Annotated in this window: 100 protein-coding genes (2 of these 100 only partly in view); 39 read left to right on the forward strand and 61 right to left on the reverse strand. The window is 63.0% G+C overall.

Annotation, left to right across the window (positions count from 1 at the left end):
* Positions 1-1,918: the 5' portion of an OsmC domain/YcaO domain-containing protein gene (locus OSW16_RS14730; protein ID WP_267816260.1), read on the reverse strand. It extends 269 nt beyond the left edge of the window; only the first 1,918 of its 2,187 coding nucleotides appear in the window; the start codon lies at positions 1,916-1,918; its stop codon lies off the left edge, out of view.
* A 259-nt stretch (positions 1,919-2,177) separates the two neighbouring features.
* On the opposite strand from OSW16_RS14730, the gene OSW16_RS14735 reads away from it, so the two are divergent.
* The 4 genes from OSW16_RS14735 to OSW16_RS14750 are packed head-to-tail and all read left to right on the forward strand — an operon-like array spanning position 2,178 to position 7,274.
* Positions 2,178-2,633: a (2Fe-2S)-binding protein gene (locus OSW16_RS14735; protein ID WP_267816262.1), complete on the forward strand. Its 456-nt coding sequence runs from the start codon at positions 2,178-2,180 to the stop codon at positions 2,631-2,633.
* Positions 2,633-4,882 carry a xanthine dehydrogenase family protein molybdopterin-binding subunit gene (locus OSW16_RS14740; RefSeq protein WP_267816264.1) on the forward strand — a complete coding sequence of 750 codons (2,250 nt, stop codon included), beginning with the start codon at positions 2,633-2,635 and terminating at the stop codon, positions 4,880-4,882. Before OSW16_RS14735 ends, OSW16_RS14740 begins: the two co-directional genes overlap by 1 nt.
* A gap of 18 nt (positions 4,883-4,900) precedes the next feature.
* Positions 4,901-6,247: a c-type cytochrome gene (locus OSW16_RS14745; protein WP_267816266.1), complete on the forward strand. Its 1,347-nt coding sequence runs from the start codon at positions 4,901-4,903 to the stop codon at positions 6,245-6,247.
* A gap of 13 nt (positions 6,248-6,260) precedes the next feature.
* Positions 6,261-7,274: an XdhC family protein gene (locus tag OSW16_RS14750; RefSeq protein ID WP_267816268.1), complete on the forward strand. Its 1,014-nt coding sequence runs from the start codon at positions 6,261-6,263 to the stop codon at positions 7,272-7,274.
* A gap of 48 nt (positions 7,275-7,322) precedes the next feature.
* Here the strand turns inward: OSW16_RS14750 and OSW16_RS14755 are convergent, their stop codons facing one another.
* From OSW16_RS14755 to OSW16_RS14780, 6 genes are all read right to left on the reverse strand, one after another.
* Entirely contained in the window at positions 7,323-8,138 is an 816-nt protein-coding gene (locus OSW16_RS14755) for a substrate-binding periplasmic protein (protein ID WP_267816270.1), read from the reverse strand.
* Positions 8,139-8,273: 135 nt separating this feature from the next.
* The gene (locus tag OSW16_RS14760; protein WP_012314688.1) at positions 8,274-8,594 is read right to left on the reverse strand and encodes a hypothetical protein; all 321 of its coding nucleotides are present in this window, start codon (positions 8,592-8,594) and stop codon (positions 8,274-8,276) included.
* 333 nt (positions 8,595-8,927) lie between these two features.
* Positions 8,928-9,728 carry a sugar phosphate isomerase/epimerase family protein gene (locus OSW16_RS14765; protein WP_267816274.1) on the reverse strand — a complete coding sequence of 267 codons (801 nt, stop codon included), beginning with the start codon at positions 9,726-9,728 and terminating at the stop codon, positions 8,928-8,930.
* A complete protein-coding gene (locus OSW16_RS14770; protein WP_267816276.1) occupies positions 9,725-10,465 on the reverse strand; it encodes an SDR family NAD(P)-dependent oxidoreductase in 741 nt (246 codons plus the stop codon). Before OSW16_RS14770 ends, OSW16_RS14765 begins: the two co-directional genes overlap by 4 nt.
* Complete coding sequence (locus OSW16_RS14775) at positions 10,462-11,811, reverse strand: MFS transporter (protein WP_267816278.1); 1,350 nt, start codon at positions 11,809-11,811, stop codon at positions 10,462-10,464. The genes OSW16_RS14770 and OSW16_RS14775 overlap by 4 nt, the downstream gene beginning before the upstream one ends.
* Positions 11,812-11,853: 42 nt before the next feature.
* Positions 11,854-12,681 carry an amidohydrolase family protein gene (locus tag OSW16_RS14780; protein ID WP_267816280.1) on the reverse strand — a complete coding sequence of 276 codons (828 nt, stop codon included), beginning with the start codon at positions 12,679-12,681 and terminating at the stop codon, positions 11,854-11,856.
* A 147-nt stretch (positions 12,682-12,828) separates the two neighbouring features.
* On the opposite strand from OSW16_RS14780, the gene OSW16_RS14785 reads away from it, so the two are divergent.
* Both OSW16_RS14785 and OSW16_RS14790 read left to right on the forward strand, forming a co-directional pair.
* Positions 12,829-13,782 carry a LysR family transcriptional regulator gene (locus tag OSW16_RS14785; RefSeq protein WP_267816282.1) on the forward strand — a complete coding sequence of 318 codons (954 nt, stop codon included), beginning with the start codon at positions 12,829-12,831 and terminating at the stop codon, positions 13,780-13,782.
* A gap of 127 nt (positions 13,783-13,909) precedes the next feature.
* Positions 13,910-14,611 (forward strand): DUF3053 domain-containing protein, encoded by a 702-nt coding sequence (locus tag OSW16_RS14790; protein WP_267816284.1) that lies wholly within the window; start codon positions 13,910-13,912, stop codon positions 14,609-14,611.
* Between the two features lie 34 nt (positions 14,612-14,645).
* Here OSW16_RS14790 and OSW16_RS14795 read toward each other — a convergent pair whose 3' ends face one another.
* Positions 14,646-15,905 (reverse strand): HAMP domain-containing sensor histidine kinase, encoded by a 1,260-nt coding sequence (locus tag OSW16_RS14795; RefSeq protein ID WP_267816286.1) that lies wholly within the window; start codon positions 15,903-15,905, stop codon positions 14,646-14,648.
* The gene (locus tag OSW16_RS14800) at positions 15,902-16,594 is read right to left on the reverse strand and encodes a response regulator transcription factor (RefSeq protein WP_267816288.1); all 693 of its coding nucleotides are present in this window, start codon (positions 16,592-16,594) and stop codon (positions 15,902-15,904) included. The genes OSW16_RS14795 and OSW16_RS14800 overlap by 4 nt, the downstream gene beginning before the upstream one ends.
* Before the next feature lie 212 nt (positions 16,595-16,806).
* Between OSW16_RS14800 and bamA the strand changes: the two genes are divergently transcribed.
* Positions 16,807-19,170 (forward strand): outer membrane protein assembly factor BamA, encoded by a 2,364-nt coding sequence (gene bamA, locus OSW16_RS14805; RefSeq protein ID WP_267816290.1) that lies wholly within the window; start codon positions 16,807-16,809, stop codon positions 19,168-19,170.
* A 126-nt stretch (positions 19,171-19,296) separates the two neighbouring features.
* Positions 19,297-19,704, forward strand: coding sequence for a hypothetical protein (locus tag OSW16_RS14810; RefSeq protein WP_267816292.1), 408 nt, complete (start codon positions 19,297-19,299; stop codon positions 19,702-19,704).
* Here OSW16_RS14810 and OSW16_RS14815 read toward each other — a convergent pair.
* Complete coding sequence (locus OSW16_RS14815; RefSeq protein WP_267816294.1) at positions 19,618-20,097, reverse strand: isochorismatase family protein; 480 nt, start codon at positions 20,095-20,097, stop codon at positions 19,618-19,620. The genes OSW16_RS14810 and OSW16_RS14815 overlap by 87 nt on opposite strands.
* A 233-nt stretch (positions 20,098-20,330) precedes the next feature.
* On the opposite strand from OSW16_RS14815, the gene OSW16_RS14820 reads away from it, so the two are divergent.
* From OSW16_RS14820 to OSW16_RS14840, 5 genes are all read left to right on the forward strand, one after another.
* Positions 20,331-20,729 (forward strand): hypothetical protein, encoded by a 399-nt coding sequence (locus OSW16_RS14820; protein WP_267816296.1) that lies wholly within the window; start codon positions 20,331-20,333, stop codon positions 20,727-20,729.
* A 378-nt stretch (positions 20,730-21,107) separates the two neighbouring features.
* Positions 21,108-21,896 carry a formate/nitrite transporter family protein gene (locus OSW16_RS14825; RefSeq protein ID WP_267816298.1) on the forward strand — a complete coding sequence of 263 codons (789 nt, stop codon included), beginning with the start codon at positions 21,108-21,110 and terminating at the stop codon, positions 21,894-21,896.
* Between the two features lie 147 nt (positions 21,897-22,043).
* Positions 22,044-22,571 (forward strand): (2Fe-2S)-binding protein, encoded by a 528-nt coding sequence (locus OSW16_RS14830; protein WP_267816300.1) that lies wholly within the window; start codon positions 22,044-22,046, stop codon positions 22,569-22,571.
* Positions 22,568-23,569, forward strand: a complete 1,002-nt coding sequence (locus OSW16_RS14835) for an FAD binding domain-containing protein (RefSeq protein ID WP_267816302.1) — start codon at positions 22,568-22,570, stop codon at positions 23,567-23,569. The genes OSW16_RS14830 and OSW16_RS14835 overlap by 4 nt, the downstream gene beginning before the upstream one ends.
* Positions 23,566-25,767 carry a xanthine dehydrogenase family protein molybdopterin-binding subunit gene (locus OSW16_RS14840; protein WP_267816305.1) on the forward strand — a complete coding sequence of 734 codons (2,202 nt, stop codon included), beginning with the start codon at positions 23,566-23,568 and terminating at the stop codon, positions 25,765-25,767. The genes OSW16_RS14835 and OSW16_RS14840 overlap by 4 nt, the downstream gene beginning before the upstream one ends.
* 96 nt (positions 25,768-25,863) lie before the next feature.
* Here the strand turns inward: OSW16_RS14840 and OSW16_RS14845 are convergent, their stop codons facing one another.
* Both OSW16_RS14845 and OSW16_RS14850 read right to left on the reverse strand, forming a co-directional pair.
* Positions 25,864-27,411 (reverse strand): sensor histidine kinase, encoded by a 1,548-nt coding sequence (locus OSW16_RS14845; protein ID WP_267816308.1) that lies wholly within the window; start codon positions 27,409-27,411, stop codon positions 25,864-25,866.
* 127 nt (positions 27,412-27,538) lie between these two features.
* A complete protein-coding gene (locus OSW16_RS14850; protein ID WP_241803604.1) occupies positions 27,539-28,063 on the reverse strand; it encodes a hypothetical protein in 525 nt (174 codons plus the stop codon).
* A 195-nt stretch (positions 28,064-28,258) separates the two neighbouring features.
* On the opposite strand from OSW16_RS14850, the gene OSW16_RS14855 reads away from it, so the two are divergent.
* Both OSW16_RS14855 and OSW16_RS14860 read left to right on the forward strand, forming a co-directional pair.
* Positions 28,259-29,116, forward strand: a complete 858-nt coding sequence (locus OSW16_RS14855) for an SDR family oxidoreductase (protein ID WP_241803605.1) — start codon at positions 28,259-28,261, stop codon at positions 29,114-29,116.
* 39 nt (positions 29,117-29,155) lie between these two features.
* Entirely contained in the window at positions 29,156-29,620 is a 465-nt protein-coding gene (locus tag OSW16_RS14860) for a hemerythrin domain-containing protein (protein WP_241803606.1), read from the forward strand.
* An 83-nt stretch (positions 29,621-29,703) separates the two neighbouring features.
* Here the strand turns inward: OSW16_RS14860 and OSW16_RS14865 are convergent, their stop codons facing one another.
* From OSW16_RS14865 to OSW16_RS14890, 6 genes are all read right to left on the reverse strand, one after another.
* A complete protein-coding gene (locus OSW16_RS14865; RefSeq protein ID WP_267816313.1) occupies positions 29,704-30,468 on the reverse strand; it encodes a hypothetical protein in 765 nt (254 codons plus the stop codon).
* Between the two features lie 105 nt (positions 30,469-30,573).
* On the reverse strand, positions 30,574-30,957 hold the full coding sequence (gene crcB, locus OSW16_RS14870; protein ID WP_267816315.1) for a fluoride efflux transporter CrcB: 384 nt from the start codon (positions 30,955-30,957) through the stop codon (positions 30,574-30,576).
* Positions 30,951-31,130: a DUF2986 domain-containing protein gene (locus OSW16_RS14875; protein ID WP_267816317.1), complete on the reverse strand. Its 180-nt coding sequence runs from the start codon at positions 31,128-31,130 to the stop codon at positions 30,951-30,953. The genes crcB and OSW16_RS14875 overlap by 7 nt, the downstream gene beginning before the upstream one ends.
* A gap of 78 nt (positions 31,131-31,208) precedes the next feature.
* Positions 31,209-31,409: a DUF1289 domain-containing protein gene (locus OSW16_RS14880; RefSeq protein WP_241803610.1), complete on the reverse strand. Its 201-nt coding sequence runs from the start codon at positions 31,407-31,409 to the stop codon at positions 31,209-31,211.
* A 76-nt stretch (positions 31,410-31,485) separates the two neighbouring features.
* Entirely contained in the window at positions 31,486-33,744 is a 2,259-nt protein-coding gene (locus OSW16_RS14885) for a methyl-accepting chemotaxis protein (RefSeq protein WP_418941991.1), read from the reverse strand.
* A 106-nt stretch (positions 33,745-33,850) separates the two neighbouring features.
* Positions 33,851-34,783 carry a LysR family transcriptional regulator gene (locus tag OSW16_RS14890; protein WP_267816321.1) on the reverse strand — a complete coding sequence of 311 codons (933 nt, stop codon included), beginning with the start codon at positions 34,781-34,783 and terminating at the stop codon, positions 33,851-33,853.
* A gap of 132 nt (positions 34,784-34,915) precedes the next feature.
* Between OSW16_RS14890 and OSW16_RS14895 the strand changes: the two genes are divergently transcribed.
* Positions 34,916-35,185, forward strand: coding sequence for a DUF2790 domain-containing protein (locus OSW16_RS14895; RefSeq protein ID WP_267823980.1), 270 nt, complete (start codon positions 34,916-34,918; stop codon positions 35,183-35,185).
* 1 nt (position 35,186) lies between these two features.
* Here the strand turns inward: OSW16_RS14895 and OSW16_RS14900 are convergent, their stop codons facing one another.
* Positions 35,187-35,882: a tRNA (adenine(22)-N(1))-methyltransferase gene (locus OSW16_RS14900; protein WP_267816323.1), complete on the reverse strand. Its 696-nt coding sequence runs from the start codon at positions 35,880-35,882 to the stop codon at positions 35,187-35,189.
* A 150-nt stretch (positions 35,883-36,032) separates the two neighbouring features.
* On the opposite strand from OSW16_RS14900, the gene OSW16_RS14905 reads away from it, so the two are divergent.
* Positions 36,033-36,392 carry a RidA family protein gene (locus tag OSW16_RS14905; protein ID WP_241803614.1) on the forward strand — a complete coding sequence of 120 codons (360 nt, stop codon included), beginning with the start codon at positions 36,033-36,035 and terminating at the stop codon, positions 36,390-36,392.
* A gap of 152 nt (positions 36,393-36,544) precedes the next feature.
* Positions 36,545-38,545: a peptidase U32 family protein gene (locus OSW16_RS14910; RefSeq protein WP_267816326.1), complete on the forward strand. Its 2,001-nt coding sequence runs from the start codon at positions 36,545-36,547 to the stop codon at positions 38,543-38,545.
* A 179-nt stretch (positions 38,546-38,724) separates the two neighbouring features.
* On the opposite strand, the gene OSW16_RS14915 is transcribed toward OSW16_RS14910, so the two are convergent.
* From OSW16_RS14915 to OSW16_RS14925, 3 genes are all read right to left on the reverse strand, one after another.
* Positions 38,725-40,107: an aspartate aminotransferase family protein gene (locus tag OSW16_RS14915; RefSeq protein WP_267816328.1), complete on the reverse strand. Its 1,383-nt coding sequence runs from the start codon at positions 40,105-40,107 to the stop codon at positions 38,725-38,727.
* A gap of 22 nt (positions 40,108-40,129) precedes the next feature.
* Positions 40,130-41,620 (reverse strand): aldehyde dehydrogenase, encoded by a 1,491-nt coding sequence (locus OSW16_RS14920; RefSeq protein WP_267816330.1) that lies wholly within the window; start codon positions 41,618-41,620, stop codon positions 40,130-40,132.
* 69 nt (positions 41,621-41,689) lie between these two features.
* On the reverse strand, positions 41,690-42,538 hold the full coding sequence (locus OSW16_RS14925; RefSeq protein ID WP_241803618.1) for a helix-turn-helix transcriptional regulator: 849 nt from the start codon (positions 42,536-42,538) through the stop codon (positions 41,690-41,692).
* A gap of 123 nt (positions 42,539-42,661) precedes the next feature.
* Here OSW16_RS14925 and OSW16_RS14930 point away from each other — a divergent pair, with 123 nt between their 5' ends.
* A complete protein-coding gene (locus tag OSW16_RS14930; protein WP_241803619.1) occupies positions 42,662-43,573 on the forward strand; it encodes a LysR substrate-binding domain-containing protein in 912 nt (303 codons plus the stop codon).
* Between the two features lie 48 nt (positions 43,574-43,621).
* Here the strand turns inward: OSW16_RS14930 and madM are convergent, their stop codons facing one another.
* From madM to mdcA, 9 genes are read right to left on the reverse strand one after another with little or no spacing between them, the layout of a single operon-like run.
* The gene (gene madM, locus OSW16_RS14935; protein ID WP_267816333.1) at positions 43,622-44,386 is read right to left on the reverse strand and encodes a malonate transporter subunit MadM; all 765 of its coding nucleotides are present in this window, start codon (positions 44,384-44,386) and stop codon (positions 43,622-43,624) included.
* 5 nt (positions 44,387-44,391) lie between these two features.
* Entirely contained in the window at positions 44,392-44,793 is a 402-nt protein-coding gene (gene madL, locus OSW16_RS14940; protein ID WP_267816334.1) for a malonate transporter subunit MadL, read from the reverse strand.
* Positions 44,794-44,853: 60 nt separating this feature from the next.
* A complete protein-coding gene (gene mdcH, locus OSW16_RS14945) occupies positions 44,854-45,774 on the reverse strand; it encodes a malonate decarboxylase subunit epsilon (protein ID WP_267816335.1) in 921 nt (306 codons plus the stop codon).
* Positions 45,771-46,385: a malonate decarboxylase holo-ACP synthase gene (locus tag OSW16_RS14950; RefSeq protein ID WP_267816337.1), complete on the reverse strand. Its 615-nt coding sequence runs from the start codon at positions 46,383-46,385 to the stop codon at positions 45,771-45,773. The genes mdcH and OSW16_RS14950 overlap by 4 nt, the downstream gene beginning before the upstream one ends.
* 1 nt (position 46,386) lies before the next feature.
* Positions 46,387-47,178, reverse strand: a complete 792-nt coding sequence (gene mdcE, locus OSW16_RS14955) for a biotin-independent malonate decarboxylase subunit gamma (RefSeq protein ID WP_267816339.1) — start codon at positions 47,176-47,178, stop codon at positions 46,387-46,389.
* Positions 47,175-48,023, reverse strand: a complete 849-nt coding sequence (locus OSW16_RS14960; RefSeq protein ID WP_267816341.1) for a biotin-independent malonate decarboxylase subunit beta — start codon at positions 48,021-48,023, stop codon at positions 47,175-47,177. The genes mdcE and OSW16_RS14960 overlap by 4 nt, the downstream gene beginning before the upstream one ends.
* Entirely contained in the window at positions 48,016-48,315 is a 300-nt protein-coding gene (locus tag OSW16_RS14965; RefSeq protein WP_012314731.1) for a malonate decarboxylase subunit delta, read from the reverse strand. Before OSW16_RS14965 ends, OSW16_RS14960 begins: the two co-directional genes overlap by 8 nt.
* A gap of 1 nt (position 48,316) precedes the next feature.
* Complete coding sequence (locus OSW16_RS14970) at positions 48,317-49,255, reverse strand: triphosphoribosyl-dephospho-CoA synthase (protein WP_267816347.1); 939 nt, start codon at positions 49,253-49,255, stop codon at positions 48,317-48,319.
* Positions 49,255-50,916: a malonate decarboxylase subunit alpha gene (gene mdcA, locus OSW16_RS14975; protein ID WP_267816349.1), complete on the reverse strand. Its 1,662-nt coding sequence runs from the start codon at positions 50,914-50,916 to the stop codon at positions 49,255-49,257. The genes OSW16_RS14970 and mdcA overlap by 1 nt, the downstream gene beginning before the upstream one ends.
* Before the next feature lie 282 nt (positions 50,917-51,198).
* Here mdcA and OSW16_RS14980 point away from each other — a divergent pair, with 282 nt between their 5' ends.
* Together OSW16_RS14980 and OSW16_RS14985 are read left to right on the forward strand one after the other, a co-directional pair.
* Complete coding sequence (locus OSW16_RS14980) at positions 51,199-52,269, forward strand: enoyl-CoA hydratase/isomerase family protein (protein ID WP_267816351.1); 1,071 nt, start codon at positions 51,199-51,201, stop codon at positions 52,267-52,269.
* Positions 52,270-52,285: 16 nt separating this feature from the next.
* The gene (locus OSW16_RS14985) at positions 52,286-53,437 is read left to right on the forward strand and encodes an acyl-CoA dehydrogenase family protein (protein WP_267816353.1); all 1,152 of its coding nucleotides are present in this window, start codon (positions 52,286-52,288) and stop codon (positions 53,435-53,437) included.
* Positions 53,438-53,531: 94 nt separating this feature from the next.
* Here the strand turns inward: OSW16_RS14985 and OSW16_RS14990 are convergent, their stop codons facing one another.
* On the reverse strand, positions 53,532-54,488 hold the full coding sequence (locus OSW16_RS14990; protein ID WP_267816355.1) for a helix-turn-helix transcriptional regulator: 957 nt from the start codon (positions 54,486-54,488) through the stop codon (positions 53,532-53,534).
* Positions 54,489-54,798: 310 nt separating this feature from the next.
* Between OSW16_RS14990 and OSW16_RS14995 the strand changes: the two genes are divergently transcribed.
* Positions 54,799-55,683, forward strand: a complete 885-nt coding sequence (locus OSW16_RS14995) for an alpha/beta hydrolase (protein ID WP_267816356.1) — start codon at positions 54,799-54,801, stop codon at positions 55,681-55,683.
* Positions 55,684-55,689: 6 nt separating this feature from the next.
* Here the strand turns inward: OSW16_RS14995 and OSW16_RS15000 are convergent, their stop codons facing one another.
* Positions 55,690-56,421: a hypothetical protein gene (locus OSW16_RS15000; RefSeq protein WP_267823982.1), complete on the reverse strand. Its 732-nt coding sequence runs from the start codon at positions 56,419-56,421 to the stop codon at positions 55,690-55,692.
* 171 nt (positions 56,422-56,592) lie between these two features.
* Positions 56,593-57,384: a histidinol-phosphatase gene (gene hisN, locus OSW16_RS15005; RefSeq protein ID WP_267816357.1), complete on the reverse strand. Its 792-nt coding sequence runs from the start codon at positions 57,382-57,384 to the stop codon at positions 56,593-56,595.
* Between the two features lie 158 nt (positions 57,385-57,542).
* On the opposite strand from hisN, the gene OSW16_RS15010 reads away from it, so the two are divergent.
* Both OSW16_RS15010 and OSW16_RS15015 read left to right on the forward strand, forming a co-directional pair.
* Positions 57,543-58,433, forward strand: a complete 891-nt coding sequence (locus OSW16_RS15010) for a universal stress protein (protein ID WP_267816359.1) — start codon at positions 57,543-57,545, stop codon at positions 58,431-58,433.
* Between the two features lie 201 nt (positions 58,434-58,634).
* Positions 58,635-60,770: a TonB-dependent siderophore receptor gene (locus OSW16_RS15015; protein WP_267816361.1), complete on the forward strand. Its 2,136-nt coding sequence runs from the start codon at positions 58,635-58,637 to the stop codon at positions 60,768-60,770.
* 32 nt (positions 60,771-60,802) lie between these two features.
* On the opposite strand, the gene OSW16_RS15020 is transcribed toward OSW16_RS15015, so the two are convergent.
* Together OSW16_RS15020 and ptrR are read right to left on the reverse strand one after the other, a co-directional pair.
* Positions 60,803-61,324 (reverse strand): acyloxyacyl hydrolase, encoded by a 522-nt coding sequence (locus OSW16_RS15020; RefSeq protein ID WP_418941999.1) that lies wholly within the window; start codon positions 61,322-61,324, stop codon positions 60,803-60,805.
* 171 nt (positions 61,325-61,495) lie between these two features.
* Complete coding sequence (gene ptrR / locus OSW16_RS15025; protein ID WP_267823986.1) at positions 61,496-62,362, reverse strand: putrescine utilization regulator PtrR; 867 nt, start codon at positions 62,360-62,362, stop codon at positions 61,496-61,498.
* A 105-nt stretch (positions 62,363-62,467) separates the two neighbouring features.
* Here ptrR and OSW16_RS15030 point away from each other — a divergent pair, with 105 nt between their 5' ends.
* Positions 62,468-63,853 carry an aldehyde dehydrogenase family protein gene (locus tag OSW16_RS15030; RefSeq protein ID WP_267816363.1) on the forward strand — a complete coding sequence of 462 codons (1,386 nt, stop codon included), beginning with the start codon at positions 62,468-62,470 and terminating at the stop codon, positions 63,851-63,853.
* Positions 63,854-64,037: 184 nt separating this feature from the next.
* Here the strand turns inward: OSW16_RS15030 and OSW16_RS15035 are convergent, their stop codons facing one another.
* Positions 64,038-65,951 (reverse strand): AAA family ATPase, encoded by a 1,914-nt coding sequence (locus tag OSW16_RS15035; RefSeq protein ID WP_267816365.1) that lies wholly within the window; start codon positions 65,949-65,951, stop codon positions 64,038-64,040.
* Between the two features lie 59 nt (positions 65,952-66,010).
* Positions 66,011-66,919 carry a helix-turn-helix domain-containing protein gene (locus tag OSW16_RS15040; RefSeq protein WP_267816367.1) on the reverse strand — a complete coding sequence of 303 codons (909 nt, stop codon included), beginning with the start codon at positions 66,917-66,919 and terminating at the stop codon, positions 66,011-66,013.
* Positions 66,920-67,069: 150 nt separating this feature from the next.
* Here OSW16_RS15040 and OSW16_RS15045 point away from each other — a divergent pair, with 150 nt between their 5' ends.
* From OSW16_RS15045 to OSW16_RS15055, 3 genes are all read left to right on the forward strand, one after another.
* Positions 67,070-68,428, forward strand: coding sequence for a glutamine synthetase family protein (locus OSW16_RS15045; RefSeq protein ID WP_267816368.1), 1,359 nt, complete (start codon positions 67,070-67,072; stop codon positions 68,426-68,428).
* Between the two features lie 64 nt (positions 68,429-68,492).
* Positions 68,493-69,581, forward strand: a complete 1,089-nt coding sequence (locus OSW16_RS15050) for a polyamine ABC transporter substrate-binding protein (protein WP_267816370.1) — start codon at positions 68,493-68,495, stop codon at positions 69,579-69,581.
* Positions 69,582-69,595: 14 nt separating this feature from the next.
* Positions 69,596-70,891 carry an NAD(P)/FAD-dependent oxidoreductase gene (locus OSW16_RS15055; protein WP_267816371.1) on the forward strand — a complete coding sequence of 432 codons (1,296 nt, stop codon included), beginning with the start codon at positions 69,596-69,598 and terminating at the stop codon, positions 70,889-70,891.
* A 1-nt stretch (position 70,892) separates the two neighbouring features.
* On the opposite strand, the gene OSW16_RS15060 is transcribed toward OSW16_RS15055, so the two are convergent.
* Positions 70,893-72,269 carry an L-serine ammonia-lyase gene (locus OSW16_RS15060; protein WP_267816374.1) on the reverse strand — a complete coding sequence of 459 codons (1,377 nt, stop codon included), beginning with the start codon at positions 72,267-72,269 and terminating at the stop codon, positions 70,893-70,895.
* Between the two features lie 146 nt (positions 72,270-72,415).
* Here OSW16_RS15060 and OSW16_RS15065 point away from each other — a divergent pair, with 146 nt between their 5' ends.
* Positions 72,416-73,381 (forward strand): LysR substrate-binding domain-containing protein, encoded by a 966-nt coding sequence (locus OSW16_RS15065; protein ID WP_267816376.1) that lies wholly within the window; start codon positions 72,416-72,418, stop codon positions 73,379-73,381.
* Here the strand turns inward: OSW16_RS15065 and OSW16_RS15070 are convergent, their stop codons facing one another.
* The 12 genes from OSW16_RS15070 to OSW16_RS15125 form a co-directional block, all read right to left on the reverse strand.
* A complete protein-coding gene (locus OSW16_RS15070; RefSeq protein WP_267816378.1) occupies positions 73,382-75,043 on the reverse strand; it encodes a phosphoethanolamine transferase in 1,662 nt (553 codons plus the stop codon). It lies immediately after the preceding gene.
* A gap of 42 nt (positions 75,044-75,085) precedes the next feature.
* Positions 75,086-76,504, reverse strand: coding sequence for an undecaprenyl-phosphate glucose phosphotransferase (locus tag OSW16_RS15075; RefSeq protein WP_267823988.1), 1,419 nt, complete (start codon positions 76,502-76,504; stop codon positions 75,086-75,088).
* Positions 76,505-76,675: 171 nt separating this feature from the next.
* Complete coding sequence (locus OSW16_RS15080) at positions 76,676-77,425, reverse strand: WecB/TagA/CpsF family glycosyltransferase (protein WP_267816380.1); 750 nt, start codon at positions 77,423-77,425, stop codon at positions 76,676-76,678.
* Entirely contained in the window at positions 77,426-78,613 is a 1,188-nt protein-coding gene (locus OSW16_RS15085; protein ID WP_267816382.1) for a glycosyltransferase family 2 protein, read from the reverse strand.
* Positions 78,610-79,812, reverse strand: a complete 1,203-nt coding sequence (locus OSW16_RS15090) for a glycosyltransferase family 4 protein (protein WP_267816384.1) — start codon at positions 79,810-79,812, stop codon at positions 78,610-78,612. The genes OSW16_RS15085 and OSW16_RS15090 overlap by 4 nt, the downstream gene beginning before the upstream one ends.
* A 79-nt stretch (positions 79,813-79,891) precedes the next feature.
* Positions 79,892-80,848 (reverse strand): VirK/YbjX family protein, encoded by a 957-nt coding sequence (locus tag OSW16_RS15095; protein WP_267816386.1) that lies wholly within the window; start codon positions 80,846-80,848, stop codon positions 79,892-79,894.
* 10 nt (positions 80,849-80,858) lie between these two features.
* Positions 80,859-81,833: a glycosyltransferase gene (locus tag OSW16_RS15100; RefSeq protein WP_241803657.1), complete on the reverse strand. Its 975-nt coding sequence runs from the start codon at positions 81,831-81,833 to the stop codon at positions 80,859-80,861.
* Positions 81,834-81,894: 61 nt separating this feature from the next.
* On the reverse strand, positions 81,895-82,419 hold the full coding sequence (locus OSW16_RS15105) for a serine O-acetyltransferase (RefSeq protein ID WP_241803660.1): 525 nt from the start codon (positions 82,417-82,419) through the stop codon (positions 81,895-81,897).
* Positions 82,420-82,427: 8 nt separating this feature from the next.
* Complete coding sequence (locus OSW16_RS15110) at positions 82,428-83,384, reverse strand: glycosyltransferase family 2 protein (RefSeq protein ID WP_241803661.1); 957 nt, start codon at positions 83,382-83,384, stop codon at positions 82,428-82,430.
* Positions 83,377-83,994 (reverse strand): acyltransferase, encoded by a 618-nt coding sequence (locus OSW16_RS15115; RefSeq protein ID WP_267816390.1) that lies wholly within the window; start codon positions 83,992-83,994, stop codon positions 83,377-83,379. The genes OSW16_RS15110 and OSW16_RS15115 overlap by 8 nt, the downstream gene beginning before the upstream one ends.
* Positions 83,995-84,106: 112 nt before the next feature.
* Complete coding sequence (locus OSW16_RS15120) at positions 84,107-85,573, reverse strand: FAD-dependent oxidoreductase (protein ID WP_267816392.1); 1,467 nt, start codon at positions 85,571-85,573, stop codon at positions 84,107-84,109.
* A 259-nt stretch (positions 85,574-85,832) separates the two neighbouring features.
* Entirely contained in the window at positions 85,833-87,209 is a 1,377-nt protein-coding gene (locus OSW16_RS15125; RefSeq protein ID WP_267816394.1) for an oligosaccharide flippase family protein, read from the reverse strand.
* 94 nt (positions 87,210-87,303) lie between these two features.
* Between OSW16_RS15125 and OSW16_RS15130 the strand changes: the two genes are divergently transcribed.
* The 3 genes from OSW16_RS15130 to galE all read left to right on the forward strand — a co-directional run bounded on the left by OSW16_RS15130 (position 87,304) and on the right by galE (position 92,473).
* Complete coding sequence (locus OSW16_RS15130; protein ID WP_267816396.1) at positions 87,304-88,830, forward strand: O-antigen ligase family protein; 1,527 nt, start codon at positions 87,304-87,306, stop codon at positions 88,828-88,830.
* A 4-nt stretch (positions 88,831-88,834) separates the two neighbouring features.
* Positions 88,835-91,435: a glycosyl hydrolase family 5 gene (locus OSW16_RS15135; RefSeq protein ID WP_267816398.1), complete on the forward strand. Its 2,601-nt coding sequence runs from the start codon at positions 88,835-88,837 to the stop codon at positions 91,433-91,435.
* A 75-nt stretch (positions 91,436-91,510) separates the two neighbouring features.
* Positions 91,511-92,473, forward strand: a complete 963-nt coding sequence (gene galE / locus OSW16_RS15140; protein WP_267816400.1) for a UDP-glucose 4-epimerase GalE — start codon at positions 91,511-91,513, stop codon at positions 92,471-92,473.
* A 72-nt stretch (positions 92,474-92,545) separates the two neighbouring features.
* Here the strand turns inward: galE and OSW16_RS15145 are convergent, their stop codons facing one another.
* From OSW16_RS15145 to OSW16_RS15175, 7 genes are all read right to left on the reverse strand, one after another.
* Positions 92,546-93,352 (reverse strand): CpsD/CapB family tyrosine-protein kinase, encoded by an 807-nt coding sequence (locus tag OSW16_RS15145; RefSeq protein ID WP_241803674.1) that lies wholly within the window; start codon positions 93,350-93,352, stop codon positions 92,546-92,548.
* A 12-nt stretch (positions 93,353-93,364) separates the two neighbouring features.
* Positions 93,365-94,933 (reverse strand): GumC family protein, encoded by a 1,569-nt coding sequence (locus tag OSW16_RS15150; protein WP_267816402.1) that lies wholly within the window; start codon positions 94,931-94,933, stop codon positions 93,365-93,367.
* Positions 94,934-94,953: 20 nt separating this feature from the next.
* Positions 94,954-96,069, reverse strand: coding sequence for a hypothetical protein (locus OSW16_RS15155; protein WP_267816404.1), 1,116 nt, complete (start codon positions 96,067-96,069; stop codon positions 94,954-94,956).
* A gap of 25 nt (positions 96,070-96,094) precedes the next feature.
* Positions 96,095-96,652 (reverse strand): polysaccharide biosynthesis/export family protein, encoded by a 558-nt coding sequence (locus tag OSW16_RS15160; protein ID WP_241803679.1) that lies wholly within the window; start codon positions 96,650-96,652, stop codon positions 96,095-96,097.
* A gap of 304 nt (positions 96,653-96,956) precedes the next feature.
* On the reverse strand, positions 96,957-97,133 hold the full coding sequence (gene eppA, locus OSW16_RS15165; RefSeq protein WP_012314771.1) for an EPS-associated small membrane protein EppA: 177 nt from the start codon (positions 97,131-97,133) through the stop codon (positions 96,957-96,959).
* 339 nt (positions 97,134-97,472) lie between these two features.
* Positions 97,473-98,591: a glycosyltransferase family 61 protein gene (locus tag OSW16_RS15170; protein ID WP_267816408.1), complete on the reverse strand. Its 1,119-nt coding sequence runs from the start codon at positions 98,589-98,591 to the stop codon at positions 97,473-97,475.
* 74 nt (positions 98,592-98,665) lie between these two features.
* Complete coding sequence (locus OSW16_RS15175; protein WP_267816410.1) at positions 98,666-99,814, reverse strand: hypothetical protein; 1,149 nt, start codon at positions 99,812-99,814, stop codon at positions 98,666-98,668.
* Between the two features lie 313 nt (positions 99,815-100,127).
* Between OSW16_RS15175 and OSW16_RS15180 the strand changes: the two genes are divergently transcribed.
* Positions 100,128-103,916 carry a leucine-rich repeat domain-containing protein gene (locus OSW16_RS15180; RefSeq protein ID WP_267816412.1) on the forward strand — a complete coding sequence of 1,263 codons (3,789 nt, stop codon included), beginning with the start codon at positions 100,128-100,130 and terminating at the stop codon, positions 103,914-103,916.
* A gap of 6 nt (positions 103,917-103,922) precedes the next feature.
* Here the strand turns inward: OSW16_RS15180 and OSW16_RS15185 are convergent, their stop codons facing one another.
* On the reverse strand, positions 103,923-105,524 hold the full coding sequence (locus tag OSW16_RS15185; protein ID WP_267816415.1) for a putative bifunctional diguanylate cyclase/phosphodiesterase: 1,602 nt from the start codon (positions 105,522-105,524) through the stop codon (positions 103,923-103,925).
* A 138-nt stretch (positions 105,525-105,662) separates the two neighbouring features.
* Between OSW16_RS15185 and OSW16_RS15190 the strand changes: the two genes are divergently transcribed.
* From OSW16_RS15190 to OSW16_RS15200, 3 genes are all read left to right on the forward strand, one after another.
* On the forward strand, positions 105,663-107,282 hold the full coding sequence (locus tag OSW16_RS15190) for an NADP-dependent glyceraldehyde-3-phosphate dehydrogenase (protein ID WP_241803690.1): 1,620 nt from the start codon (positions 105,663-105,665) through the stop codon (positions 107,280-107,282).
* 121 nt (positions 107,283-107,403) lie between these two features.
* Positions 107,404-107,871: a VOC family protein gene (locus tag OSW16_RS15195; RefSeq protein ID WP_267816417.1), complete on the forward strand. Its 468-nt coding sequence runs from the start codon at positions 107,404-107,406 to the stop codon at positions 107,869-107,871.
* Between the two features lie 63 nt (positions 107,872-107,934).
* Complete coding sequence (locus OSW16_RS15200; RefSeq protein WP_267816419.1) at positions 107,935-109,122, forward strand: hypothetical protein; 1,188 nt, start codon at positions 107,935-107,937, stop codon at positions 109,120-109,122.
* A gap of 96 nt (positions 109,123-109,218) precedes the next feature.
* Here OSW16_RS15200 and ilvA read toward each other — a convergent pair whose 3' ends face one another.
* The gene (ilvA, locus tag OSW16_RS15205; protein ID WP_267816421.1) at positions 109,219-110,781 is read right to left on the reverse strand and encodes a threonine ammonia-lyase, biosynthetic; all 1,563 of its coding nucleotides are present in this window, start codon (positions 110,779-110,781) and stop codon (positions 109,219-109,221) included.
* Positions 110,782-110,962: 181 nt separating this feature from the next.
* Positions 110,963-111,394, reverse strand: a complete 432-nt coding sequence (locus tag OSW16_RS15210; RefSeq protein ID WP_241803697.1) for a PACE efflux transporter — start codon at positions 111,392-111,394, stop codon at positions 110,963-110,965.
* 311 nt (positions 111,395-111,705) lie between these two features.
* Between OSW16_RS15210 and wecB the strand changes: the two genes are divergently transcribed.
* The 3 genes in view from wecB to OSW16_RS15225 are tightly spaced (each overlapping or abutting the next) and all read left to right on the forward strand, a layout consistent with a single transcriptional unit that may run on beyond the window.
* Positions 111,706-112,860, forward strand: a complete 1,155-nt coding sequence (wecB, locus tag OSW16_RS15215; protein ID WP_267816424.1) for a non-hydrolyzing UDP-N-acetylglucosamine 2-epimerase — start codon at positions 111,706-111,708, stop codon at positions 112,858-112,860.
* Positions 112,857-115,031, forward strand: coding sequence for a cyclic di-3',5'-guanylate-activated glycosyltransferase NrfB (nrfB, locus tag OSW16_RS15220; protein WP_267816426.1), 2,175 nt, complete (start codon positions 112,857-112,859; stop codon positions 115,029-115,031). The genes wecB and nrfB overlap by 4 nt, the downstream gene beginning before the upstream one ends.
* Positions 115,028-115,343: the 5' portion of a phage receptor gene (locus OSW16_RS15225; RefSeq protein ID WP_267816428.1), read on the forward strand. 2,687 nt of this gene lie beyond the right edge of the window; only the first 316 of its 3,003 coding nucleotides appear in the window; the start codon lies at positions 115,028-115,030; its stop codon lies beyond the right edge, outside the window. Before nrfB ends, OSW16_RS15225 begins: the two co-directional genes overlap by 4 nt.

Consider the following 115,343-nt stretch of genomic DNA (forward strand, 5'->3'; position numbering starts at 1 on the left):
TGTCGTTGAACTGCAGGAACGCCTCGACCAGCTCCTTGGCGTCCTCGAAACGCTTCAACGCCAGGCAAATCAGCAGCTTCAACTCAAGGATGGTCAACTGCCCCCACACCGTGTTGTCATCGAACTCGACCCCGATCAGCGTGGTGATGGTGGTGTAGTCGTCCACCTCACAGTTGTCCAGGCGCTTGAGTAGCGCGCGCAGCGCCCGGTTGTCCAGGCTATGCAGGTTGAGAATGTCGGCACGGAAACCCAGGGCACGATTGGTGTTGTCCCAGATCAGGTCCTCGACCGGGTAGATCTCCGAGTAACCCGGTACCAGGATGCGGCAGGCGTTGACGCCGAGGTTGTCGTACACCGCCATGTACACCTCTTTGCCCATGCCCTCGAGAATGGCGAACAGGGTCGCGGATTCCTGGGCGTTGGAATCTTCACCCTGGCCGGAGAAGTCCCACTCGACGAACTCGAAATCGGCCTTGGCGCTGAAGAAGCGCCACGACACCACGCCACTGGAGTCGATGAAGTGCTCGACGAAGTTGTTTGGCTCGGTCAGCGCGTGGCTTTCGAAGGTCGGCTGCGGCAAGTCGTTGAGCCCCTCGAAACTGCGGCCCTGCAGCAGTTCGGTAAGGCTGCGCTCCAACGCCACTTCCAGGCTTGGATGGGCGCCGAACGAGGCGAACACGCCGCCGGTACGCGGGTTCATCAAGGTCACGCACATGACCGGGAATTCACCGCCCAGCGACGCGTCCTTGACCAACACTGGGAAGCCCTGCTCCTCAAGCCCCTGGATGCCCGCGACGATCCCTGGGTACTTGGCCAGCACCGCCTGCGGCACATCCGGCAGGCACAGCTCGCCCTCGAGGATTTCACGCTTCACCGCCCGCTCGAAGATCTCCGACAGGCACTGCACCTGGGCTTCGGCCAGGGTGTTGCCGGCGCTCATGCCGTTGCTGAGGAACAGGTTCTCGATCAGGTTGGACGGGAAGTACACCACCTGGCCGTCGGACTGGCGCACGAACGGCAGCGAACAGATGCCACGCTCGGTATTGCCCGAGTTGGTGTCATACAGGTGCGAACCACGCAGCTCGCCGTCCGGGTTGTAGATCTGCAGGCAGTATGGGTCGAGGATCTCACCTGGCAGCGCGTCCTTGGGGCCGGGTTTGAACCACTGCTCGTTGGGGTAATGCACGAACGGCGCGTTGGCGATGTCCTCGCCCCAGAACTGGTCGTTATAGAAGAAGTTGCAGTTCAAACGCTCGATGAATTCACCCAGCGCCGAGGCCAGGGCGGCCTCTTTGGTCGAGCCCTTGCCGTTGGTGAAGCACATCGGCGACTGCGCATCGCGCACGTGCAGCGACCACACGTTGGGCACGATGTTGCGCCAGGAGGCGATCTCGATCTTCATGCCCAGCCCGGCGAGCAGGCCCGACATGTTGGCGATGGTCTGCTCCAGCGGCAGGTCCTTGCCGGCGATGTAGGTGGTGGTGTCGGCGACCGGCATGAGCAGGCCCTGGGCGTCGGCATCGAGGTTGTCGACCTGCTCGATGATGAACTCAGGGCCGGTCTGCACCACTTTCTTGACCGTGCAGCGGTCGATGGAACGCAGAATGCCCTGGCGGTCCTTCTCGGAGATGTCTTCCGGCAACTCGACCTGGATCTTGAAGATCTGGTTGTAGCGGTTCTCAGGGTCGACGATGTTGTTCTGCGACAGGCGGATGTTTTCGGTAGGGATGCCCCGGGTCTGGCAGTACAGCTTGACGAAATAGGCGGCGCACAGGGCCGATGAGGCAAGGAAATAGTCGAACGGCCCCGGGGCCGAGCCATCGCCTTTGTAGCGAATCGGCTGGTCGGCGATCACCGTGAAGTCGTCGAATTTGGCTTCAAGACGAAGGTTGTCGAGAAAGTTGACCTTGATTTCCATGCGGGAACACCGTGATTTGAACGTGCAAAACGAAATTGGCCGGCATTATCCGGTTTTTTCGGCTGGAAGTCCTGTTTGTCTGCGCACCTGACCGCGACCGCACACGATTGCGCATTTCAACGGATTGCTTGCCTGATTCTCTGAACCTTCGGTAAACGGCAGGCCGCCGCACACACCGCTGTGCTAGCGTTTGCGGATTGGGGAGCAACGTATTCCCTGCACGACAACACAATGACAACCGATGATCAGCAGGTGAGCCATGGAACTTCGAATCAACCAGAAGACCTACCAGGTCGAGGCTGACGCCGACACGCCGTTGCTGTGGGTGATCCGCGACGACCTCGGCCTGACCGGCACCAAGTATGGCTGCGGCCTGGCACAGTGCGGCGCCTGTTCGGTGCTGGTGGACGGCAATGTGGTACGGGCCTGTGTCACGCCGGTGGCCGGCGTGGTCGGGCGTGAAGTGACCACCATCGAAGCCATCGAGGCCGATGCGGTGGGCAAGCGCGTAGTGGCGGCATGGGTCGAGCACCAGGTGGCCCAATGCGGTTACTGCCAGTCCGGGCAAGTGATGGCGGCCACCGCGCTGCTCAAGCACACCCCGAGACCGAGCGATGCGCAAATCGACGCGGCGATGGTCAACCTGTGCCGCTGCGGCACGTACAACGCCATCCATGCCGCCGTGCACGAACTTGCCCAAGGGGAGAAGGCCTGATGAATACGCCTGTCGGTACCCCTGCAGCGCTGCTCGACCTACCGCCAGGGGCAACGGTCAACTTGTCGCGTCGGCGTTTTCTCGCCAGTACCGCCGTAGGCGCGCTGGTCCTGGGCTTCGGGCTGCCGCTGGGCACCAGCCGGGTCCAGGCGGCGACGGCCGCCGCCCAGGAGCGCGGCACCCAGGTACCTGCATTCCTGGAAATCCGCCAGGACGGCACGGTACGCCTGCTCTGCCCGTTCATCGAAGGCGGCCAAGGCACCTATACCGCCATGGCGCAGATCGTCGGCGAAGAACTGGACGCGGACCCTGCCACATTCGTGGTCGACAGTGCCCCGCCGGGCGAAGCCTACGTCGTGATGGAAAACGGCATGCGGATCACCGGCGGCAGCATGTCGGTGCGCATGAGCTACCCGACCATGCGCCGCCTCGGCGCCCTCGCCCGGGCCATGCTGCTGCAGGCCGCAGCAGAACAATGGGGCGTACCGGTGAGCGAGCTGTCCACCGAGCCTGGCAAAGTGCTGCACGCTGCCTCGGGCCGTGCGCTGGGCTATGGCGAACTGGCTGAACGGGCCATGGACCTGCCGGTACCGGACCCGGCCGGCATCACGCTGCGCGACCCCAGCCAGTTCCGCTGGATCGGCAAGCCGGTGGCGCGCGTCGATGCCTACGACAAATCCACCGGCAAAGCGCTTTACACCATCGACATCAAGCTCGAGGGGATGCTCCACGCCGCTGTGCAGCATGCCCCGCGCCTGGGCATGACCGTGGGCCGCCTGCGCAACGAAGAGCAGGTCAAGGCCATGAAAGGCGTGCATTCGGTGCATCAGTTGCCAGGCGCCGTTGCCGTGGTGGCCGAACGCTGGTGGCACGCCAAGCGTGCGGTCGAAGCGGTCCAGGTGGACTGGCAGGAACCCGGCGCCGACAGCACGGTACGCGCCATGCCCGCCGACTTTTCCAGCGATGCCTGGCGCGAGCACCTGGCCGCCCAGACTGGCCCGGCCCGCGACGACGAAAGCGAGGGCGATCTGGCCGCGGCACTCGGCAACGCCAAGACCAAGGTCGAGGCCACCTACCACAATCAGTACCTCAACCACGCCCAGTTGGAGCCGCCGTCCGCACTGGCGCGCTACAACCCCGACGGTTCACTGGAGGTCTGGCTGCCCAACCAGGCGCCGGACATGTTCCGTGACGACATCGCCAAACGCACCGGCCTGGACCCTGCAAAGATCACCTTGCACTCCCCGCTTCTGGGTGGGTTCTTCGGTCGCCACTTCCTGTATGACTCGGCCAACCCGTACCCGCAGGCCATCTTGCTGGCCAAGGCCGTCGGCCGCCCGGTCAAGCTGATCTGGAGCCGCGAGGAAGAATTCCTGCGCGATGTGCTGCGACCGGTGGCGGTGGTCAAGTTCCGCGCAGGGCTGGATGCCGATGGCCTGCCAGTGGCCATCGAAGCGGTGAGTGCCACAGAGGGCCCGACCGAGGCCCTGGCAGGCAAGCAAGGCGAGAAGATCGACCCAACGGCGCTCGAAGGGCTGTCGGGTAAATCCTACGCCATCGCCAACAAGCGCATTGCACAGATCTACGTCAAGGGCCCGGCGATGCTGGGTTACTGGCGCTCGGTGGGCAACTCGCTGAACGACTTCTTCTATGAGTCCTTCCTGGACGAACTGGCCGACAAGGGCGGCAAGGACCCCTTCGAGTTGCGCCTGCACCTGCTGCGCGACAACCCTCGCCTGACCAACCTGCTGCAAGCGGTGGGTGAATTGTCCGGTGGCTGGAAGCGCGGGCCGTTCACCGCTGAAGACGGCAGCAAGCGGGCACGAGGTGTGGCCATGGCCTCGCCATTCGGCTCGGAAGCTGCCGTGATCGCTGAAGTGTCGATCGAAGATGGCCAGGTCAAGGTCCACGATATCTGGCAGGCGATCGACCCTGGCAGCATCGTCAACCCGGCGATCATCGAAGCCCAGGTCAACGGCGCCGTGGCACTCGGCCTGTCGCAGACGCTGGTCGAGGAAGCGGTGTTCATCGATGGCAAGCCGCGTGCGCGCAACTACGACCTGTATCCGATCCTGCCTGCCTCGCGCATGGCCCGGGTACATGTGCGCATTGTCGAAAGCGGCGCGAAGATGGGGGGCATTGGCGAGCCGCCGTTGCCTGCGGTGGCGCCAGCAGTGGCCAACGCGGTGGCGCAGCTTACCGGCCAGCGCATCCGCAGCCTGCCCATGAGCCGCCATACCTTCAGCTGACCGGACAAGGAACGCCCCATGACCCACAGTCGATTCGCAAGAACCGCAGGCTGGCTGGCGCTGCCGTGCCTGGTCGCCGCCGGCCTGCTGGCCTGGTATGTCACCCGTGAGCCCGCTTCGCCCTTCGTCACCGAACAGAGCACCAGCTTCGACCCGGCGCTGGTCAGCCGTGGTGAGTACGTGGCCAGGCTCAGCGACTGCGTCGCCTGCCACAGCCTGCCCGACGGCAAGCCGTTTGCCGGTGGGCTGGAAATGGCCACACCACTGGGGGCGATACACGCCACCAACGTGACGCCCGACCCCGCGACGGGCATCGGCAATTACAGCCTCGCCGACTTCGACCGCGCCGTGCGTCACGGCGTCGCGCCGGGCGGCCGGCGGCTGTACCCGGCCATGCCCTACCCTTCGTATGCCAAGCTCAGTGATGATGATGTGCGGGCCCTGTATGCCTTCTTCATGAAAGGTGTGCAGCCTGCACAGCAGGCGAACATCCCCAGCGATATCCCGTGGCCGTTGAACATGCGCTGGCCGATCGCGCTGTGGAACGGCCTGTTCGCAGCAGACCAACCTTACGCGGTCAAACCGACGCAGGACGCGGTGTGGAACCGAGGTGCCTACATCGTTCAGGGGCCCGGCCACTGTGGCAGTTGCCATACCCCGCGGGGCCTGGCCTTCAACGAAAAAGCCCTGGATGAAGAGGGCAAGCCGTTCCTGGCCGGTGCGCTGCTCGATGGCTGGTACGCACCCAGCCTGCGTAACGACCACAATACTGGCCTGGGCCGCTGGAGCGAGGCGCAGATCGTGCAGTTCCTCAAACACGGGCGCAATCAGCATGCGGTGGTCTATGGCTCGATGACCGAGGCGTTCAACAATTCCACCCAGTTCATGAGCGATGACGACCTGGCAGCGATCGCCCGCTACCTCAAATCGTTGCCGGGCGACCCACAACGTGACGGCGCGCCGTGGCAATACCAGGCGGTGTCTGCCGGCGAACGCCTGAACAGCCCGGGCGCCCACACCTACGTGACCCGCTGCGCCACCTGCCACGGCTTGGACGGCAAGGGCCAGGCAGAATGGATGCCGCCGCTGGCGGGGGCCACCTCGTCGCTGGCGAAGGAAGATGCGTCGGCGATCAACATCACCCTCAATGGCTCGCAACGCATCGTCGCCGCAGGGCTGCCGGATGCCTACCGCATGCCGGCGTTCCGCGAGCAATTGTCGGACCAGGAGATCGCCGATGTACTGAGCTTCGTCCGCGGTACCTGGGGCAACCACGGCGGTGCGGTCGATGCGCAGGCCGTCAGCAAGCTGCGCGGGGATACCGACCCGGCGAGCAGCAGCCCGATCATCTTGCACATGCGCTGAGGAATAACCGTCAATGGAAAGCATCGACCTGCTGGTCCTGCGCACCACCTGTGACTGGCTCAAGGCAGGCGAACGGGTGCTGCTGGCAACCGTCGCCCGTACCTGGGGCTCATCGCCCAGGCCGGTGGGTTCGATGATGGCCCTGCGTGGCGATGGCAGGGTCATTGGCAGCGTTTCCGGTGGCTGCATCGAGGATGACCTGGTGCACCGCTACACCACCGCCTACAACGGCGAGGGCATGCCGCAAGGGCTGCCGCGCGTGGTGCGTTACGGCGTCAGTGCCGACGAGGCCCATCGCTTTGGCCTGCCCTGCGGCGGGACCCTGGAGCTGATACTCGAATTCAACCCTTCGTTGCCCTGCCTTGAGCAGCTTCTGGCGCAACTGGACGCTGGCAACCTGGTCCGTCGCCAGCTGGACCTTGGCACCGGTGACACAAGCCTGACCACCACGTATGCGCCAGAGCAGTTCAGCTTCGATGGCCAGCGAATGGTCAATACCCTGGGCCCCGGCTACCGCATGCTGCTGATCGGTGCCGGGGCACTGGCCGAATACCTGGCGACCATGGCGCTGTTCAATGGCTTCAAGGTGGCCGTCTGTGACCCTCGCCGTGAATACATGGATGGCTGGAATGTCGCGGGCGTGGAGAAGCTGGTCGGCATGCCGGACGACATGGTCAGGGCCTTTGCCCCGGACCTGCGCAGTTGCATCATTGGCCTTAGCCATGACCCCAAGCTGGACGACCTGGCCCTGCTCGAAGCCTTGCACAGCCCAGCCTTCTACATCGGTGTGATCGGCTCGCGGCGTAACAGCCAGCTGCGCCGCGAACGCCTGGTCGAGCATTTCGGCCAGACCCAGGCCTCACTCAAACGCCTGCATGGCCCAATCGGCATCTACATCGGTAGCAAGACCCCTGCAGAGATCGCGGTCAGCGTCATGGCCGAGGTGCTGGCCATCAAGAACGGCGTGGCCTTGCCCAGCGCGGCCAATGTGACCACGGCCAAGCGGGCTCGGGAAGCCAGTGCATGATATCAACGTGCGCCCATCACTGAACACCGCCGCCGCGCGCACGCCGCCTCAGTGCGGCCCGCCCGCTTGCTGCTGTTTCCAACGCTCGAGGTTCTTCGCCAGTAGCTGCCCAGGCAGCGGGCCAGCGACGATTTCCTTCATTTTCTGCGCCAGGCGCTCACGCAGCCTGGGCTGGTTGCACGGCGAGGCGTGGGACAGCGCCAGGTACAAACCCTCACTGGAAACCGGCGGGTCAAGCACCTTCAGCTGCGTCTCCATACCCAGCGTCCGCGCCATCGCCATACCGGGGTACTGCTCATAGATCAGGTAGTCGTTACGCTTGTGCAGCAGCTTCTCGAACGCCTGCCTGGCGCTGGGAACCGCTTCGAGGGTGAGGTTGGCCCTGGCATAGTCATCGAACGCCTGGCCATGACTGTTGCTGACCAGGGTGCCGCCCTTGCGCCCCTTCAAGTCTGACCAGCCACGGTAAGCAAAGGCCGCGTCCTGGCGCACCCAGACAACGCTTGGGGTATGCAGGAATGGCGGGCTGATGAAGTCTACCTCCTGCTGACGCGCCTGGGTCAGGAAGTAACCGGCCATCAAATCGATACGGCCTTTGCGCACCTCTTCCTGGGCCCGCGACCAGGGCCCACCGTAGACCACCTGCATTTCCAGCCCGAGCGCCCGGCCCAGGTGATCAAGCAGGTCGGCGTTGGCCCCGATCAGTCGTTGGGGGTTGGTCGGGTCGCGCCACAGGTAAGGGGGGTATTCCGGATTGCCGGTGGCGGTCAGTTGCCGACACGCATCCTCCGCTGCCCAGGCCTGAGGCAGCAGAAAAAAGAAAAGCCAAAGCAGCAAAGACCGACCGGACCACCGCTCGACCATCTACAACCCTCGGTGCTTGGGGCCTTAGGCGGCCAGCCGTGGTCGCGAAAGGCTGCCACATCCTGCGCACGTCTGCTGTACTGCTGCCCGCATGCTCTAAAGATTCTGGACGAGAATCAGCTGGCTGCCAGAAATTTATCCGGGCATGCGCGCCAAAGACCGCTTGGCCGCCGCCTGGAACACGCCGCGCAGTGCCCTGACTTGCTCTTCGGTGAGCGTCTGCGCGCAGGTCAGCCCCTGCAGGAAGCCTATGCCCCAGTTTTTCGTCTGGTCCAGTTGCTGACGGTTTTCGGCTTCGGCGATATCGCCCAGATGGAGCGCGGCGTGGTGTTCGTAGCGGTCACCCAGTGCCAACTTGCGCAGTTCACCCAGAGCGACCTTGAATTCAGCGGCGGCTACATCGTCCAGGCCCAGGTGCTCATACTGAAGCAGGCTCAGACGGTCGGTGGCGGTCATCTTCGAATCTCCGTTTCTCTATAAAAGGAGCAGTTGCAGGAAAGTCACCGACCAACCCAGAACGCTTCCAGGCGCCAGGTGATGGTGGTGTGGTGTTATGGGTTGTATACCATAGGTGAGGGCCATCGCCCTAGCGGTGTGCGCCGTCCGGTTGGTTGTCGCCGTCGGGGGCGACTGCCGGCCCCTTTCCAACCCCAGCCCGACATACCTTCGGCGAGGTCCGGGCCACCGGGTGGGTGGCAACAGCCTATGGCTTGCACCCGCAGCGCTAGCTACACACCACCGGCCTCCCCTGCAATCGGTGGAGAACCGAATGCAAGCCTTCAACAGGCCTCACTGCAGGCCAGCACTGCTCAACCAACCGTGCGTCGCTGCAAGCACCTGCTGCAAGCGGTTTTCACCGCCAAGCATCATCGAAGGCGTTTCCACGCTCACGTGTACCTCCACCGGCAACGCGCCCAACAGTGCTGCCAGTGGCAACTGCCCCTGCCCCGGCAACAACCGCCCTTCACGCGCCTCCTGGATAATCAGTGCCTCAGCCGGCGCCGTGAGCGGCGCATCGCACAGTTGCACCGCCCGCAGGTAGCGCCGGTCGACGTCGGCAAGTGCCGCTACATTCCCGCCCGAACGGAACAGATGCAGCGCATCCACCAGTACCGCGCTGTTGTCCTGCCCAGCCATGTGCAACACAGCCAACGCCTGCTGCAGGGTGGCCACCGGCCTCCAGCGCATGAACTCCAGATCCACACGCAAGCCATACGCCTTGGCCATTTCACACAGCGCCGCGAAGTTGTGCGCAAGCCGCACACGGTCTTCGTCATCCCCGGATACCGTAAGGCTGGTGGCGCCCAGTTCAGCACCTGCGGCCAGCAAGGCTGAACAATCGCCAACCTGCAGTTGCGGCGTCAGCGAGACGAACTCGATGTCGGCAACACTCACACCCTCACCAGCCATCACGGCCTTCACCTCTCGCAACGCCTGCCCCCCCGCCGCCAGCGGGTAAGCCTGCGCCCCCGGCATCACCGGGTGCAGCCGCAAGCCCACGGCGTTGAAACCGGCACTGCCAGCCTCACGCACCAACGCCTGCGGCGCAAGGTCCAGCGCGGTAAGGTGGGCAACCGCAAGGGGCCTCAATAGGTCGCCCTCCCACCACTGAGGTCGAACACGAAGCCTGTGGTGAAACTGCATTCCGGCCCGGCGATCCAGGCCACCATGTTGGCAATTTCCTCAGCCTTGAGAAAACGCCCCATCGGTATCTTGGCCTTGCTCGCCGCGATATGCTCCTCCGTCATCTCAGCCATCAGCGGCGTTTCGACCATCGCCGGGGCGATGCAGTTGAGCGACACACCCTCCTGCGCCAGTTCCTTGGCTGCGGCCTTGGTGAAGGCGATGACCCCGGCCTTGGCAGCCGAATAGCCGCTGATGTACTGCACGCCATCCTTGCCCGCCATCGATGCCACGTTGACGATCCGCCCATAACCGCGCTCGCGCATATGCGGGATGGCCGTTCGGCAGCAGTAGAAGACGCCATTCAGGTCGATGGCGATGACCTTGTCCCAGGCCTGCGGCGGGTACTCCCAGGACGGTACCACCGGCCCGTTGATGCCAGCGTTGTTGATCAGGATTTCGACCTGCCCCACGCGCGCCAGCACCTCAGCGAATGCCGCCTCGACCGTGGCCAGTGAGGCGACATCCACGGCCTGGCGCAGCACTGGCTCGAAACCGTTGCCGACACTGTCCCAGCCATCCACTTCGAGGTCCCAGATCACCACCTGGGCACCGGCGCAGTGCAGCCGTTGGGCGATGGCCAGGCCGATGCCACGCATGCCACCGGTCACGATCGCAGTTTGCCCTTGCAGGGGTTGGCTCATTGTTCAGCTCCTTTTTCAACACAGGGAATATCCGGCAGGCGACGCAGGTCACGCACCATGAACAGGTAACACAGCGCGCCAAGGGCGGTGATCGAGGAGACGAAGACCAAGGCCCAGACGAAGGACCCGGTGGCCGTCACGATCAGGCCGATGGTCAGCGGGGTAACGATGCCGGCGGCGTTGGCGAACAGGTTGAACAGCCCACCACTGAGGCCCAGCAAGCCCTTGGGCGCGATGTCGGAAACGATCATCCAGGCCAGGGCGGACATGCCCTGGGCGAAATAGGCGATACACAGGATGGCGATGACCAGAACGTCCGACTCGACATAGTTGGCCAGGACAATCACCGAGGCGGTCAGCAGGCCGGCGATGACTGGCAGCTTGCGTGCCACATTCAGCGAGTAGCCCCGGCGCAGCAAGGCATCGGAGAGCCAGCCGCCGACCAGCGTGCCCAGCGAAGCGGCGATGAACGGCAGCACCGCTACCCAACCGACTTTAAGCCAAGGCATGTGCCGCTCAGTGACCAGATAGGTCGGGAACCAGGTCAGGAAGAACACATTGGTCGAGTTACAGGCGAACTGCCCCAGGCAGATACCGAGCATGTTGCGGTGCTTGAGCAGCGCCGGGATCTGCGACCACGCAAAGACAGTGGCTTTCTGGCCACCATCGACCACCCCACCGCCGGCAGCGATATGATCGAGCTCGGCCTGGTTGGCCGTGGTGGACTGGTGCGGCTCGTGGTATTTACGCCACCAGACCAACCCGTAGAGCACGCCCAGTAACCCGACCGCCATCAGCAGAAAGCGCCAGCCGTAGGCGTGCAAGACCCAAAACAGCAAGGGTGTCAGGAACGCAAGGCCGGTGTACTCGGCAAAGGTATAGATACCGGTCGCCCTGGCCCGCTCGCTTTGCGGGAACCAGGTCGCCACCACGCGGCTGTTGGTAGGGAAGCACGGTGCTTCTGTCACACCGACCAGAAAGCGCATGCCCAGCAAGGACAGAAACCCTTGGGCCAGGCCCTGCAGGCCGGTGAACAGCGACCACAGCGTCAGTGCCAGCCAGTAGGTGAGCTTGGTGCCCAGCCGGTCGATCAGTATGCCGCCAGGGATCTGTGCCGCCGCGTAGGTCCAGGAGAACGCTGAGAAGATCACCCCCATCATCGCCGCGTTGAGGCCCAGTTCGGCACTGATGCTCGGCGCGGCGATGCCCATCACGCTGCGGTCCAGGTAGTTGATCATGGTGCCGCCTGAGATCAGCGCCAGGATCATGAAGCGGGTTCGGGTACGTTGCTGCTGGCGCGCGGGGGTGTCGAACACCTCGGCGCCGATAGGCTGGTCAGCATTCATGGCAATTGCTCTCTTGTTCTTGGAATGGCAAAGGTGCAGGCGTCAGGCAAACCCGAACAGGCGCCTTGGGGTCTCCCACATGATGGTGCGCCGCAGGTGGGGGTCTGGCATCAAGCGCTCGGCCAACTTCAGCAAGGGGCCGTAATCCACCCGGCTATGCTGGCGGATGAAGGGCCAGTCCGAACCCCACACACAGGCATGCGGGCCAAAGGCGTTGATCAACTCGTGTACGTACACGCTGCTTTGCTCATGCAGGGCAGCAGCGCTGGCGAATTTCTGCATGCCCGAGAGCTTCACGCAGGGCCGCCCCTGTCGCGCCAGCCGGAGCAATGCCTGAAAGCCGGCCTGTCGGGTACCGCCGGCCGCATCCGGCCGCCCGCAATGGTCGATCAATACCCGCACCGCACTGCCCTGGATCAGGCCGAGCAGTTCGACGAGCTGGTCGTCGCACACCTGGATCTGGGCGAACAGGCCAAGTTCGGCAAGCTTGCCGAACAACGGCCCGGCGTCGTTCAAGCTCTGCACGCCATACATTGCCGGGTTGAACGCCACACCGACCACGCCCTGCTCACGCAGTGCGGCCAGTTGCTCGAGGCTGATGTGGCGCTCGACCACCGCTATGCCCTTGAAGCGGCCCTGAGCGCTCGCCAAGGCATGCAGCAGGCAGCGGTTGTCAGTGTGGTAGCCACTGTTGGGCCCAACCAACAAGGCATGGCGCACGCCATAGGCCTCCATCACCTGGTTGAACTGCTCCAGCGGCGCGATCTCCTGGCCGGACGGTGCGTACGGCGCATCGGGGTGATAGGCGAAGCGTGCAGGGTCAAACAAATGGTTATGGCAATCGATCTTCGGTTCATCAAAGATGTTCAAAGGCGGCTCCTTCAAGCGCCACTGCGCTTGCCTGCAGATCTTGTTATTGTTCGCCACCACGGGCGATTAGCCTGGGCCCACGATACTGCGGGCGTCGCCGAGGCGCTCATACACAGATGGCGAAGACCATAACCTAAGGTAATGCTCATGCTTCCCGGCAAAGAAGGCAGCGACGCCAGTGCACTGGTATTCAAACTGCGGCACATGGAGGTGTTTCGGGCGGTCATGCTGACCGGCTCGATCAGCGCTGCCGCGAAGATGCTGTATGTCTCGCAGCCGGCGGTGAGCAAGCTCATCGGCTACATCGAAGGGCGCCTGGCCTACCGCCTGTTCGAGCGCATCAACAACCGCCTGGTGCCCACCGCCGAGGCGCAGATCCTGTTCCGTGAGGTCGAGCGGGTGTATCAGGCAGCACTGCAAGTCAATGAATGCGCGCTGGCGCTGGCCACCGGCGCCCATCGCAAGCTGCGGATCTCCTGCAGCGCCTCGTTGTCGACGGTGGTAATCCCCACCGCCCTGGCCCAGCTCAAGCGTGAGGCGCCTGCACTACAGATCGAATGGCAGACCTCGCTGATGGGCGAGATGCCCAACCAGATCCTGTCGAAGAAGGTCGACCTCTCTATCGCCGCCCTGCCGGTGGTGCACGACCACCTGCATTCACAGGCATTCATGCGTGGGCGCATGGTCGCTGTAATGCCCGTCGATCATCCCCTGGCACAGCAGCCAAGCCTGAGCTTGCAGCAGCTGGAAGGCCATGCGCTGCTGCTGTTCCGCCCGGACATGCCGTTCGGCAAGTTGCTGGCCGAGGAAATAGCCCGCCGTGGCCTGCACCTGGACTCGCTGTTGTCGTTCACCAATGCCAACGAGGCCGTGGCGCTGGTCAAGCAAGGCATGGGTATCAGCGTGATCGATGAATTCGTGGCACAGGACAGCGGGTTGGCCGTGGTGCCCTTGGCCGACGAGATTCACTTCGATATCAGCTTCGTCCATTCGCGTTTTGACCCGCCGTCACAGGCGGCCCTGCACCTGATGCGCGTGCTGCATGTCCAGGCACGCAAGCTGGGGCGGCAGATCCCTGGGTTCGAGTTGCCCGACAGGTAAAGCGGGTGGCCCTGGAGAGGCCGTGAATGCCGGATTGGATCCGCAGGCTGAGAAACGCTACCCTTGCACCGCCGCGCAGCGCTTGCCGGTGCGCAGGCCTACCCATGCACTCAGGAGATTCACCGACATGAACGTCCCATTCAAGCCCCGCTGGCTGCTCGCCCTTGCCCTGCCCCTGGTACTTGCCGCCTGCGGCGACAGCGAACCCAAGCAACGGGCCGCCTTCAGCGAATTCCTGCAGACCCGTATCGTCGACAAGCCAGGCGTGCATGTGCCCAAGCTGAGCGCAGACGAGTCCAAGGCATTTGGCCCCTACAGCGATCACTACGCCGTCATCACCCAGTTCAACGGCGCGATGGATGCCGCAGTGCAGCCTTTGGGCAACCTGCTGCAAAAAGGCGCGGTTCGCTCGCTCAATGACGTCACTGCCCGCCGTGACGACATCAAGGCCGTGCAGACCGGCCTGAACGACATGGGCAACCAGCTGCAAGAGCAAAAGGCCAAGGCGGACACCGCCCATGCCCAGCTCAAGCAGCCGGAAGACCTCAAGGTGGTGTACGACAAGGCCTATGAGCGCACCGTCAGCGTCCCGGCCGACACCTTCCTGGACGTGCTGCCGCAAATCAACGGCACCCTGGACAGCAGCCTGAAGGTGGCCGACTACGTGGATGCGCACAAGGAAAAGATAGAAATCAACGGGGCCATCGTGAAAGTGTCCGACCCAACCGTTCAGGCTGAGTTGAATGCCTTGCTGGCGGACCTGAACAACCAGGCCAAGACCGTGCAGCAGGCGCAGGCAAGGCTGCAGACGGTCATGCTCGGGCGCTAGTCGGCTGCGAATCAGGCGGCGGCTGGGGGTTCGCTCACACCCGCTTCGGCAGCTGGATATTCACCCGCAACCCCCCTCCCTCGCCCGCTTGGGCGCTGATCGAGCCCTGATGCAGCGCGATTGCCCGACGGGCGATCGCCAAACCCAGGCCGAAGCCATCGCTGCCGCTGTCCAAACCCCGGTCGAACGGCTCGAAGATGCTCTGCAGGCGCGCCGGGGCCACGCCCGGGCCCTGGTCGATGATGGCCACTTCCAGCTGGTCGCCGCCGTCGGCCAGCAGCGCCAGCACCCGCACTTCAGTCCCAGGCGCTGTGTAGCGTACGGCATTGCGCACCACGTTCTCGAAGGCGCGATACAGCAGTTCCTCATGCCCGCAGGTCAACCATGCTGCATCCGCGCTCAGCGACACCTGGCACTGCTTCATGCTGGCCTCGAAACGGGCATCCTCGACGATCTGCGCCAGCAACTCGACCACATCCAACGCTTGGCTATTGCCATCGCCCGGCTGTGACTGGACACGTGCCAGGGTCAGCAGTTGCTCGATCAGGTCATCCATGCGCCGGGATTCGCGCTCGATGCGTTCCAGCATCTCAGCACGCTCCGGCTGCTGGCGTACCAAGCCGATGGCCGCGTGCATGCGGGTCAGTGGCGAGCGCAGTTCATGAGAAATATCATGCAGCAGTTGCTGCTGAGCCTCGACCAGCGCCTTGAGCTGGCTGGCCATGCGGTCGCAGCCTTCGGCAAGGTCGACGATCTCGTCGCGGCGCTTGCCCAGGCGCGGCTTGACGCGCACCTCGAACCGGCCCTGGGCGACCTGCTCCATGGCCTCGCGCAGCCATGCCAAAGGCTTGGTCAGGTAAAGGCTGCAGAGCAAGGCGAACAGTGCGCTCATCAAGGTCCCGGTGAGCAGCGGGCCCATGCTCCGCGGGCGTGGTAGTTCGTCCAGGCGGGTCGCCACCGATGCACGCAACACCAACGCCCGACCGCCCTGGTCGAGCAGCGCCCGCTCGAAGCGGGCCTCGGGTACAGGCCTGCCTGCCAGCAAGTGGCCGGTGCCGTCATACAGCCCCACCTGAACACCTTCAGGCTGGGGCGAAACCCGCAACAGCTGGCGGCCAGCCTGCTCTCCGTATCTGTGCAACATGTTCAGCTCGGTAACCAGCAGCGAACGCAGCGCCGGGGTGTCGCCACGCAGGTCGTCGAGCATGAAGGCCCCCGCGCCCACCAGGAACGTCAGGCAGTTGGCCATCCAGAAGGCCAGGAACAGCTTCCAGAACAGGCGCCGGCGCATCATTCGATGATCAGCATGTAGCCCATGCCCCGTACGCTCTGAATCCAGCTGCTGCCGTCGGCGCGTGGCCCGAGTTTCTGTCGGATGCTGCTGATGTGCACATCGATGCGGCGATCGTAACGGGTCAGCGGCCGGCCCAGGGCGTTGAGCGACAGCTCTTGCTTGCTCACCAGTCGGCCCGCCTGGCGAGCCAACGCTTCGAGCAGGCTGAATTCAGTCCCGGTCAGGTCCAGAGGAGCCGCCGCCCACTGGGCCTTGCGGCGCCCTGGCCATAAAGTCAGCGCCCCTGTGCCGAGGACTTCGCCAGCCTGGCTTTCAGCCCACGCGTGCGGTTGCACCCGGCGCAGGATCGCACGCAGGCGCGCCACCAGTTCGCCCGGCGAGCTGGGCTTGGGCACATAGTCATCGGCGCCCAGCTCCAGGCCGGCAATGCGGTCGATGTTGTCACCACGGGCGGTGAGCAACAGCACCGGGACCTGGCTGCGAGCCCGAATACGCCGCAATACTTCGATCCCTGAGATGCCCGGCAGCATCACGTCCAGCACCACGATGCGAAAAGCCCCGCTCAACGCGTGAGCCTCGCCCTCTTCGCCATTTGCCACGGCGGTTGCCTCAAAGCCTTCGCGGGCCAGGTAAAGGGCAAGCATTTCGGTGAGTTCACGGTCGTCATCGACCAAAAGCACAGGAATCATGGGGGGTACGCGTAGGCAGGGCTGCAAAGCGCGCATGATCGCCCTGCCGCGCCAGGCTGTCACCGCAAGCAGGGCGAACTTTACACATCTTTACCTTGGGTTAACCGCGCCAAACACAGCCCGCCCTTATCCTCATCGCCCGCTTGCCTGGCAGCCGCCGCGCGCCTTCGCCGAGCCTGCTCAGCCTCCCTCACGCCCGCCTGGAACCCCCGATGAACTACCCGCGTCTGTTGCTCCCCATCCTGCTGCTACAAGCCTGCGTGGCCCAGGCCGCGCCGTTCAGGATCGCCGACATCAGGGTCAACGGCCTGCAGCGGGTATCCGCCGGCAGCGTTTTCGGTGCCTTGCCCCTGAACGTGGGCGATCAGACCGATGACCGGCGCCTGGTGGAGTCGACCCGGTCGCTGTTCAAGACCGGCTTCTTCCAGGACATTCAGCTGAACCGCGACGGCGATGTCCTGATCATCAACGTGGTCGAGCGCCCGTCGGTGTCGAGCATCGAGATCGAAGGCAACAAGGCGATCAGCACCGAAGACCTGATGAAGGGCCTGAAACAGTCGGGCCTGGCCGAAGGCGAGATCTTCCAGCGTGCCACCCTCGAAGGCGTGCGTAACGAGCTGCAGCGCCAGTACGTGGCCCAGGGCCGCTACTCAGCCGAGGTCGACGCCGAGGTGGTGCCGCAGCCGCGCAACCGGGTTGCCCTGAGGATCAAGATCAACGAAGGCACCGTCGCTGCCATCCAGCACATCAACGTCGTTGGCAACACCGTGTTCGACGATGAAGCGCTGTCGCAGCTGTTCGAGCTCAAGACCACCAACTGGCTGTCGTTCTTCAAGAACGACGACAAGTACGCCCGCGAAAAGCTTTCCGGTGACCTGGAGCGCCTGCGTTCCTACTACCTGGACCGCGGCTACATCAACATGGACATCGCTTCCACCCAGGTGTCGATCACCCCGGACAAGAAACACGTCTATATCACCGTCAACGTCAACGAAGGCGAGAAGTACACCGTTCGTGACGTGAAGCTGTCGGGTGACCTGAAGGTGCCGGAAGACCAGGTCAAGTCGCTGCTGCTGGTGCAGCCGGGCCAGGTGTTCTCGCGCAAGGTGATGACCACCACGTCCGAGCTGATCACCCGCCGCCTGGGTAACGAAGGCTACACGTTCGCCAACGTCAACGGCGTGCCACAGCCCAATGACGAAGACCACACCGTCGACATCATGTTCGTGGTCGACCCGGGCAAGCGTGCCTACGTCAACCGCATCAACTACCGCGGCAACACCAAGACCGAAGACGAAGTGCTGCGCCGCGAAATGCGCCAGATGGAAGGCGGCTGGGCTTCGACCTACCTGATCGACCAGTCCAAGACCCGTCTGGAGCGCCTGGGCTTCTTCAAGGAAGTCAACGTCGAGACCCCGCCAGTGCCGGGTACCGACGATCAGGTCGACGTCAACTACAGCGTCGAAGAGCAGGCGTCCGGCTCGATCACTGCCAGCGTGGGCTTCGCCCAGAGCGCCGGCCTGATCCTGGGCGGTTCGATCAGCCAGACCAACTTCCTCGGTACGGGTAACAAGGTTTCCATCGGTTTGACCCGCTCGGAATACCAGACCAAGTACAACTTCGGCTTCACCAACCCGTACTTCACCGACGATGGCGTAAGCCTGGGCTACAACCTGTTCTACAGCAGCACCGACTACAGCGATTACTACGATGACGGTGTTTCCTACTACGCCATCAACAGCTATGGCGCGGGCGTCAGCCTGGGCTACCCGATCAGCGAAACATCGCGCCTGACCTACGGCCTGACCCTGCAACACGACGACATCTCACCCGGCACCTACAGCGCCGACGAGATCTATGACTTCATCCAGCGCGAGGGCGAAAGCTTCAACAACCTGAAGGCTTCGATCGGCTGGTCCGAGTCGACCTTGAACAAAGGCGTGCTGGCAACCCGAGGCCACTCTCAGAGCCTGACGCTGATGGCCACCACGCCCGGCAGCGATCTGTCGTTCTACAAGCTCGACTACAGCGGCCAGACCTACCTGCCGCTGAGTGACCGCACCACGCTGCGCCTGCATACCAGCCTGGGCTATGGCAATGGGTACGGCTCCACCGAAGGCCTGCCGTTCTATGAGAACTACACAGCCGGTGGCCAGGGCTCGGTGCGCGGCTTCAAGGATGGCTCGCTGGGCCCACGCAATACGCCGGCCACCGGTACTTACGCAAGTGCCGGCCAGGCCTATTACTCCGACCGCGACACCGATGCACTGGGCGGCAACATCCTCATAACCGGCGGCGCCGAGTACATCTTCCCGATGCCCTTCATCAAGGACCAGCGGCAGCTGCGCAGCTCGGTTTTCGTGGACGCTGGGAACGTGTTTTCCGACACCTGCTACCTGTCCACCACCCAGGGTTGCGGCAGCGTGAGCCTGGACCAACTGGCGGTGTCACTGGGCGTCGGGGTGACCTGGTACAGCCCCATGGGGCCGCTGACGTTCAGTCTTGCCACGCCGGTGAAGAAGCCGGAGAACGCCGAGACGCAGATATTCCAGTTCTCGTTGGGGCAGACGTTCTGACTTTGCCAGGAGCGGGGTGGTGCCCTGGGCGCGAGTCTTACACGCTTTTACCCCGGCTTAACCCAAGTTGACAGTCCGTTTGCCTAAGCTGACTCCCCCTAGAACTCGCCTGGCAGGTATCCCTCCATGCTGCAACAACAATTACCCCACGCGTTGCTAGAGCAGGTGCAGCGACGCCTGGCCACGGTGCTCGGCCCAAGCTGCATCGTGACGCTGGCCAGCAGCCAAAACGACCACGGCGTGAACCACTACCATCTGGCGATCCAGCACGAAGGTCATGGTGTGTCCGTGGAAGACAGCGGCATCATCAACCCAGATTTCGCCGACCAGCTGCTTGCCAAGGTCGGCCAGGTAAGCGCCATGCTCGATTCAGAAACATTCAAGCGCATGGCCAGCGCTGATCCATCGCGCCCACTCGTGTGGATCAGCGACCAGCCTGGAGCGTGTTCAGACGCCCCCTTCGGCCAGCACCTGAGCCCGGGTGATGACGTTACCGAAGTGATGCTTCCACAACTCGATGCCCATTTTCCCTGAGCGATCCAGGGAAGACCCCACGGTCAGGTCGGTGATCAACGTCGGCATGAGCCCCGCGTCGAACAGCGCGAAGCCGGCGGCAAGCACACACGTCTCGGTCTGCAACCCGCAGACCAATACCCGTTCCACGCCTAGCGCCCTGATGTACTCGATGGTCTCGGCAGTCTGCCTGTAACCATGCTTGATAAAGACCTTGTCGGCCTCGACCAGGCTCTCGTCTTCTGCTGCCGGGTGCCAGCCCAGTTGCCGCTCGAACGGCGTGACCTGTTCATCGTGCAACTGCACCGAGGCAATGGTCGGGATCATCGCAGACAGCGCACGCACACCATCGACCAGCCACTCGGGCGGGCTGAAGGTGGACTGTACGTCGATGATGAGTAAAACCTGCCGCATGGCTGTCTCCGGGGCGCTGGCAAAGGTACGGAGTATACCGTTGCTGGCGGCCGATGACGCCCTTGGACGAGCACACGGCGTTGCAACCCAGATGACTAAGTTACGGTTTTCCAGAACTTTTTTTTGATTACGGGTCTATGTGAACAGGCAGATGAACGTCGCTGGCTGCCCCTGGGTTTGCCCGCGACGCCATGGCCCAACGTCCCGATGTCCATCAGAGGTTGTCTTCGCTCATGAAATTCCAAGTTCCACGGATAGTGCTGCTCGGCCTCTTCGCGTTCGCGGCAATGGGCTCGGCCTGCGCAACACCGGCGAAAGCACCCGCGCCGCGCGTTGCCACCGAAGCCACCCCTGTTCAGGCGTACAACGAGGCCGCCAACAACCCTTGGCCGAGCCTGGCGAGCATGACAGCCGCCCAACCCGCTGCGCTGCTGGCCCATGATGACCGTTACCGGCGCGACGGCCACTGGCACGACCGCAGAGACGACTGGCGTCGTGACCAATGGCGCCGCGACCAGTGGCGCCGTGAGCAGGCGCGCCGTGAAGCCGAACGCCGCCGCGAGTGGCACCGCCGCCATGAGCGGGCCATGCACCACCGCTATGAAGCCGATCATCACTACTATCGCCGCTGATTTTCACTGCAATCGAAGCCTCGGGGGTTTTCGCGCAGCGTGGCCCCCAGCACTACCTCCTGAGTTTTCTCAACAGCCCAAGCCCCACGTTTTCAACGGTGGCCGGTTCGATGCCGGCACGCGCTGCGAACCCTGACAGGTATCAGGTCAGCGCCCACATCTCCCCCATCATCGAGTGCCTCTATCAAGCCATCCAGTCTATCGATTTGACTGCGTCAAATTGCCTCAGATAACGTGCCCCGCTCCACGAAGTCGATCGAGTTTGTCTGTGTTGCCCTTCTGCTGAATACCTCGCTGACTGCCCTGCGCCCTCTGTTAACCCCCGACCGCGAACATGCCTCATGGCGTGACCGCCGTCCTTGCGTTCGAGTTACTGAAATGTCCGTCAATACCCCCTCCCGCATCACCGAGCTGGTCATCGAAGCCGGCACCCGCAAAGCCCACATGCGCGCCCGTGCCACGCTCATCCTGGGCTTTCTGGCCGGGGCCTTCATTTCAATGGGGTTTCTGCTGGACATCCATGTCAGCGCCATGATCCCTGCGCCCTGGGCCTCGTTGGGCAACTTGCTGGGCGCCGCGGTATTCCCGATCGGGCTGATCCTGGTCATCCTGGCCGGCGGCGAGTTGCTCACCGGCAACATGATGAGCCTGCCCCTGGCGATGTTCGCCCGGCGCATCCGCCTGGTGGACGTTGCGCGCAACTGGGGCCTGGTGACCGTGGCAAACCTGCTGGGCGCGCTGTTCGTGGCCTACTGCTTTGGCCACTTGCTTGGGCTCACTGAAGGTGCCTACCTGAGCAAGACGCTGGCCGCGGCAACCAGCAAGGCCAGCGCCGATTTCCTCCATGCCTTCGTTTCCGGCATCGGCTGCAACTGGCTGGTGTGCCTGGCAGTCTGGCTGGCCTACGCCAGCCGTGAGATGAGCGGCAAGGTGCTTGGTATCTGGTTCCCGATCATGGCCTTCGTCGCCATCGGCTTCCAGCACGTGGTGGCCAACATGTTCCTGATCCCGGCAGCGATCTTCGCCGGTTACCTGAGCTGGGGGCAGCTGGTGCACAACCTGGCGGCAGTCTTCCTTGGCAACGCAGTGGGTGGCGCGATCTTCGTGGGGTTGGCGTACTACCTGTCCTTCGGCGCCTCGGCAGAAGAACAAGCCGTCGCCCGTTGAGCCCGTTTGCCATGGATGGCATAGCCTGCCAGCACGGCGCATGACCGCAAGCCCCGAATAAAACCTGAACGTTTGGCAAAACCTTCCAGTCGCAGGGAATAGACGCACTTGATTGCGCGAATGCATTCCTGACCGTGAGGTTTTCCCATGAGCACCAACTCCCAACAGGGTGTCGATGGGCATCCCATCAGCCTGACACTCAATGGCACACGCACGTCGCTGCACGTCCAACCCTGGACCACCCTGCTCGATCTGCTGCGCGAGCAACTCGACCTGATCGGCAGCAAGAAAGGCTGTGACCATGGCCAGTGCGGCGCCTGCACGGTGCTGCGCGACGGCAAGCGGGTCAATGCCTGCCTGACCCTTGCCGTGATGTGCGACGGCGCCGACCTGGTCACGGTCGAGGGGCTGGCCCAAGGCGAGCAACTGCACCCCATGCAGCGCGCCTTCATTACCCATGACGCCTTCCAGTGCGGCTATTGCACTCCCGGTCAGATCTGTTCTGCCGTCGGGCTGGCCCACGAAGGCCGCGCCGTCACCCGTGAAGACATCCGCGAGCACATGAGCGGCAATCTCTGCCGCTGCGGCGCCTACAGCAATATCATCGCGGCGGTCGAAGAGGCATTGCCGCTGATGCAGGCTGCCGTCGAGCCGCAGGGAGGGCCGAAGCCATGACGCCTTTCAGCTACCACAGGCCATCTTCGGTCAGCGAAGCGGTGAACCTGGCGGACGGCGCCAGCCGTTTCATTGCCGGCGGCACCAACCTGGTCGATCTGATGAAGGAGAACGTGGTCCGCCCGGCGCGCCTGATCGACATCACTGCCCTGGACTTGAAAGGTATCGAGCCCACTGCGAACGGCGGCGTGCTGATCGGCGCGTTGGTCAGCAACGCCGACCTGGCCTGGAATGCCTTGATCGAGCAGCACTACCCGTTGCTGTCCCAGGCGATCCTTGCCGGCGCATCGCCGCAGCTGCGCAACATGGCGACCACCGGGGGCAACTTGCTGCAGCGCACCCGCTGCTATTACTTCTATGACACCGGCACCCCTTGCAACAAACGTGAGCCGGGCAGCGGGTGCCCTGCCCGCTCGGGCCTCAATCGCAGCCACGCCATCCTGGGCGCCAGCGATGCCTGCGTCGCCACCCACCCTTCGGACATGTGTGTGGCACTGGCAGCACTCGATGCGGTGGTCCACGTGCAAGGCCGGGCGGGAACGCGGCAGATACCCTTTGCCGACTTTCACCGTTTGCCGGGCGACACACCACAACACGACAACCACCTCTCAGCCGATGAGCTGATCACCGCGATCGAGTTGCCGCCCCCTGAATTTGCGCAGCACGCCCGCTACCTGAAGATTCGTGACCGTGCCTCCTACGCATTTGCCCTGGTGTCCGTCGCCGCCGCACTGAAGCTTGATGGCGAAGTGATCCAGGACGCCCGGGTGGCCCTGGGAGGCGTGGCGCACAAGCCTTGGCGAGACCGGGCCGTGGAAATGACCCTGCAAGGGCAAAGGGTTTCCGAGGCGCTCTTCGAGCGCGCGGCCCAAGCGTGGCTACAAGCGGCTCAACCGCTGAGCCACAACGCATTCAAAGTGGAACTCGCCAAACGCGCGATCGTCCGTGCGCTCAGTGAAGCCGCGGGGGGCACCAGCATTCAGAGGACAACGCCATGAGCCTGACGACCCACGTGGTGGGCAAACCCCTGGACCGAGTGGATGGCGTGGCCAAGGTGACTGGCACAGCGCGGTATGCCGGTGAGTACCCCGAGGCGGGGCTGCTGCACGCCAGTGTGGTATCGAGCACCATCGCCCGCGGCAGGGTGCGCGCCATCGACACGACCCAGGCAATGCAGTTGCCCGGCGTGGTCGCGGTGCTGCACCACGCCAATCGCCCACGCATTTCCAGCTATGACGACGATTACAGTGATGCCGACTCGGCCGAAGGCTCCCCGTTCCGGCCGCTGTTCAACGACCGTGTGCTGTACAGCGGGCAACCGCTGGCACTGGTGGTCGCCGAGAGCCTTGAACTGGCACGCCATGCCGGCGCCCTGGTGCGCATCGACTACAGCGAAGAGCCGCACCAGACCGACCTGGGCGCGGTGCTCGACCAGACGCACCCGGCACCCGCTGAAACGCCAGAGCCCCGCGGTGATTTCGCTGGGTATTACGCTCAAGCCGCAGTACGGGTCGATGCCACCTACGACACGCCCATCGAGCATCACAACCCGATGGAGCCCCACGCGTCGACCGTTCTCTACAAAGCGGGAGACACCCTGGAAATTCATGACAAGACCCAGGGCACGCAGAACTGTCAGGACTACTTGCATAAGGTGTTCGGCCTGCCCAAACAGAACATCAGGGTGCTCGCCGCTTTTGTCGGCGGTGCCTTCGGCTCCGGGCTGCGGCCGCAATACCAGTTGCCGCTGGCCGTGATGGCAGCCCTGCACCTGAAACGTTCGGTGCGCCTTACCCTCACACGCCAACAGATGTTCACCTTCGGCTACCGCCCCCGTACCCAGCAACGGCTGCGCCTGGGCGCGGCGGCCGATGGCAAGCTGCTGGCGGTTGCCCACGACGCGCTCGGCCAGACCTCGCGCTTCGAAGACTTCACCGAACACCTGGTGGAATGGAGCGGCATGCTCTACCACTGCGACAACGTTGCGCTCAGTTATCGCCTTGCGCCGCTGGATGTCTACACCCCGCTGGACATGCGTGCGCCGGGTGCCGCGTCCGGCGTGCTGGCGTTGGAGTGCGCGATGGATGAGTTGGCATGTGCCGCGAACCTTGACCCCCTCGAACTGCGTCGCCGCAACTTCGCCAGCCACAATGGCAACGACGGCAAACCCTATTCCAGCAAAGAGCTGTTGGCCTGTTATGACCAGGGCGCCGCGCGCTTCGGCTGGGGCAAACGTACTTCAAAGCCACGCAGCATGCGCCAGGGCCAGCAATTGATCGGCTGGGGCGTGGCGGGTGGGGTCTGGGAAGCGTTGCAGATGAAGGCCAGCGCCCGGGCCTGCTTCGACAGCCGCGGGCATTTGACCGTCAGTAGCGCTACCACCGACATAGGCACCGGCACCTATACCGTGATGACCCAGATTGCTGCGGACGCTGCCGGGGTCTTGCCACAGGACGTGACCTTCCTGCTGGGCGACTCCTCACTGCCGCCCGCGCCGTTGCAGGGTGGTTCGTTCACGGTGTCCTCAGTGGGTTCGGCGGTGCAGCAGGCCTGCCAGACCCTGCGCACCAAGGTCCTGGAACTCGCACGGCACAATTTTCCCGAAATAGCTGCAATACCGGTAGAAAATATGACCTTCGCGCAAGGCTACCTGCAAGCGGGGGAACACCGTATCGCCATCGCCAGCATCGCCGCAACGTCCACGGACGGCGAGCTGCAGGTGCAGATCGACGCCGAGCCTGGTGCCGGACGCACGCCGTTCTCGACCGCTACCCATTCGGCCGTCTTCGTCGAGGTACAGGTGGACGAGGCCCTGGGTACGATCAAGGTCACCCGGGTGGTCAGCGCAGTGGCCGCCGGGCGTGTGGTCAACCCGAAAACCGCCCGTAGCCAGATCCTCGGGGGCGTGGTCTGGGGCTTGGGCATGGCGTTGCAGGAAGCGACCCAAACCGATCATCAGCTCGGGCGCATCCTCAACCACAACCTGGCCGAGTACCACATCCCGGTGCACGCCGATATCGCTGATATCGAGGTGATGTTCGTTGACGAGGATGACGACATCGTCAATGAGCTTGGCTCCAAGGGGGTGGGCGAGATCGGTATCGTGGGGGTCGCGGCGGCGGTTGCCAATGCCGTTTACCATGCCACCGGCAAGCGCGTCAGAGCGTTTCCGATAACGCTGGACAAAGTGCTGTAGCAGCAGGCGGGGCTCAGGGGATCGGGCGCCGCCCAGGCGGCGCTCGATTCACGGGTATCAGTGCATTCCAGACATGACGCCGGGCGCGCTTGGCCGTCAAAGTTTGAAGCGAACGTGGATGGTGCTTTTGCCTTTGTAGGCATCGATCGAGATCGCCGAGCTTCCATAGCCTGAGTAACTTCTGACAAGCCGCATTCCAAGGCCCGTCCCGCTCGGTTTGGGATAGGTAGCAGGAAAACCATCACCCTCGTCGGTCACGGTGATCAAGGCGTGATCACCGGCATCGCGGACACTGACTTCGATGGTGCCTTTGCCGTATTTCAGGGCGTTGGTGATCAGTTCTGAAATGACCAGCCCCAGCGGTGCCATCCTCGCCGGCAGCAGGGTGAACGGGTCAGCGTCAAGGACGATCTTGCGATCGGCCAGCGCCCTTCCCAGGTCACCGAGCAAGGCGCTGAGGTAGTCGCAGGCAAGTACCTCCTGATCGGCCGTTTGATAGAGCCGTTCGTGCACGCTGGCAATGGTCAAGACCCGCCCCGCCGCCGTCTCCAGCTGCAGCTTTACCGCGGCATCCGGCGTCAGGTTCGCTTGCAACAGCAGCAGCGTATTGACCAGGTGCAGGCTGTTCTTGACGCGGTGATGGATTTCTTCGAGATGCAGGTCGGTCTTGTTGAGCCTGGAATTCTGAGAATCGATCAGCGACAGCAACTGGGCCTCGTAATAGTGCCGTTCGGTAATGTCTCTGGATACGGCAATGATCTTTTCCAGCTGGCCATCGGCGCCCAGGACCGGGGCGACCGTGACGTCCCACCATTTGAGCACTTGCTGGCCAGTAGGGCAGACCCCTTCGAAGCGGGTCGACTCGCCTCTGGCGACCTTTTGCAAAGCCTCCTGCACGGCCGGGCGCGACTCGTCAGGCCAAAGCTGCAACCATGGCTGGCCTTTGACCTGCGCCAGGTCGTCGATGTGCATCAACGCCAGCCCAGCCTCGTTCATGAACTCGATGTCACCGCTGCTGGACAGCACGTTCACACAGTCCGGGCTGGCGTTGAGCATGCTTTCCGAATAGGGGTCGACCAACTGAGCGTCAGCCCCTGCGGTCAGCCGCTCTACCGCCATGGAGATGACGTTGGAGATACCTTCAAGGAAGACCAGATCGCTTTCAATGAAGTCTTCACCATCGCTACTGTCTGCCTCGAGTACCCCGTAAGGCAGCAATGCGCCCCTGATAGGCACGTTGATGGCACGCTCGATACCGTACTTTTTCAGCAATTCCGGCGTTCTGAAGCGATGTTCCTGGCCCAGATGATTGGAAATCACAGGCCGGTAGGTCTGCATGGCAAACCCGGCAGGGCTGGCCTCGTCGGCGCCCACGGTAGCGTGGCCGATATCGGCCTCATCCCACCCCACCCCATGCGTCAGCAGGAACCGGTCGGTATCGGGAATGGGCATGAGGATCTTGGCGAATCGGGTTTGCATGCCTTTTGCGACCAATGCGCAAGCCTGGTCCAGCAACTCATCCAGGTTGGTGGATTTAAGCGACATGACCGCGTACTCGACCACCAGCTCATGCTGCCTTTGCAGCCGGGCTTGGGATCTCCTGAGGGCGGCACGAATGGTCTCATCAGGGGGCAGCTGCTGCATCAATAGTCATCCAGGGCGCTGAGAAATGCCGTTCTAAGGTTAGCCCCTGCAGAAGCGGCTGTAGGCTACATCGGATCTGGTGTACCACCGCTTATCGCTTTGGTGCAACTCCCAGCAGTGAATCTGATCATGCCAGCTGGATATAAATCGAGTAACTGCCCAGCAACAGCCAGAAACCGAGAAAGAGCCAAGGCGTACGCAGCGAAAAGAGCAGTGACTTACGGTGCCCTGCCCGGGAGGTTTCCGCCTCGCAGAACAGCGGCGATTCATCGTAGGCCAAGCCCATCATGGGCTCACTGAGCAGCAGATTGCTTTGCTTGACCTGCCAGTGATCGATGATGCGATACGCCGCGCGAATGCCTGGCCAGGCATTGAGCGTACTCATCACGCCCAGCAAAGCCAGAAAGGCAGGCACCAGGAGGGTGAACATCTCCCCCCAGCTCTGGTTCAGGTTGCCCATGGACGACACGAAAGCGATGACCAGAAAGGACTGAGCGGCCAGATAGGCATCGGTGCGGTTGGCCAGGATGGTGGTTTCGTACTGGATTTCCCTGCGGTAGAAGTCCAGCCGCTCCTTCGGCGAACCAAACATCCTCGCATTGTGTGCATCAATCTCGTGTTCAGGGGTGGTAGGGGTGATGATTCGCGGCACGTGGCGACTCCTGGCAGTAGCTGAGCCATACCACGGATGGCGGTAGGCGCTTAAGCGGTAGAACCGGGTAGGCAATGAAAATTCAGTCACGAAGCCCCCCCAACCGCCCGTCGGTCCAATGCACGATCGAGCTCAACAAACCCTTGTGGCATCTTTCGAACAGGTATGCGCTTTCCAACTGCAGGAGCTTGCACCATGCGTGACTACCCCACCCCTCCGTTTCCCTCACAACCGCAAAGCGTTCCGGGTTCACAGCGCAAGATGGAGCCCACCCCGGACTGCGGAGAGCACACATACACCGGCAGCGGTCGGCTCACCGGCAAGATAGCGCTGATCACCGGTGCCGACAGCGGGATCGGCCGTGCAGTCGCCATCGCCTACGCCCGCGAAGGCGCGGACATTGCCCTCGCTTATCTCGATGAGCACGACGATGCGCAGGAAACCGCCCAGTGGGTCCAGGCTGCTGGCCGGCGCTGCCTCCTGCTGCCTGGGGACCTGGCCCATAAACAGCACTGCTACGACATCGTTGACAAGACCGTGGAGCAGTTCGGCCGTATCGATATCCTGGTCAATAACGCCGCGTTTCAGATGGCGCACGAAAGCCTCGATGAAATCGACGATGACGAATGGGTCATGACGTTCGACGTGAACATCACGGCCATTTTCCGCATTTGCCAGCGGGCGCTCCCGTCGATGCCCAAAGGCAGCTCGATCATCAACACCAGTTCGGTCAATTCCGATGACCCGTCACCCCAGTTGCTGGCCTATGCCACTACCAAAGGTGCCATCGCCAACTTCACCGCCGGGCTGGCCCAGTTGCTGGGGGACAAAGGGGTGCGGGTCAACAGTGTGGCACCAGGCCCGATCTGGACCCCACTGATCCCTGCCACCATGCCCGATGAGGCGGTGAAGAACTTTGGGTCAGCCTATCCGATGGGCCGGCCGGGCCAACCGGTCGAGGTGGCCCCGGTTTACGTCCTGCTCGGCTCCGATGAGGCCAGCTACATCTCCGGCGCGCGCTATGCCGTGACTGGCGGCAAACCCATTCTTTGATCCCAAGGCCTTGATTCCCAAACCGCGATGAGGTGCCACATGAACGCTATCGATCTGCTGATCCAGGACCACAAGCTGGTTAAGAAGCTGCTGGACGAACTGTCTTCGACCACCGAACGCGCCGTGAAAAAGCGTGCCGAACTCCTGCACCGGATCGAACAGGAGTTGCAGATCCATACCGCACTGGAAGAAGAGATCCTTTACCCAGCCATCAAACAGGCCGGGGGCAAGGAAGAAGCGAAAATGTATTACGAGGCGAAAGAGGAACACCGCACCGTCGACGCGCTGGTGTTACCCGACCTGCTGCACACCGAAACCGGCACGCTCGAATTCGCTGGCCGGGTCAAAGTGATGAAAGAGTTGCTCGAGCACCATATCGAAGAAGAGGAAGACGAGTTGTTTCCCACTGCGAAAAAGCTGTTGAGCAAAGACCTGCTGGAAGAAATGGGCCAAGCCATGCAAGCGCATAAAAAGATGCTCAAGGGTGAGCAGCGCGCCGCGTGAAGCAAAGCAGAAGGCCTGAAATGCGCTGGCAGATGCTGCGGGGCCTGTGGGCAGGGCTTTGAAACCCTACGGCTGCCCTCCCCTCAGCGTTTGCCGAGCATTTTCGCCAGCACGAACGTTGCCACCACGGCCAGCACGACTGCACCCGTAATGGACGGTACCGTACCCAACGGCTCGATCGAGCTTTTCACCGCCAGGTAGAAGCCCAGCACCCCTACAGCGCCGATGGCATTGCCACGCACGATCGCCCCCAGCTCCTGGTGGCCACCCTGAACATGGGCGAACACCGCCAGCGGCCAGGCGATCACCGGGATGGGTGCCAGCAGGCCGCTGGCCACCGGCCCCAGCCATTGGGCACTGGCAGTGATCGCCAGCAACAGCAGGGTTGCCGTGAGCATGCGCATGGGAATCACCCAGCGCGGCAGTGGCACAACCTTGGCGGCGCCGGTCTGCGTGTTGTTCGAGCTGAGGATGATGATCAGTGTAAGCAGGACCAACGTCACGCCGACGGACAATGCTACCCCACCCAAGCGGCTCATCATAAAGGCGGTACAGGCGTAAACCGCCAGGGCCGTGATGCAACCGGTGAAGGCGGACACACGCCGTGTCACCAGGAAGTAGAACAGATAGGTTGCTTGTACCGCAGCCACCCCTGCCAATGCGCCAGGCACCGCCTGCAAGGCAAAACCCGGGCCCTGTTCAAGGCTGAGGAACAACATGACCAATGCCGAGGTGACTGGCAACCCGGAGAGCAGCCCGCCGATCTGCGTGCCCCAGCGCCTGGCGGCCAGCGAGATGGCCAGCATGAGGGTCGGGGTGATCAGGAACTTGAGGTAGAAGGCAGTCATTGAGGGCAGCGTCGGTTTCAAAAGACAAGGGTGGGCTCATCGTGCCTGCAAGGCAGCAGACAAGCGCCCAATGCTAATGGAACCGCAGCAGCTTTACTCCGATTTTTAGCGCCCGCTGAAGAAGTAGAACGTCGCAAGGCCTGCTGCAGTCATCAACAAAGAACCCGTGACATGCACAGCGATGGAGCCCAGGGCCCATGAAATACGCCCCTCCTGGATAAGCGACACGACCTCTGCGGAAAAAGTGGAGAACGTGGTCAAGCCGCCACAAAACCCGGTGATCAGCAGCAGGCGCCATTCGGGGCTGAGCGACGGCGATGCAGAGAAGAAGGCGATGGACAAGCCAATGATGTAGCCACCAATGAGGTTGGCCAGCAGCGTACCGGGCGGCACGGCGGGGAAAAGTGCATTGAGCTTGACGCCCAGCCCCCAGCGTAACCAGGCACCGACCATGGCACCGACGCCAATGGCCAATAGCGACTTCAACATACGGCATCACGCTCCGGGCAAAGAGTTGGCGGGCACTGGGTACCGGCTTCACCTGCCAGCTTCAACCGATCGGCCTTGCAAATGTATTTAGGCTTGCTGCGCGGTGCCAGTTTGGCGGCGGCTTTTTTCTGGTGTGCTTGCAGCAACTGTTTGATTTTCTTGCGACGGTTCATGGTGCCACTCGGTACAAAGGGTTGATCAGGCAGGCAACATCTTAAGGGATGTATTCAGGCCCTGGGCGGTCCGGTATATCACTCGTTGCCCTGGCGCTTGGCGTTTTTCTTGACGATGGCCTTCATCCGCGTCGCAGCGCGCTGCACGGTGGCCATCTTCTCCGGGCGTTTCATGCCGCGCCACTTGCGGATTTCATCACGGGTTCGGCCACAGCTCACGCACAGCTCGCTGTTGAGCTGGCAAAGCGAGACGCAAGGGTTATCGATGTCTTTGGCCATGGGCTGCTCCGGTCGTGGCCGCGGATGATAACGTAAGGCGGCCAGATGCGGTGAAACCGGAGCATCCCAGTGGCCCTCAAGCCGCCGCGGCCGGCCTGGTGTCGCTGCTGACCTCGAACTGCCCGACCAGCTTCTGCAGCTTGCTGGCATTGGCCTTCACCGTCTCGGCGCTGCTTTGCAGGACCACCGCCGTCTGGCGCATTTCGCTGGAAGACTGGTTGACCTGCTCAATGGTCCTGCCATAAGCCAGGCTGCGCTGGTTGAGCTGCTGGATGATCAGGAACATGCTCTCTACCGCCTGGTGCAGCTGGACGTTCTCCGATGAAGCGTCCTCGGCCAGGCGCAGGCTGTCATCGACGTTCTGTACGCCCTGCTCCATGAAGCTGACGGCTTGCCCGGTTTCGCTCTGCAGCCCGGTGACCATGTGCCGGATGTCGTCGGCCGCACGCGCCGTACGCGCCGCTAGGCTGCGCACTTCATCGGCCACCACCGCGAAACCTCGGCCATGCTCGCCCGCGCGGGCGGCCTCGATGGCGGCATTGAGGGCCAGCAGGTTGGTCTGGTTGGTGATGTCGCTGATCAGCCCGCTGATGTTGCTGATCTGCGCCATCCGGCTGTCGAGCAGTTGCACACTGGAAGACGAGCGCGCTACCACATCCCGAATCGACTGGGTGCCAGCCTGCACCGCCAGGTACTGCTCGCGGGCACGGCTGACCACCTCGTCCATGGCCTGCTTCATCTGCTCTGCGCTGACCGAGGCCTGCTGCAGCTCGCCCAGTTGCTCCTCCATGATGATCATCATCTGGTGCACCGCCTCGGCCACCTCGGTGGAGGTGACGCTCGCTTCGTGGCTGCGGCCCAGCATCATCTGGTTGGTGGCGCCCACCGTGCGGCTGGCCTTGACCACCTGGCCTACCACCGAGTCCAAGCGGTCGATGAAACTGTTGATCCAGCGCGCCATGTCGCCACTTTCGTCATTGGCCATGGTCGTGGTGTCCAGGCGTTGGCGCAGGTTGCCCTCACCCTCGGCGATGGTACGCAGCACATCGGTCATGCCATTGAACCTGGCAGCCAGCCGCCTTGGCCCCACTGCACTGAACAGCAGCGTGGCAGCCAGCATGGCCAGCGCCAGCAACGCATCGGCGATGCCTTGCCCGAAGCCCGCGTAGTGTTGCACCAAAAAGTTGCAACCAAACACGCCCGCCATGATGGCGATGTAGGGCTTCATCAACCCGTAGCTGAGCGAGCGGCGCCGATAGACCTCCTCCAGATCGGCTTCGCACATCATGCCCCAGCGGTCCGGCGAGCCCGGCAACTGGAATGTGACGCCTTTGCCCACCACGGGCACATGGCGATAGTCCGAATAGCCAGGATAAGTCACGAACAGGTTGGCGCCCTGGCGGATGGTTTCCCGCACACCGGGATGAAGCTCGCCGGTGGCAGGGTCGGTAAACCGCAGTTCGAGCTCGGTGTGGTGCTGGACCTGCACGGTGCTCCACGCCGTATGCACCCCACTCTTGAGGTTCTCCCCGTGGGTGAAGGTGCCATCCTCGAAACGTGAGCGCGACAGGGCGGTGCCCGGTGCGATAGCAGGGTCGAAATGCGATTGCGCCATGAACAGGTAATTGTCACCGGACTCGGCATAGATATGCCCGGCTTCGCGCTGGATCAGGTCGCCCACCACATCGTTGGGCACCCGGCCGCAGAGGCAACCGTAAACCTTCCCTTGGGCTTTGAGCGGTTGATAGAACATCAACGTGACTTCATCGTGAAACCGCGATGAAGAAGGGCCGATCTGCAAGGTCAGCGGATCGACATACGGGCCGTGCAGGAACGGCGCTTTCAGCCCTTGGGCCAAAGCGCCACACTGTGCGATGGGTTGGCCATTGCTTCGTTGCGCCCAACTCGACAGCACAACCCTGCCATCGGTATCGACGACGAAGAGTTCCGAGAAGTCGTTCGCCTGGGCCAGCTTGTCCAGCAAAGCAGTGCGGTCGGCGTGAGCCACTGACGAGGCAAGGTTCTCAGCGAGTTCGGCCAGGTGCTCCCACTGTTCTCGCGCCCAGCTTTGCAGCAATTGCATGCGCGTCTGGGCCATGGCTTCGAAAGTCTGCTCGATGACCGGATACATCGCTCGGTTGAGCCCGCACGACCAGCCCATGCTGAGCTTGCCGGTTTTTCCGAACCACGGCAGCCAACGCTGCTCACCCGATGACAACTGCATGGAACCACTTGAAAGCGACATTATCTTCACCATACGCGACACCACAATGGCAAAGTGACAGCAAGTACTGCGCCAACTCGTATGCAAGCTAATGATTAGGTAGGTAGCCATGCCCTCTGTACGCCAATTTTGCACCAATGCCGGGCAAAAATTGGCACATGCGCCAATAGGGGTCGGTGTTTACTGCCACCTTTTCCGCGAGAGCCCCGGATCTGATTCAACGCCAGTACTGGGTGTCATCGACAATCTGTTCATGCCCTGCGAACAGTGCCGGTAGCTGCTCCTTGAGATAGTCGATCCAGGTCCGCACCTTGGCATCCAGGTAGTGCCGCGAGGGATACATGGCATACAGCGCACACTCGCGCAGACGGTAAGGCGCCAGCAGCCGCCGCAAGCGCCCCTGCTCGATCGCCTGGCTGGCGGTGTAGAACGGCAATAGCCCGATGCCCATGCCCAGTTCACTGGCCACCAGCATCGCGTCGGCGACGTTGGTCATGAAGCCGTCGCGCGGCGAGATAACGCAATGGTCCAACCCCTCCGGGAATACCCAGTCGCCTTCATACATCGGGTACGCCATGCGCAGGCACCGGTGTTCATGCAGGTCTTCGGGCCGCTCGGGAACGCCATGGGCATCCAGGTAACTGGGCGCGGCGCAGGGGATACTGAACACGGTGCCCAGCGGCACAGCGATCAGCTGCGAGTCGGGCAGCGCCTCGTTCAGGGTGATCACCACATCGTGGCCTTCGACCAGCGGGTCGGGGTTGCGCTGGGACAGGGTCAGCTCCACCACCACCTCCGGGCATAGGGCGTTGTAACCGGCCACCAGCGGCATCAGCAACAGGCCAAGGCCGTGCGGGCAATGCAGGCGCAGCCTGCCACGGGGGGTCAGGTGCGCGCCACGCGCTTCGCCCACCGCCTCCTCGGTCAACAGCATGATCTGCCGCGAGCGTTCCAGAAACCGCTCGCCGGCCTCACTCATGCGCAGGCGCCGGGTGGTGCGGTGCAGCAGGCGGGTCTGCAGCTGGTTTTCCAGCTCGGCGACGATCCGCGACACCTGGGCGGCAGAAATGTCCAGGGCGTTGGCCGCGGCGGCGAAGCTGCCGCACTCCACTACCCGGGTGAAGGTACGCATGGCGTGCAGCATGTCCATGGGGGCTGGTCTCCTTGGTTCGTGCTTATTCGTACACTAAAGGCAGGAATCTATCACGACTTAGCCCATTTATTGTGCGCAGCAAAGCAATACATCATGGGTGAAACATTGATGAAGGAGCTTTCCATGAACATCAAACGCTCGATCGCGTTGCTTGCGTGCGCTGCCGCCTTTGCCTCGTTCGGTGCCTTGGCCGCCCCGGCCGCCGCCCAACCGGTCGCCAGCGACAGCGCCAACTACGAATACGGCATGCCGCTGGATGTCGCCAAAGTCGTCTCGATCTCCCCGGCGAGCAACATTGCCGATTGCCAGGTGGGCACCGCGCACATGGTCTACGTCGACCATCAGGGCCAGACCCACGAGGTCAACTACCGGGAAATGGGTAACTGCTCGCAGCAATGACTCAGGCCAGCACCTGGGTGATCCAGCCAACCTGCCTGGCAAAGTCCTGCAGCTTGTGTTGCGCGATCGCATCCCGGGCGCGTTCGAAGTTGGCCAGGGTCTGCTGCTTCTGACGCAGCATGCGTTGCCACTTGGTGACGAACGCTGGGCTTTTCTCACGCATCAGCACCGGCCCGAAATACAACTCTTCGGCACTGTAGACCACCGCTGCGCCCGGCTCGGCAACGATGATCTCGTAATCGAAGCGGTTTTCACGCAACACCTCTTCGCAGACGATCCGATACCCGTTGGCCATCAGCCAGGCCCGTAGCTCGCGCTCACCGCCGTTGGGCTGCAGGATCAAACGCTCGCTGCCGCTCAGGCGTGCCTTGCCCCGCTCCAGGATTTCGCACAGGGTGTCGCCACCCATGCCGCAGATACTGACCGCCGAGATGCGGTCCTGCGCCTGGATCGCCTCGAGGCCATCGGCCAGGCGAACGGTGATGCGTTCGTCAAGGCCGTTGCGGCGCACATTGCGCTGGGCCGACGCATAAGGCGTATGCGCCACCTCCCCGGCCACGGCCGCTTCGATCGTGCCACGCAGCGCCAGGGCCACCGGCAGGTAGCCGTGGTCCGAGCCGATATCGGCCAGGCGCGCGCCCTGCGGCACATGCGCCGCCACGCGCTCCAGGCGCATGGACAATGTCTGTTCGTTCAACTCAAGCCCCTTGCTCAACAATCGGCGCGATTCTGACCGCCGTGGCGCGGTATTACAATGCGCATGGGCCAAGCGGCGCCCTGTGGCTCGACCCCTGCGCCGTGCTCGCGTAGGCTTGCGGCTTTCCTTCCGTCGCAAGGCAAACACTTCATGACCGACATCATCTTCACCCCCGACTCCGATGCCGAATCCATTTCTTCCGACGTCGCCGAGTTCAACGGCGTGCTGGTCACCACCCAGATTCCTGCTGATCTGGACGGCGATATCGTGCAGCAGAGCGAAAGCACCCTGCAGGCCCTCAAAGAGGCCCTGGAAAAGGCCGGCAGCGGCATGGACCGGGTCATGCACCTGACTATCTACCTCACCGACATGGCCGACCGCGCCGCCTTCAACGAGGTGTACCAGCGTTTCTTCAGCAAGCCGTGGCCGGTGCGTGCTGCCGTGGGCGTGGCGGCGCTGGCGTACCCGCAAATGCGTGTGGAAGTGACCGCCATGGCCGCCAAGGGCTGACACAGCCGGTACCACCGCCAGGGGCTGCAAAGCGGCCCCAACCCAAGCAGCACGCAGTACCGGCCAAGCACCTCTGGGCAGGCAGAGCATGCCACTGGCCCATTTCCCCGCTACAATGCCGCCCTACCGTGACAGCCCGAACCTATAACGACATGTCCCTTCCAAAGAATCACCTGGAACTGCTCAGCCCTGCCCGTGACGTGGCCATCGCCCGTGAAGCGATCCTGCACGGCGCTGACGCCATCTACATCGGTGGCCCGAGTTTTGGCGCGCGCCACAACGCCTGCAACGAAGTCGGCGAAATCGCCGAGCTGGTGACGTTCGCCCGGCGTTACCACGCCCGCGTGTTCACCACCATCAACACCATCCTGCACGACAACGAGCTGGAACCGGCGCGCAAGCTTATCCATCAGCTGTACGATGCCGGCGTCGATGCACTGATCGTGCAGGACCTGGGGGTGATGGAACTGGACATCCCGCCGATCGAGCTGCATGCCAGCACCCAGACCGACATCCGCACCCTGGAGCGGGCCAAGTTCCTCGACCAGGCCGGCTTCTCCCAGCTGGTACTGGCCCGTGAACTGAACCTGCAGCAGATCCGCGCCATCGCCGCCGAGACCGATGCAGCCATCGAGTTCTTCATTCACGGCGCGCTGTGCGTGGCCTTCTCCGGCCAGTGCAACATTTCCCACGCCCAGACCGGCCGCAGCGCCAACCGTGGCGACTGCTCGCAGGCCTGCCGCCTGCCCTACACCCTCAAGGACGACCAGGGCCGCGTGGTGGCGTTCGAGAAGCACCTGCTGTCGATGAAGGACAACAACCAGACCGCCAACCTGCGCGACCTGGTCGATGCCGGGGTGCGCTCGTTCAAGATCGAGGGCCGCTACAAGGACATGGGCTATGTGAAGAACATCACCGCCCACTACCGCAAAGAGCTCGACGCCATTCTCGAAGACCGCCCGGACCTGGCCCGTGCCTCCAGCGGCCGCACCGAGCACTTCTTCGTCCCCGATCCTGACAAGACCTTCCATCGCGGCAGCACCGACTACTTCGTCACCGACCGCAAGGTGGATATCGGCGCCTTCGACTCACCCACTTTCACCGGCCTGCCGGTAGGTGTGGTGGAAAAAGTCGGCAAGCGCGACCTGCAGGTGGTCACCGAAGTACCGCTGACCAACGGCGATGGCCTCAACGTGCTGGTCAAGCGTGAAGTGGTGGGGTTCCGAGCCAACATCGCTGAGCCGCGTGGCGAGTTCGAAGAAGACGGCCACAAGCGCTACCGTTACCGGGTCGAACCCAACGAGATGCCTGAAGGCCTGCATAAGTTGCGGCCCAATCACCCGCTGTCGCGCAACCTGGACCACAACTGGCAGCAGGCCCTGCAGCGCACCTCGGCCGAGCGCCGTGTCGGTGTGGAGTGGCACGCCGTGCTCACCGAGCAGCGCCTGATGCTGGGGGTTTGCAGTGAGGAAGGCGTCAGTGTGCAGGTCGCCCTGGATGGCCCGTTCGGCGTAGCCAACAAGCCCCAGCAGGCCCTGGACCAGTTGCACGACCTGCTCGGCCAGCTGGGTACCACGATGTACCACGCCAACGCCATCGTGCTGGACGCACCGCAGGCTTACTTCATCCCCAACTCGCAGCTCAAGGCCCTGCGCCGCGAAGCCATCGAGGCGCTTACCGAAGCGCGCATCAAGGCCCACCCGCGTGGCGGGCGCAAGGCCGAGACCACGCCGCCGCCGGTTTACCCGGAGTCGCACCTGTCGTTCCTGGCCAACGTGTACAACCAAAAGGCCCGCGACTTCTACCACCGCCACGGCGTGCAATTGATCGATGCGGCGTACGAAGCGCACGAGGAGCATGGTGAAGTGCCGGTGATGATCACCAAGCACTGCCTGCGTTTCTCGTTCAACCTGTGCCCCAAACAAGCCAAGGGTGTGACCGGCGTGCGCACCAAGGTGGCGCCGATGCAGCTGATCCAGGGTGATGAAGTGCTGACCCTGAAGTTCGACTGCAAGCCATGCGAAATGCATGTGGTTGGCAAGATGAAGAGCCACATCATCGACCTGCCGACACCCGGCAGTGCCGTGGCACAGGTCGTCGGGCACATCAGTCCGGAAGACCTGCTCAAGACCATCCCCCGGGCACCGCACTGAGGGTGGGCCTGTAAAGGCCCATCGCCGGCAAGCCGGCTCCCACCACGACCGCGCAGTTCTTCAGGCCTGCGCTTTACCTGTGCAAGCAACGGTCTTGCCCAATGTCCAAAAGCCGGCGCAATCCAGGTGGGAGCCGGGCTTGCCGGCGATGGCTCGCAACGCGAGCCCTCCTGGGAACCTTACAAAATCCCCAAGCCCCGCGCCGTCCGGTCCACGGCCATGCGCGTCTTGTCCACCAGCTCATCGAGCTCGCCATGCGTGGCCACCAGCGCCGGCGCCATGATCATCCGCCCCAGGGTCGAACGAATGATCACGCCCGCCTCGAATCCGTAGGTGCGGCACTGCCAGGCCAGGTCATTCTCATTGGCGTAACGCTTGCGGCTGCCCTTGTCCTCGGCGAACTGCAACGCCGCCACCAACCCCGCGCCCTGCACCTGGCCAATCAAGGGATGGTTGGCAAATACCTCACGCAGGATGCGCTGCAGGTATGGGCCAGTATCGTCCTTGACCTGGCGCACGATGCCTTCGTCGCGCAGCGCCTTGAGGTTGGCGATGGCCACTGCGGCTGCCACCGGGTGGCCGGAATACGTCAGGCCGTGGGCAAATACCCCGCCCCGCTCCACCAGCGCCTCGGCGATGCGCTTGCTCAGCACCAGGCCACCCATGGGCACATAACCCGACGTCAGGCCTTTGGCGATGGACAGCGTGTCAGGCTCGAAACCGAAGTACTCATGGGCGAACCATTCACCGGTACGGCCAAAGCCACCAATCACCTCGTCCGCGCACAGCAACACATCGTACTGGCGGCAGATGCGCTGGATTTCCGGCCAGTAGCTTTCCGGCGGGAAGATCATCCCGCCCGCGCCCTGGAACGGCTCGGCGATGAAACCGGCAACGTTCTCTGCACCCAGTTCAAGGATCTTTTCCTCCAGTTGCAAAGCACAACGACGACCGAACTCGGCCGGGCTCAGCTCGCCGCCTTCGGCGTACCAGTACGGCTCATCGATGTGCGCCACATCCGGAATAAGCCCACCCATTTCATGCATGAACTTCATGCCACCCAACGCTGTGGCGGCCAGGGTCGAGCCGTGGTAGCCGTTCCAGCGGCCGATCATGACCTTCTTGTTCGGTTGCCCAACCACCTGCCAGTAACGGCGCACGGTGCGGATCAGCACCTCGTTGGCCTCGGAGCCGGAGTTGGTGTAGATCGCGTGGCTGTAGTGCCCGGGCAGCAGGCTGAACAACAGTTCGGACAGCTCGATCACCGCCGGGTGGGTGGTGTGGAAGAACATGTTGTAGTACGCCAGCTGGTCCATCTGCGCGGCGGCGGCGGCAGTCAGGTCCTTGCGGCCATAGCCCAGCTGGGTGCACCACAGGCCAGACATGCCGTCCAGGTAGCGCCTGCCGTCGTTGTCCCACAGGTACAGGCGTTCGCCGCGGGTGATCACCCGCGGGCCTTCGGCGTTGAGCGCCTTCTGGTCAAGGAAGGCGTGGATGTGGTGGGCCGCGTCACTGGCCTGGTAGTCGCGGGTGTCGCGTTGCGGCTGGAAGGGGGCGTTCATTGTTGTTCTCCGTGAGTGAGGGTCAGCGCAGCTGGAACCAGGTGGTCTTGAGCTGGGTGTACTTGTCGAAGGCGTGCAGCGACAGGTCGCGGCCAAAGCCCGACTGGCGGCCGCCACCAAAGGGCACCGCCACATCGAGGGCATCGACCGTGTTGACCGAGACAGTGCCCGCCTTCAACTGCCGGGCCACGCGGTGGGCGCGGTTGAGGTCGTCGCTCCACAGCGAAGCGGCCAGGCCATAAACGCTGTCGTTGGCCAGGCGTACGGCCTGCGCTTCGTCGTCAAAGGCCGTGATCGCCAGCACGGGGCCGAATACTTCTTCGCGGGCCAGGGCCGAATCCGGACGCACGTCGGCGAACACCGTCGGCGCGATGAAGTTGTTCGAGCCGTTGAAGCTCAGCCGCTGGCCGCCGCACAACAGGCGGGCGCCGTCGCCCTGGGCCTGCTCGATGGCCGCCATGACGCGTGCGCTCTGCGCGTCGTCGACGATGGCGCCGGCACGGCTGGCCGGGTCGAGGGGATCGCCGGGCTGCCACTGGCGGGCCTTGGCCAGCAGGCGCTCGACGAATTCGTCGTGCACCGAGCGCTGCACATAAAGGCGCGAATTGGCAGAGCACACCTCGCCCTGGTTGAAGAAGATGCCGAAGGCCGCTTTCTCCGCTGCCAGGTCCAGGTCCTGGCAGTCGTCGAACACCAGGTTCGGGCTCTTGCCACCACACTCCAGCCACACCTGCTTGAGGTTTGATTGCGCCGAGTACTGCATGAAGTACTTGCCCACCTGGGTCGACCCGGTGAACACCAGGCAATCCACATCCGGGTGCAGGCCAAGGGCACGGCCAGCGCTTTCACCCAGGCCCGGCACCACGTTCAGCACCCCTTCGGGCACCCCTGCCTCCAGCGCCAGCTCGGCCAGGCGCAGGGCAGAGAACGGCGATTGCTCGGCGGGCTTGAGCACCACACTGTTGCCGGCGGCCAGTGCCGGGGCGACCTTCCAGGCAGCCATGTCCAGCGGGAAATTCCATGGCACCACGGCGCCGACCACACCCAGCGCTTCACGCGTGACCGTGGCCAGGGCATTGCCAGCAGTTGGCGCGACCTGGTCGTAGACCTTGTCCAGCGCCTCGCCGTACCAGGCGAATACGTTGGCCGCGCCTGGCACGTCGATGGTGTAGGCGTCCATCACGGGCTTGCCCATGTTCAGCGAGTCGAGCAGCGCCAGTTCCTCGCGGTGGGCCATCATCAGTTCAGCCAGGCGCAGCAACACGCGCTTGCGCGCCGCAGGTGCCATGCGCACCCAGGGGCCTTGCTCGAAGGCGCGCCGCGCGGCACGCACTGCCTGGTCGATTTCGGCATCGCCGCACGCGGCGACCTGGGCCAGCAACTGCCGGTTGGCCGGGTTGATGGCATCGAAGGTCTCCCCGGACTGCGGGGCCAGCGGGCGGCCGTCGATCAGCGCCGTGGTGATGAAGCTTTGCCGTGCAGCGCGCTGCTGCCAATCGCTTTTCGTATGCACGCAGGTCTCCCTTTCGGCCGCGCGTGCGGCCGGTTGCAGGTGGTGTGGATGTGGGTGGACGTGGCGCCGTCAGCGCCTTCGCAGGTAGCTTTCCAGCGGGTCCTTGCTCAGGCCTTCCTGGGCCTGGGCCAGCGAATCGATGAACAGCGAAAACAGCTCGGACTGCTTGGCGATGTCCAGCTTGGTGTAGAGATTCTTACGGTGGGTCTTGACCGTGTCTTCACTGATGCCCAGGCGCTCGGCCAGCGAGCGTGTCGAGTGGCCGCGCAGCAGGTACTGCGCGATACGGCACTCGCGCTCCGTGAGCAGTGAAGAGCCGAAGTTGTTCAGCGCGGCGTTGATCTGCCGGCCCAGGGCACTTTCGAAGCGCCCGCCCACGGCGTCGACATCCAGGTGGCTCCACTGGCGACGCACCACGGCCACCACCCAGGGCGCCACACACTTGAGGTCACTGACCTGCTGACGGTCCAGGCGGCGGGTACTGGCCAGGGCCACGGCGATGGTCAGGTGTTCATCCAGAGGGACGATGAAGTTCAGTTCGTCCTCAAGGTGTGCGTGCTGGTAGAACGACAGGTAGTACTCGCTGCGCTTGAAATGGTCCGGGGCAACGTCGCTGAGGCGAAAGCAGCCGGCCGCCACACCGTCCATGCAGGCACGGTAGAACGGGCACAGCAGGTAGTAGCCTTCCAGGTAGCGCTGCACGTTGCCTTCCGGCAGCCATGGGCCCTCCTCGTCCTTGACGAACAGCGCCGAGGGCAGGCCCTTGCGTGGGTAAAGAAACACCGTGATGGCCTGGCACGGCGCCAGCAACTTGAGCGCGGCGAACAACGCCTCGACGAAGCCCGGCGTGCCTTGGGCGTCGATGACACGGCCCATCTGCGCATACCAGTCGGGCGATTTCAGCCGGTCTTTGCTCATTGTCGTTGTCCCATGCCGGGGTGGTCATGGTTGGGATTCTTGCATGGGATGCCGGGGCCGGCCATCACCCTTCCGGGTGAGGTTGTGGCATGCTTTGCAGCTCTTTCATTTCAGGGCCTGAACATGCTGATCGACGAAGAACTGACCCTGAAAAAGCTTGAGACCTTCCTCGCTTTCATGCGCAGCGGCAACCTCGGCCGCGCCGCCGCCGAGCTGTCCACCAGCGCGGTCAGCGTGCACCGGGCCATTCATTCGCTGGAAAGCGCCCTGCGCTGCCCGCTGTTCAAGCACGAAGGTCGTCAGCTGATTCCGCTCGAAAGCGCCTATGTTCTGGAGAAGAAGGCCCGCCAGTTGATCCAGGACGCTGAGCAGATGGTGCGCCAGACCCGCGAGGCGGCCGGCTTCTACGCCGAACGCTTCCGCCTCGGGGCGCTGTACTCGCTGACCGTCAAGACCGTGCCCAAACTGGTGATGGGCCTGAAGCTGCGGCGCAGTGCACTGAACATCGACCTGACCCTGGGCTCGAACGTCGACCTGCTGCAGCGGCTGAAGAATCATGAACTCGAAGCGGTGCTGGTGTCGCTGGATGAAAGCGTGGCCGACCCTGCCTGCGAGCAGTTGCCGCTGTTCTCCGACGATATCTACCTCGCCGTGCCCACCGATTCGCCGTTTGCCGAGCAACAGGAAGTGGACCTGGCGGACCTGGCCGAGTCCACCTTCATCACCCTGACCCAAGGTTTTGCCACCCACCGTGATGGCGCACGGGTGTTCCAGCAGGCAGGGTTCGAGCCGAAGGTGGCGATGCAGGTGAACGACATCTTCACCCTCCTGAGCATGGTCAGTTCGGGGGTGGGCTTTGCGCTGTTGCCCGGGCGCATTGCCGCGGTGTACGAAAACCGTGTGAAGCTGATTGCGCTGCAGCCGCGTTACCGGCTGCAGCAGCATATCGGTGTGGTGTTCCTCAAGGCCCGCGAGCGCGAGCCCAACCTGCTGGCACTGCTGGCGGAGTGCCGAATGTACAGCCGGGAAAACTGAGCGCCGCGCACCGCGGCGGTTCGGCAGAACCACCGCAGCAAGGCTCGGCTAGGCCATCAGGCCACGCATGCAGAAGTACAGCAGTGAGGGGCCCAGCAGGCAGCCCAGGGCAGTGTAGAACGCTGCGGTCAGGCAGCCATAGGGGACCAGCTTGGGGTCGGTCGCCGCCAGGCCGCCCGCCACGCCGCTGGAGGTGCCCATCAAGCCACCGAAGATCACCGCGGTGCGCGGGTTGTTCAAACCGATCATCGGGGCCACGAAGGGCGTCACCACCATGACCAGGATGGCTTTGACCAGCCCCGCGGCAATCGACAGCGCCATCACCTCGGAGCTTGCACCAATCGCAGCGCCCGTCACCGGCCCGACGATATAGGTCACTGCCCCGGCGCCGATGGTGGTCAGGCTGACCGCATCGGTGTAACCAAAGGCCATGGCCACCCCTACCCCTGCGACGAACGAGGTGCCGATACCGAAGAACAACGCGATCACCCCGGACAGCCCGGCGCGCTTGAGTTCTTCGATGTTGACGCCAAAAGCCGTGGCGACGATGGCGAAGTCGCGCAACATGGCCCCACCCAGCAGGCCGATGCCAGACAGCAGCGGAATGTCCACCAAGCCTTTCTGCCCGCCGGTCATCACCCCACCGACGTAAGACAATGCCAGGCCGAGGAAAATCGCGATGGCAGAGCCATGCAGACGCCCGCGGGTCAGCTTGTCGGAGAGCCAGTAGGACAGCCACATGGTTACGCCGATCACTGCGAAACCACTGACCAGGCCATACCCGTTGATCACTTTCATCATCGATTCGTACATGGCGGTTACCGTTGCGCAGCAGTCAGGGGTTTGTCGGTGCCCGCCTCAGGCTTCTTTTGCCCGATGCGGTCCAGCAGCGGCACCATGGCGAAGCTTGCGATCACCGCCACGACGCCGGCCGTTATCGCCATCGGCCCGCCGGACAGCGCACCCAGTACGTTCTGCTGGGCGGCCATGGCGACCACGATGGGAATGTAGATGGCGCTCCAGAATTCCACGCCCTGTTCGGACTTGGCCTTGATCAGGCCACGCTTGTTGAGGTAACTGCCGATGAAGATCAGCAGCAGCATGGCGATGCCGACACCGCCGACGTTGGCTGGGACACCCAGGAGCTTGCCCAGGAGTTCGCCGATGAACAGGCCTACAAGGGTACACAGGGCCAGAAAGGCCACACCGTAAATGATCATTGTTGTTGTCCTCGCGTTGGGTCGAAGTTGCTTGTTGTTGTCCTTCGAAAAACACGGCATTTATGGGCGCTGGCTGACCTCCTGACGCAGCAGGGCGTCCACTGTATCGAATCGGGTTTGCTCCAGGGCAAGTACACGCCCCTGCTCGAACACCGGGCGGGCCAGGCCGGTCAGCACGCTGCCGGGCGGTAGCTCCAGGTGCAGGCGCACGCCGCGCTCATAGGCGTTGCGCAACGTAGCACGCCAATCGACGAGCCGGGCCATGTTGCCGGCCAGGTCGTCACGCAGGCGTTGCGGATCGAACAGCGGCCGCGCGCTGCTGCCACTGAGGTAGGTGATGTGTGGGCGGTTTATCTGCACACCGGCAAATGCCTGTGCCAGCTCGGCCGCCGGGCCGTCGAGCAAGCGGCAATGAGACGGCACGCTGACCGCCAGGCGCCGGGCCACGCCCTGGCCGCGGCTGCGCGCCTTGGCGGCGACCTCGGCCATGGCCTTGTCGCTGCCGGCGATGACGATCTGGTTGTCGCTGTTGAGGTTGGCCAGGTACACCTCGCCGCCCACCTGCGCCAGCAAGCGCTCGACACTGGCCAGGTCCAGGCCACTGAGGGCCGTCATGCCGTAGCCTTGAGGGTAGGCCCGTTGCATCAGCTCACCGCGCAGGGCCACAAGGCGTACGGCATCGGCAAACGCCAGGGCGCCCGCCGTGACGGCGGCAGGGTAGGCGCCGATCGACAGCCCTGCCACATACTCAGGCGCCGGGCTGCGCTGCAACAACGTGCGCGCCCAGGCCACCCCGGCCAACAGCAGGCACAACTGCACGGCGCGGGTGGTTTGCAATGCCTGCGGGCTGTCCAGGGCCAGCACCTGTTCCCCGAGGGTGTCACTGGCCTCCTCCAACAACGCTGCCGAGCCTTCGGGAAGGCGGTGAAGCATCCCCGCCTGCTGGGCGCCCTGCCCAGGGAACGCGAACAGGCTGCTCACGCTGCGCACTCCAGCAGGTTCCACGGGTCGGCCACCAGCCGTGCGCCAAGCGCCGACTTGAGCAGCACACGCGGTGCCGCCCCGGCCCATTCACGCAGGGCGATGCCACCTGCGGGGGTTTGCAGTTGCACATCGATACCGCAAGGCCCGCAGTCGAGGCTATCGAGCAACTCACGCGCCGCGGCCCGGCTCATGGGCCGCGGTGTGCGTAGCAGCAGGTCAAGGTCGCTGGCCGCGTGCAGCACCTCGACCCCGGTAGCCAGTTGGTAACCCACCCCGCCTGTCGGCCCCCAGGCCAGCCCGCTGGCGTCGAGCAGCGGGGCCACGCTGGCCAGCGCCTGTAGCGCAGGCCAGGGGCTCGCGCCCTGCCCGCGCAAGGCTTCCGGGCGCAGATGCCGGCGAATGTCCGCCAGGCGCATCTGCACACCCAGGCGCTGGGCGCGCCCCTCCCCGCGCAACCCCACCGCCACCCACCCTACCGCGCAGAACGCTCGGCGCACCACCACCGGTTGCCCGGCTGCCAGTACCTGCGTCGCCCAGGCAGGGGCATCGTCAGGGAGCGCGGCCGGGGCCATCCCCCAGAGCAGGTCATGTGGCTGCGGCACGCTCATCTCAGGCCTCCTGCCACTGGCTGCGCAAGCGTGCACGCACTTCGCGCGAAGCGCTGCGGTGCTCGCCGGCCAAACGTGACGTCAGGTCGGTGCTGTTGCCGATATCGCGCAGCGCTTCGGCCAGGCAGGCACGCACCTGGGCCAGATCGCTTGCGCTCGGGGTATCCGCGTTATCGACGCGCAGGCGCCGCCATAAAAGGCCCAGCGAGGCATAGCTGGCCAGGTCGTAGGCCATCGGCGGAATCTCGGCGGCCAAGGCCTCCAGTTCGTCGACGCTGCGCAAGGTGATCCGCGCCGCCGCCGCTTTGCCCATGGCATGCACCATCACCCCGCTGTCATCCAGTGCAATCAGCCGCTGGGCCTGGTAGCCATGGGCCAGAAACGCGCCAGACATGGCCTTGCCCACCAGCAGGCCGATGACCGGGTGGCCCGCCAGGCGTGCCTGAGCATAGGCCTGCACCGCAGCGGCCAGCGCCTGGTGGATGCCCAGGGCTTCCTCGCGGCGGCCGTAGGCCTGGCTGGGCACATCGATGACCGCGACGATGGCGCGCTTCTCGCCATCGCGGTCCAGTTCGATCGCCTCGCTCACCGCCTTGGCCAGGGCCCAGCCTTCGAGCAGGCCGACCTCACCGTTGCGCGCCCGGGGGAACGGGTTGTGCGCATCCGGCACCACGGCGATGAAGCGCGCCGGGCGGTTGTCCAGTTCGCCGTCGATGACCCGCAGCGAAGCGGGATAACCCGACAGTGCTTCGCCGCCGGCCAAGCCTGGCAGCCAGTTCAGGGCACGGTTCATGGGGCATCTCCTTGATAAAGGGCGCGTACGGCAGCGGCATCCAGTTGCGGGCAGGCGTTGCCCAGGCTTGCGAGCCGTTCGAGGTACCAGGCATGACGACCTGCGCGGTCGGCACTGGGGGCGTCGAGCAACTGCAGCAGTTGCTGGCGAACGCTGTCGACGTCATCGGCCACATAAGCATCCACCAGGCCACTGGCGTAGCGCTGCTCGCCACCGGTCAGGCTCCAGATGAAGGGACGGTCCTTGGCGTCGTACTCGGCGATGCCGGCTTCCTGCTCGATCACCTGCGGGCCGTTGAGGCCCAGGCGCGCCTCTCGGGTCACCAGCAGGTGGCTACACAGCCCCGCAGCGATGGACATGCCGCCAAAACAGCCCACCGAGCCTGCGACCAGGCCCACCACCGGCTGATAGCGGCGCAGCTCGACGATGGCTGCCTGGATCTCGGCAATCGCCGCCAGGCCAAGGTTGGCCTCCTGCAGGCGCACCCCGCCGGTTTCCAGCAGCAGCACGGCGCAAGTCGGGATACCGTTGCGGTTGTCTTCGATGGCCAGCTCCAAGGCACCGGCAATCTTGGCCCCGCCCACTTCGCCCATGCTGCCCCCCTGGAAGGCGCCTTCAATGGCGGCGATGACCGAGTTGCGGCCACCCAGCAAGCCCTTGGCGATGACCACGCCATCGTCGGCCTGGGGCACGATGCCCTGGCGCGGCAACCACGGCGACATCAGCCGCTCGAACGGGCCGAGCAGCTCGCGAAAACTGCCCGGGTCGAGCAAGGTGCGGGCACGCTGGCGCGCCCCCAGTTCAACGAAGCTGCGGCTTTGCAGCAAGCGTTCGGTGTCAGTCATGGGCGATCTCCTCGAAACCTTGCTCAAGGCGCAGGCGTACCACCCCAGGCGTGGCGCCAAAGTCATGGATGTCGATGTTTACCGCCGGCCATGTGCGCCCTTGGAACAGGCGCTGGAACAGTTGCTCCCAGCGGGCGCCGCTGCCGTTGACCGAGGTCACCACCTGAATGTTCAGGCTGCCGGCGGTGCCGGGTTCCATCAGGACTTCCAGGTCGCCCGAGCTGACGCAACCCACCAGGGTGCGGCCACGGCCAGGCTCGGCGGCAGGGAATTGAAAGGTCAGGGTTTCCATGTCACAGGCTCCCGGCTTTGTCGAGAAACAGGCAGGCAGCCAGCAGGTCGGCGGCACCGCCCGGTGAGGCGTTCAGTTGCAGCAGTTGGGTGTCCAGCAGGCGCAAGAGGCGGCGGCCGTCGAGGGTGGCACTGCCACCGGCTGCGAGCACATGGCGGGCGCCCTGCTGCAGCGTTTGCAGGCCCTGCGGGCCGGCGCGCCAGAGCACGCAGGTATCACTCAGCGCGGCCATGATCGCCAGCAAGGCATCGAGGCGTGCGTGGTTTTCGCTGGCACCGTTGGCGCGGCTGCGGCGCAGTTGCGGCAGGCCGTGGCCGATGATGGCAGGAAAGCCCTGCTGCGCCTGTTCGCGGGCACCGCCGGCGCCGTAACGGCGGCGTACCTGGGTGCCGTGGCTGTCGTGGGTGGCGGCGGCTGGGTCCTCGATCAGAGCGATGCGCCCGGCACGGGCTGCGACGGTACTCGCGTCGGCCGTGGCATCCAGGGCCTGGGCGGCCACCAGCAGGCCCAGGGCCCAGATCGCGCCACGGTGTGTGTTGACGCCGCAGGTGGTGGCCAGCATCGCGGCCTCCCCTTCACGGCCGATACGGCCCAGCTCGATGCGCAGCGCCGGGCCAACCTCGCCATGGGCCTGGGCGGCGCCGGCCATTTGCCGCAAGCAAGGCCAAAGGGCAAGCGCCGAGGCATGCATCATGGCCAGCGTCATGTCGCTGTGCACGCCGCTGCTGCGCCGGTCCACCAGGCCAGGCTTGGGTGACAGGTCGGCCTCGTCGATCAGCGCTTCGACCGCCAGGTCGGCCAGGTGGTCGGCAAGGGGAATTGCGCTATCAGCGGCCGGCGTGATCGCTGGCAAGCCGGCTGCCAAAGGGATCGGGCAGTGTTCAAGCGGGCGCGCGGCCCGGTGAAACGGAGCATACGGTTGCAGATCGAATAGTTGCATCACCAGCTCCTGAACCGTGCAGGTGGGTTGTACAGGCCACCGGACCACTCCACCAGGTCGGCGATGCTGCGTGCCGCGAGCAGTTCGCGGCTGGCATCGGTGCGGCGGATGCCGAGGTCTTCGGGCAAGGCGACCAGGCCTTGCTGGCGCAGACGTAAGGTGTCCTTGGGGTCGTGGCGCAAGCCAATGGCGGTGACCCCGGCCACGGCGGCAATCATCTGCTGGCGCTCTTGCAGGCTGCGCGCCTTGTACAGGTAGGCGATACCCTCTTCGGTCAGCAGGTGGGTGACGTCATCGCCGTAGATCATCACCGGTGCCAGCGGCATGCCGGCCTTCTTCGCCACGTCCACGGCGTCGAGGGTTTCGACGAAGGTCGGTTTGCCGCCTTCCTGGTAGGTTTCGACCATCTGCACCACCAGTTTGCGGCCGCGTTCGAGCAAGGTGTCGGGCACCGTCATGTCGAGCCAGGCCGCAGTGGCGTGGCGCCGGCCGCGGGGGTCGTGGCCCATGTTCGGCGCGCCGCCGAAGCCGGCCAGGCGGCCCCGGGTGACGGTCGAGGAATGGCCATCACCATCGACCTGCAAGGTGGCGCCGATGAACAGGTCGACCGCGTACTGCCCCGCCAGCTGGCACATCATGCGGTTGGAGCGCAGCGAGCCATCGCGGCCGGTGAAAAACACGTCCGGGCGTTGCGCGATGTAGTCCTCCATCCCCAGTTCAGTGCCAAAGCAATGCACGCTTTCGACCCAGCCGGTCTCGATGGCTGGGATCAGCGTGGGGTGCGGGTTGAGCGTCCAGTTGCGGCAGATCTTGCCTTTGAGGCCCAGCGACTCGCCGTAGGTCGGCAAGATCAGCTCGATGGCGGCCGTGTTGAAACCAATGCCGTGGTTGAGCGACTGCACCTTGTGCTTTTCGTAGATGCCACGGATGGCCATCATCGCCATCAGCACGTGCACCGGTTTTATGTGCCGCGGGTCGCGGGTGAACAGTGGCTCGATGTAGAACGGCTGGTCGGCGACCACCACGAAGTCTACCCAGGAGGCCGGAATGTCCACGCGTGGCAGGTCGTCGACGCGCTCGACCAGCTGGTTGACCTGGGCGATCACCAGGCCATCGCTGAAGGCTGCCGGCTCAACCAGGGCCGGGGTGTCCTCGGTACTGGGGCCGGTGTACAGGTTGCCGTCTCGGTCGGCCATGAACCCGGCGACCAGCGTGACATTGGGGATCAGGTCGACCAGCAGGCGCGAGTACAACTCGATGTAGGTATGAATGGCGCCGACTTCGAGCAGGCCGTCTTCGAGCAGTTGGCCGATGCGCAGGCTCTGGGGCCCTGCGAACGAAAAGTCGAGCTTGCGTGCGATGCCCCGTTCGAACAGGTCCAGGTGCTCGGCACGGCTGACGCTGGGCATGATCATGTGCAGGTCGTGCAGTTGCTCGGGGTTGGCCTTGGCCAGCGAACGGGAGAGGAAGTCGGCTTGCTTCTGGTTGTTGCCTTCGAGGACCACCCGGTCCCCTGGGGCGATCAACAGCTCCAGTGCCTCGACGATTCGCTCGGTCGGCAGCACCACACCGTCGGCCAGGTGACGGACCCGCTCCAGGCGGCGCTGCTTCTCGGCGCGCCGCCTGGACCACTGCGGCGGTGGATTCTTCGTTATGGTCATGGGTGACTCCACGGTTCGCTGTCGTAGAGGCACAGTAGGACTGGGCGGTTGAGCGATCAATCAAGCTGGTGGCGTTATCGTTACGCTCAGGGTAATGATTGCACTTGGCTTGCCTGCGGTGCACTAGCCTGAAAGACTCAACGCCGGAGCCCTGGCAAAAACGCACGCCTCACCTGCAGATATATCCATTGTGCAGGGCAATTTTGCATGACAGGATCCATCGATCCTCCAGCGCACTCCAGACTTCACTTGGAAAATCAATAACAAAGCAGGGAGAACGCGATGACCGCGCACGCTCATACCTCGGCAACGGCCCATGTTCTGGCCGAGGTCCGCAACCAGATTGGCCACCTCACCCTCAACCGCCCCAGTGGCCTCAATGCCCTGACCCTCGACATGGTGCGCAGCCTGCGCCAGCACTTGGACCGCTGGGCCGATGACCCGCACGTGCAAGCCGTGGTGCTGCGCGGCGAAGGCCCCAAAGGCTTTTGCGCCGGCGGCGACATCCGCTCGCTGCATGACAGCTACAAGGCCGGCGACACGCTGCACGAAGACTTCTTCGTCGAGGAATACGCCCTGGACCTGGTGATACACCGCTACCGCAAACCGGTACTGGTGCTGATGGACGGCTTCACCCTCGGTGGCGGCATGGGCCTGGCACAGGGCTGCGACCTGCGTATCGTCACCGAGCGCAGCCGGCTGGGCATGCCCGAGGTCGGCATCGGCTATTTCCCGGACGTTGGCGGCAGCTACTTCCTCTCACGCATCCCGGGCGAGCTGGGCACCTATCTGGGCGTCAGTGGCGCGCAGATCCAGGCGGCCGACGCGCTGTATTGCGGGCTGGCCGACTGGTACCTGCCAAGCGAAAAACTCGCTGAACTCGATGATGGCCTCGACCGCCTGGACCTCGGCGCCCATCCGCTCAAGGCCCTGCAGGGGCTGCTGGCCAGGCTGGGCAAGCAGGTGCTGGACGACGCACCACTGGAAAGCCTGCGCCCGGTCATCGACCACTACTTCGCTCAGCCTGATGTGGCAGCGATCATCGAGCAATTGCGGGCAGTCAGCATCGGCGACAGCCACCAATGGGCACTGGCCACTGCCGACCAGCTGGAAAGCCGCTCGCCACTGGCCATGGCGGTTACCCTGGAGATGCTGCGCCGCGGCCGTCACCTGCCGCTGGAAGCCTGCTTCGCCATGGAGCTGCACCTGGACCGCCAATGGTTCCGCCACGGCGACATCATCGAAGGCGTGCGCGCCCTGATCATCGACAAGGACAAACAACCACGCTGGAACCCGCCGACCCTGGCGGGGCTGCAACGCCAGCGCGTCGACCAATTCTTCGAAGGCCTGTGAGCCGGGGAGTACTCAGATGCAAGACGTAGAACTGAGCGAAGAGCAGATCATGATCCGCGACATGGCCCGGGACTTCGCCCGCGGCGAAATCGCCCCGCATGCCCAGGCCTGGGAAAAGGCCGGCTGGATCGATGACGGCGTGGTGCGCAAGATGGGTGAACTGGGGCTCCTGGGCATGGTGGTGCCGGAAGACTTCGGGGGCAGCTACACCGACTACGTCGCCTATGCTCTGGCCGTGGAGGAAATTTCCGCAGGCTGCGGCGCCACCGGGGCGATGATGAGCATCCACAATTCGGTGGGCTGCGGCCCGCTGCTGGCCTACGGCACCCCCGAGCAGCAGCAAGCCTGGCTGCCGCGCCTGGCCAGCGGTGAAGTGATCGGCTGCTTCTGCCTGACCGAGCCGCAGGCCGGCTCTGAAGCGCACAACCTGCGCACCCGCGCCGAATTGATCGACGGCCAATGGGTGATCAATGGCGCCAAGCAGTTCGTCAGCAACGCCCGCCGCGCGGGCCTGGCCATCGTCTTCGCCGTGACTGATCCAGCGCTTGGCAAGAAAGGCCTTTCGGCATTCCTGGTGCCCACCGACAACCCGGGGTTCAAGGTCGACCGCAGCGAGCACAAGATGGGTATCCGCGCCTCCGACACCTGCGCCGTCACCTTCGACCATTGCCGCATCCCCGCCGCCAACCTGTTGGGTGAGCGTGGCAAGGGCCTGGCCATTGCCTTGTCCAACCTTGAAGGCGGGCGTATCGGCATCGCGGCCCAGGCCTTGGGTATCGCCCGCGCCGCGTTCGAGGCGGCGCTGGCCTATTCCCGCGACCGGGTGCAGTTCGGCAAGCCGATCAACGAGCACCAGAGCATCGCCAACCTGCTGGCCGACATGCAGGTGCAGGTCAATGCCGCACGCTTGCTGATCCTGCATGCCGCACGCCTGCGCAGCGCGGGCAAACCCTGCCTGTCGGAGGCGTCGCAGGCCAAGCTGTTCGCATCGGAGATGGCAGAGCGGGTGTGTTCGATGGCGATCCAGGTGCATGGCGGCTATGGCTACCTGGAAGACTACCCGGTCGAGCGCTATTACCGTGACGCGCGCATCACGCAGATCTATGAAGGGTCGAGCGAAATCCAGCGGATGTTGATTGCCAGGGAGTTGAAGCACTATCCGTTGTGATGGTTCTCACCGGCCCCCAAGGTCAAGCCCTGCCCGCCAGGTTGGCAGGGCTTTATTCGAAGTGACTGGCTTGCCAGCGATTGCCCCCGTCAACTCAGCGCCGTTGCTTGAAGGTCTGCGAAGGCAGCTGCCCAAAACGCTCACGGTAGGTGTCGGCAAACCGCCCCAGGTGCAGGAAGCCGTAATCCATCGCCAGTTCCGTCACACTGCGCACCGCGCAACTGCTATCGCTCAGGCACGCATGCACCCGCTCCAGCTTGCGTTGCCGTACGTACTGTTTGGGCGTGGTGCCCAGGTGGCGATCGAACAACGCATAAAGTGAGCGCACGCTCATGCAGGCCTGTTCGGCCAGGATCTCGGCTGCCAGCTCCAGTTTGAGGTTGCGCTCGATGTAGTCGAGGATCCGCTCCAGGCTGGCCCCCGGCGTGCCCAGGCTTTCCCGGCGGATGTTGGTGCTCATCAGCGTCAACAGCTTGCTGGCGACGATCTGGCTGTAGTGGCCCTGCACCCGCGGCAGCGCATCACTCACCTCGGCCTCATGGCAGACCATGGCCAGCAGGTTGACGAAACCGTCCAGCTCTTCGAGCCGGTAGTGGTTGCGCAAAAAACGCACCCCGCCCTCAGGCCGCTGCCAGCGCTGCTCCTCGCAGATCGAGTCGAGCATGTGCGTTGGTACCTTGAGGATGAACTTCTCGCAGTCTTCGGAATAGGTAAGGTCCACCGGGTCGTCGGGGTTGATCAGCAGCAGTTCGCCTGGCACCAGGTGATGTTCGCGCTGTGGCCCGCGCCACAGGCAGTTGCCATGGAGCAGCACCTGCAGGTGATAAATGGTTTCCAGGGCCGGTGACGTGACCCGCACGCTGCCCCCGTAGCTGATACGGCACAGGTCGAGTTCGGCGAACTTGCGGTGGCTGAGGCTGGCCTGCGGGTGGGTGCTGCGCGACAGGCCGATGCAGTGCTGGCCGACGTGGCGGTTGACGTAATCGGACACCGCATAGGGGTCGGCGTGATGGAACACGCTACTGCGCTCGCTCAGCAGGCGGCTTTCCATAGGCAAGGCACTCGGTATCGTTATTGTTCTGGGCGCCGCGTCCTACTGGCCCGGGGCCTGTGGTTGCGGTCAACGGTCATTCTACCGGGCCGGGGTCGGATTTCAGGGGGCAGCTGACCGCCGGTGGCTTGGTGACACACTAAGCAAATGAGCGGAGCTGGGCAATGCGATGTTCGGATTGGGTGGGCGGCTATCGGATAGGCGAAAGCAGCGTTTGGGCGGTTATCGCACGAAATAGTTTGCAACCAACCTGCACGTCCACCCGGTAACTTTTCCGACATCCGAACCTGGGTATCTGTTACAAAACCGCATGCCCACTACCTTATTCACCCACCTGCGCCGTCGCTGGCTCACCTGGCTGTGCGCCACCTTCCTGGTTGTCGGCCTGCCAGCCGGCTGCGCCGTTCTGCAGCACAAGGAACGTGAACTGGTGTTTCGCATCGAGCCAGGCCAGGCCAGCTGGTTCCGTGGCCTGCCCAATGGCGTACAGGAACTGGACCTGCGCCCGCGCAGCTTCGCCGCCAACCAGAGCCTGCACGCCTGGTGGTGGCCGGCCCGCCGCGCCGATGCGCCGGCCATCCTCTACCTGCACGGCGTACGCTGGAACCTCACCGGCCAGCTGTTTCGCATCGAACAGCTGCATGCCATGGGGTATTCGGTGCTGGCCGTGGATTACCGAGGTTTCGGCCAAAGCCGCGGCGGCCTGCCGTCCGAGGCGACCGTCTATGAAGACGCACGCATTGCCTGGGAGCGTTTTGCCCAGCTGCAGCCGGATGCGGGCAAACGCCTGATCTTTGGCCATTCGCTGGGCGGCGCGGTAGCGGTGGAGCTGGCTGCCGACCTGACGCGCCAGGCGCAGAAAGAAGGCGGTGCAGTGCCCGCACGGGGGCTGATCCTGGAGTCGACCTTCACGTCATTGGGCGATGTCGCCGCTGCCGTGGCCGATACCACCCTGCCGGTGCGTTGGCTGCTGTCGCAGAAATTCGATTCGCTGGACAAGATCAAGGACGTTGGCCTGCCGCTGCTGCTGGTGCACGGCCTGGACGACCGTTTCGTGCCGCCGCGTTTCAGCCAGCAGTTGTTCGAGGCAGCGCAGCAGCCCAAGACCTTGTTGCTGGTACCGGGGGCCAGCCACAACAACAGCATGAGCCGCGCCGGCCAGCGCTATCGGAATGCGATTCAGGCGTTGCTGTGACGGCGTTCACTGCACCGGCAGGAAGTTCATCAGCAACAGGCTTTGCGCGTAGTTGAGCCCGATCCGCCGGTAGCGCTCATCCAACAGTTGCGCCAGCAAATCCAGGCGCGCCACGATCTTGCCAAACTCCACCGCGAAACTCAGGTTGCTGCCCTCCTCCGAGATCTCGTTGGAAAACAACAGCAATACCCCATTGGCATCCTGGCGCTGGCTGAGCATCCAGGTAGCCTTTTCGATGTTGCGGGCGGCGTTGTTGACGAACAAAGGGTCGATGGTGTCCGTCATGTAGAACTCGGTTCGCCCGCCGTGCGCGGTAATCAGCATGCTGCCGATGGCGTAGATGAACGCCCCGACACGATCGCCGCGAAACTCCGGGCTAAGGGCGTAGCTCAAGGCAGCGAGGTCACGACGGTTGCCTAACTGCGCCAAGGGTTGCCGCTGTTCGATGGCGATGCGGATCTGCCGTTCTGCAGTGGTGGCATCGAGGTAACCGGACATTTTCCACTGGCTGGGGTTGCGCAGGTACAGCTTGTTCATCAGCAGGAACAGGCTTTGCAGGTTGTCGCGCATGGCCAGCGTCGCCATGCGGTCGACACTGGTCTGGAACAGCTCGCTGGGTTTGCCATTGCCGAACTGGCTGACGATGTCCTGGCCTTGCTGCTGGGTGCAGGCGCCCAGGCAGGCCAGCGCGCCTGCCAGCAGCAGGCGTGGGAAGAATACGGGTTTGCTTGCAACCATCGGCACCGGGTCGAAATCGGCGGCCGCGCCGGGGATCGGCGCAGCCTGGCCAAGCATAGAGCCCGTAAAGCGGAAAAAGTGCGATGGTGCGGTGACCGAACGTCAGTGCGCCTGCTCGCCCGTTTGCTCACGCCTGCCTGGCGGCTGGCCATGAACCCTTGCCAGCAAGGCTCACATGGCGTGGCGCAGCATCTGCACCACGTGGGCGTGCAGTACCGGGTCACCACAGGCCACCACACAGCCGCCGTGCTGCGCCGAACTGCCATCCCAAGCGGTGATCACCCCGCCCGCCCCTTCGATGATCGGCATCAGCGCCTGCACGTCATACGGTTGCAGGCTCGCTTCGACGATCACATCGACAAACCCCGAGGCCAGCATGCAGTAGGCATAGCAATCGCCGCCGTAGCGCATCAGCCGCGCCTGGTCAGCCACGGCCTGGAACGCAGCCTTGCGTGCTGGCGTGTCGAACATGTCTGGCGTTGTGCACATCAAGGTTGCCGCGGCAAGGTCTGTGCAGGTGCGGGTCTTCAATGGCGTGCCGCTACGCCACGCGCCATCAGCGGTGCCGACGAAACGCTCACCGGTGAACGGTTGGTTCATCACCCCCAGCACCGGGCGGCTGCCATCGTTCAGGGCGATCAGCGTGCCCCACAGTGGCAGGCCGGTGATGAAGGCGCGGGTGCCATCGATGGGGTCGAGCACCCAGGTCAAGGGGCTGCTGCCGATTGCCACACCCTGCTCTTCGCCAAGAATGCCGTGTTCCGGGTAACGCGCCTGGATCAGCGCACGCATGGCATCTTCGGCCGCCTTGTCGGCCACCGTCACCGGGTCGTACAGGCGCCCACCCTTGTCCTCGACGTCCAGGCTGGCACGGAAATACGGCTGGATCGCGGCGGCAGCGGCATCGGCCAACTGCTCGGCGAAGGCGCGGAATTCGCCGGTCTGTTCAGCACTCAGGGACATGGCACGGGCCTCGTGAAAATGATGGGGTGGCATCATACCCGACAAACACTGTGCCGGTAGACGCCTGGGCATTCGCGGGCAAGCCCGCTCCCGCCTAGACTGAACAGACCAGATCGACAGGCATGAACCGGGGGGCTGCCCACACGTGGAGGTGTGCGATGAGCCAGTTCAAGCGTTTGTTAGTGATGCTCGGCCCGCAGATGCGTTATACGCCCGCGCTGCAGCGCGCGGCGGCATTGGCTGAATCCAGTGATGCCCTGCTGGATATCAATGTCTTCGTCGACGATGTCGACACCTTTGGCCTGATGAGCGACGGCCGTGAACGCGAGCGACTGCTTGCCGACAACCGCCAATGGCTGGCCGACGCCACCGAGCAATTGCGCGATGCCGGCTTGGATGTGTCCACCGAGCTGCTGCTCACCCGCGACCCTTTGGGCAGCGTGATCGAGCGCATCGAGCAGTTGGGCTGTGACCTGCTGATCAAGGATGTACAGCACGAACCGGTGCTCAAGCGCCTGCTGGTCACACCGCTGGACTGGCAACTGCTCAAGGACAGCCCGGTGGCCGTGCACCTGGTCAGCGACATTCGCCTGCCGCTGCCCCGGCAAATCGCCGTCGCCGTCGACCTCAACAGCCACGGTGCCGGCGAACACCTGGACGAGCAGGTGATCCACTGTGCCCACGCCCTGGCGCTGCAGTGCAACGCCGAGATGCACCTGCTGCATGTGTGCGATGCGGCCAGAACCCACCTCGCCGACTTCGGCGCCGGCACGGTGACCATGCCTGGCTTCGAGGGCAACGTGCGCACCGCGCAACGGGCAGCGTTCAACCGCCTTGGCGACCATCACCAGATCCCGCTGGAACGCCGGCACTTTCTGGAAGGCGCGGCGATTCGGGCGATTGCCCAGTTCGTCAGCCACAGCCGGGTCGATGTGATCGTGATGGGCAACCACCGGCATGACGCCCTGCAGGCGTTCCTGGGCGGGACCACGGCGCATGTGCTGGAGCATCCGCTGTGCAATGTGCTGGCGGTCAAAGGCGTGCGTTGACGCATCGGCTGAAATTTTTGCGGTGGTCAGGTCGAGCGCGGGCTGCGCTGCGCTCGACCTGACAGCGGAAATCGAATGCACGAGCGGCACGCAACTGGCACTCCCGCTCCACTTAAAAACAATGCATTTGATAATGATTCGTAGTATCTTTGCGCCGTTTCATTCCTCTTCCTCGCGCCCTACTTCAGGATCGTACCGTCGATGCGTCGAACGTTCGTTTCGCTTTGTGTACTACATGCTGTCTCCCCGTTGGCGTTCGCCGAGCCCGAATCACTCGGTGACCCCGCCCAGATCGAACTTCAGGCCCTGAACATCAGCGGTATCGCCGACAGTGAACGCGCCGATGGGCCGGTAGACGGCTACAAAGCCAATCGTTCGGCCAGCGCCACGCGTACAGACACCGTGCTGCACGAAATACCGCAGTCGATCAGCGTCGTGCCCAAGGGGGTACTCGAAGACACCGGCGCCACGCGGCTGCAGGACGGCCTGGACTACGCCGGCGGCGTGGGTCGCGCTAACAACTTTGGCGGCCAGGGCCTGACCACGTTCACGGTACGCGGTTTCACCACGGGCGAGTTCTACCGCAATGGCTTCCCGATCAACCGTGGCTACCCGAATGCCCCCGATGCCAACAGTGTCGAGCGGCTGGAAGTGATCCGCGGCCCGGCCACCAGCCTGTATGGCCGCGGCGATCCAGGTGGGACCTTCAACGTGGTCAGCAAGCAGCCACTGGCCGACCCCAAAGTGACTTTGGGCAGCCAGCTCGACGATCAGGGCATGCACCGGGCAACGCTCGATGCCACTGGGCCGCTCAACGAAGATGGCTCGCTCGCCTACCGCCTGAACGTGCTGGGCGAAGGGGGTGACAGCTTCCGCGATGATGTCGAAAGTGAACGCTACGACATTGCGCCCGTGCTCAGCTGGCAAGTCAATGACGCCACGAAGATCGTCTTCGAGGGCGACTTCATGCGCAACAATCACCCGCTCGACCGCGGCCTCACCCGCCTGCCCGGCCAGCGCGGCAGCGCCTCGCGTGACACCAATATCTGGGAAAAAGGCAGCGACAACCTGCTGCACAACGACAACAACATGGCGCAGTTGCGCTTCGAGCACGCGCTCAGCGATGACTGGACCTTGGGCGGCGGCATGCAGTGGCTGGATGGCTCACTCAAGGGCAACGCCGTGGAGGCCAATGCGTTGCAGGCCGATGGCCGCACCCTGGGGCGCAACTTCAACTACCGCAAGCTCGAATGGACCGACCGTGACTACCAGCTCAACCTGACCGGCCACTTCGACACGGGTGGTTTTGCCCACACCCTGCTGACCGGTATCGAATACGAAGATTACGACTACAGTTCGATCATTCAACGCTCGGCCGCCGGTGCCGGCGCCTATCCGATCGACATCTTCGACCCGGTGCTGGGCCAGCCCCGCCCTGCCCTGACCCGCACGACTACCCACGACAAGGAAAACCTCAAGACTTGGGCGGCTTTCATTCAGGACCAGGTCGCCCTGACCGAGCGCTTGAAAGCCCTTGCCGGGGTGCGTTTCGAGCGCTACGAGCATGACTACGACAACAAGCTGAACAACGCTGGCGACTTCAGCAAGGGTGAAAACGGCGTCACCCCCCGTTTCGGCCTGCTGTATGACCTCACCGACACGCTTGCCGTTTACGCCAACACCGCGCGCTCGTTCAAGCCCAACAGTGGCGCCAGCCTGCAAGGCAGTGGTTTCGACCCTGAGAAAGGCAAGTCGTATGAGCTGGGTATGAAGTGGGAAGCGCCGGATCGCCCGCTAAGCATCGACGCGGCCGTCTACCACATCGTCAAGGAAAACGTGCTGACCCGCGATCCCAACGACCCGTCCGGCACCTACAGCATCGCCGCCGGTGAGGTGCGCAGCCGCGGGCTGGACATCAACATTGCCGGCAACCTCACTCCTGAGTGGCGTGTGATCGGTGGCTATGCCTACGTCGACGCCGAGGTGACCCAGGACAACACCGTACCCAGCGGTACGCGCCTGGCGAACATCCCGCGCAACAGCTTCAGCCTGCTGAACACCTACGAGTTTCAGGACGGCCTGGCCAAGGGCCTGGGGCTGGGGGTCGGGGTGAAGTACATCGATGAGCGTGCCGGGCAGACCGCCGCCACGACCTACACCATGGCGAGCTACAGCGTGGTGGACCTGCACAGCTTCTACAAGGTCAACGAGCATGTGCGGCTGAACCTGGATGTGAACAACGTGTTCAACAAAGGCTACGACGAGGGGGCGTTCAACACTTACGTGTACCCAGGTGCACCGCGTACGGTGCAAGCCGGGGTATCGTACACCTTCTGAAATGGCCGGGGCCGCTGGCGCGGCCCGCAGTCTCAGAACGCCGTGCTGTAGAACAGCGAGTAGGATTCGATGCCGTCGTTAGGCTGTTTGATACCGGCGTTGGAGTAGTGAATGGCACGGATGCCGACTTTCTGCTCGCCCGGCAGCTTCAGGCCGAAGCCGATGCGGTCCTCGAAGTTGACCGAGGAACCCAGACGTTGATCACCGACATCAGTCTTGGAGAATGCAGCCAGGCCGATACCTGCCTCCAGATACGGGGTGTAGGTGAAGCCACTGAATTCGTAGGTGAACACCGGGCTGAACGACAGCGAGTGGGCACCACTGGCCTCACCACCTTCCCAGTAGGTGTAGGCCGCGTCCCAGTAACCGGACACGAAGCCGGTGCTGCTTTGCAGCCATTTCTTGTCCCAGTCGAAGGCCAGGCCGATACGGTAGGTCATGTCGCCCTGGCTGGTGGCGCCCACGGCGCCGGACACCTGCGCGGCCTGGGCCAGATTGGCCCCGGAAAAAGCCAATGCGGCGGCCGCCAGCATAGTGGCGAAACGGGTTTTCATCGATGACATCTCCTGATGGTCAACACGGGCAAGCGGGGGCTTTTCGCCCCTCGTTTTTACGGTGACCGATGCATCCAACCGGTCACACGAGGTAATACTTTTCTGATTATCGTCCAAGTAATCAGGAAGTTGGAAGTAAATTGCCACTAATGGCTAATATGCAGCGCCGTCTTAGCCAGCGTGCCGCTCCTCGAGCAGCTTGACGAACATGCTCAAGCTGCGCGAGACGGTACCCCGGCGCCACACCAGCCAGGTCTTGAGGTAGCGGAAATCCTCCGACATTGGCCAGGCGCAGACCGTGCTGCAACCCGGCATGTTGTCGAGCATGCTGCGCGGCAACATGGCCAGGCCGGCACCGGCGCTGACGCAGGCGAGCATGCCGTGGTAGGACTCCATCTCGTGGATCTTGCCCGGTACCGCCTGGTCCTGGACGAACCAGTTCTCGAAATGATGGCGGTACGAGCAGTTGGCACGGAAGGCATAGATACTCGCACCGTTGACATCCTGCGCTCGGGTTACCGGCGCGTGGTTGAGGGGCGAGATGATCACCATCTCTTCCTCGAATACCGGCATGCCTTCAAGCGTGGGGTGCAGCAACGGGCCATCGACGAATGCGGCCACCAGGCGCCCGGACAGCACGCCTTCAAGCATGGTCCCCGACGGCCCGGTGGAGAGGTCCAGATCGACTTTCGGGTAGCGCTGGTTATAGGCGGCCAGCAATGCCGGTATGCGCACCGCTGCGGTGCTCTCCAGCGAGCCCAGGGCGAAGGTGCCTTGCGGGTCTTCGCCCGCCACCGTCAACCGAGCCTCATGCACCAGGTCGAGGATGCGCCGGGTGTACTCGAGGAAGTTCCAGCCAGCCGGCGACAGGCGCAGCCGGCTTTTTTCCCGGATGAACAGCTCGACACCCAGGTCTTCCTCCAGCTGCTTGATACGCGTGGTCAGGTTGGACGGCACCCGATGAATGTGCTGGGCGGCGGCGCTGATGCTGCCCTGCTCGGCCACGGCCTTGAAGATCTCCAGTTGCACCAAGTCCACAGTCATTCTCCAAACGTGAATGTTTCGCTCATTATTATTCAGTTTTCATTAAAGCCCTAGCCCACTAGTCTGGCTTCACCCATGAACAACAATGAGTGTCCAACCATGAGCGAGATCAGCAGCCTGACCCACGCCATCTCCATCGACCCGCACAGCGGCGAGCAGATCGGCACCTACCCTTTCGACACCGACGCCGCACTGGAAGCGGCGCTGCAACGTGCCAAGGCTGGTTACCGCCAGTGGCGCCAGGTGTCGCTGGGTCAGCGCAGCGAGTACCTGCTCGCCCTGGCCGACACCCTCGAGGCCAAAGCCGAAACCTTCGCACAGATGATCAGCCGCGAAATCGGCAAGCCGATCAGCCAGTCCCGGGGTGAAGTGAGCAAGTGCGTCGGCCTGTGCCGGTGGTATGCCGAGCACGGCCCGGCGATGCTTGCGGCCGAGCCGACCCAGGTGGAAAAAGCGCGTATCGAATACCGCCCGCTGGGCCCGATCCTGGCGGTGATGCCGTGGAACTTCCCGATCTGGCAGGTGCTGCGTGGCGCCGTACCGGCGATCCTGGCCGGCAACACCTACGTGCTCAAGCATGCGCCGAACGTCATGGGCAGTGCCTACCTGCTGGGCGAGCTGTTCAAAGATGCAGGCTTGCCCGAAGGCGTGTTCGAGGTGCTCAACGTGACCCCGGCCGGTGTCACCCGCGCCATCAACGACCCGCGCATCGCTGCCGTGACGTTGACCGGCAGCGTGCGTGCCGGCATGGCCATCGGCGCCCAGGCCGGTGCTGCGCTGAAGAAGTGCGTGCTCGAGCTCGGTGGCTCGGACCCGTTCATTGTGCTGGCCGACGCTGACCTGGACGCTGCGGTGAAAGCCGCCGTGGTCGGCCGTTACCAGAACACCGGCCAGGTGTGCGCCGCAGCCAAGCGCCTGATCGTGGAAGAGCGCATCGTCGAGGCATTCACCCGCAAGTTCGTCGAGGCAACGCGCCAGTTGAAGGTCGGTAACCCGCTGGAAGATGACACCTACATCGGCCCGATGGCACGCTACGACCTGCGCGACGAGCTCGATGAACAGGTCCAGGCGACCCTCGCCGAAGGCGCCACCCTGCTGTTGGGCGGCAACAAGGTCGAAGGGGTGGGCAACTTCTATGCTCCGACCGTGTTCGCCAACGTCACCCCGGCCATGACCGCGTTCAAGCAGGAGCTGTTCGGCCCGGTGGCCGCGATCATCACTGCCCGCGATGCCGAACATGCAGTGGAGCTGGCCAACGACAGCGAATTCGGCCTGGCATCGACCATCTACACCGCAGACTATGCCCTGGCCGAGCGCATGACGGCAGCGCTGGACACCGGTGGGGTATTCATCAATGGTTACTGCGCTTCTGACCCCCGCGTGGCTTTCGGTGGGGTGAAGAAGAGTGGTTTCGGCCGTGAACTGTCGCATTTCGGCGTGCGCGAGTTCACCAACGCCCAAACCGTGTGGCTGGACCGCAACTGATGTGCTGAACCGGGGCTGCTTTGCAGCCCAATCGCCGGCAAGCCGGCTCCCACTGGAGACCGCGTAGTTCTTCAGGCCTGCGCTTTACCTGTGGAAGCAACGGTCTTACCCATTTCTAAAACTCGGCGCAATCCAGGTGGGAGCCGGCTTGCCGGCGATTGGGCTGCGCAGCGGCCCCGGCCACTCAATCGCGGACCTGGTCCTTGACCCAGTCCAGCATCCCCCCCGGCACGATCAGCTCATGCCGCGCCCGCGAACACGCGGTGTACAGCCCCGCCAGCATGCGGGCCCGCTCGTTGCGATTACCGGCCGTTACCGGCGCAACCATCAGCTCCGGCGAGACCATCACCCGGGCGAACTCCATGTTCTTCACATCGCGCACGCGGCCAAGGAACAGCTTGGGCGCCTTGTCCCAGCGGTAGCGGCTCTTGGCCTTGGCGAAGTGCTCCGGGGTGTAACCCTTGCGCAGCATGTTGGCCACGGCAACGAACGCCTTGTCCTCACCCTTGTCTTGCTCGAGGGCCTGCCAGCTCGGGTAACGAAACAGCATCGGGTGACGCGGCCGCGTGCCGTAGCGGTACAACTCGATGCAATCCTCGACGAACAGCTCGAAATCCTTGCGTGCGCTTTGCAGCAGCACGAACGGCACGCCCTGGTGGGTAAGGCGCTGGAACCAACCGAACAACCCCCACTCGTCATCGACGATCAACGCCGTGGGCTGCGCCGGTACCGTCACCGTGTCGAAGAAACTGACCCGCGTGTAATGCTCGGCACTGCCGCTGAAGGCTGCCTGGATGGCCGCCGGGTGGGCCTGGATCAACGGGTTGAGCACGCTGTCCATGGCAGGCCCTGCGCGCAATGAATGGTCGATGTAACGCTGGCGGATGAAGCCGCCATGGTGCGGGCTCAGGCCATTGAGGTTCTGCAGTTCATCGCCCAGGGCAATGACCGACTGCGGGCTGCGATCCAGCACGGCGACCATGGGTGCAGACAACTCGTGGGCTTCATCGACGATCACATGGGTATAGCGGCTGTCGATCTGTTCGGCCGTCAGCGACAACAGTTTGACCCGATGATAATCACGAACCGGCAACTGGATCTCGCGCGACGATGGGCGAATCAGTTCCTGCCAGTACAGCCTGGCCTTTTCCAGCAGCACTTCCTGATCCAACGGCGAGGTTCCCGGGCCCGCCCAGGGCAGGTGATGCAGCTGCATCTGGCTATCGCCGCTACGGCAAAAGCTGCGCACGGCCTTGATGCAAAGGGCGACCACGTCCCGGGCGGCCAAGGGGCCGATATCAGGGATGGCCAGCCATTTCACCACCTGCGCCTCCTGCGGGCGCCAGGACAACTTGGTCCGGTAAGGGTCCCGCAGGCGCCAACCGTTGCTGGTGAGGTCGCGGTTGAGAATCTCGTCGGCCAGTTGGCCAAAGGTCATCGCCGTGTACGCCTCAGCGTCCTTGACCCGTGCCCGCAATGCCCTGAGCTGGCCTTCGGTGAGCGCCAGCAGCAACGTGCGTTGCGGGTCGAGCAGGCGCGCGAACTGGTGAATCAGGAAGGTTTTGCCAGTCCCGGCAAAGCCCTGCACCGCCACCGACTCGTCCACCCCGGACAAAAACTCGCGCAGCAGGCGGTTCTGCTGATCGCTGAGCATGAGGTCGCTGGCCAGCGACGGCAGGTACACCGGGTGCAACGGCGTGACCCGTTGCCGGTAGCTGTCAGCGAACTGGAAGTTCCACTGGCCTTCGTCGTCCTGAAAATCGTCTGCAGCGTAGTCGACCTCGGGTGATACCAGCGCGACGCCGTTCTCACCCAGCATGCCAAGGCCCATGGCAAACGCTTCGCGGTCGAAATGCTGCGCTACCTGCCCCTGAAAACGGCCCGGTGCTGCCGCTTCGACCTCATTGGCGATGCGCACGATTTCAGCGAAGCGGCGTTCCTGTGCGTCCGCTGAAAGGCTGGCAGGCTGGCGCGGCAGGTTCTGCACGAACAGCACGGCGGCCGCCTGCAGCACGCTGGCGTCAGGGAAAAAGTCGGTGACAGGGGGCGCGCTGGCGAGGCGCTCGGCCTGATCGCTGGGCAAAGGCAGGTAGAACATCGGGACCTCGGGTGGAAACTGGCGGGCACGATAGCAACTTTGGCGAAGCAATGCTGGGTTTAACCGCGAACCGGCCGCCCCCGCTTGAGCGTCTCGCTGGGCAACTCCCGGAACAACTGCCGGTAGCTTTCGGAAAAGCGCCCCAAATGCCAGAACGACCAGCGCATGGCCACCTCGGCCACCGTCACCCCGCCCCCGCGCAACAGGTCACGCCGAGCCCCGTTGAGCCGGCGAAGCCGCAGCCAATGGGCCGGCGGCATACCGGTAAAGGCCTTGAATGCCTGCTGCAACTGGCGCAGGGAAACGCCGGCAACGTCCGCCAACTCCACCAGGTTGAGGGTTTCTTCCGGGCAGTCGGCAGCCCACTCGCTGACCCGCTGCATGATCGCCCGCTCCTCTCCCCGCCGCCCCAGCGCCCCGCCCTGCAGCCGCTGGCAGGCGTTATCCAGGATGAACAGGCAGTCTTCGAGCAACTGCTCGGCCAACGCTTGCCCCGCCAGCGGGCAATCCGCTTCCCCTAGCCGGGTCAGGGTAGCGCTGAGCCAACTGCCGAACAGCGCATTCTGGCCGCTGCCCAGCGGCACCATGAACAAGCCGTCAAGGCGCTGCGGGTCGAGGCCGTGGCTGGCCAGGAAGGCCTGGTCGAACACCACCGCGACTTCCTGGTAGTTCTCCGGTGTGATCCAGATATTCCGGCTCTGTTCGTTGAGCAGGTACAGGCTGTTTTCGCTGCGGTCGAAGCAGAACGCCAACGCGCCGCTGGGGGCACGGAAAAACTGCTCGACCCGCGTGTTCAGGCGCTCTTCGTACACCTGCACGCCATCCAGGCCCAGGCAACGCAGCTGGCCGCTGAAGTTGCCGGGCGACATCTGCCGGTACTGCTGCTGCCAACCGGGGGTGGCGCGCACCTGCTCAGTGACATCGGTGGTGTGGAAAGCCTGGACCTGCAAGGCATTGGGCGTTGTCACGCTGCGTCCTAATTGCACTCTTTTGGTGCATTCATTGCCGAAGAAAGTGGATAGATTGCCCATGGGGGCTGCGCCCAAGATAGCCCTCAGCACGGCATGTGGGAAGGCTCCTGCACACCAGTGCCACAAAAACCCAACCAAGAGGTCTGTATGAACGCCCCCTTCGATCAGCTTTCCACCTGGCTGAAAGAACACCGGATCACCGAAGTCGAATGCGTGATCAGCGACCTGACCGGCATCGCCCGCGGCAAGATCGCGCCGACCGCCAAGTTCCTCCATGAGCGTGGCATGCGCCTGCCCGAAAGCGTGCTGCTGCAGACCGTCACCGGCGACTACGTAGACGATGACATCTACTACAGCCTGCTCGATGCCGCTGACATCGACATGGTCTGCCGCCCTGACCCGACTGCGGTGTACCAGATTCCCTGGGCCATCGAACCGACCGCCATCGTGATCCACGACACCTTCGACAAACAGGGCAACCCGATCGAACTGTCGCCGCGCAACGTGCTGAAGAAAGTACTCGAGCTCTATGCCGACAAGGGCTGGCGGCCGATCGTCGCTCCGGAAATGGAGTTCTACCTGACCAAGCGTTGCGAAGACCCGGACTTGCCACTGCAAGTGCCACTGGGCCGCTCCGGCCGCGCCGAAAGCGGGCGCCAGTCGTTCTCCATCGACGCCGCCAATGAATTCGACCCACTGTTCGAAGACGTCTATGACTGGTGCGAGCTGCAAGGCCTGGACCTGGACACGTTGATCCACGAAGACGGCCCGGCGCAGATGGAGATCAATTTCCGCCATGGCGATGCGCTGGACCTGGCCGACCAGATCACCGTGTTCAAACGCACCATGCGCGAGGCAGCGCTCAAGCACAACGTCACGGCCACCTTCATGGCCAAGCCGATCACCGACGAACCGGGCAGTGCCATGCACCTGCACCAGAGCGTGGTCGATATCGCCAGCGGCAAACCCGTGTTCGCCAATGACGATGGCAGCATGAGCGAGCTGTTCCTGCACCATATCGGCGGCCTGCAGAAGTACATCCCCAAGCTGCTGCCGATGTTTGCGCCGAACGTCAACTCGTTCCGCCGCTTCCTGCCGGACACCTCGGCGCCGGTCAACGTCGAATGGGGCGAGGAAAACCGCACCGCTGGCCTGCGCGTGCCGACCTCCAGCCCGGACGCCATGCGCGTGGAAAACCGCCTGCCGGGCGCCGACGCCAACCCCTACCTGGCGATCGCCGCGAGCCTGCTGTGCGGCTACCTGGGCATGGTCGAAAAGGTCGAGCCCAGTGCGCCAGTACAGGGCCGCGCCTACGAGCGGCGCAACCTGCGCCTGCCGATCACCATCGAGGACGCGCTGCAGCACATGGAGGACTGCCAGACCGTACAGCGCTACCTGGGCAAGCAGTTCGTCCAGGGCTACGTGGCGGTCAAACGTGCCGAGCATGAAAACTTCAAACGTGTGATCAGTTCGTGGGAGCGTGAATTCCTGCTGCTCAGCGTCTGATCTTCGGGGCTGCTGTGCAGCCCCTACCACCCAACGCAAAGAACAAGACCAACGAGGTGTCGACATGCGTCATCTGCAAGCCCTGATTCCCGCAGCATTCACCCTGCTGTTCGGTGCAGCCGCCCAGGCTGAGCCCACGGTCAGCGTTTACAACTGGACCGACTACATTGGTGATACCACCCTGGCCGACTTCCAGGCCAAGACCGGGATCAAGGTGGTCTATGACGTATTCGACTCCAACGAAACCCTGGAGGGCAAACTGCTTGCCGGGCGCACCGGCTACGATGTGGTCGTGCCGTCCAACCACTTCCTCGCCCGCCAAGCGCAGGCCGGCGCCTTCTTGCCACTGGACCGTAGCAAGCTGCCGAACTGGAAGCACCTGGACCCCAAACTGCTCAAGCAACTCGAACAGAACGACCCCGGCAACCAGTACGCGGTGCCCTACCTGTGGGGCACCAACGGCATCGGCTACAACGTCGAAAAGGTCAAAGCTGCACTGGGCATCGAGCGTATCGATTCCTGGGCGGTGCTGTTCGAGCCCGAGAACCTCAAGAAACTCAAACAGTGCGGCGTGGCCTTCATGGACTCGCCCGACGAACTGTTCCCAGCCATGCTCAATTACCTGGGCATGGACCCGCGCAGCGAAAAGCCGGCTGACTACGCCAAGGCCGAAGCGCACCTGCTCGCACTGCGCCCTTACATCACCTACTTCCACTCGTCCAAATATGTCTCGGACCTGGCCAACGGCGACATCTGTATCGCGTTCGGCTATTCCGGCGATGTGTTCCAGGCCGCCCACCGCGCAGTCGAGGCGAAAAACGGCGTGAAGATCGCCTACAGCATCCCCAAGGAAGGCAGCAACCTGTGGTTCGACCTGCTGGCCATTCCCAAGGACGCCAGCAACCCCGAGCAGGCGCTGGCCTTCATCAACTACCTGCTCGAACCGCAGGTGATCGCCAAGGTCAGCACCACGGTCGGCTATGCCAATGCCAACCCCGACGCCAAGGCCTACATGGATGAATCGCTGGTCAACAACCCCGAGATCTACCCGCCCCAGGAGGTGCTGGACAAACTGTACATTTCCAGCACGCCGAGCCCGAAGATCATGCGTGTCATGACCCGTTCCTGGAGCAAGATCAAGTCCAACCGCTGAGCCGAGAGCGCGCCATGCCATTCGATACCCAACACACTGCGTCTTACTACGCCGCCACCGCGCGCGATACCGCGCCCTACCCTAGCCTGGACGGCGAACTGACCGCGGATGTGTGCGTGGTCGGCGGTGGGCTGACCGGGGTCAATACCGCGCTGGAGCTGGCCGAGCGTGGCCTGTCGGTGATCCTGCTCGAAGGACGGCGCGTCGGCTGGGGCGCCAGCGGGCGCAACGGTGGCCAGTTGATCCGCGGCATCGGCCATGACGTCAGCGGTTTTGCCCGCTACGTCGGCCAGGATGGCGTGCGCTACCTGAAACAGGCTGGCATCGACTCGGTGGCCCTGGTGGCCAGGCGCATCGAGCAGTACGGCATTGCCTGCGACCTGCGCTGGGGCTTCTGCGAGCTGGCCAATACACCTGCCCAGTTCGCGGCGTTCAAGGACGAGCAACGCGACCTGGCGGAACTTGGCTATAGCCATGAAACGCGCCTGGTCGAGCGTGAGCGGCTGCACGAAATCGTTGCCAGCGACCAGTACGCCGGCGGGCTGGTGGACATGGGGTCGGGCCATCTGCACCCGCTCGACCTGGTCCAGGGTGAAGCGCGCGCGGCGCACAGCCTGGGGGTACGCATTTTCGAGCAGAGCCCGGTGCTGCGCATCGAGCACGGCGCCACGGTCACCCTGCACACCGCTCGGGGCAAGGTCAGGGCACACAGCCTGGTGCTCGGTTGCAATGCCCACCTCGACGAGCTGGAGCCACGCCTGAGCGGTAAAGTGCTGCCTGCCGGCAGCTACGTGGTGGCCACCGAGCCACTGCCCGAGGCCGTGGCCAAGGCGCTGATACCGCAGAACATGGCGATGTGCGACCAGAAGGTCGGCCTGGATTACTACCGCCTCACCGCAGACCGTCGGCTGCTGTTCGGCGGGGCCTGCCATTATTCAGGGCGCGACCCGAAGGACATCGCCGCTTACATGCGGCCCAAGGTGCTCAAGGTCTTCCCGCAACTGGCCGAGGTACGCATCGATTACCAGTGGGGCGGGATGATCGGCATCACCGCCAACCGCTTCCCACAGGTCGGGCGGCTGAGCCAGTACCCGAATGTCTACTACGCCCAGGGCTACTCCGGGCATGGCCTGAACGTGACGCACTGGACGGCCAGGCTGCTGGCTGAAGGGATCGCGGTGGGGCACAGCCAGGGGCTGGATGTCTTCAGCGCCGTGCCCCACCTCACCTTCCCAGGCGGCAAGGCGTTGCGCTCGCCGCTGCTGGCATTGGGGATGCTGTGGTATCGGGTGCGCGAGGTGCTGGGCTGACTCAGCACTCGACGAACGCCACCGCCAGGCCACCGCGCGAGGTTTCCTTGTAGTTGGCATGCATGTCGGCGCCGGTGTCACGCATTGTGCGAATCACCCGGTCCAGCGAGATGAAGTGCTCGCCATCACCGCGCAAGGCCATCTGCACAGCATTGATCGCCTTGACCGCGGCGATCGCATTGCGCTCGATGCACGGCACCTGGACCAGCCCGCCGACCGGGTCACAGGTCAAGCCCAGGTTGTGTTCCAGGGCGATCTCGGCGGCGTTTTCCAATTGCCCGGGTGTAGCGCCCAGCACTTGGGCAAGGCCGGCGGCGGCCATCGAGCATGCCGAACCCACCTCGCCCTGGCAGCCCACTTCGGCACCGGAGATCGATGCATTCTTCTTGCACAGGATACCGACAGCGGCAGCGGCCAGCAGGAACGCCACCACATCGTCGTCGCTGGCGACGGGGTTGAACTTCATGTAGTAGTGCAACACCGCAGGGATGATACCCGCCGCGCCGTTGGTCGGCGCGGTGACCATGCGCCCGCCGGCGGCGTTCTCTTCATTGACCGCCAGGGCGAACAGGTTGACCCACTCCATCGCGCTCAAAGTCGAGCCGATCACATTGGGTTTGCCCAGTTCCTGCAGGCTGCGATGCAAGCGTGCAGCGCGGCGCTTGACGCCAAGCCCGCCAGGCAGAATGCCCTCGTTGCGCAGGCCGTTGTCGACGCACTCACGCATTGCGGCCCATATCCGCAGCAGCCCTTCGCGCACCTCGGCTTCGCTGCGCCACGCGCATTCATTGGCCAGCATCAACTGGACAACGCTCAGCTGATGGGCCTTGCACAGCGCCAGCAACTGGGCCGCACTGGAGAATTCGTAGGGCAGCGTCACAGCAGCCGCTTGGTTGTGCGGCGCGTCGATTTCACCCTGCTCGACAATGAAGCCGCCGCCAACGGAATAGTAGGTTTGGCTGAGCAGGCTGCCCTGCTCGCCCATGGCCTCCAGGGTCATGGCATTGGGGTGATAGGGCAAGTTCTCGTCCAACAGCAGCATGTCGCGTGCATAAATGAATGTCAGCGGGTGGCTGGCGTCGAGCATCAGGCATTGCTCCTGCATCACCTGAGCGATACGTGAGTCGATCGTGGCCGGGTCGATGCGGTCCGGCCACTGCCCCATCAGGCCGAGCAGGCAGGCGCGGTCTGTGGCATGGCCCACGCCCGTAGCGGAAAGCGACCCATACAGGCGCACTTCGATACGCCGCACCTGGCCCAGCAAGCCTTGGGTGCGCAGTGCCTGGGCAAAGGTGGCAGCTGCCCGCATGGGGCCGACGGTGTGGGAACTGGACGGGCCGATGCCGATTTTGAAAAGGTCGAAAACACTGATAGCCATGCTAATGCCTGACCGCGCCGGGCTGAAACACCGTTACGCGGCTGTCTGGATAAATTGAACGCTACTGCGAAGTTGCGCGATACTGCCGCGCTCACCTGTTGATGACCAACGAAACTTTCTAAGCAAGGCTTTAGCAGAGCTAAACGATGCGACGACAAATGAACGGCCAGATGTTCGTCTGGCTGCATGTTTTTTCCTGTGCAGCCCGGCACCTCTCCTTCACCCGGTGCGCCGAGGAATTGCACATCACCCCCGGCGCGGTCAGCCAGCAGATGCGCCAACTGGAAGAGCGCCTTGGTTACCGCCTGTTCCTACGCCGTGCACGCGGGGTTGAGCTGAGCGCCGAGGGGCAGCGCCTGGCGCAGACCGTGGCCGAGGCCTACGGCAGCATCGAAGCCGAACTGCTGCGCCTGGATGCCGGCGAAATCCGCGGCACCTTGCGCGTACGCTCGATTCCCTCGTTCCTGGCCAAGTGGCTGACACCGCGCCTGCCGCGCTTTCAGCAGCGGTATCCGGATATCGAGTTGCGTCTGGTGGCCGAAGACAGCGCGCAGGCGCTGAACCCAGGCGACTTCGACCTGGCCATTGACCTGAATGATGGCAGCTACCCGGGCATGCTCTCGACGCCGCTGCTGGATGAACAGGTCTTCCCCGTCTGCTCGCCAGCCCTGCTGCGCGGCCGCCCGCCGTTGCACGGGCCTGCGGACCTTGCCCACTATCCCCTGCTGCACGACATCACCGCCTGGCGCGGCAGTTCGGATTTTGCCGAATGGGAGTTCTACCTGGAGGGCATCGGTGCGCCAGGGCTGGACGTGCGACGCGGGCATACCTTCAACCGCAATCACTTGACGATCGAAGCGGCGATTGCCGGGATCGGGGTGGCCATAGCCCGCCGCACCTTGCTCAATGATGAGCTTGAACGGGGCGCATTGATCGTGCCGTTCGGTGTGCCGATCGCCAACCACAAGCGCTATGTGGTGCATTACCCGCCAGGCGGGCTGAACCAGCCGGGCGCTCGTGCGGTGCACGACTGGCTGGTGGAAGAGGCCAACAGCTTTCGCATGCAGCACCCTGTTCAAGCACGTCACGTGACGACCCGCATACCCGCGTGATCATTCCACTGCAACGCGCTTCACATCGAAATCAAACGAGGGCACGTACTCACCGGCCAGCACATGTGGGCATTTGGACGGGACGAAGTTGTCGCTCAACAGGTCTTGGGCGCTGTCATAACCCGGCATGGAAATGCCCGTGATGTTCAACAACGTATGGGCAAGGGAGGAAATGCTGACGGTCTGCCCTTCCCGCTGTTTGAGTTTGTCCAGCACGTGCGCCTGCCGCTGCAGCAGGCTGCCGGAAGCCCAGATGAACGCTGCCACCGAAAGATCATACTCATTGCCCATGCCATGGCCCAACAGACCGCGGCTGTCATCCAGCAAATTCTCGCCATGGTCAGACGAATAGACCAATAACGCCTTGCGCTGGCTGCTTTTGAGTTGATCGATGATACGGCCCAACAGCCAGTCGGTGTACAGGATCGAGTTATCGTAATCTGCGGTGATCCGGTCCTTCGCGCTGTCGCTTGCCGGCTTGAACTTGCCGAACTCGCGTGGGTAGCGGCGGGCATAATCGAAATGGCTGCCCTTGATATGAATGAAGATGGCCTGTTTCTGCCTGCCGCCCTGCCGGATGATGTCTTCGTAGGCTTGCATCAAGGCGCCGTCGTAGCTGCGCTCAAAGTATTGGCGGGTCTGCGCCTCAGCAGCAATCTGCGGAATGATCCCGCCAAAACTGTCGACTTCCTGGGAAGACAGCCAGTACGTTCTGTAGCCGGCAGCGCGGTAGATGCCAACCAGGGATTTGGTCGAGGCGATCAGGTCCCAGTGCTTGATCGGCGCCAGGCTGAGCAATGAAGGCACGGCGACCGACGTATAGGGCGCCGTGGTGCACATGCTGTTGAACTTGAACACCCCCACCTCTTTGTCGAGGTTCGGCGTGGTGGGTTGGTGGTAACCATACAGCGACCAGTTGTGTGGCCGTGAGGACTCGCCGATGACGAACACGAGGGTCTCGACATCAGCGGCGTCCGACACTGCAGTTATCTTCACCTCGGACTCCAGGCGCTGTTTGATATAGCGCTTGGACTCGGCATACAACGTGACCGTCAAGCCGATTTGCGACAAATAACCTACCGGGGTACTTTGATCCTTGGCTGCCAGGTCCAGGACTGCACTCTTACCCAGCGAATTGAGTTTGACGGTTTTGTAGAAATAGGCGCCATACCCGACCAACAAGGCACTTATCGTCAAGCCAAAAATCGCCTTGTTCTTGTAAAACGTGCGCCGGTACACGCCAGCCAAGCCAACGCCATAACACAGCACGAATACCAGCAGTACCGCACTGATCGAATGCCAGTAGGTACTGAGAAAATCAGTCGCCTCTTTATAATTGGTCAGCCCGATAAAAAGATAGGCTGCCGTCAAGCGCGAACCAAAGTTCAGAACCAGGAACAGATCGACACTGGCCGCCAGATAGAATGGCAACAACAGAAGATGAACCTTGAATTGATTGGCTGAAACGAACCGCGTGGCCAGCAGCCATAACACTGAAATGACCAGTGTGTAGATGACCAACAAATCCATTTTCGAGCAATTGCACTCGACCAACAGCTTGACGAACAACGGCGAGAGCAGAAACGCCCATAACAGAAAAATCGGCCACTCGGCCTTCGCTACCCTCGACACAACCCCGCCCAGCCAAGACAACCTGTTCATGGATCCCTGCCCCTTTGGATGGCGCGTGGTCGAGTACCGGCTTCAGTAGGCCTGCTTGCCGGTAAAGGCACTGAGCGTTCGAACCAGAATCACGAAGTCGAGCCAGAGCGACCAGTTGTTGATGTACTCGATGTCCGAGTTCACCCGCTGGATCATCTGTTCGATGTCCTTGGTTTCCCCCCGGTAGCCCCGCACCTGTGCCAGGCCTGTCATGCCGGGCTTGATGTTGTGGCGGGCGAAGTAGTCGACGATGTCCTGGGAGTACAACGTATCGTGTTGCAGCGCATGCGGACGCGGGCCCACCAGCGACATCTCGCCCGTCAATACATTGAACAGCTGCGGCAACTCATCCAGGCTGGTGCGCCGGATGAAGGCGCCGACCCGGGTCAGCCTTGGGTCATTCTTCTGCGCCTGCTGGACCACGCCAGCATCGGGTTGGTGGACGCGCATGCTGCGAAACTTCCAGATGCGAAACGACTCCCCCGTCCACCCGGTACGTTCCTGGCGGAAAAACACCGGCCCCGGGCTGTCGAACTTGATGATCGCGGCCACCACCAGCAGTACCGGCGAGGCACACAGCAGAATGAACGCAGCCAGCACGCGGTCTTCCAGGTTCTTCAGGAACAGGCTCATGCCGGTGAGCGGAGTTTCCGACAACGTCAATACCGGGATGCCGGCAATCTCACGGACGCTGTGGTTGATCAGGCGCAGCGAGAAGATATCGGGCACCCAGTTGACCGCAATGCACTTGTCCAAGAGTTTCAGGTAGACATCGTTGATCAGCTCAGAGCCGCCCAGCGGCGTCACCAGATAGACCGTGCGGATCGCGTGCTTGGCGATGAGCTCGTCCAGGTCGGCAATACGGCCCAATACAGGCAGGCGCAACTTTGCATCGGCCATGTCCTGCCCATCGAGTTGCTCATCGATCAGCACACAACCGACCACCCGCTCACCGAACCAGGGGTTGTTACTGATTTTCTGGTAGAGGAAGTTCGCCAAGTCGCCCCCGCCGATAATCAACGCGTTGTCCTGGCGAGCATGAGCAGTAAAGCGCTTTTGCAGTTCGCGCACCACAATATGCAGGAGCAACTGGGCAATGTAACCAAACACAAATAACTGCACCACCAACAGCCGCGAATAGGTTTCACTCTGTTTGGTGAGAAACGCGATAACTACTAAGAAACAAAACGTGGCAGACCACGCCTTGAACAACCGGAAGGCTTTGACGGACAGGCCAACGTTACTACGATAAATGGCATAGTGATCATAAATGACGGCCAGCGCACCTATCAGCAGCAACAGCATGATCACGTAGTCTGAAGTAATATACCCAAACTGGTCATAGATCAGATACCACGCAACACTGGTGACGGCGATGCCATCGAGGCCGGCTTGAATGGCGTTACTCACACTACTTCTTCGCTGCAGCAAAGAACGGCTGCTTCTAGGCTCGAATACCATTATGAGGCCTCTTTTTATGTGCGTGACCCACCTGTTGCCATTACACCCGTGCGATACAACCAACCTTAGATCCAACACCAGATCAGTCAAAAAAGCTGCCACGACTCCCCGCGCCGCCTGATATCACTGTAGCAGTACCCGGCAGGCAGTGCGGGGCTCAATCCGCCTCGCTCACGGCCCTGTCAGGGTCGCTTTGCCGAACAGCAACGCCCGCAGCAGGAACAGCGGATTGCCAACCACATAGCGCACGAACAGCCGCTTGGGCTCCCTGCTCAGCCTGTACACCCATTCGCCGCCCAAGCGGCGTAACCAGTCCGGCGCCCGGGTGACCTTGCCGCCCATGAAATCCAGGATCGCTCCGCCGCAGACGATCAGGCAGGGCCTGCCCAATTCAGCCAGGCGCGCTGCGACGTTCTCCTGCTTGGGCATGCCCATGCCCAGCACGATCAGTTCCGGCTGCTGCTGCCGCGCCAGGTCGATGTAGGTGTCGATACTGGCAAAGCCGTCATGCAGCGACACGACGTTTACCCCGTAAAGCGCTTCGGCCTGGTCGGCGGCCCGGCTCAGGTACGGCTCCTGGGTGCCCCAGAACGCTACCCGCCTGCCGTTGAACGCAGCCAGCAACTCGGGAATGAAATCGGTGCCGTTCATGTTCAGCCCGGGCGCCAGCCCCAGGCGCCGATACAGTATCGCGATGCCCGACCCGTCGCGCAGCAGCACGTCCGCTGCCGCCAGCGCGGTGCAGTAGTCGGCGTTGGCAGCCACCAGGTTCATGGCATGGGCATTGACGAAGCCCAACACCGTGGCCGTGCGCGGCGCGCTCAGTGCCTGCAGCACCTGCTGCTCATCAGCGGCGTCATCGACCACGCGCAGCTTGTCGATGATCGTCTTCCAGCGTCGCACCCAGGGCCATGCGTCCATTCAGCTGTCATCCCGTTTCGAGCGCACCCAGTCAACCTGGCGCTTGAGCAGAAAACCGAGGTAAAGGGGAATCTTCTTCGCCGCGTAGAACGGCGCATACAGCAATACGGAAAACGGGATCACCTCACGCGAGAAGCGCCACCAGGCCAACACCACCGCGGCCAGCAACAGCGCAAGGTTGATGGTGGCAAGCACTGCCGGCAGTACAATGCCGAAGACCGCAAATGCCAGCCATGCCACGCTGAACACCACTACCATGGCCAAGGCCAGCAGCGCCAACGGCGGTACCAGCAGGTCCACGGCCATGGCCAGCAAAGGCCAGTTACCCTGCGCCAGCGAGCGGCGGATCAACCCGGGGCCCTCCGTCAGCAGCAACCCCAGATGGCCATGCTCCCAGCGGGTGCGTTGGCTGTTCAGGCCTTCCTGGCTGGTCGGGAACTGGCTGGTGACAGTGGCCGCCGGGCAGAACAGCGGGGGTTTGCCATCGCGGCACAGCTCCAGGCCCAGCTTAATGTCTTCGACCAGGTGGCCGGTCGCCAAGTTGGCCGCTGTCACGTCCTGCCAACTGAACGCCATGCCCGCCCCCATCAACTGGCACGGCAAGCCTGCCCGAGCCCATCCACGCGGGCGCACCAGGTTCTTCACGCGCCAGGCGAATTCGGCGACCTGCACTTTCAGCCCAGCGCCTGCAGGTGCATGCATCAGGTACAAAGACTGCACCGGCCGGCCAGACTCGACGCAACTGTGCGCCAGGCGCTCGACGGCACCGGCGCTCACCTGGCAATCGGCGTCGATGATCAGCACCACCTGCGGCGGGTTGTGCGCCAGATGCCGTACGCCGTAGTCCAGCGCATAACCCTTGCCACGCAGGTGCGGGTCCTGACGCTCGATCACCTGCGCACCGGCAGCCCGCGCCAATGCGGCGGTATCGTCGCTGCAGTTGTCCGCCACCACCAGCAACTGGTCGCCCTCGCGCAATTGCCCGGCGATGCTCGCCAGTGCAGACGCGATGACCAGCGCCTCGTTGTGCGCCGGTACCAACACCGCCACCCGTGGCCGTGCGCCCTTGAGCTGTGGCTCCGGCCGCGCCGGCAGGCAAGCCAACAGCACCTGGACCAACAGCACCAGCACCGGCAGCAGCACAAGCAATGCCACGATGCCTAACAGCCAACTCAATAAAGTAATCATGCAATTGCCTTGAAATAGCGAACCAGCCTGGCCGCTTCGGTATCGATATCGTGACGCTGGAGCACGCGCTCGTAGGCAGCCTGGCCCATCTGCTGCAGGGCCTGGGCAGGCTGCGCCAGGCAATCCGCCATGGCCTCGGCCAACGCTTGCACTTCGCCTGCCGGGAACAGCCAACCGTTTTCCCCTTGCCGAACCAGCTCGGGGATGCCAGCGACAAAGGTCGTCAATACCGGACGACGCAAGGCCATGGCCTCCATGAGGACCACAGGCAGCCCTTCGGCGAAACTCGGCAGCACCAGCGCGCGGGCAGCAAGGATTTCTTCCCGGACCTGGGCGCTGCTGATCCAGCCCGTGACGCGCACCTGGCCCTGCAAACCATGGCGGGCGATCAACGCGTCGATCTGCTCACGCATTTCACCATCGCCGGCCAGCACCAGTTCGAACGCCACCCCGTCGGCGAACAGGCGCCGGGCGGCTTCAAGCAGCAGCAGCTGGCCCTTCTGCTCGCACAGGCGCCCTACGCATACCAGCCGCGGCGCTGCCGGGGGCGCGATGGCCGGGCCTTCATGGAAACTGCGCTCCAGGCCGCAATGCACCACCTTCACCTTGACCCAGTGCTCATGGGCCACCCAGCGAAACAACTGGCTGCGCCCGTACGAGCTCACCGCAGCGACGAATGCGGCGCGGCGCACCTTCTCTGCCATGTGCAGGAATTGCGGCTTGTCGAACTCCTCCGGCCCGTGCACGGTGAAGCTGTAGCGGGGGCCACCGAGGGTGTTGGCCAGCATGACCACCTCGGTGGAATTGGTGCCGAAATGCGCGTGCACGTGCTCCGCAGCAGCGCTTTTCAGCCACTGCACGACACGGCACGCTTCAGCCAGATAGACCAGGTGATAAGGCCAGGCTCGATCGGCGCGCAACCCCATGCTCAACGCCAGGCGCAACGCTGAAAGGAAACGCCGCGGCTCGGCGCGCGCTACCTGCAGCATCGGTTTGAGCAGGCTTTTGAGGCCCCCTTGCAGCACGTAGCGGGTCTTGCCCCGCTCGGCGATATCTTCATCGTCCTGCAACTCGGCGTCCCAACCCCGCAGGGCGATGCGTTGAACCTCCATGCCTTGACGTTCGAGCGCCAGAATTTCGCGACGAATGAAGCTGTGACTGACCTTGGGATACTGATTGATGAAATAAGCAATGCGCATACGCCCCCAAATCGAAATCCGTTTACTGATAGGGTCGGGCCGCTTCGGCGACGCCCTGACCTTTACCTCATGCTGTGGCTCACTGACTACAGGCTAGCTGAGGATGCAACGGCAGCGCTGTTTGCGTGGTGGTGCCGGGCAGTGCTGCTTCTATCTTGGCGAAAACGTCGTCCAGTAGCGCGTTGCGGCGTCTGTACATGGCGCGTTTCTTCGGCGCGATGTCCTCCAGATTACGCTTGGCAGGCGCCAGGGGGAGCTCGAAGAAGCCCTCACGCAGCGATGCCTCGGCACCGCTCTCCTGCCATATCACATCATAGTTGGCTGCCAGGTCCTGAGCCTTATCAACCCCGAAATAGGGGTGGCGGTGGTGCCGGCACTGATCACCGACAGCATGGATGCGCGCGACCCCGACCGTTCTGGCCAGGCACTTGAGGGCTTCGAGCAGAAAGCTTCGGGGGCGCAACCCTTCGAAATCCTTGGTCAGGTCGCGGTAGATGTTCAGGGAGGTTTCGCTGTCGATGCCTTTATGAATACCTTGCACGGCGCCAATGAACAGGCACAACTCGCCCTCTGTGCGGCACAGGGTGAACGCCAACGACGCCACGCGCAGGTCAGCCTGGAACAGGTTGATCACCAATTCCCCCTCACGCTTGAACCAGATCGGCCGATCCAGCACCAGAGCACAATCCTTGGAGTAGGCCGACAGGTCACAGACCACTCGGCGTTCCTCGCGCCCCAACAGCAACAGTGCCGGCAACTGGCTGACGACCACCTCATAGTGCGAGGCCACCACATCGAGCCGCTCACGGGCATCCCAGCATTTGCTGATGTATGGCCACTGCACCACCCCGATGCAGTCCACGCCTAGCCGGGCAAAGCGCTCGTTGCCCAGCGCAGCGGACATGCGCTGCATGAAGGTGCGCAAGTCCGGCCACTGCCTGATCATGGCTGCGCCCAGCTTGTACTTGTTGTTGAGCGCCCGCAGCGAGTAGCCCGGTTGCAAGGTGAGGACGCTTTTGGCTAACGATCCGAGCATCTTAGGCATCTCATTTGTACTCGATCAACGCCGGGTTGCCGGCCGTGTACCTGTTCAGCACAAACCTCATCTGGCCCAGCATCTCCGGGAATTTGCCCAGCACCAGAAAGGCCGCCTGCACTGCGTTTTCCCGCGCCGACCTGCCGCCACGGCGCGCCAGGCGCAGCATCTGCAAGGGGTAGACCAGCAGCAACCACAGTGCCCACGGGCCCGCCCAGACGCTTGCCAGTGCAACCAGCAGTGGAATGCCCAGGCCCCACAACCAGGCACGGCGTGACTCACGCAGCCAATGCCGTTCCGGCGGCGCCCCATGCAGGCAGGCACCTTCGGCATAGGCGTAGCCTGCGCGTACGCTGCGCCGCCACCACTGGCCGAAGCGTGTCATGGCGGCATCGTGCAACGTCATTTCAGCAGCCAGGCGCCAGACCTTCCAGCCCGCCGCCCTGAGCCGCACGCACAGCTCGGGCTCCTCCCCGGCGATCAGCGCCGAGCGATAGCCCGCGACGGCCACGAAGGCATCCACACGCATCAGCGCATCACCGCCACAGGCCTTGGTTTCACCCACCGGGGTGTCCCACTCCAGGTCACACAGCCAGTTGTAGACCGAGTGCTGGGGAAAGCGCTCGCGGCGCCGCCCACACACCACCGCCACCTGCGGGTGGGCGTCGAGAAAGGCTCGCGCCGTGGCGAGCCAGCCGGCATCCACTTCGCAATCGCCATCGACGAACTGCACAAGGCGCACGGCAGGCAGGGCCCTTTGCAGGCAGGCGAAGCCCTCGTTGCGTGCACGCGCGGCCGTGAAAGGTCTGCTCATGTCCAACGTCAGCACCTCGACACCCAGGGCCGATGCCCGTTGCACGGAACCATCCGTGGAACCTGAGTCGACGTACACCACCTTGTCCGCACGACCTGCCAACGACGCCAGGCAGCGCTCCAGACGAAGGCCTTCGTTACGGCCGATAACCACTACGCCAATGCCTGTCACCCTGGACCTCACTCGCAACGCTTGATCAAACCACCCCGTGTACGGTCAGCCATTGCCTGGCTCATGTGAACTCCATCGCTTCGCTGGGTTTTCTCGCCTTGATGGTCGCGGGTACGCCCACGGCCAGTGAGTTGTCCGGCACATCGATCAGCACCACCGCGTTGGAGCCGATCGCGACGTTGTTGCCGATGCGAATGTTGCCCAGCACCTTGGCCCCGGCGCCGATATCGACGTTGTTGCCAAAGATGGGCGCAATCGGTTCATTGACGTTCTTCAGGCCAACCACCACACCGTTGCGGATCCGGCAGTCATCGCCGAACCGCGCATAGCCGCTGATGACGATGCCGCCGAAATGATCGATGACGAAGTTGCGGCCGATCACCACTTCACAGGGCAACTCGACGCCGGTGATGATCTGCACGAATTTGAACAGCACCTTGTAGACAAACGACAGCAGCTTGCGCAGAAGCGCCGGCCGCACCCCGTAGCGCCAACGGCCAAAGCGATAGACCACCAGCACCCAGAAGCCCTGGGCCCCCCAATCTCCACCGTGTGCACGCAAGTCCGCGCGTATGTTCTGGAACATGGCTTCACCTACCGTGTTGGTTGGCTGGCAAACTGGGTCCTGAGCAACAGCGACCAGGTGGCGCGCGTGTGCAGCCAACAGGCCTTTATCGCGCCCCAGCCTCGCCCCTTGAGCAGTGCCTTGAGCGCCAGCACCAGGTCACCCAGGCTTACCAGCACCATGTGCAGGATCAGGCCCGGCACGCCATGGTGCTTGCGAAAGTACAGCAGCTCGCTCTCGATCTGGTAGCTGGAGATCTGCCGGCTCGCAGCCTCCAGCTCGGCGACCGACTTGGAGCTCTCCCCGCCGATGTGCACGACGGTGGTATGCGGGTAGAACACCACCTTCCATCCGGCATCCTTGACCCGCTTGCAATGGTCGACTTCCTCGTAATAAAGGAAGTAGCGCGGGTCGAACAGGCCCACCTGATCGAGCACTTCACGACGCACCAGGTAGAAACAGCCCGGCAACCAGTCGCATTCACGCACCGAGGCATGGTCCCAGGTCATCTCGTCGACCATCTTCACCCCGGGGAAAAAGCGCCCCAGCCCGGTACGCGCGACAAACACATTCAAGGGCGTGGGGAAGTACCTGCAACTGGGCTGCAGATCACCGTCGCGCCCCACCAGGCGCACGCCCAGCACGCCGCAGTCCGGGTGCGCGTCCATGTAATCGATGGTTTTCTGCAGGCTGTCGGCAGCGACGAAAGCGTCGGTGTTGAGCAACAGCGCGTACTTGCCCTGCAGGTGCGCCAGCAACTGGTTGTTGGCGCGGCCAAAACCGACATTGTGCGTGTTGCTCAGCAGCACAGCTTCGGGGCAGACCTCGGCCAGGCGCTGCACCGAATCGTCGACGGATGCGTTGTCCACTACCAGATAGCTGGCCAACCGTTCACTGCCGGCTTGGCGCAGCGCATCGAACATCGGCTGCAGCAACGATGCGGTATTGAAATTGACGACCATCACATCGACGGGTTTTCTATCCATTGCTGCCGTCTCCGAAGAAATACTCGCTGCGTTGGCGCGCCAGTGCAGGTTCTACCGTCGGGTCGTAAGCGCCTTTGCGCTGCTTGACCGTTTCGATCCAGGGGTAGGCATTGCAACGCGCTTCGACCCGGGTGATCAGCTCTTCGGTGGTGCAGATGACTCTGGCCGGGTTACCGCCGACTACCGTGCCAGGCGGTACATCCTTGGTGACGACTGCCCCGGCGGCAACCACCGAGTCAGGCCCGATGGTCACGCGCGGCATGACGATCGCGCCATGCCCGACGAAGCAGTTGTCCTTGATGTCAATGTAGCCGACCGAATCGAGGTGCTTGCCGTAACAGATCTCGATCAGCGCAACCACACCGTCGTGGCCGATCAAGGTACAGTCCGACAGGCCCACATTGCTGCCGATACGCACCAGCGTGGGGTCGGTAACATTGCAGCCGCAGTTGATATACACATTGCTGCCCACCGAGTGGAATTTGCCCCACCGTGCCAGGTAGGTGCCCCACTCCAAGGGCGTGGGGTTGCAGAATTTCTTGTAAGCCGAACCTCCCCGTCCTGTTGAGTAGACATACTGCGTCATGGCATTGCGTATCCATCCAATCATTCTGCTACCCTCGCACTTCTAGCGGTCCTGGACTGTCCCTGAGGCGAACCGGTCTCATTCTTGTTCATGCTGACCCTGTCGCACTCAACCCTTCCCCACGTTGCTCATCCCTTCAAGCCATCGCGCCACTGGCCGCCCTCATTTTCGTATCGAGGTGGTCGGCCAATCTGAGGGCGAATTGCAACAGCGGCATCGTCGGGTTCGAGGCGCCGCCCGTAGCAAAAATGCTGCTGCCCGCTACATAGAGGTTTTCACTGCCGAACACCTTGCAGTCGGCGTCGACCACGCCGAACTCGGGGGATGCCGCCATGCGTGTCGTGCCCATGTGATGGGCATGGGGCGACAGTTTCAAGGGCAGTTCGGTGTCATAGACATAATCGTTGAGCTTGATGAAGCCCAGTCCCGCCTGGGCGAACTGCTTGGCCAGTTCCGCGCCGATGCACTTGATGGTATGCCTGTCGGTGGCACTGAGCACCCAATTGACATTGACCTTGGCAACGCCCAGCTCGTCTTTTTCGTCGAGCAGCGATAGCCGGCTTTGCGCATCCGGGAACTGCTCGATCATCGTGGTCAGCACGCCATCGCCGGGGCAGCTGAACTTGGCGACGAACTCGATCTTGCTGGCCAGCCCCATCTGACACGCCAGGTTTTCCAGAAAGTATTTGACCTCAGCCGTTCTACCGTAGGTCTGCACATCGGCCAGTACCGTAGCAGAGACATTGCCCTTGCCGGCCTGGTACTCAGCGACGAATGCATCGGTGGTGTAATACTGGCGTTGCTCGGTGCCCACGCCATCTTTGAGAATGAAGGTGCCCAGGTCGATGTTCAGGTGTTCCATCAGGCAACGTCCGGTCAGGCCTTCTTTTTTCACCACCCCCGCCTTCACAAGCGAAGCGCTGTTGAGCAATTGCCTGGCGTTCTCGATCGCCCCCATCGCCAAGACGAACTGATTGGCCACGACACGCTCGCGCTGTTTGTCGTAATCGCACACTACCGCTGCCTGCAACTGCCCTGAGGCCTGATCGAATTCGAGGTCGACACAGTTGCAGTTGATGAACACTTCCAGCCCAGGCGTTTCTGTGAGCGCCGACGCATACTTTTGCGCGAACCGTGTTGGCGGGCTCAGCAGAAAACAATCAGCGTCGAATTCGCCCCCGTTCAGGCCAGTGTTCTCGGGTTTGAAATCAGCCCCGTGCGGCAAGTCGACGATCGCCATGGCCGCCGGCAGGTAGCGCTCGATCTGCGCATAATCGATCGGCCAGCCCGGAAGGCCCACCGGCGGTGCTACGGCAAAATCCGAAGCCGTGAACGGGCGGCAACGGCCTGCCCAATGATTGGAGGTGCCGCCCAGGTAACGCAGGCGCGTCTGTTCGGCATAAAGCTCAAGGCCGGTCGAACTGCAGGCGTAGAGGTTCTGCGAGCGTGGTTCATACTCATGCCCTCCCCCTTCGAGCAGCGCCACGCTCCACCCCGCCTGCGCCAATTGCAGGGCCAGGGTGATGCCGGCCGGGCCGGCACCGATGATGCACACGTCGTAGGCCTTGCGCAGGGTCTTCTCAGCCTGGAAGTCCTTGATCATGCTCGACTGTCCTTGAAGTATTCGCTAGGCAAGACCCACCCGTTGATCACGACGAACCCGCCCTTTTGCGCAGGCTCGCGCGCTACCCGGGCGCCAATACCGAAAACGGCTACGCCCGCCCCCAGCACTACCCCACTGCGAAGAAAGCCGCGACGACCCAATTGCCGACCAAGAAACTGTAGCTTCCCCATGATCACAAGACCTATGCCGTTGGTTTTATCTAGCCCGGTTTCTTATTGAGCAGCCTGCCGGGAAGGCTTCAGAGCCATTCGAAAAAGCGCGTGATCAGCAACCCACACACTGCACCGACCGCCAACATCGGTAGCACTACCAGTTCACGCTTGAAACTCCAGATATTCAGCTTGGAATTGACATAGACAATCAGTGCCAGCGTCGGGAAGGTATGCAGCGCGGCACCCCAGATGGCGTACTTCACTCCGCCCATGAACAGCAACAACGGTATCAGTGTCCACAACGAGACGAGCCGGATGATGTTGTCCATGGCCTGGTACTTGGTATGGCCCAAGGCAATCCACAACTGATGTGCCAAGGTATAGCGCAAGGTGAAGAACGACAGCGACAGAATCGCCAGCATTGGGCCTGCGTCGGCATAGCGATCATCGTACATCCAGCCGATCAGCAGTGGGCTGGCGGTCAGGAAGCCGCCACACAGGAACAGCATGACCAGATCGACCAGCAGCCTGAAGTGGAAGTAGAGTTTTTTCAGCCGCGCATGGTCACCTTCCCTGGCCGCCTCGCTGAAGGCCGGAAGCGCCACTGACCCGACCAGTTTGAGCAGGCCGGTCTGGATCGACCCCAGAATCAGCACGGCTATGGAATACACCCCAAGCTGCGCCACCGTCATCGTGCCGCCGAACCAGATGCGGTCGCCATACATCGCCAGCACCCCGACCATCGAAGACAGCAGAATCCAGCGGCCGAACACGATCAGTTCGGTCAGCGCTGCACGGTCCCATTGCAGCCGGTTGTGCGGGCCTTGCAAGGCGAAGTGGCCCAGCAGCGTGCCAACCAGTGCCGAGGCCAGCCCGGCGATCACCAGAGACCAGATGGACCGGGTGAAATACCCGATGACCAGCATGGTGATCAACCCGACGACCTGCGAGGCGAGTTCTATCAGCACCACGCGCTTTTGCTGGAAGGCGCGTACCGCGACGTCTATCTTGGTGGACTGGAACCCCCAGATGATCGCTGAAATGCCGGTCACCGCCAGCACCAGCGGTAGCTCTGGGGCAGCGTAGGTGGAATGCGCCGGCCACAGATCGGCCACTTGCGCCCACCAGGCGCCGAGGGCCAACAGCAGCGTCAGCGTGAACAGCGTGAAGCCGCGCACGATCTGCACCGTCCAGGCGGTGTTGAGGAACAAGGGGTCGTCGCCGCGGTGGCTTTGAATGATGTTCTGCCGCAGGCCGACATCGGACAGCAGGTGCAACAGCACAGAAACGGTCGTGGCAATGACCATGACCCCGAACATTTCCGGCAGCAGTATCCGCGCCATGATCAGGTTGCCGCCCAGGCGCAGCACCTGCGAGGCCACCAGCGAGACCAGGTTCCATGCACCTGCGCCCATGGCACGCTTGCGCAGACTGGCAGGTGCTTGCACATCAATCGACGGCATGAGTTGAATCTCTGACTGAATGGCTAGAAGTCACTATAGTTTCAATTAGCCATGATGCTAGTGCCCATCCACCCAGGGACAGGTGAACTCTCCCATGCCCGAACATTTACGTGCGCTGATCGTCATTTTGTTCCTGGCTTGCGTGGTGTTCTTTCTCGCGCGCAGCCCGGCGACGGACCTGATTGCCGAGGGCGATTTCAAGCGCCGCCGCAACCTGTGGTTCGCCTTGACACTGGTGGCCTTCTTCGCGCACAGCTACTGGATCTACACCGCCGTTGCCGCCGTCATCCTGCTCACGGCCAGGCGCCGGGAGCGCAACCCCATGGCGCTGTTCTTCCTGTTGCTGTTCGTCATCCCGCCCGCTTCGAAAGAAGTGCCCGGGTTTGGCGTGGTCAACTACCTGATCGAGCTGAACCATCAACGCATACTGACCTTGTGCGTGTTGCTTCCCGCCGCACTGGTGCTGAGCAAGCAGAGCGGCACGCTGCGTTTCGGCCGCCTGTGGGCCGACAAGCTGCTGGCCGCCAGCCTGTTGCTGATGGGGCTGCTGTACCTGCGCGAAACCACGATTACCGATACCCTGCGCCAGGCGGTGTACCTGTATGTCGACGTGTTCCTGCCCTACTACGTCGCCAGCCGCGGGCTGAGAGAGCTCAGTGACTTCAAGGACGCGATGCTGGCCTTTGTCATTGCGGCAATGGTCCTGTCGCTGCTGGCGGTGGCTGAGTACGCCCGCCACTGGCTGCTGTACAACGCCCTGCTCGACGCCTTGGGTGTGGAATGGAGCATGAAGGGCTACCTGAGCCGGGGCGGTTCCTTGCGTGCCAGCGTCACCGCCGGCCAGGCCATTGCCCTGGGCTATGTGATTACGGTTGCGATTGGCCTATTCCTGTTCGTGCAGGGCTTTGTGCGCAGCCAGTTGCAACGCAACCTTGGGGCCTTGCTGCTGGCCGCTGGCCTGTTTGCCCCCCTGTCTCGCGGCCCCTGGGTGGGCGCGGCAGTGATGATTGTCGTGTTCATCGCCATGGGCAAGCGTGCGGTCACGCGCCTGTCCCTGCTCGCCCTGGCAGGGGTGCTGAGCATTCCAGTGCTGACCGTCGTGCCTGGCGGCGACAAGATCCTCGACCTGCTGCCGTTCATCGGCAGCGTGGACAATGAGAACATCACCTACCGCGAGCGTTTGCTCGACAATTCGTGGATCGTCATTCAGCGCTACCCGTTGTTTGGTTCGTTCGATTTCCGCAACACGCCGGAAATGCAATCGATGATCCAGGGCGAAGGCATCATCGACATCGTCAACACCTACATCGGCCTGGCACTGCGGATCGGCCTGGTTGGGCTGGGGCTGTTCGTAGCGTTCTTCGCCTGCGTGCTGATGGGCATCAACAAGAGCATGCGCACCTTCCCCGACAGGAATGATCCTTACCGTCAGCTCGGCCGGGTGCTGCTGGCGACATTGCTGGGCATTCTGGTAACCATTTTCACGGTCAGCAGCATCACGGTCATCCCGGTGGTGTACTGGTCGATTGCCGGGCTCGGCATCGCCTACATCCAGATGGTACGCAGGCACGCTTTTGCCGATGCCGAACACCCAGCCAACGCCACCCTGCAACCGAGGTAGTTCAATGACCGGCACTTCATTCTGCCCCTTGGCCCGGGCAACGGCACTGGTTGGCCTGCTGATGCTGCCGATGGCCGGAATGGCGTCGGACTGGGTTGTCAGTGTCGACGAACAGAACGGCCTGCCCACCCTGACGCGCGGCGGCGGCCCGGCCTTTGTCTCAAGCTTCGACTTCTGGGGGCCAGACTGGAGCTGGACGGGCTTCTACCCCACACTCAAGGTTCAGGGACCTTACCGCTACACCCTGACGGGGCGGAACAAGGACCTTGATTTCGACCTCAAGGCCGATATCCAGAAGGACCAGGAGCAAACCTTGACCTGGCACTTCGACCTGCAGGCACAGAGCAAGCAAGACGATGTCATGGGCGGTGGCATCGTCTGGCGCTTCGACCCCGCGCTGATCGCCGGGGACATGGGCGATCCGGTGCTGTTGCCCGGCAACCGTGGCTGGGCCTGGGGCAAGAACAGCGAAGGCCCGCACGTGGAAATGCGCTTCGATCCCCCGTTGGCCAAGGTCTACTTCGAGCGCGGCGACACCAGCCAGGTGCGAACCTTTTTCTACACCGACCCGATTCTGCCTGGCCGCCAACAGATCGAGGCGGCGCTGACCGTGACCGGGGACGTCGCCATAGGCCCCACGCCCAGCGAACGCTTCGGCCTGGCCGACCCCACGCAATGGCCGGACGACCAGCTGGACTGGCGCACGTCACCGGTGGACCTTTCGTTTCTCAACGCCGGGGAAAAACCAGCCGGCAAGCGTGGTTTCGTCAAAGCTTCGGGTGAACGACTGGTGTTTGCCGACAACACTCCGGCGCGCTTCTGGGGCACCAACCTGTCGGCCTATGCGCTGTTCAAGACGCCGGACGATGAGATCAAGGCGCAGGCCAAGCGGCTGTCGGCACTGGGCTTCAACCTGGTACGGCTGCACCACCACGACTCGCCGTGGGTGAGCCCGAACATCTTCGGCGACCTCACGCAGATCAAGAATACCGAGCAACTGGACGCCGAATCGCTGAGGAAGATCGACTGGTGGATCAAATGCCTCAAGGACGAAGGCGTGTATGTCTGGCTCGACATGAACGTCTCGCGCATCCTGACCGCCAACGACAACATCTACGCCTTCGATGAGCTACCCAAAGAGCAAGGCGTCGCTGGCGTGAAGGGCTATGCCTACGTCAACGTCACCATTGCCCAGGCCATGAAGCGCTTCGCCGAACGCTACATGACCCACGTCAACCGCTATACCGGGCTTGCCTACAAGGACGACCCGGCCATCGCGGCCATTTTGCTCACCAACGAAAACGACATCACCCAGCACTTTGGCAACGCACTGTTGCCGGACAAAGGCGTGCCCCGCCACAGCCGGCTGTACATGGACCAAGCCAAGGCGTTCGCCAGCCGCCAGGACCTGCCGGCGGACAAGACCTGGCGCGCCTGGGAGCACGGGCCCTCGAAGCTGTTTCTCAACGACCTGGAACACCGGGTGTTCGCCGACATGATCACTGACCTGCGCAACATCGGGGTCAAGGTCCCCATCTCCACCACCAGCACCTGGGGGGGCAACGGCTTGTCCTCGCTGCCGTCGCTGACCACCGGTGACGTGATCGATGCCCACAGCTATGGCGGCATCGGGCAGCTGGAGAAAAACCCGTTGACCAGCGATGGCTTGATCAACTGGCTCGGCGCCGCTCAGGTGGTGGGCCTGCCGATGACGGTCACTGAGTGGAACGCCGAACCCTTCCCGCTGCCTGACCGCCACTCGTTGCCGCTGTATGTGGCTGCCACGGCCAGCCACCAGGGCTGGGACGCCATCATGCAGTACGCCTACAGCCAGCAGGCCTTTTTCAGCCAGTGGCGCCGCGCAGACAACTGGAATGCCTACAACGACCCGGCGCTGATAGCTACCCTGCCTGCCGCCGCCCTGCTCTACCGCCGCGAGGACGTGCAGCTGGCGACAACCCGCTACGTCTTCGCACCCACTGCAGAGACCTTGTTCAACAGGGCGATCACCCCCACTACCTCGGTGCTGCTGCGCACCGCCATGGAAAAGGGCCAACTGCAGATCGCCATGCCCCAGACGGCGCAACTGCCGTGGCTGCAGGCCAGTACCATTCCCGCCGATGCACAGGTACTGCACGACCCGGACCAGTCACTGCTCGATGCCAACGCCCGCGAGTCGGTCACCGACACCGGGCAACTGCGGCGCAACTGGCAACGGGGCGTGTACACCATCGACACGCCCTCGACCCAGGCCGCGACCGGCTGGCTGGGCGGCCAGGCCATGGACCTTGGCGACATCCAGCTGCAGCTGAAAACCGCGTATGCCAGCGTGGTGGTACAAAGCCTCGATACCAAGCCGTTGAACCAGTCGCGCAGCCTGCTGATTTCACTGGGTACCCGTGCCGTGCCCCGGCCCGACGACATGACCCCGTTTCACGTCGAGCCGCTCGAAGGCACCCTGAGCGTCAAGGCACCAGCAGGCTTGAAACTCTACGGCCGCACGCCCGACGGCCAGGAGCAGGTGCTGGCGTCGAGCTACGAACAGGGGCGTTACATCATCCGTTTCAATGGCCGCAGCATGGCCAACTGGCTTTTCTTGAAATAGGGCATATCGCCATCTAGAGTCAATTCAGACCTGTATTCCAGGCATTCGACGCTGCTTCTGTTCCAGGAGGATTGGATGAAGTACTTGGTTGTCGGGGGTTCAGGCTACATCGGCTCACACATGGTCAAGCACCTGTTGGCCGCCGGGCATGAAGTGGTGGTAGCGGATACCGTGGCCACCGGCCCCGCTATCGAATGGGTCGAGCTGGATATCGCAGATACGCACGCGCTCGATGCCCTGTTCGACGACTGCCACTTCGATGCGGTTTTCCATTTTGCCTCGTTCATCCAGGTGGCCGAGTCGGTCAGCGACCCGTGCAAGTATTACCAGAACAACGTCGCTGCCACGCTGACCCTGCTCGATGCCATGGTGCGAGCGGGGATCGAGCACCTGGTGTTCTCCTCTACGGCAGCCGTTTACGGCGACCCACAGTACATCCCCATCGATGAGCGGCACCCCAAGGTGCCGATCAACCCCTACGGGCGAAGCAAGTGGATGGTGGAGCAGATCCTTCAGGACTTCGACCGCGCCTACGGGTTGCGCTCGGTGTGCCTGCGTTACTTCAATGCGGCGGGCGCCGACCCGGAAGGATTGCTGGGTGAATGCCACGAACCGGAAACCCACCTGATCCCCTTGATCCTGCAGGCGGCCTCTGGCCGGCGCGATGCCATCACTGTGTTCGGCCATGATTACGACACCCCCGACGGCAGCTGTATCCGTGATTACGTGCATGTGGCCGACCTGGCGTCGGCACACGCGCTGGCGGTGGATTACCTGTTGGCCGGTGGCGCAAGCACGGCGTTCAACCTGGGCAATGGCCTTGGGTTTTCCGTGCAGGAGGTGATCGACACCGCCCGGGTCGTGACCGGGCGGCAGATCAACGTGGTCGAGGCAGCCCGCCGCGATGGCGACCCGGCCAGGCTGGTAGCGGACGCTGCACGGGCCAGGGGGGTGCTGGGATGGCAGCCACGCTTCGATTCACTGGAGCAGATCGTGCGGCACGCCTGGGAATGGGAGCTTCAATACCCCTGGCAATGAGGTGAGCGCAACAGCAAGCGCAAGCAAGGAGCAAGCCTGGTCAGCCAGCTCCTTGCATCGGCGATCAAAGACTCAGTAGTAAGGCCGCGGTTGCTCATCCGCCTTGTTCAATACCGCCCCGATCAGGTTCGCTGTCGCCAGATGATGCAGGCAGTCTTCGATGTCCTTCTTGCTGTTCACCCCGTTGGCCACCACCAGCAGCACACAGTCGAACTTCGGCAAGACGGTCAATGCATCGTCGGAACTCAACAGCGGTGGCAGATCGAAAATGCAGATGCGCGAGTCGTAGCGGTCGCGCAGGTCGCTGATCAGGCTGTTGACCTTGGGCGATGACAACATCTCGGTGGACATCGGTATCGGTTCGCGCGTCGGCAACACCACGAACCGCGGCAAGGTCGGGTTGACCAGAACCTCTTCCAGCCAGGCCTCGCCTTTGAGGAGCTCATTCAGCGCTTTGTCCATGGGCAGGCCAAGGCTGCTGCCAACCCTGGGTCGGCGCAGGTCGAAGTCCACCAGCAATGCGGTCTTGGTGGTGTGGTGGGCGATGCTCATGGCCAGGTTGACAGCCAGCACCGTCTTGCCCGCCTCGGGTGTCGGCGACGTGATCGCCAACGTCCGCCAGCCGTTTTCTTCCATGGCCTGCAACACTTGCGTGCGCAGCAGGTCGATGGCCCCGCTCATGTTCGAGTTCTTGTTGTAGGAGACGATCCGGTTGCGTTCCAGGTGCTCCGCCCGCAGCGGCACCACCTTGGTCTGCACGTAGTCGAATTGCCCCAAGGCTTCGGGCTGCTGCGGCACGAGCGGCGCCTTTGGCGTTTCAGCGGGAGAGGGAGAAACCTGATGAATGTTCTTTCCGATAGCCGGCGTAATTCTGTCCATCGCTGCGCTTCCCTATTCAAACCGAGCCATAGCTTTAAACAGCAAGAGGTCCAGTGGCATGTAGAACACATGGACGACCACCATCAGCATAGCAATCAGTAACAACCCGGCGATGGCCAGCAGCACTCGCCACTTGCGGCGCCTGGCTACATCGGCCTGGGTGGAAATGTACGGCACGGCCACCAGCACGCGCTTGCCCAGCACGCTTTCCAGGGCACCGACACCGCGGATACGCTGGTTGAGCATTTCCAGCAGCATCACCAGCCCGCCACCCACTGCCGGCGCCAACACCAGGCCCAATGCGACAATTTTCTTGCGGTTGGGCTTGACCGGTTTTTCCGGCATCAACGGTGGCTCCAGCAGCACGAAGCGCTCGGCCTTGTTTTCCTGCTCCAGGCTTTCGGTGATCTTCGCGCCCATTTCCTTGTTGCGGATTTCCTCGTACTTCTTGCGCGCGTTGTCATGGTCGCGCATCAGCGTGACCAAGCCGCGCTCCACCTGCGGAGCCTCGAGAATATCGGCCTCATAGCCTTCCATCTTGGCCGTCAGCTGCCGTTTCTGTTCAGCAAGCGATGCGATGCGCGACTGAGTAGCCGCCATTTTGGTGCGTACCCTGGCGGCGTCGAGATTCATGGCCGCCGCAGCGGCGATCCCCTTCTCGCCCGACGCCTTGAGCAGGTCGATCTTGCGTTTGACGGCCACCACATCGGGGTGCGCCGGGGTGTACTTGGTCAACAGCCGGGCATACTCGGCCTTGAGGCTGGCCAGGTCCTGGGGTTGGTCCGCCGCGGCAGGCCTGCCGCCAGCCGCCTGTGCGGGCACCCCCGCATTGGCAGCCGCCAGTTCCAGTTCCAGGTAACGCAGCTCTTCCTGGGCGGCCTTGTAGTCACGATCGACCTCGCGGAACTCCAGCTCCGAACGCGACAACATGCTCATGCGCAACTGCTGGTTCTCAGGCAAGGCATTGGCGTGCGCCTGCTTGAAATCCGCCAGCTTGTTCTCGAGTGCAGCCAACTCGGCGCCCAGCTTGTTCGCCTCTTGGGTAAGGAATTCAGTGGTCTCGGTTGCCCGTTCGGTGCGCTGCTTCATGTTTTCGTTGAGAAACAGCGTCACCAGTTCGTCGGCCACTTCCTTGGCAACTTCAGGGCGCTTGTCCTCGTACGAAACCGTGAACGCGACCGTCGCCTCGCCACGCCCTTTGACATAGGTACTGAGCGTGGCCACGGCGATGGCGCTGCGCATCTGCTCGATCTTGTCGGTTTCGCTGAACTGCCTGCCCTTGTCGGCGAACAGATTGTATTTGTCGATGATCTTCAGCAGGTTCTCGCGGGTCATGACGCGCTGACGAATGACCTCGATACGCTCATCGGCAAAACTGTTGTTGTTGGCCGAGACCAGCTCCGGGGAAATCTGCTGCGACTCCACCAGGATGGTGCCGGTCGACTGGTAAAGGGGCGGCACCGTGACGGCCACCCCGATGGTTGCCGCAATCACGACCACGATGCTCACCCCCAGCAACAAGGCGCGGTCCTTGATGATGGCGATGTAATCTTTAAGGGAAAGCTCGTAGTCCGATTTCATGGTGGCCACCCGTGCGAGAGTCAGATGTCGGGATATCTGTACGTCAACGTCAATCCGGCAATGGTCGCGTCAGCATCGGGCAAGCCGTCTTGCTGGCGCTGCTTGTACATCAACGAAAAACGCAGGTCCCAGGCCGGTGAGAATGCGCGGCTGGCCCACACGCCATAGGTTTGCAAGGTGTTTGGCGACACCCCTTTGCTGTCCTGCCAGGAGGCATCCACACCTACGCGGTCGACCTCGGTGACCAGGTAGCTCCAGCTGCCGCGCACCATGTCGAGCTCGGCGAAGCCGCCCTCGGCGTTGGCTACGGTGCTGCGCTCAGCGCTGAAGCTGGCGTCGGCACGTTCACCCCGGTAGAACAGCGACATGCCACCTTCACCGCGGCGCCCGCCGCCAGACCCCGTGGTCTTGTTGACGCCGACATGCACCTCGCCTTCGAACCGTTCGGAAAAACGGTGCCTGACGCCGATGTTCGGGCTGTAGCTGTTGGAAGACACTGCGGTGGTATCGTCCTGCGGCTCATAACGCCTGGCGTCGAAACCGGTGATGATGTCGGTGCGCTCACTCCAGGCGTAGGTCCACGTCGATGTGTTGTACAACTCGTCGTAACCGGTCAGCGAACTGATGTCATAACGGGCATGCGAATAGGTAAGGACGTTGGCCAGCGTACTGCGCTCGGTCACCGCACTGCTCCAGTTGCCCTCGAGCGTGGACATCCTCTGCGTGCCGTCGGTGGTGACCACACCGGTGTCCTGCACCGCACCGGACAGCGTGGAGCTTTCCTCGTAACGCGCCAGCAAACCGAAGCCTCCGGTCTGGGTTTCGCGCTGCCACCCCAGGCTCAACTTGGGGTCTTCTCGGTCATCGACGATCGACCGATCGGATGAGCGCAGCACGTTGACACCCAGGCCCAGACGCAACTGGTCGCGGTCGAACTGACCGATCAGGCTGTAGTCGGGCGCAATGATGGTACGCGTCACACCTTCCTCCTCGGACGTCAGGAGCAATGGGTTGCTGTCGTACTCGACAGACGTGGGCACCACGACTGAAGACTGCCAAATGGCGGCGTGAACCACCCCAGACAACGGCAACATCATCATTGCCGTTGCAATATGCGTTGGTCTAAAAATAGGCACTAGAGATTCTTATATATTGGAAGGGTCAAGGTACGACCAGCGTATCGCCAGCCTGAAGTTGGAAGTTGGTGGACATGTCGCGCCCAGAAACCAGATCCTTGTAGCGCACCGGCAATACCTTTTGTGACGGGCCGCTGCCGCGGATGACCTTGATGGCACTTTCGTCGGCGAATTTGTCCATTCCACCCGACATGCTCAGCGCCTGAAGCACCGCCGTAGGGCCTGCCATGGGCACCGGCCCTGGCTTGATGACTTTGCCTTGCACATACACAAGGTTGCCCGCCGTGCCAGTGACGACGACGCTTACGTTGGGATCGGCCAGGTAGGGTTTCAGGCCGGCGGTGACCTTGGCGGCAACCGCCGTGACGTCCAGGCCGGCCACATCGATGCGGCCAGCCAGTGGGAAGGTGATGCTGCCATCGGGCAGTACGACGGTTTCCTGGCGAAGGGTGTCCTCCTGCCAGACCGAAATCAGCACCCGGTCACCGGGGCTGAGCAGATACGCTGAATTGCCTTGATCAGCAACACTGCTGCCGGACCAAGCCACCAATACGCAGAAGATGGAAATCAGCAAACGCGCCATCAGGGATCCCTCCGGCCTTGCGGCCCAGGTTCAAGAGCACTGAATGAGAACGACACTAAACCTCTCGCTCCACTTCGCAGCCGTTATCGCGCTGCGACGGCCTCAAGCATCCAGGAGGCCCTGTTACCGCAATGCCGCTTCGCCTGCCACTGCCAATTTGCGCCTGGGGCGTCAGCTACTGGAATATAGCAACAGCTGTAAAATTGACAAGCGACTGATCCCGTCTTTGACCTAAACATCCCATATCTAGCGTCAATTCACTGGCACCACGGTTAAGTACTTCGTATTTGTAATAGCAACGTCCTCAAATTTTCTTTCTGTTGGCAACTGCGACAAACCCGATTACCGCAAACGCAAACACCCAGCCTGCCGTCGCCAGAGGAACAATGTTGGTCTGGCTCATATAAGAGTCAGCCGCCCGTGCCGCCCCGCTCAATAACACCAACAAAAAGATGGATTTGATGAACAGTGTTGAGCGCATGGTCCCCTCCTACGAAGAGGAAAATTTATTATGGGTTTTTTGGCGGAGGAATGAATCGCTGTTGATTTGAGCTTATGGGCACGATGCCATTACGTCAACGTTCCGACACCATAATAAATCTCAATCGGCCACCCCCTGATTAGTCAAATTTTCGACATGCAGAAGATGCAGGCTCTTTTGAGGGTGGCCAATCTGTAGCAACTCATTGAAATGGCGGAAAAAAGAGTTTTTCATCGAGACCCCCAATGGCTCGCTTGCGGATAGACACACCCACGCGCGAGTTGAACGATGTGTTTCAAAGACGAGAAACAGTGCGAATCATTGCGCTTCGCGTCACGCTTATGACGGGAAAAGATCGAGGGTACGTTCGACCTCATCGATATCGATCGTGAAGCCATCGCCCTGCGGCATACCGACCACAAAGCCGAAATGCTGATAGTCACGGTCCGTCAGGTACTTGTAGTAGCTGACGAAGCGGTTGGGCGGCTGCAGCGTCAGCAGCGAGCCACCTGAGCGCAGTACGTTGACGCCGTGAACCAGCTGGCTGCCTTCCACGCCGATCACCGTCCTGGCCCCTGCGCACGCCGCAACGATGGTCGGCACATCGCATTTGAGTGGGTCGATGACTCGAAAGCCACGGTGCCTGCGCAGGTGTTCGGCGACCTCGAGTTCATTGCGCATGAACCGCAATTCCCCTTCACAGCCGCGTAGAATGAACACGCCGGGGTGCGTCACAGGGTCCACATGCGACAGCAACTTGTCGCCCATGGCGCGGTAGCGCCGATGCCGGCTGCTGTTGTTGCTCACGTCATCGAAGAGCACCAGTTCCTTGAAAAAGGCGCTACGCAAGCGCAAGGGCTGCATGTCCAGCCACGCCTCGTAACCGGGGGCTTGAGTGAACAGTGGAAACCTGGCCGACGGTGCCGTGGTAACAGGGATGCCCTCGTTGCGCGCAAGTGTGTAGGTCGGGCAATTTTCCATCAACCAGGTACCGAACCACGTGTTGCCGTTTTGCGTGCAATACACGGCACCGCGCTCGATTTCGTAGTCCACCGTTACCCGCGGAAAGGTGCTGGGCTTCAACGACAGCCAGTGGGTGGCATCGTCTTTGTACAAAGCCCCGTCAATCAGCCATACATCCTTCAGCAGGTAGCCCCGCGTCGGGCCTTGCTGCGTAAGAATACCGCCGTGCATGGTGCCGGCGGGGTGAACATGCGGGAAAAACCGCTTGGCCTCCCAGCCGGTCACACGCTCCAACTGGTTGGGCAGGAAAAACGCCGGTGGGGAGACGGTGGTCTCACCGGGTGCAATGTCCCAGGTTTTAACCGCGCGCGTTTTTATGTCGATATCGGCTTTACGGGCAAGCCGCTTTCTCGCGATGTGTTTGTAGGCGGCCAGTGTCCAGGCAGTTTCGCTGGAGATCAGCGTCGAACTGAACTTAGAAATATCGCTACCCATGGAAAGCCCCTTTATAAGAGCGCCAAAAAAAGATCGCAAGTAACGTCCTTATCTAGGCCGGCCTTGACGCTGAGTTAGTTGGACAATACCCTTTCCATCGTGGGCGGTGATTTCAAGTTCGCATAGCGTTGACGCAAGTTCTCGAAGAACAATTCCCCCGAACTTTTAGCCCCATACAGGTATATTTTGTGCAAGCCGCCAAACACCATTTCGTGGTAGCGGCTGGCGAGCGCTTCATCACTGGACCCTTCCGGCAAACCGAGGTGCAGCGTCAACTTGTCGCCTTCGACCGCAAACAGTGGCGTGTCCCAAAGAAAACGCGCCACGCCCGTCTTGGGTAGGCGGATGAACATGTAAGCGTGGTTGCCGAGTGAGTCGATATCCCCCCCGCGCCGGCGTTTCCACTTCAATAACCCATCGTCCGGGCGCGCCAGACAAAGGCCGATGTCGTAGTAGTCGAAGCCATTGGCCAAGGCCCACTCCAATGCCATGTAGGTGGTGATGGAGTTGACCTCACGCAGTTTCTTGGCATCGGAAAACACGGCTTCGCAGTAACCGAAACGTAACGTGCTCCAGTAGCGCTTGCCCGCCCGGGTTATCTCACAGCCAAGGTGGCAGGCAACCACCTCGCCGTTCAACGTGATCAAGTCCAGGCGGCCGACTCCCTTGGCGAGGCGGAACACCTCCTCGGTGGGAAACTGCGCCGCATGAATGCCTTGCCGTGCGCTGGCATACGGCCGCAGCAGATCACGGTCGGCCATGGCAATTTCGTCGTCAGCCAGCGTTTGCCTCATCTCATAGAGCGGTCGGTTCTTGCGGATACTGCGGCGCAATTCACTGTCATAGCGCGCGGTGATATCGTCCAGCGAGCGCCCCAGCGGTACAACGGCACTCAGGTAGTGCGGAACGGACAGCGCACCGAGGGTGGGTAACTCACTGACGACGACGCGGCTGGGCAAGCTGCCCGCCGAGCCCTCGGGTTGTGGTGCCTGCTGCTGCGCCTTGCCGCCTATCAACAGCTTGGCCATCTCACGCTGTTGCTTTCGGCCGATGTACAGAATTTCGTAGGGGCTTTCCTGCTGCAGCCTGAACCGGGCGATCTCCCAATGCCAAAAGCACGCCCGCCCCAGCATGTCGCGTAACACGTTTGATACGGTTCTGATCTCGTAACGCAGCGAAGGCGAGATGAGTTTTCGAGCTACGGCCATCATGTGCGCTTTCATTTCTTCTTCGACGTCCTTTGAATTCAAACGGCCTTATCGGAAGAGAAGCGGGTTATTGCTCAAGACAGTGACGTAAGCGACTGATATTCCGACAACATTGCCCCTTGCCGGCCTAACATTCAGTAACAATTTAAGATGCAAGCCCGCGCATTAGCAAGCGGCGTTTTGCAATCATCTGCCTTCATTTCATGACGTCAATTTTCTTTCCTGCACGGTTCTAGTCATTAATTACTGCAATGGGTAGTTAACTACCTCACTGCTGCGCTGCAAACGGTGCCTGCTACCGGCTCTTTCCCTCATGCAGGTACCGACGATGACTGATCTCGACCATCACAACCCTCATCAGCAACTGATTCAGGCACAGCTACCGGCATGGGCCAGAACCCTGAGCCCTGAACACTGGCAGCGCTTGCGCGAGAGCGTGCTGCCCGCACAAGGCCTGGATGAACAACTGCCATGGTTCGCCAATGCTGCACCTGATCTGCGCGAAGCAGTGCTTGCCAGCCAGCGCCGGTTGGACAACTCGCACTACCAGCTGGCGCGCGCCTCGGCTGGGCTGCAGAACGTTGCCGAATTTGCCGAAGACTTGCTCGGACAACGACTCAAAGCCGAGCACCAACTCTCGGTGCCGCTGCGCAGTACCCAGCTCATCCATATTCAACGCATGTTCACGTTCGGCACCTACGTCACTGGCCACACAGCCACCAGCCTGCTCGAAGCCGCCCTGCACAACTTTGAACAGCAGCCTAGGTTCAGCCAGGACAGTGCCCTGGTACTGGCCGGTGATGCACAGTTCGAAGCAACCACGGTCGTCGGCCAGACCACCCTGGGCGACAGCGATACGTTGGTGGATATCGACCTGCCGTCCGAGGCATATCGCATCAAGCCGCTGCCGCTTTCCCCCAGCAGCTTCGCCAGCAGTTGCCGCGACCTGGACATTGGGCAGCGGTATCAGGAACACCTGCAGACGATCTTCGAAACACCCTCGAGCCCGGTACGCGCAGCTTTCATGAACACCCTGCGCGATCGCCTGCGGCTTGCCGCCGACATGGCCTTGCTGCGCCACACCATCACTGGCAACGGCCGTGACGTCATCGAGGCGCTCCTGGGCGATGCACCTCTGCCCTGCTGGCAGCCATCGCTGTTCGGCATCGCGCTGCACGAAGTCCTGATCATCGACGCTGGCAAGGCGGGGTTGTTGTTGTACCTGCCGGGTGATGAGCAGCACCTGTTGCAGTTCCCCGGCCTTGCAGGGGTGCATGCGCATCTGGCCACCCACTTGCTGCAAGCGGGGTACCGACGCGCTTTCCAGCGCTACGTGTCATCGGTGCAGTGCTATCGCTTCTTCGACCTGCTGCAGCAGAACCTCGACGCCGCAGGTACCAGTGCCTTGGATCAACAGTGGTCGATGCGCGAGGGCGCCGACCTGCACCTGACCCTTGCCCCCATCGAGGCGCCCCTGCTGAGGTTTCTCTACGACGACCATGTGGCACGCCTGAAGGCCGAGGCCGCAGCCCTGGCAGTGCCTAGCGCAGCGCTCGACCGGCAGGCGCACCAGCGGCGCATGGCCCAGTGGCAAAGCATCGGCCTGAACGCACTGATGATTGCAGGTTTCTTCATACCCGGGGTCGGCACCCTGATGACAGGGGTAGTCGCCTGCCAGTTGCTTGGCGAGGTGTTCGAGGGTTACCAGGCGTGGAGCATCGGCGACCGCCACCTGGCCTTGCAGCACATCGAGGCGGTCGGTTTGAACCTGGCTGCGATCGGCGGGTTGCATGCAGCAGGCAAGGTGCTGCCGAAGCTGTTCAACAGCGCGCTGATGGAAAGCCTCGAACCGGTGAAGCTGCAGGACGGCAGCAAGCGACTCTGGCGAGCGGACCTGACAGGCTACGCGCGTACCGAGCCGTTACCTGCAGAACCTGATGCCGACCCGCAAGGGCTGCAAGCCCATCAAGGCAGGCAGTTCATCCGCATGGAGGGGCAACAGTATGAAGTAGCCCAGCGTGGGACCGACCCGCGCTGGAGGTTAATCCACCCGACTGACCCCAAGGCCTACCAACCGTTGCTGGAACACAACGGCGAGGGCGCCTGGCGGGGGGAGCACGAGGTGCCCCAGGGCTGGTCCGACAGCCAGTGCATGCGGCGCCTCGGCTTGCCCGTCGATACCCTGGACGATGTGCAATTGCAGCAGGCCATGGTCATCAGTGGCGTGGACCGGGCACAGTTGCTGGCAGTCCACCTGGCCGGTGAGGCCACGCCTGCACTGCTCGCCGATAGTTTGGAGCGCCTGACGCTGGCCGAGCAGATGCCCGAGCTGGGCGGCGCGGCACTGACGCGCATTTACCAGCGTACGGCAAGCGCCGCCGAACAGCGGCTGTGCCAGGCCTATGCGCCGTTGACACCACCGCTGGCCAGGCGCCTGCTCGCGCGCCTCTCACCAGAGGCATTGGCCGCTTGGCACTCGCAAGGTGCGCTCCCCGCCTGGCTGCAGCAGCAAGCCCAGCAGATCACCCGCGATCTACCCCTGGCCCGGGCCTTGGAGGGCCTGTACCAGCCACGCCTGGCCGACAGCGACAGCGAACGCTTGCTACTGGCCTGCATTGAGCGGCATTCCGGTTGGCCAGACCCCGTGCGCCTGGAAATCCGCCAAACCCATCCCGAGGGCCGCCTACTGGCGGCCATCGGCGCGCAACAGGCCAGCGAGCGTTGCGTGTTGCTCAGGTCTGACCTGGGGTACGAAGTGTTCAAGGGCGAGCGCCCGGTGGCCGGGCCCCTGTACCGCGACGCCTACCAAGCGCTGTACAGCGCAGCGCCAGCGAAACTGAAAGCGGCCTGGGGTAGCGCACAAGCCTTGGGTGAGCATACGCAACACCTGGCCGCTGCCGAGCGGGAAAAATGGCCACTGCGCCTCTGGGGCCCCCAGGCCAAGCGCCCTGCCCTGCGTCACCGGTTGCGCGGTGGCGCACCGCTCTCCCCGCAGGTACCCAGTTCACCGTTCTTCGATCGGAGCGTGCCGGCGCGCTTGCGCAGGCTTTACCCCAGCATCACCCAGGAGCAGGTCGAGCGCTTGCAGGCAGACTGGCGTAACACGATGCGCTCTGCGGAAACGGAACTGCAAATTCGCGAAGACGCCTTGAGGCAGGTACGCATCGACCTTGATCGATGGGCGGCGGCCGTTCCCCGGCGCCGGCCCGCCGTGCGGAAGGTTCTCAATGCCTGGCAGCAGAATTCGATCCGTGTGCTGTCCACCGGCCAACGCATCCACGCCCTCGACCTGAAAAACTTCGAGCTTGAAAACAGCGACTTGGCGTCCCTCACGCTGCCAACGGGTTTGAGCCACATCGCCGACCTTGACCTCAGCGGTAACAACGCCCTGAGCGAGTTGCCCGCACACTGGCTGCAAAGCCTGCCCCAACTGCAGCGCCTGACCTTGAGCCGTTGCCGCTTCGACGCGCTTCCAGAACTTCGGGTACCCGGCAACCTGCAATGGCTTGACCTCGAACATAACCGCATCAGCTGGGACGCCCGCGCACAGGCAGCGCTGGAGCGACTGACCGGGTTGAGGGTGCTGGACCTGTCTCAGAACCCATTGCTCCAGGCGCCGAACCTGCAGCACCTGCCGGGGCTTGGCTCGGTGTTCATGGTCAATTGCGGCCTGACCGAACTCCCCCAAGGCCTTGAGCGCCTGGAGTCGGCGTTGATCATCGACCTGTCCGAGAACCAGTTCCAACGCCTGGCGCCGGGCTTCACCCTGCCCGTTGACACCGCCAATGCCCTGACTCTGGAAAGCCCAGCGCTTGGGCCGCACATTCGCGAGCAGATTGAAGAGTATTACCAACTGCATGGTGCGGACCTGCTGGTGTCGGATATCGACTACCAGCCACTGCTGGCCGACGCCAGTGCAAGGCGGCTGCAGCTTTGGACGCGGGTGCCTATGCACTACCGACGCGCGCTGCGCCAACTGATCGACGACGCGGCCGACTACGATGACACCCTGACGGGCCTGGAATCACTGTGGCGCCGCCTGGAGCGGATGGATACAGACCCCGCCTTCCGCGAGCTGGCGCTGGACTCGCCAGCCAGCTTGCTGTTGGACCTCTGAGGCGGGTCAGGCGCTGCCCTGGCGGCCCCGCTCGGTACGGGTCGCCAGCCAGCGCGCAAGGTCCGCCGCCGGCATTGGCCGGGCCAGCAGATACCCCTGGCCCTGGTCGCATCCGGCGTTGCGCAAGAAGTCATACTGCTCCTGGGTTTCAATGCCCTCGGCAGTGATCCGGAAGCCCAGCGCGTGGCCCAGGTCGATGATGGCCCGGGCCACGGCCACTGCATCGTCATCGTCCGGCAAGTCCTTGATGAACGCACGATCGATCTTCAGGTGATCGATCGGCAGCGCTCGCAAATACGCCAAGGAAGAATAGCCCGTGCCGAAGTCGTCCACGGCCGTGGTCACGCCCATGGCCTGCAATTGGGCCAGTACCTCACAGGCCTGTTGCTGGCTTTCCATCAGCAGACTTTCAGTGATTTCCACTTCCAGCAGGCTCGGCGCCAGGCCGTGACACTCCAGCGCCTGGGCCAGGCTGGAGACATAGTCGCTGCGCTCGATCTGCAGCGCCGCCACGTTGATCGCCATGGGCCCGGGTAGGCGGTCCTCGTCACGCCAGGCGGCCAGCTGAGCGCAGGCAAGCGCCAACACCCGCTCACCTAGCGGGATGATCAAGCCCGTACGCTCGGCCAACGGAATGAATTCGGCAGGTGACACCAGGCCATGGACCGGGTCGCGCCAGCGCAGCAATGCCTCGACACCCTGCACGCAGCCGCTGAACAGGTCGACCTTGGGTTGATACCACAGCTCGAACTCGTTCGCCTGCAAGGCACGGCGCAGGTTGCGCTCAAGCTCCAGGCGCTGCTGCAGGCGGGCTGTCATATCCGTGTGGTAAGGGCGCCAGGCGTTGCGCCCACTTTCTTTGGCTGCATACATCGCCGTATCGGCGTGACGCAGCAAGCTACCGACATCCTCGCCATGCTGCGGGCACCTGGCCAGCCCGATACTGCCGGTCACCAGGGCGGTGCTGCCGTTGAGGTCGAACGGCCGCTGCAGGCAACGCAGCAGATGGCCCACCTGATGGCTGACCTGGCCTTGGGTGCCGCGCAGCATGAAAACGAATTCGTCGCCGCCCAGGCGACATACCCGGTCAGCCGCGTCCAGCTCCTGCAAAAAGCGTGCGGTGGCTTGCTGCAGCAACAGGTCACCCATGGCATGACCGAGGCTGTCGTTCACCTGCTTGAAGCCATCGATGTCCAGCATCAGCACAGCCAGGCCATCGCCCTTGAGAATGGCATCGGCCAGCTGTTGCTGGAACAGCACGCGGTTGGGCAAGCCAGTGATGGTGTCGTAGTGGGCCAGCCGCTCAAGCTGCGCCTGGGAGCTACGCAGTTCTCGGTTGCGTTGCTGCAGCTGGCGTTGCTTGCGGTTGATCAACGCCAGGAACAGGCTGGTCAAACCCGTACAGGCCAGGGCGAACCAGAGCAGCGGCGAGACCAGCGGGCTGGTCAACAGGCCGCCAGGCTGGCGTTGCACGTCCAGGTTGCCCAGCAGCACCGACAGGGCGATGCCGACCAGGGCAAAGCCTACCGGCATCAGGCTGCCAAGGGAGCGGCGCGGCAGGCCGGTGGGCGGCGGCTCATCAGGTAGTGGGGTATTGGACGGAGTCATAGGCCTTGGTATGCGCTCGATTAATGCTGTATCGGCGCACTGCGGGCAATATTGAACCAGACTGGTATTTTTCTTTCGGCGGGTGCATCCTCGAAGCTGAAGCGATTCACCTACCCAGACTTGTGAGGTGCAGCACACATGGACCATCTGCTCGATTCGCTGTTTCCTGCTGCCGGGGATGTCCCTACCCCCTGGCAGCTGGATGCCCCCCTGGAGCAACGCGATTACCTGGTCAATGGCGAACTGAGGCGCTGGGATGGGCCGCTGGCCACCGTGCGCAGCCCGGTTTGGCTGAAGGAAGGCGGCGGCGAGCGACAGGTGATTCTCGGCAGCGCCCCGCTGCTCGATGCCGATACGGCCCTGACGGCACTGGACGCCGCGGTACAGGCCTATGACAAAGGCCGCGGCGCGTGGCCGAACATGCGTGTGGCCGAACGCATCCAGCATGTGGAAACCTTCCTGGCGCGCATGCGCGAACAGCGCCAGGCCGTGGTCAAGCTGCTGATGTGGGAGATCGGCAAGAACCTCAAGGACTCCGAGAAGGAGTTCGATCGCACCTGCGACTATATCGTCGACACCATCAACGCCCTGAAAGACCTCGACCGCCGGTCCAGCCGCTTCGAACTCGAACAGGGCACACTCGGCCAGATCCGCCGTGCGCCACTGGGCGTGGCCTTGTGCATGGGGCCTTACAACTACCCGCTCAATGAAACCTTCACCACGCTGATTCCCGCGCTGATCATGGGCAACACGGTGGTGTTCAAACCGGCCAAATTCGGCGTGCTGCTGATTCGCCCGCTGCTCGAAGCGTTCCGTGACAGCTTTCCGCCGGGGGTGATCAACGTCATTTATGGCCGCGGGCGCGAAACGGTCAGTGCCTTGATGGCCAGCGGCAAGGTCGACGTGTTCGCCTTCATCGGCACGCACAAGGCCGCCAGCGACCTGAAAAAGCTCCACCCGCGCCCGCACCGGCTGCGCGCCGCCCTGGGGCTCGATGCCAAGAACCCCGGCATCGTGCTGCCCCAGGTAGACCTGGACAATGCAGTCGAAGAAGCGGTCACCGGCGCGTTGTCGTTCAATGGCCAGCGTTGCACCGCACTGAAAATCCTGTTCGTCCATGAGGACGTGGTCGAACCGTTTCTGGACAAATTCCAGCGCAAGCTCGCTGCGCTCAAGCCAGGCATGCCCTGGGAGCCAGGGGTGGCCCTGACGCCGCTGCCGGAGCCGGGCAAGGTCGATTACCTCGACGCCCTGGTGGCAGATGCCACGGCCAAAGGCGCGCGGGTGGTCAACGAGGGGGGTGGGCACAGCCGCGGGTCGTTCTTCTACCCTGCCCTGCTCTACCCGGTAACCTGCGACATGCGGGTGTACCACGAAGAGCAATTCGGGCCCGTGGTACCCGTGGTGCCCTATCGCGACCTGCAGACGGTGATCGACTACGTGCTCGATTCCGACTTCGGCCAGCAGTTGAGCCTGTTCGGCAACGACCCGAAGACCATCGGCAGCCTGGTCGATATCTTTGCCAACCAGGTCGGCCGTATCAACCTCAATGCCCAGTGCCAGCGCGGCCCGGACACCTACCCCTTCAATGGTCGCAAGAACAGCGCCGAGGGTACCTTGTCGGTGCATGACGCCTTGCGCGTGTTCTCCATCCGTACCTTGGTCGCGACCCGCTTCCAGGAAGCCAACAAGGAACTGATCAGCGAAATCATCCGCAACCGGCAATCGACCTTCCTCACCACCGATTACATCTTCTGACCCGGCCATGCTTATAGACAAACGATCTAGCGAACCTGTCGATCTTCAAGCGGCCTGACCGACTCTATGCAAAGGGGGCGCTACCTGCCCCTTTCGCATTCATTTCAGAGGAGTGTCGAACATGGCAGCCAGCCCGATTCCACAAGGCCAACACAGCATCACCCCGTACCTGGGCATCAAGGATGCCGCCAAGGCCATCGACTTCTACAAGCAAGCCTTCGGCGCGGTCGAAATGTTCCGTCTAGAGGGCCCGGACGGCCGTGTAGGCCACGCCGAGCTGAAGATCGGCGATTCTTCGCTGATGCTCGCCGACCCATGCGACATGGAGGGAGGGCTGGCGCCCAGCCAGTCACTCAACGGTGTCGCCGTTGGCCTGCACCTGTACGTGGAGGACTGCGACAAGGTCTACGCCCAGGCCATCGCAGCAGGAGCAAGCCCCCTGCATGAGGTAAAGGACCAGTTCTACGGCGACCGCAGCGGCACATTGAAAGACCCGTTCGGCAACATGTGGTTCGTCTCCACCCATAAAGAAGACCTCAGCCCCGACGAAATTCGCGCCCGCGCCGCAACACTGTTCGCCGGCAACTGAGCGATTGGTTGAAAGCGGCGCAACTTTGCCTGAAGCTTGTGGCTCGTAGCTTGGAGCTGCTTCATGCGAATCATCGACAAAACCGCCGCGCAGGTACGTAGCCTGACCCCGGCCGAAGAGGCACTGCTGCAGGCATTCGCCACCGGCACCCTCACCGGCCCCGGCCTGTTACAGGCCAACCAGTTGCTGATGAAGGTGCGCAGCGCCAACCAGTGGCTGGCATGCGATTGCCGCAAGGACGCCCTTCCGGTGCTCAATGTCACCCTCAATGGCAGCACCGGCACGCTGTTTCTCAAGAACAACCCCGGCACCGCCGAGCATGCACCCGGCTGCCCGTTCAGCAAAGACGAGCGTGAGGGCGCCGACCATGAGCAAGACCCTGCCCCGCCCGCCGCCTGGCTGGCCCCCGATACACCATTGCGCCTGCTCGGCGACTTCCGCAAGGCCAGCGACAGCACGGGCGGCGCCGGCGATGGCAATGAACGCCGCGATCAACAGCGCCTGCTCTCGCTGCTGCTGACCTGGATCGAAACCAGCGGCTTGAACCTCTACGCCACGCACCTGAAGAAAGACCTGACCAGCCAGTTCGCCGAACTGCGCAGCGTCGCCAGCCGTTACCCGCTGCTCGAACGCGTGCCCGCCAGCAACTACCTGGAAACCCGGCTGGACATGAAGCACATGATGATGCTCAAGGCCCGCCTGCGCGAAGCCACGGTGTTCGGCAGCCACCGCCGCCACGGTTTGCTGTTGGACTGCGTCGACCAGATCAAAGGCCGCAAGCTGTTCAACAACCGCAGCGAGGACGGTTTCGACTTCCAGGGGCACCATCTGTACTGGGGCGGCAGCCGGGCATCCGGGCCGCTGCTGGCGCTGACCCTGTACTCGCCCACCAGCGCAGGCAGTCACTTCTATGAACTGATCCACGTGGCCAGCGTGCCGGTGCTGTCGCGCGCTCACCTGTTCCCGGTTTACCGCGACGAGGAACGTGAGCCGCTCAAGGCCCTGGTGTCGTTGATTGACTGGATGGCCAGCAAGGGGGTGAAGGTGCAGATGCGCAGGCCGGTGATCGGTGGCCAGGTGATGGATGAACTGGTGCTGACCTCCGACCAGGACCGCGTGCTGTCGGTGTCGCTGCTGGAGCAGCCGGTGGGGCCGGAACCGGACGCCGAGAACTTCAAGCGCTACGCCGACTTCAAGAGCCTGGAGACATTCCGCAAGTTCGTGGCCGGGTTCTTCATGCGCGAGCGCTGAGCCGGCCGTTGTCGCGTGCCGGCCTATGAGTTGAGTATTGCGGGGCTGTTGAGATCGCGCGCCCCGTGCGCGGCCTTCGATCTCAACAGCGCCCGATCATCCAAGAAACAGCTTGTAAGCCGGGTTGTCGGTTTCATCCCAATACCGATAGCCCATCTCATCCAGCGCCAGCGGCAGCCCTGCCTGCTCATCCTTTGGCACCTCCAGGGCGGCAAACACCCGCGCTTCGGCCGCGCCATGGTTGCGGTAATGGAACAGGCTGATGTTCCAGCGCTTGCCCAGCCGCTCCAGGAAGCCCAACAACGCGCCCGGCCGTTCCGGGAACTCGAAGCGCAGCACCCGCTCATCGGCCCCCGGCGCCGCATGGCCACCCACGGTATGGCGCACATGCAGCTTGGCCAACTCGTTGTCGGTCAGGTCGAGCACGCTGTAACCCTGCTCGGCCAGCTGTGCCAGCAGGTTCTCCCGCGGGTCGTGCAGCGGGTGCGTCTGCACACCGACAAAAAGCCGCGCTTGCTTGCCGGGGTAGTAGCGATAGTTGAACTCGGTGATCTGGCGCTTGCCCAGTGCCTGGCAAAAGGCGCGGAAACTGCCGGGCTGCTCGGGGATGGTCACGGCGATGATCGCCTCGCGCTGCTCACCCAGCTCGGCGCGTTCGGCCACGTGGCGCAAGCGGTCGAAGTTGACGTTGGCACCGGAATCGATCGCTACCAGCGTCTGCCCCTGCGCGCCTTCGCGGGCCACGTACTTCTTGATGCCTGCAACAGCCAGAGCGCCAGACGGCTCGGTGATGGAACGGGTGTCGTCATAGATGTCCTTGATTGCCGCACACAGCTCATCGCTGCTGACGGTCACCACCTCATCGACAAAATGCCGGCACAGTTCGAAGCAGTGCGCGCCGACCTGGGCAACCGCCACACCATCAGCGAAGGTGCCGACCTGCGGCAGGATCACCCGCTCCCCGGCAGCCATGGCGGCCTGCAGGCAATTGGAGTCCTCAGGCTCCACGCCGATCACCTTGACCTCAGGGCGCAAGTACTTCACGTACGCGGCGATGCCTGCCACCAGGCCCCCGCCACCGACCGGTACGAAGATGGCATCCAGCGCACCGGGCTGCTGGCGAAGGATTTCCATGCCCACCGTGCCCTGCCCTGCGATCACGTCCGGGTCATCGTACGGGGGGACGAAGGTGGCGCCTTCGCTGTCGGCCAGGGTCAGTGCATGGGCCAGCGCATGGGGGAAACTTTCACCGTGCAGCACCACATGCCCACCCCGTGAACGCACACCCTCGACCTTCAGCGATGGCGTGGTGGTCGGCATCACGATGGTCGCCTTGATGCCCAGATGCGAGGCCGCCAGCGCTACACCCTGGGCGTGGTTGCCTGCCGATGCGGTGATCACACCGCGCTCGCGCTGGGCGGTGGTCAGACGCGCCAGCCGGGTGTAGGCACCACGGATCTTGAACGAGAACGTGGGCTGCAGGTCTTCGCGCTTGAGCAACACCTGGTTGCCCAGGCGTGCAGACAACGCCGGCGCCGCTTGCAGGGGGGTCTCGATGGCCAGGTCGTACACCGGCGCGGACAAAATGCGCCGCACCTGCTCCGACAGCAGCTGCTGAGGGCTAAGCGGGGTACGGGGGCTGACGTTGAGGCTGGTCATCGGGTGCAACTCCTTGGCTGTTTTCACGTTGCCCAGGAGTCGAAGAGTGGAAACCCGCCTCCAGGGCGGGTTAGGTGCACGTACGCGCTAGCCCGCCAAACTGATAATGGCGGTAATAATGGCGTTCACGTGCGGGAAAGTGTTCATGGGGTGGGAACTTATCCCGCTGTACGTCGGCGTGTCAACACTTGGCTTGCTGTGCCGAGAGCGGCACATCGAAGACCTTGTCGAACCCCCACTGGAACACGAAAGCATAAACGAAGAAGAACACGAACAACGCCATGTTGGTGAGCAACGCTGCCCATAGGCTGACATCCAGCCAGTACGCCACCAGCGGCAGCAGGATCACCACCAGCCCGCCTTCGAAGCCCAGTGCGTGCAGCACCCTGCGCAAGAACGTGCGCTCGCGTTTGGGCTGGCGTGCTTCCCAGCGCTCGAACACCCAGTTGAAGCCCATGTTCCAGCTCATGGCGATGCCCGACATCAGGATCGACAGCACGGTCGATTGCGCCATGCCGGCCCCGAATGCCAGCTCCAGCGCCGGCGCCACGCAGGCCACGGCAATGGCCTCGTAGAGAATGGCCTGGACGATCTTACGGGCCTTGCCTTGCATGTTCAGATCCCTCTAGAAAAGGCCTCCCAAGTTACAAGAACACGCCTGCAAGAAAAAGTCAGAAATACTTTTTTGACTGACCATCCAGTCAAGAAAAACTAGCATGACCGTTTCCGCACCACCCCATCCCCCCCCTGGAACCCGGCCGCCTGGCGGCCTGAATCGACCTCGCCTTGATGCGCTCAACGCAGGCCGTTGGCTGCGAACGCGCGTGCATTGGACAACCCGGCACCTGCCTGCTTGTATCTACCCATTGCAGGCGGCGCAAGGTCGCACACCTTCGTCCAGGGAATCGTACGAGGAACTACACGATGGCCAACACCGTCATGATGGTATTCGGTACTCGCCCAGAAGCGATCAAGATGGCCCCACTGGCCAGGGCTCTGCGTGAGTGGCCCGACATCGATCTGCACATCTGCTCGACCGGCCAACACCGGGAGATGCTTGAACAAGTGCTGACCGCCTTTGGCCTGAGCGTCGATCAGGACCTGAAGGTGATGACCCAGAACCAGACCCTCAATGGCCTTGCCCGCGACCTGCTGGGCTCGATCGACAAGGCCTATGAACAAGTCAAGCCAGCGATCGTGCTGGTCCACGGCGATACCACCACCAGCTTCATCGCCGGCCTTGCCGCCTTCCACCGGCATATCCCCATCGGCCACGTCGAGGCCGGGCTGCGTACCGGCAACCTGCAGCAACCCTGGCCCGAGGAAGCCAACCGGCGCCTGACCGGGGTGATCGCCGACCTGCACTTCGCGCCCACCACCAAGGCCCGCGACAACCTGCTGCGCGAAGGCGTACCGCTGGAACATATCGAAGTCACCGGCAACACCGTCATCGACGCCTTGCTGTGGATGCGTGAATACCTGAAGGAAACCGCATGGCACCCCGCCGCCGACTCGCCCTTGCACAACCTGCAGGACGATCAGCGCATGGTGCTGATCACTGGCCATCGCCGGGAAAACTTCGGCGCCGGTTTCGAACGTATCTGCCTGGCACTGGCCGAACTGGCCCTGCGATACCCGGATGTGCAGTTCGTTTACCCCGTGCATCTCAACCCGCAGGTGCAGAAAGCGGTCTACGGCCTGCTCTCGGGGCGTGACAACATCCACCTGATAGCGCCACAGGACTATCAGCACTTCGTATGGCTGATGAACCGCGCCCACATCATCCTCACCGACTCCGGTGGCATCCAGGAAGAAGCCCCGGCCCTGGGCAAGCCGGTGCTGGTGCTGCGCAAGGTCACCGAACGGCCGTCAGTGCTCGAAGGCGGAACGGTGAAGCTGGTCGGCACGCAGACCGAGCGCATCGTCAAGGAAACCAGCCTATTGCTGGACGATGACCAGGCCTACGCGCGCATGGCCCGCGTATTCACCCCATTCGGTGACGGCCACGCCAGCGAAATCATCGCCGAGCGCCTGAGCCGCTGGTTCGAGGAAAGCCTGAGCAAACGGGATGACGCATGAGCCTGGCTTTCGTCGATTTTCTCACCTACGTACTGTTTGGCCTCAAGATCCTGGCGATCATCCTCGCCGCACTGATGTTCGTGCTCGGGCTGGACGACCTGTTCATCGACCTGTGCTACTGGTGCCGCAAGCTGTTCCGCCATTTGCGTATCTATGACAAGTACGCCAGGGCCGACGAGAAGCGCCTGTTCGAGGTGCCGGAAAAGCCCCTGGCGATCATGGTCCCGGCCTGGAACGAAGTGGGCGTGGTGGGTGAAATGGCGCGCCTGGCGGCCTCGACCATCGACTACGAGAACTACCAGATCTTTGTCGGCACCTACCCCAACGACCCACAAACCCAGGCCGACGTCGATGCCGTGTGCCTGCACTACCCCAACGTCCACAAGGTGGTCTGCGCCCGCCCCGGCCCCACCAGCAAGGCTGACTGCCTGAACAACATCATCGACGCCATCCTGCGTTTCCAGAGCGACGCGCGTATCGAGTTCGCAGGCTTCATCCTGCATGACGCCGAGGACGTGATCTCGCCCATGGAGCTGCGGCTGTTCAACTACCTGCTGCCCGCCAAGGACATGATCCAGATCCCGGTGTACCCGTACGCGCCGCAATGGCGTGGCTTCACCGCCGGGCATTACGTGGACGAGTTCGCCGAAAACCACGGCAAGGACGTGATCGTCCGCGAGGCACTTACCGGCCAGGTGCCCAGTGCCGGGGTGGGTACCTGCTTCAGCCGCCGTGCCATCAGCGCCCTGCTCGAGGACGGTGACGGCATCGCCTTCGACGTGCAGAGCCTGACCGAGGATTACGACATCGGCTTTCGCCTGAAGCAAAAAGGCATGAAGTGCATCTTTGCCCGCTACTCGGTCACCGACCCAGCACTGGCTCTCAAGCGGGAATGGCGCCCCGGCATGAGCCGCGAGTTCGCCCAGGTGATCTGCGTGCGCGAGCACTTCCCGCGCGATTGGCAGCATGCCATCCGGCAAAAGTCCCGCTGGATCGTCGGCATCGTCTTCCAGGGCACCAGCAACCTGGGCTGGAGCCGAACAGGCGCGCTCAACTACTTCCTCTGGCGCGACCGCCGAGGCTTGTTCGCCTACCTGCTGAGCTTCTTGGTCAACCTGTTGCTGCTGGTGCTGCTGGCGATGTGGCTGGTGACGGTGATTGCCCCGCAATCCTGGCGCTTCATGTCGATCCTCAGCGACAGCCAACTGCTGACCACACTGCTCTGGCTCAACGGCCTGCTGCTGATCAACCGCCTGTTCCAGCGTGGCTGGTTCGTCACCCGCTATTACGGCATCGGTGAGGGGCTGCTGTCGGCCCCACGGATGATGTGGAGCAACTTCGTCAACTTCTTCGCCAACCTGCGCGCCCTGCGGCAAGTGATGGAGATGGGCGATTCGCGCCGGGTAGCCTGGGACAAGACCACCCACGAATTCCCTGCCATCGCCTCACCGGCCCGTACCCCGCTGGGGCACCGCCTGGTCGCCAAGGGCTATATCAGCGAAGCGCAGCTCGAACAGGCCATCACCAGCCCGGTACGGCGGCGTCTGGGCCGCGAACTGCTGCTGCGTGGCTGGCTGACCAGCGAACAGCTGGTGCAGACCCTCGCCGAACAACTCGACCTGCCCTGGGCCCCCCTGAACCCGTTCAAGCTCGATCGGCAACTGATCGCGCTACTGCCACGCCGCTTGGCGACACACTATGGCGTACTGCCGGTAGCCGAAGAGGGCGACACCCTGGTGCTGGCCAGCGAAAGCCCGGTCAGCCAGGTCTCGCTGGGGGTCATCAGCCGCCAGCTCAAGCGCCCGGTCAACTACCGGCTGGCGCCACAGGGCCGGGTCACGCTGGGCCTGCGCTATCACTACCCCAGCCCCTGGCAGCAGGCGGAGACCCGGCAGATGCTGGAGGTGCTGGAAAGGCACCAGGACAACGCCGAACTGATCGAGCAGGTCAGCACTCACCAGGTCATGCTCGGTGCCTTGCTGCAGGTGCGCGGCATGGTGCCGGTGACGCTGTTCAACCAGGCGCTAATCGATTTCGACCCCGAGCAGCAAAGCCTCGGCGAGCACTTGATCGCACGCGGCATCATCACCGAGACCGTGCTGGAGCAGGCGCTCGCCGAACAGGCCAGCGAGCAGCAGGCTGCCTTCGACCTGATCAGGGAGGTGGCATGAAGCCGCGTTTGACCCTCACGTTCACCAGCCTGCTGCTGTGCTCCTGCGCCCTGCCTGCCTTGGCGGCGCCGATGACCGATTTTCAGCGCTTTACCAGCTACCCGTTCATGGAGCGCAGTTACCGCGAAGCGAAGAAGGACAACTGGGCCGAAGTCGAGCGCCTGACCCGCCATGTACTGGGCCGGGTGCCGAACAATGACGAGGCCCGCGCGCTGCTGGTCGAGGCACTGGCTCACCAGCGCCGCTACAAGGACGCCCAAGCCCTGGCCGAGCAACTCGGTGGCAGCCCCGAATACGCCAATGCCCTGCTGG

This window comes from Pseudomonas putida, from assembly GCF_026625125.1.
Taxonomy (GTDB): domain Bacteria; phylum Pseudomonadota; class Gammaproteobacteria; order Pseudomonadales; family Pseudomonadaceae; genus Aquipseudomonas; species Aquipseudomonas putida_X.

What these genes read in the sequence shown, in the direction of transcription:
- OSW16_RS15070 (WP_267816378.1), bottom strand. Translation starts at nt 75,043, where the DNA reads ATGAACAGGTTGTCTTGGCTGGGCGGGGTTGTGTCGAGGGTAGCGAAG.
- OSW16_RS15010 (WP_267816359.1), top strand. Translation starts at nt 57,543, where the DNA reads ATGAGCCAGTTCAAGCGTTTGTTAGTGATGCTCGGCCCGCAGATGCGT.
- OSW16_RS15065 (WP_267816376.1), top strand. Translation starts at nt 72,416, where the DNA reads ATGCGACGACAAATGAACGGCCAGATGTTCGTCTGGCTGCATGTTTTT.
- OSW16_RS15175 (WP_267816410.1), bottom strand. Translation starts at nt 99,814, where the DNA reads ATGAAAGCGCACATGATGGCCGTAGCTCGAAAACTCATCTCGCCTTCG.
- OSW16_RS14860 (WP_241803606.1), top strand. Translation starts at nt 29,156, where the DNA reads ATGAACGCTATCGATCTGCTGATCCAGGACCACAAGCTGGTTAAGAAG.
- OSW16_RS14745 (WP_267816266.1), top strand. Translation starts at nt 4,901, where the DNA reads ATGACCCACAGTCGATTCGCAAGAACCGCAGGCTGGCTGGCGCTGCCG.
- bamA (WP_267816290.1), top strand. Translation starts at nt 16,807, where the DNA reads ATGAACTACCCGCGTCTGTTGCTCCCCATCCTGCTGCTACAAGCCTGC.
- OSW16_RS14995 (WP_267816356.1), top strand. Translation starts at nt 54,799, where the DNA reads ATGCCCACTACCTTATTCACCCACCTGCGCCGTCGCTGGCTCACCTGG.
- OSW16_RS15170 (WP_267816408.1), bottom strand. Translation starts at nt 98,591, where the DNA reads ATGGGTAGCGATATTTCTAAGTTCAGTTCGACGCTGATCTCCAGCGAA.
- OSW16_RS14795 (WP_267816286.1), bottom strand. Translation starts at nt 15,905, where the DNA reads ATGATGCGCCGGCGCCTGTTCTGGAAGCTGTTCCTGGCCTTCTGGATG.
- OSW16_RS14800 (WP_267816288.1), bottom strand. Translation starts at nt 16,594, where the DNA reads ATGATTCCTGTGCTTTTGGTCGATGACGACCGTGAACTCACCGAAATG.
- OSW16_RS14810 (WP_267816292.1), top strand. Translation starts at nt 19,297, where the DNA reads ATGCTGCAACAACAATTACCCCACGCGTTGCTAGAGCAGGTGCAGCGA.
- OSW16_RS15180 (WP_267816412.1), top strand. Translation starts at nt 100,128, where the DNA reads ATGACTGATCTCGACCATCACAACCCTCATCAGCAACTGATTCAGGCA.
- OSW16_RS15110 (WP_241803661.1), bottom strand. Translation starts at nt 83,384, where the DNA reads ATGGATAGAAAACCCGTCGATGTGATGGTCGTCAATTTCAATACCGCA.
- OSW16_RS14845 (WP_267816308.1), bottom strand. Translation starts at nt 27,411, where the DNA reads ATGCAGCAGCTGCCCCCTGATGAGACCATTCGTGCCGCCCTCAGGAGA.
- OSW16_RS14875 (WP_267816317.1), bottom strand. Translation starts at nt 31,130, where the DNA reads ATGAACCGTCGCAAGAAAATCAAACAGTTGCTGCAAGCACACCAGAAA.
- OSW16_RS15120 (WP_267816392.1), bottom strand. Translation starts at nt 85,573, where the DNA reads ATGATCAAGGACTTCCAGGCTGAGAAGACCCTGCGCAAGGCCTACGAC.
- OSW16_RS15080 (WP_267816380.1), bottom strand. Translation starts at nt 77,425, where the DNA reads ATGGACGCATGGCCCTGGGTGCGACGCTGGAAGACGATCATCGACAAG.
- OSW16_RS15105 (WP_241803660.1), bottom strand. Translation starts at nt 82,419, where the DNA reads ATGTTCCAGAACATACGCGCGGACTTGCGTGCACACGGTGGAGATTGG.
- OSW16_RS14885 (WP_418941991.1), bottom strand. Translation starts at nt 33,744, where the DNA reads ATGGCTACCTACCTAATCATTAGCTTGCATACGAGTTGGCGCAGTACT.
- OSW16_RS15195 (WP_267816417.1), top strand. Translation starts at nt 107,404, where the DNA reads ATGGCAGCCAGCCCGATTCCACAAGGCCAACACAGCATCACCCCGTAC.
- OSW16_RS15095 (WP_267816386.1), bottom strand. Translation starts at nt 80,848, where the DNA reads ATGCTCGGATCGTTAGCCAAAAGCGTCCTCACCTTGCAACCGGGCTAC.
- mdcA (WP_267816349.1), bottom strand. Translation starts at nt 50,916, where the DNA reads ATGACCATAACGAAGAATCCACCGCCGCAGTGGTCCAGGCGGCGCGCC.
- OSW16_RS14990 (WP_267816355.1), bottom strand. Translation starts at nt 54,488, where the DNA reads ATGGAAAGCCGCCTGCTGAGCGAGCGCAGTAGCGTGTTCCATCACGCC.
- crcB (WP_267816315.1), bottom strand. Translation starts at nt 30,957, where the DNA reads ATGTTGAAGTCGCTATTGGCCATTGGCGTCGGTGCCATGGTCGGTGCC.
- OSW16_RS15085 (WP_267816382.1), bottom strand. Translation starts at nt 78,613, where the DNA reads ATGATTACTTTATTGAGTTGGCTGTTAGGCATCGTGGCATTGCTTGTG.
- OSW16_RS14830 (WP_267816300.1), top strand. Translation starts at nt 22,044, where the DNA reads ATGAGCACCAACTCCCAACAGGGTGTCGATGGGCATCCCATCAGCCTG.
- OSW16_RS15125 (WP_267816394.1), bottom strand. Translation starts at nt 87,209, where the DNA reads ATGCCGTCGATTGATGTGCAAGCACCTGCCAGTCTGCGCAAGCGTGCC.
- wecB (WP_267816424.1), top strand. Translation starts at nt 111,706, where the DNA reads ATGGCCAACACCGTCATGATGGTATTCGGTACTCGCCCAGAAGCGATC.
- OSW16_RS14815 (WP_267816294.1), bottom strand. Translation starts at nt 20,097, where the DNA reads ATGCGGCAGGTTTTACTCATCATCGACGTACAGTCCACCTTCAGCCCG.
- OSW16_RS15000 (WP_267823982.1), bottom strand. Translation starts at nt 56,421, where the DNA reads ATGGTTGCAAGCAAACCCGTATTCTTCCCACGCCTGCTGCTGGCAGGC.
- OSW16_RS14985 (WP_267816353.1), top strand. Translation starts at nt 52,286, where the DNA reads ATGCAAGACGTAGAACTGAGCGAAGAGCAGATCATGATCCGCGACATG.
- OSW16_RS15150 (WP_267816402.1), bottom strand. Translation starts at nt 94,933, where the DNA reads ATGAAATCGGACTACGAGCTTTCCCTTAAAGATTACATCGCCATCATC.
- OSW16_RS14890 (WP_267816321.1), bottom strand. Translation starts at nt 34,783, where the DNA reads ATGGACATGCTGCACGCCATGCGTACCTTCACCCGGGTAGTGGAGTGC.
- OSW16_RS15050 (WP_267816370.1), top strand. Translation starts at nt 68,493, where the DNA reads ATGCGTCATCTGCAAGCCCTGATTCCCGCAGCATTCACCCTGCTGTTC.
- OSW16_RS15045 (WP_267816368.1), top strand. Translation starts at nt 67,070, where the DNA reads ATGAACGCCCCCTTCGATCAGCTTTCCACCTGGCTGAAAGAACACCGG.
- hisN (WP_267816357.1), bottom strand. Translation starts at nt 57,384, where the DNA reads ATGTCCCTGAGTGCTGAACAGACCGGCGAATTCCGCGCCTTCGCCGAG.
- OSW16_RS14835 (WP_267816302.1), top strand. Translation starts at nt 22,568, where the DNA reads ATGACGCCTTTCAGCTACCACAGGCCATCTTCGGTCAGCGAAGCGGTG.
- OSW16_RS14880 (WP_241803610.1), bottom strand. Translation starts at nt 31,409, where the DNA reads ATGGCCAAAGACATCGATAACCCTTGCGTCTCGCTTTGCCAGCTCAAC.
- OSW16_RS15035 (WP_267816365.1), bottom strand. Translation starts at nt 65,951, where the DNA reads ATGTTCTACCTGCCTTTGCCCAGCGATCAGGCCGAGCGCCTCGCCAGC.
- OSW16_RS14910 (WP_267816326.1), top strand. Translation starts at nt 36,545, where the DNA reads ATGTCCCTTCCAAAGAATCACCTGGAACTGCTCAGCCCTGCCCGTGAC.
- OSW16_RS14775 (WP_267816278.1), bottom strand. Translation starts at nt 11,811, where the DNA reads ATGAATGCTGACCAGCCTATCGGCGCCGAGGTGTTCGACACCCCCGCG.
- OSW16_RS14960 (WP_267816341.1), bottom strand. Translation starts at nt 48,023, where the DNA reads ATGACTGACACCGAACGCTTGCTGCAAAGCCGCAGCTTCGTTGAACTG.
- OSW16_RS15055 (WP_267816371.1), top strand. Translation starts at nt 69,596, where the DNA reads ATGCCATTCGATACCCAACACACTGCGTCTTACTACGCCGCCACCGCG.
- OSW16_RS14750 (WP_267816268.1), top strand. Translation starts at nt 6,261, where the DNA reads ATGGAAAGCATCGACCTGCTGGTCCTGCGCACCACCTGTGACTGGCTC.
- OSW16_RS15145 (WP_241803674.1), bottom strand. Translation starts at nt 93,352, where the DNA reads ATGGACAGAATTACGCCGGCTATCGGAAAGAACATTCATCAGGTTTCT.
- OSW16_RS15190 (WP_241803690.1), top strand. Translation starts at nt 105,663, where the DNA reads ATGGACCATCTGCTCGATTCGCTGTTTCCTGCTGCCGGGGATGTCCCT.
- OSW16_RS15115 (WP_267816390.1), bottom strand. Translation starts at nt 83,994, where the DNA reads ATGATTGGATGGATACGCAATGCCATGACGCAGTATGTCTACTCAACA.
- OSW16_RS14785 (WP_267816282.1), top strand. Translation starts at nt 12,829, where the DNA reads ATGCTTCCCGGCAAAGAAGGCAGCGACGCCAGTGCACTGGTATTCAAA.
- galE (WP_267816400.1), top strand. Translation starts at nt 91,511, where the DNA reads ATGAAGTACTTGGTTGTCGGGGGTTCAGGCTACATCGGCTCACACATG.
- mdcE (WP_267816339.1), bottom strand. Translation starts at nt 47,178, where the DNA reads ATGAACCGTGCCCTGAACTGGCTGCCAGGCTTGGCCGGCGGCGAAGCA.
- OSW16_RS14965 (WP_012314731.1), bottom strand. Translation starts at nt 48,315, where the DNA reads ATGGAAACCCTGACCTTTCAATTCCCTGCCGCCGAGCCTGGCCGTGGC.
- OSW16_RS14735 (WP_267816262.1), top strand. Translation starts at nt 2,178, where the DNA reads ATGGAACTTCGAATCAACCAGAAGACCTACCAGGTCGAGGCTGACGCC.
- OSW16_RS14905 (WP_241803614.1), top strand. Translation starts at nt 36,033, where the DNA reads ATGACCGACATCATCTTCACCCCCGACTCCGATGCCGAATCCATTTCT.
- OSW16_RS15210 (WP_241803697.1), bottom strand. Translation starts at nt 111,394, where the DNA reads ATGCAAGGCAAGGCCCGTAAGATCGTCCAGGCCATTCTCTACGAGGCC.
- madM (WP_267816333.1), bottom strand. Translation starts at nt 44,386, where the DNA reads ATGTACGAATCGATGATGAAAGTGATCAACGGGTATGGCCTGGTCAGT.
- OSW16_RS14790 (WP_267816284.1), top strand. Translation starts at nt 13,910, where the DNA reads ATGAACGTCCCATTCAAGCCCCGCTGGCTGCTCGCCCTTGCCCTGCCC.
- ilvA (WP_267816421.1), bottom strand. Translation starts at nt 110,781, where the DNA reads ATGACCAGCCTCAACGTCAGCCCCCGTACCCCGCTTAGCCCTCAGCAG.
- OSW16_RS14760 (WP_012314688.1), bottom strand. Translation starts at nt 8,594, where the DNA reads ATGACCGCCACCGACCGTCTGAGCCTGCTTCAGTATGAGCACCTGGGC.
- OSW16_RS14915 (WP_267816328.1), bottom strand. Translation starts at nt 40,107, where the DNA reads ATGAACGCCCCCTTCCAGCCGCAACGCGACACCCGCGACTACCAGGCC.
- OSW16_RS14950 (WP_267816337.1), bottom strand. Translation starts at nt 46,385, where the DNA reads ATGAGCGTGCCGCAGCCACATGACCTGCTCTGGGGGATGGCCCCGGCC.
- OSW16_RS15030 (WP_267816363.1), top strand. Translation starts at nt 62,468, where the DNA reads ATGAGCGAGATCAGCAGCCTGACCCACGCCATCTCCATCGACCCGCAC.
- OSW16_RS15090 (WP_267816384.1), bottom strand. Translation starts at nt 79,812, where the DNA reads ATGCGCATTGCTTATTTCATCAATCAGTATCCCAAGGTCAGTCACAGC.
- OSW16_RS14980 (WP_267816351.1), top strand. Translation starts at nt 51,199, where the DNA reads ATGACCGCGCACGCTCATACCTCGGCAACGGCCCATGTTCTGGCCGAG.
- eppA (WP_012314771.1), bottom strand. Translation starts at nt 97,133, where the DNA reads ATGCGCTCAACACTGTTCATCAAATCCATCTTTTTGTTGGTGTTATTG.
- OSW16_RS14755 (WP_267816270.1), bottom strand. Translation starts at nt 8,138, where the DNA reads ATGGTCGAGCGGTGGTCCGGTCGGTCTTTGCTGCTTTGGCTTTTCTTT.
- OSW16_RS14855 (WP_241803605.1), top strand. Translation starts at nt 28,259, where the DNA reads ATGCGTGACTACCCCACCCCTCCGTTTCCCTCACAACCGCAAAGCGTT.
- OSW16_RS14865 (WP_267816313.1), bottom strand. Translation starts at nt 30,468, where the DNA reads ATGACTGCCTTCTACCTCAAGTTCCTGATCACCCCGACCCTCATGCTG.
- OSW16_RS15185 (WP_267816415.1), bottom strand. Translation starts at nt 105,524, where the DNA reads ATGACTCCGTCCAATACCCCACTACCTGATGAGCCGCCGCCCACCGGC.
- OSW16_RS14840 (WP_267816305.1), top strand. Translation starts at nt 23,566, where the DNA reads ATGAGCCTGACGACCCACGTGGTGGGCAAACCCCTGGACCGAGTGGAT.
- OSW16_RS14740 (WP_267816264.1), top strand. Translation starts at nt 2,633, where the DNA reads ATGAATACGCCTGTCGGTACCCCTGCAGCGCTGCTCGACCTACCGCCA.
- OSW16_RS14925 (WP_241803618.1), bottom strand. Translation starts at nt 42,538, where the DNA reads ATGAGCAAAGACCGGCTGAAATCGCCCGACTGGTATGCGCAGATGGGC.
- OSW16_RS15015 (WP_267816361.1), top strand. Translation starts at nt 58,635, where the DNA reads ATGCGTCGAACGTTCGTTTCGCTTTGTGTACTACATGCTGTCTCCCCG.
- OSW16_RS15060 (WP_267816374.1), bottom strand. Translation starts at nt 72,269, where the DNA reads ATGGCTATCAGTGTTTTCGACCTTTTCAAAATCGGCATCGGCCCGTCC.
- OSW16_RS14970 (WP_267816347.1), bottom strand. Translation starts at nt 49,255, where the DNA reads ATGCAACTATTCGATCTGCAACCGTATGCTCCGTTTCACCGGGCCGCG.
- OSW16_RS15020 (WP_418941999.1), bottom strand. Translation starts at nt 61,324, where the DNA reads ATGAAAACCCGTTTCGCCACTATGCTGGCGGCCGCCGCATTGGCTTTT.
- OSW16_RS14770 (WP_267816276.1), bottom strand. Translation starts at nt 10,465, where the DNA reads ATGAGCCAACCCCTGCAAGGGCAAACTGCGATCGTGACCGGTGGCATG.
- OSW16_RS14825 (WP_267816298.1), top strand. Translation starts at nt 21,108, where the DNA reads ATGTCCGTCAATACCCCCTCCCGCATCACCGAGCTGGTCATCGAAGCC.
- OSW16_RS15075 (WP_267823988.1), bottom strand. Translation starts at nt 76,504, where the DNA reads ATGGTATTCGAGCCTAGAAGCAGCCGTTCTTTGCTGCAGCGAAGAAGT.
- OSW16_RS15200 (WP_267816419.1), top strand. Translation starts at nt 107,935, where the DNA reads ATGCGAATCATCGACAAAACCGCCGCGCAGGTACGTAGCCTGACCCCG.
- nrfB (WP_267816426.1), top strand. Translation starts at nt 112,857, where the DNA reads ATGAGCCTGGCTTTCGTCGATTTTCTCACCTACGTACTGTTTGGCCTC.
- OSW16_RS15135 (WP_267816398.1), top strand. Translation starts at nt 88,835, where the DNA reads ATGACCGGCACTTCATTCTGCCCCTTGGCCCGGGCAACGGCACTGGTT.
- OSW16_RS14820 (WP_267816296.1), top strand. Translation starts at nt 20,331, where the DNA reads ATGAAATTCCAAGTTCCACGGATAGTGCTGCTCGGCCTCTTCGCGTTC.
- OSW16_RS15130 (WP_267816396.1), top strand. Translation starts at nt 87,304, where the DNA reads ATGCCCGAACATTTACGTGCGCTGATCGTCATTTTGTTCCTGGCTTGC.
- OSW16_RS15160 (WP_241803679.1), bottom strand. Translation starts at nt 96,652, where the DNA reads ATGGCGCGTTTGCTGATTTCCATCTTCTGCGTATTGGTGGCTTGGTCC.
- madL (WP_267816334.1), bottom strand. Translation starts at nt 44,793, where the DNA reads ATGATCATTTACGGTGTGGCCTTTCTGGCCCTGTGTACCCTTGTAGGC.
- OSW16_RS14930 (WP_241803619.1), top strand. Translation starts at nt 42,662, where the DNA reads ATGCTGATCGACGAAGAACTGACCCTGAAAAAGCTTGAGACCTTCCTC.